The 115,343-nt window shown below is 70.8% G+C and carries 86 protein-coding genes and 1 tRNA gene (2 of these 87 running past the window's edge); 59 read left to right on the forward strand and 28 right to left on the reverse strand.

Going from position 1 to position 115,343, the window contains the following annotated elements; genetic code table 11:
• The 4 genes from AC06E6_RS07230 to clpB all read left to right on the forward strand — a co-directional run.
• Nucleotides 1–100, forward strand: the 3' portion of a protein-coding gene (locus AC06E6_RS07230) for a DUF3574 domain-containing protein (RefSeq protein WP_240211668.1). It extends 374 nt beyond the left edge of the window; 100 of the gene's 474 nt are visible here — the last part of the coding sequence; the start codon falls outside the window, past its left edge; its stop codon occupies nucleotides 98–100.
• Between the two features lie 74 nt (nucleotides 101–174).
• Nucleotides 175–1,764, forward strand: a complete 1,590-nt coding sequence (locus AC06E6_RS07235; RefSeq protein ID WP_240211667.1) for a SulP family inorganic anion transporter — start codon at nucleotides 175–177, stop codon at nucleotides 1,762–1,764.
• 70 nt (nucleotides 1,765–1,834) lie between these two features.
• On the forward strand, nucleotides 1,835–2,683 hold the full coding sequence (locus AC06E6_RS07240; RefSeq protein ID WP_240211666.1) for a DUF3014 domain-containing protein: 849 nt from the start codon (nucleotides 1,835–1,837) through the stop codon (nucleotides 2,681–2,683).
• Nucleotides 2,684–2,844: 161 nt separating this feature from the next.
• Nucleotides 2,845–5,427 (forward strand): ATP-dependent chaperone ClpB, encoded by a 2,583-nt coding sequence (gene clpB, locus AC06E6_RS07245; RefSeq protein ID WP_240211719.1) that lies wholly within the window; start codon nucleotides 2,845–2,847, stop codon nucleotides 5,425–5,427.
• A 91-nt stretch (nucleotides 5,428–5,518) separates the two neighbouring features.
• Here clpB and AC06E6_RS07250 read toward each other — a convergent pair whose 3' ends face one another.
• Nucleotides 5,519–7,159: an alpha/beta hydrolase gene (locus AC06E6_RS07250; RefSeq protein ID WP_240211665.1), complete on the reverse strand. Its 1,641-nt coding sequence runs from the start codon at nucleotides 7,157–7,159 to the stop codon at nucleotides 5,519–5,521.
• Between the two features lie 226 nt (nucleotides 7,160–7,385).
• Here AC06E6_RS07250 and AC06E6_RS07255 point away from each other — a divergent pair, with 226 nt between their 5' ends.
• Nucleotides 7,386–8,672: an O-acetylhomoserine aminocarboxypropyltransferase/cysteine synthase family protein gene (locus AC06E6_RS07255; protein ID WP_104940137.1), complete on the forward strand. Its 1,287-nt coding sequence runs from the start codon at nucleotides 7,386–7,388 to the stop codon at nucleotides 8,670–8,672.
• A 90-nt stretch (nucleotides 8,673–8,762) separates the two neighbouring features.
• Here AC06E6_RS07255 and AC06E6_RS07260 read toward each other — a convergent pair whose 3' ends face one another.
• Nucleotides 8,763–9,413 (reverse strand): NAD(P)-dependent oxidoreductase, encoded by a 651-nt coding sequence (locus AC06E6_RS07260; protein ID WP_161614718.1) that lies wholly within the window; start codon nucleotides 9,411–9,413, stop codon nucleotides 8,763–8,765.
• 122 nt (nucleotides 9,414–9,535) lie between these two features.
• Here AC06E6_RS07260 and AC06E6_RS07265 point away from each other — a divergent pair, with 122 nt between their 5' ends.
• Nucleotides 9,536–10,441, forward strand: a complete 906-nt coding sequence (locus AC06E6_RS07265) for a LysR family transcriptional regulator (RefSeq protein WP_104940138.1) — start codon at nucleotides 9,536–9,538, stop codon at nucleotides 10,439–10,441.
• 23 nt (nucleotides 10,442–10,464) lie between these two features.
• Here the strand turns inward: AC06E6_RS07265 and ybaL are convergent, their stop codons facing one another.
• The gene (gene ybaL, locus AC06E6_RS07270; RefSeq protein ID WP_161614716.1) at nucleotides 10,465–12,162 is read right to left on the reverse strand and encodes a YbaL family putative K(+) efflux transporter; all 1,698 of its coding nucleotides are present in this window, start codon (nucleotides 12,160–12,162) and stop codon (nucleotides 10,465–10,467) included.
• 149 nt (nucleotides 12,163–12,311) lie between these two features.
• Complete coding sequence (locus tag AC06E6_RS07275; RefSeq protein ID WP_478060738.1) at nucleotides 12,312–14,702, reverse strand: TonB-dependent receptor plug domain-containing protein; 2,391 nt, start codon at nucleotides 14,700–14,702, stop codon at nucleotides 12,312–12,314.
• 309 nt (nucleotides 14,703–15,011) lie between these two features.
• Between AC06E6_RS07275 and AC06E6_RS07280 the strand changes: the two genes are divergently transcribed.
• Complete coding sequence (locus AC06E6_RS07280; RefSeq protein WP_478060739.1) at nucleotides 15,012–16,889, forward strand: ABC-F family ATP-binding cassette domain-containing protein; 1,878 nt, start codon at nucleotides 15,012–15,014, stop codon at nucleotides 16,887–16,889.
• A gap of 28 nt (nucleotides 16,890–16,917) precedes the next feature.
• On the opposite strand, the gene AC06E6_RS07285 is transcribed toward AC06E6_RS07280, so the two are convergent.
• Nucleotides 16,918–17,787: a LysR substrate-binding domain-containing protein gene (locus AC06E6_RS07285; protein WP_478060741.1), complete on the reverse strand. Its 870-nt coding sequence runs from the start codon at nucleotides 17,785–17,787 to the stop codon at nucleotides 16,918–16,920.
• 166 nt (nucleotides 17,788–17,953) lie between these two features.
• On the opposite strand from AC06E6_RS07285, the gene blaCESS reads away from it, so the two are divergent.
• The 3 genes from blaCESS to AC06E6_RS07300 all read left to right on the forward strand — a co-directional run bounded on the left by blaCESS (nucleotide 17,954) and on the right by AC06E6_RS07300 (nucleotide 21,118).
• A complete protein-coding gene (gene blaCESS / locus AC06E6_RS07290) occupies nucleotides 17,954–18,844 on the forward strand; it encodes a CESS family extended-spectrum class A beta-lactamase (RefSeq protein WP_478060743.1) in 891 nt (296 codons plus the stop codon).
• Nucleotides 18,845–18,914: 70 nt separating this feature from the next.
• The gene (locus tag AC06E6_RS07295) at nucleotides 18,915–20,162 is read left to right on the forward strand and encodes a cation:proton antiporter (protein ID WP_104938273.1); all 1,248 of its coding nucleotides are present in this window, start codon (nucleotides 18,915–18,917) and stop codon (nucleotides 20,160–20,162) included.
• A 371-nt stretch (nucleotides 20,163–20,533) separates the two neighbouring features.
• Complete coding sequence (locus tag AC06E6_RS07300; protein ID WP_478060950.1) at nucleotides 20,534–21,118, forward strand: hypothetical protein; 585 nt, start codon at nucleotides 20,534–20,536, stop codon at nucleotides 21,116–21,118.
• Nucleotides 21,119–21,151: 33 nt separating this feature from the next.
• Here AC06E6_RS07300 and AC06E6_RS07305 read toward each other — a convergent pair whose 3' ends face one another.
• Complete coding sequence (locus AC06E6_RS07305) at nucleotides 21,152–22,357, reverse strand: DUF3011 domain-containing protein (RefSeq protein ID WP_478060745.1); 1,206 nt, start codon at nucleotides 22,355–22,357, stop codon at nucleotides 21,152–21,154.
• A 159-nt stretch (nucleotides 22,358–22,516) separates the two neighbouring features.
• Here AC06E6_RS07305 and aspS point away from each other — a divergent pair, with 159 nt between their 5' ends.
• Together aspS and AC06E6_RS07315 are read left to right on the forward strand one after the other, a co-directional pair.
• Nucleotides 22,517–24,274, forward strand: a complete 1,758-nt coding sequence (gene aspS, locus AC06E6_RS07310) for an aspartate--tRNA ligase (RefSeq protein WP_321990084.1) — start codon at nucleotides 22,517–22,519, stop codon at nucleotides 24,272–24,274.
• 7 nt (nucleotides 24,275–24,281) lie between these two features.
• On the forward strand, nucleotides 24,282–24,806 hold the full coding sequence (locus tag AC06E6_RS07315) for a GNAT family N-acetyltransferase (protein ID WP_321990085.1): 525 nt from the start codon (nucleotides 24,282–24,284) through the stop codon (nucleotides 24,804–24,806).
• Nucleotides 24,807–24,826: 20 nt separating this feature from the next.
• Here the strand turns inward: AC06E6_RS07315 and AC06E6_RS07320 are convergent, their stop codons facing one another.
• Both AC06E6_RS07320 and AC06E6_RS07325 read right to left on the reverse strand, forming a co-directional pair.
• Nucleotides 24,827–25,834: a FecR family protein gene (locus AC06E6_RS07320; protein WP_293764987.1), complete on the reverse strand. Its 1,008-nt coding sequence runs from the start codon at nucleotides 25,832–25,834 to the stop codon at nucleotides 24,827–24,829.
• On the reverse strand, nucleotides 25,831–26,358 hold the full coding sequence (locus tag AC06E6_RS07325; RefSeq protein WP_161615672.1) for an RNA polymerase sigma factor: 528 nt from the start codon (nucleotides 26,356–26,358) through the stop codon (nucleotides 25,831–25,833). The genes AC06E6_RS07320 and AC06E6_RS07325 overlap by 4 nt, the downstream gene beginning before the upstream one ends.
• Before the next feature lie 160 nt (nucleotides 26,359–26,518).
• Between AC06E6_RS07325 and AC06E6_RS07330 the strand changes: the two genes are divergently transcribed.
• The 19 genes from AC06E6_RS07330 to AC06E6_RS07420 all read left to right on the forward strand — a co-directional run bounded on the left by AC06E6_RS07330 (nucleotide 26,519) and on the right by AC06E6_RS07420 (nucleotide 46,367).
• A complete protein-coding gene (locus AC06E6_RS07330) occupies nucleotides 26,519–29,611 on the forward strand; it encodes a TonB-dependent receptor domain-containing protein (RefSeq protein WP_478060746.1) in 3,093 nt (1,030 codons plus the stop codon).
• A 101-nt stretch (nucleotides 29,612–29,712) separates the two neighbouring features.
• Nucleotides 29,713–30,363, forward strand: coding sequence for an alpha/beta hydrolase family protein (locus AC06E6_RS07335; protein WP_293762504.1), 651 nt, complete (start codon nucleotides 29,713–29,715; stop codon nucleotides 30,361–30,363).
• 66 nt (nucleotides 30,364–30,429) lie between these two features.
• Nucleotides 30,430–31,176, forward strand: coding sequence for a YebC/PmpR family DNA-binding transcriptional regulator (locus tag AC06E6_RS07340; protein ID WP_478060747.1), 747 nt, complete (start codon nucleotides 30,430–30,432; stop codon nucleotides 31,174–31,176).
• A 78-nt stretch (nucleotides 31,177–31,254) separates the two neighbouring features.
• Nucleotides 31,255–31,776 (forward strand): crossover junction endodeoxyribonuclease RuvC, encoded by a 522-nt coding sequence (ruvC, locus tag AC06E6_RS07345; protein ID WP_104938282.1) that lies wholly within the window; start codon nucleotides 31,255–31,257, stop codon nucleotides 31,774–31,776.
• Between the two features lie 73 nt (nucleotides 31,777–31,849).
• Nucleotides 31,850–32,437 carry a Holliday junction branch migration protein RuvA gene (gene ruvA / locus AC06E6_RS07350; RefSeq protein WP_104938283.1) on the forward strand — a complete coding sequence of 196 codons (588 nt, stop codon included), beginning with the start codon at nucleotides 31,850–31,852 and terminating at the stop codon, nucleotides 32,435–32,437.
• A gap of 37 nt (nucleotides 32,438–32,474) precedes the next feature.
• Nucleotides 32,475–34,391: a potassium transporter Kup gene (locus AC06E6_RS07355; RefSeq protein WP_293762511.1), complete on the forward strand. Its 1,917-nt coding sequence runs from the start codon at nucleotides 32,475–32,477 to the stop codon at nucleotides 34,389–34,391.
• A 135-nt stretch (nucleotides 34,392–34,526) separates the two neighbouring features.
• On the forward strand, nucleotides 34,527–35,567 hold the full coding sequence (gene ruvB, locus AC06E6_RS07360; RefSeq protein ID WP_240211651.1) for a Holliday junction branch migration DNA helicase RuvB: 1,041 nt from the start codon (nucleotides 34,527–34,529) through the stop codon (nucleotides 35,565–35,567).
• A complete protein-coding gene (gene ybgC / locus AC06E6_RS07365) occupies nucleotides 35,560–35,988 on the forward strand; it encodes a tol-pal system-associated acyl-CoA thioesterase (RefSeq protein WP_104938285.1) in 429 nt (142 codons plus the stop codon). The genes ruvB and ybgC overlap by 8 nt, the downstream gene beginning before the upstream one ends.
• A 10-nt stretch (nucleotides 35,989–35,998) precedes the next feature.
• Nucleotides 35,999–36,775 (forward strand): protein TolQ, encoded by a 777-nt coding sequence (tolQ, locus tag AC06E6_RS07370; RefSeq protein WP_104938286.1) that lies wholly within the window; start codon nucleotides 35,999–36,001, stop codon nucleotides 36,773–36,775.
• A gap of 37 nt (nucleotides 36,776–36,812) precedes the next feature.
• Nucleotides 36,813–37,241, forward strand: coding sequence for a protein TolR (gene tolR, locus AC06E6_RS07375; protein ID WP_478060749.1), 429 nt, complete (start codon nucleotides 36,813–36,815; stop codon nucleotides 37,239–37,241).
• The gene (gene tolA / locus AC06E6_RS07380; RefSeq protein ID WP_240211649.1) at nucleotides 37,231–38,307 is read left to right on the forward strand and encodes a cell envelope integrity protein TolA; all 1,077 of its coding nucleotides are present in this window, start codon (nucleotides 37,231–37,233) and stop codon (nucleotides 38,305–38,307) included. The genes tolR and tolA overlap by 11 nt, the downstream gene beginning before the upstream one ends.
• Nucleotides 38,308–38,460: 153 nt before the next feature.
• Entirely contained in the window at nucleotides 38,461–39,780 is a 1,320-nt protein-coding gene (tolB, locus tag AC06E6_RS07385) for a Tol-Pal system beta propeller repeat protein TolB (RefSeq protein WP_104938289.1), read from the forward strand.
• 64 nt (nucleotides 39,781–39,844) lie between these two features.
• Nucleotides 39,845–40,363: a peptidoglycan-associated lipoprotein Pal gene (gene pal, locus AC06E6_RS07390; protein ID WP_054663937.1), complete on the forward strand. Its 519-nt coding sequence runs from the start codon at nucleotides 39,845–39,847 to the stop codon at nucleotides 40,361–40,363.
• A 3-nt stretch (nucleotides 40,364–40,366) separates the two neighbouring features.
• Nucleotides 40,367–41,161, forward strand: a complete 795-nt coding sequence (gene ybgF, locus AC06E6_RS07395) for a tol-pal system protein YbgF (protein ID WP_478060752.1) — start codon at nucleotides 40,367–40,369, stop codon at nucleotides 41,159–41,161.
• A gap of 95 nt (nucleotides 41,162–41,256) precedes the next feature.
• Nucleotides 41,257–41,958, forward strand: a complete 702-nt coding sequence (gene queE, locus AC06E6_RS07400) for a 7-carboxy-7-deazaguanine synthase QueE (protein WP_104938291.1) — start codon at nucleotides 41,257–41,259, stop codon at nucleotides 41,956–41,958.
• 78 nt (nucleotides 41,959–42,036) lie between these two features.
• Nucleotides 42,037–42,702, forward strand: a complete 666-nt coding sequence (gene queC / locus AC06E6_RS07405; protein ID WP_104938292.1) for a 7-cyano-7-deazaguanine synthase QueC — start codon at nucleotides 42,037–42,039, stop codon at nucleotides 42,700–42,702.
• A gap of 128 nt (nucleotides 42,703–42,830) precedes the next feature.
• A tRNA-Lys gene (locus AC06E6_RS07410) sits at nucleotides 42,831–42,906 on the forward strand.
• Nucleotides 42,907–43,047: 141 nt separating this feature from the next.
• Complete coding sequence (locus AC06E6_RS07415; RefSeq protein ID WP_161615273.1) at nucleotides 43,048–43,599, forward strand: ECF-type sigma factor; 552 nt, start codon at nucleotides 43,048–43,050, stop codon at nucleotides 43,597–43,599.
• The gene (locus AC06E6_RS07420; RefSeq protein ID WP_240211648.1) at nucleotides 43,599–46,367 is read left to right on the forward strand and encodes a serine/threonine-protein kinase; all 2,769 of its coding nucleotides are present in this window, start codon (nucleotides 43,599–43,601) and stop codon (nucleotides 46,365–46,367) included. Before AC06E6_RS07415 ends, AC06E6_RS07420 begins: the two co-directional genes overlap by 1 nt.
• Here the strand turns inward: AC06E6_RS07420 and recQ are convergent.
• A complete protein-coding gene (gene recQ / locus AC06E6_RS07425) occupies nucleotides 46,364–48,199 on the reverse strand; it encodes a DNA helicase RecQ (protein WP_161615271.1) in 1,836 nt (611 codons plus the stop codon). The genes AC06E6_RS07420 and recQ overlap by 4 nt on opposite strands.
• 422 nt (nucleotides 48,200–48,621) lie before the next feature.
• Complete coding sequence (locus AC06E6_RS07430; protein ID WP_104938296.1) at nucleotides 48,622–49,170, reverse strand: Dps family protein; 549 nt, start codon at nucleotides 49,168–49,170, stop codon at nucleotides 48,622–48,624.
• 88 nt (nucleotides 49,171–49,258) lie between these two features.
• On the opposite strand from AC06E6_RS07430, the gene hrpA reads away from it, so the two are divergent.
• Nucleotides 49,259–53,521, forward strand: coding sequence for an ATP-dependent RNA helicase HrpA (gene hrpA, locus AC06E6_RS07435; protein WP_478060757.1), 4,263 nt, complete (start codon nucleotides 49,259–49,261; stop codon nucleotides 53,519–53,521).
• Between the two features lie 69 nt (nucleotides 53,522–53,590).
• Here hrpA and AC06E6_RS07440 read toward each other — a convergent pair whose 3' ends face one another.
• Together AC06E6_RS07440 and AC06E6_RS07445 are read right to left on the reverse strand one after the other, a co-directional pair.
• Nucleotides 53,591–54,124, reverse strand: coding sequence for a DUF4124 domain-containing protein (locus tag AC06E6_RS07440; RefSeq protein ID WP_104938298.1), 534 nt, complete (start codon nucleotides 54,122–54,124; stop codon nucleotides 53,591–53,593).
• A gap of 55 nt (nucleotides 54,125–54,179) precedes the next feature.
• Nucleotides 54,180–54,692, reverse strand: a complete 513-nt coding sequence (locus tag AC06E6_RS07445; RefSeq protein ID WP_240211645.1) for a hypothetical protein — start codon at nucleotides 54,690–54,692, stop codon at nucleotides 54,180–54,182.
• A 63-nt stretch (nucleotides 54,693–54,755) separates the two neighbouring features.
• Between AC06E6_RS07445 and AC06E6_RS07450 the strand changes: the two genes are divergently transcribed.
• Nucleotides 54,756–56,918: a RelA/SpoT family protein gene (locus AC06E6_RS07450; protein ID WP_161615268.1), complete on the forward strand. Its 2,163-nt coding sequence runs from the start codon at nucleotides 54,756–54,758 to the stop codon at nucleotides 56,916–56,918.
• A gap of 46 nt (nucleotides 56,919–56,964) precedes the next feature.
• Entirely contained in the window at nucleotides 56,965–58,512 is a 1,548-nt protein-coding gene (locus AC06E6_RS07455; RefSeq protein ID WP_240211644.1) for a hypothetical protein, read from the forward strand.
• Here the strand turns inward: AC06E6_RS07455 and AC06E6_RS07460 are convergent.
• A complete protein-coding gene (locus AC06E6_RS07460) occupies nucleotides 58,509–60,608 on the reverse strand; it encodes a glycosyltransferase (protein ID WP_240211643.1) in 2,100 nt (699 codons plus the stop codon). The two genes, AC06E6_RS07455 and AC06E6_RS07460, sit on opposite strands and share 4 nt — an antisense overlap.
• A gap of 96 nt (nucleotides 60,609–60,704) precedes the next feature.
• On the opposite strand from AC06E6_RS07460, the gene mrcB reads away from it, so the two are divergent.
• The 4 genes from mrcB (at nucleotide 60,705) to tsaB (ending at nucleotide 66,457) form a co-directional block, all read left to right on the forward strand.
• Nucleotides 60,705–63,110, forward strand: a complete 2,406-nt coding sequence (mrcB, locus tag AC06E6_RS07465; protein ID WP_161615057.1) for a penicillin-binding protein 1B — start codon at nucleotides 60,705–60,707, stop codon at nucleotides 63,108–63,110.
• A gap of 7 nt (nucleotides 63,111–63,117) precedes the next feature.
• Nucleotides 63,118–63,648: a hypothetical protein gene (locus tag AC06E6_RS07470; protein ID WP_240211642.1), complete on the forward strand. Its 531-nt coding sequence runs from the start codon at nucleotides 63,118–63,120 to the stop codon at nucleotides 63,646–63,648.
• Nucleotides 63,649–63,725: 77 nt separating this feature from the next.
• Nucleotides 63,726–65,756 carry a DNA repair helicase YoaA gene (locus AC06E6_RS07475; RefSeq protein WP_240211641.1) on the forward strand — a complete coding sequence of 677 codons (2,031 nt, stop codon included), beginning with the start codon at nucleotides 63,726–63,728 and terminating at the stop codon, nucleotides 65,754–65,756.
• Entirely contained in the window at nucleotides 65,753–66,457 is a 705-nt protein-coding gene (gene tsaB, locus AC06E6_RS07480; RefSeq protein WP_240211640.1) for a tRNA (adenosine(37)-N6)-threonylcarbamoyltransferase complex dimerization subunit type 1 TsaB, read from the forward strand. Before AC06E6_RS07475 ends, tsaB begins: the two co-directional genes overlap by 4 nt.
• 52 nt (nucleotides 66,458–66,509) lie before the next feature.
• Here tsaB and AC06E6_RS07485 read toward each other — a convergent pair whose 3' ends face one another.
• The 3 genes from AC06E6_RS07485 to AC06E6_RS07495 form a co-directional block, all read right to left on the reverse strand.
• Nucleotides 66,510–67,316, reverse strand: a complete 807-nt coding sequence (locus AC06E6_RS07485; protein WP_240211639.1) for a hypothetical protein — start codon at nucleotides 67,314–67,316, stop codon at nucleotides 66,510–66,512.
• A 37-nt stretch (nucleotides 67,317–67,353) separates the two neighbouring features.
• A complete protein-coding gene (locus AC06E6_RS07490; RefSeq protein ID WP_240211638.1) occupies nucleotides 67,354–68,229 on the reverse strand; it encodes a PhzF family phenazine biosynthesis protein in 876 nt (291 codons plus the stop codon).
• A 103-nt stretch (nucleotides 68,230–68,332) separates the two neighbouring features.
• Nucleotides 68,333–69,193 carry a PhzF family phenazine biosynthesis protein gene (locus tag AC06E6_RS07495; protein ID WP_240211637.1) on the reverse strand — a complete coding sequence of 287 codons (861 nt, stop codon included), beginning with the start codon at nucleotides 69,191–69,193 and terminating at the stop codon, nucleotides 68,333–68,335.
• Between the two features lie 201 nt (nucleotides 69,194–69,394).
• Here AC06E6_RS07495 and AC06E6_RS07500 point away from each other — a divergent pair, with 201 nt between their 5' ends.
• The 4 genes from AC06E6_RS07500 to AC06E6_RS07515 all read left to right on the forward strand — a co-directional run bounded on the left by AC06E6_RS07500 (nucleotide 69,395) and on the right by AC06E6_RS07515 (nucleotide 75,826).
• Nucleotides 69,395–72,004, forward strand: coding sequence for a bifunctional aspartate kinase/diaminopimelate decarboxylase (locus tag AC06E6_RS07500; protein ID WP_240211636.1), 2,610 nt, complete (start codon nucleotides 69,395–69,397; stop codon nucleotides 72,002–72,004).
• A gap of 81 nt (nucleotides 72,005–72,085) precedes the next feature.
• The gene (murL, locus tag AC06E6_RS07505) at nucleotides 72,086–73,441 is read left to right on the forward strand and encodes a UDP-N-acetyl-alpha-D-muramoyl-L-alanyl-L-glutamate epimerase (RefSeq protein ID WP_240211635.1); all 1,356 of its coding nucleotides are present in this window, start codon (nucleotides 72,086–72,088) and stop codon (nucleotides 73,439–73,441) included.
• On the forward strand, nucleotides 73,422–74,828 hold the full coding sequence (murD, locus tag AC06E6_RS07510) for a UDP-N-acetylmuramoyl-L-alanine--D-glutamate ligase (RefSeq protein ID WP_161615048.1): 1,407 nt from the start codon (nucleotides 73,422–73,424) through the stop codon (nucleotides 74,826–74,828). The genes murL and murD overlap by 20 nt, the downstream gene beginning before the upstream one ends.
• A gap of 200 nt (nucleotides 74,829–75,028) precedes the next feature.
• Nucleotides 75,029–75,826 (forward strand): dienelactone hydrolase family protein, encoded by a 798-nt coding sequence (locus tag AC06E6_RS07515; protein WP_240211634.1) that lies wholly within the window; start codon nucleotides 75,029–75,031, stop codon nucleotides 75,824–75,826.
• Between the two features lie 117 nt (nucleotides 75,827–75,943).
• Here the strand turns inward: AC06E6_RS07515 and AC06E6_RS07520 are convergent, their stop codons facing one another.
• Both AC06E6_RS07520 and AC06E6_RS07525 read right to left on the reverse strand, forming a co-directional pair.
• Nucleotides 75,944–76,201 (reverse strand): helix-hairpin-helix domain-containing protein, encoded by a 258-nt coding sequence (locus AC06E6_RS07520; RefSeq protein WP_240211633.1) that lies wholly within the window; start codon nucleotides 76,199–76,201, stop codon nucleotides 75,944–75,946.
• A 4-nt stretch (nucleotides 76,202–76,205) separates the two neighbouring features.
• Entirely contained in the window at nucleotides 76,206–77,204 is a 999-nt protein-coding gene (locus AC06E6_RS07525; RefSeq protein WP_104938314.1) for a polyprenyl synthetase family protein, read from the reverse strand.
• Between the two features lie 177 nt (nucleotides 77,205–77,381).
• Here AC06E6_RS07525 and AC06E6_RS07530 point away from each other — a divergent pair, with 177 nt between their 5' ends.
• Complete coding sequence (locus tag AC06E6_RS07530; RefSeq protein WP_478060765.1) at nucleotides 77,382–78,995, forward strand: alpha-glucosidase; 1,614 nt, start codon at nucleotides 77,382–77,384, stop codon at nucleotides 78,993–78,995.
• A gap of 505 nt (nucleotides 78,996–79,500) precedes the next feature.
• Here the strand turns inward: AC06E6_RS07530 and AC06E6_RS07535 are convergent.
• Together AC06E6_RS07535 and AC06E6_RS07540 are read right to left on the reverse strand one after the other, a co-directional pair.
• Entirely contained in the window at nucleotides 79,501–82,272 is a 2,772-nt protein-coding gene (locus tag AC06E6_RS07535) for a TonB-dependent receptor (RefSeq protein WP_478060766.1), read from the reverse strand.
• A 317-nt stretch (nucleotides 82,273–82,589) separates the two neighbouring features.
• Nucleotides 82,590–84,656, reverse strand: a complete 2,067-nt coding sequence (locus AC06E6_RS07540; RefSeq protein ID WP_240211630.1) for a glycoside hydrolase family 97 protein — start codon at nucleotides 84,654–84,656, stop codon at nucleotides 82,590–82,592.
• A gap of 197 nt (nucleotides 84,657–84,853) precedes the next feature.
• Between AC06E6_RS07540 and AC06E6_RS07545 the strand changes: the two genes are divergently transcribed.
• The 3 genes from AC06E6_RS07545 to AC06E6_RS07555 all read left to right on the forward strand — a co-directional run bounded on the left by AC06E6_RS07545 (nucleotide 84,854) and on the right by AC06E6_RS07555 (nucleotide 88,540).
• Entirely contained in the window at nucleotides 84,854–86,335 is a 1,482-nt protein-coding gene (locus AC06E6_RS07545) for an MFS transporter (RefSeq protein ID WP_478060768.1), read from the forward strand.
• Entirely contained in the window at nucleotides 86,335–88,065 is a 1,731-nt protein-coding gene (locus AC06E6_RS07550) for an alpha-amylase family glycosyl hydrolase (RefSeq protein ID WP_478060770.1), read from the forward strand. The genes AC06E6_RS07545 and AC06E6_RS07550 overlap by 1 nt, the downstream gene beginning before the upstream one ends.
• 94 nt (nucleotides 88,066–88,159) lie before the next feature.
• Nucleotides 88,160–88,540, forward strand: a complete 381-nt coding sequence (locus tag AC06E6_RS07555; protein ID WP_240211628.1) for an SseB family protein — start codon at nucleotides 88,160–88,162, stop codon at nucleotides 88,538–88,540.
• A 70-nt stretch (nucleotides 88,541–88,610) separates the two neighbouring features.
• Here AC06E6_RS07555 and AC06E6_RS07560 read toward each other — a convergent pair whose 3' ends face one another.
• Both AC06E6_RS07560 and AC06E6_RS07565 read right to left on the reverse strand, forming a co-directional pair.
• Entirely contained in the window at nucleotides 88,611–89,639 is a 1,029-nt protein-coding gene (locus AC06E6_RS07560; RefSeq protein ID WP_161615060.1) for a LacI family DNA-binding transcriptional regulator, read from the reverse strand.
• Between the two features lie 69 nt (nucleotides 89,640–89,708).
• The gene (locus AC06E6_RS07565; protein ID WP_478060771.1) at nucleotides 89,709–90,053 is read right to left on the reverse strand and encodes a GIY-YIG nuclease family protein; all 345 of its coding nucleotides are present in this window, start codon (nucleotides 90,051–90,053) and stop codon (nucleotides 89,709–89,711) included.
• Between the two features lie 85 nt (nucleotides 90,054–90,138).
• On the opposite strand from AC06E6_RS07565, the gene AC06E6_RS07570 reads away from it, so the two are divergent.
• The gene (locus AC06E6_RS07570; RefSeq protein ID WP_478060772.1) at nucleotides 90,139–90,732 is read left to right on the forward strand and encodes a DUF2239 family protein; all 594 of its coding nucleotides are present in this window, start codon (nucleotides 90,139–90,141) and stop codon (nucleotides 90,730–90,732) included.
• Nucleotides 90,733–90,867: 135 nt separating this feature from the next.
• Complete coding sequence (locus AC06E6_RS07575; protein ID WP_104938320.1) at nucleotides 90,868–91,404, forward strand: single-stranded DNA-binding protein; 537 nt, start codon at nucleotides 90,868–90,870, stop codon at nucleotides 91,402–91,404.
• A 106-nt stretch (nucleotides 91,405–91,510) separates the two neighbouring features.
• Here AC06E6_RS07575 and arsH read toward each other — a convergent pair whose 3' ends face one another.
• Nucleotides 91,511–92,173 carry an arsenical resistance protein ArsH gene (gene arsH, locus AC06E6_RS07580; RefSeq protein ID WP_478060773.1) on the reverse strand — a complete coding sequence of 221 codons (663 nt, stop codon included), beginning with the start codon at nucleotides 92,171–92,173 and terminating at the stop codon, nucleotides 91,511–91,513.
• Nucleotides 92,174–92,259: 86 nt separating this feature from the next.
• On the opposite strand from arsH, the gene AC06E6_RS07585 reads away from it, so the two are divergent.
• From AC06E6_RS07585 to AC06E6_RS07600, 4 genes are all read left to right on the forward strand, one after another.
• Entirely contained in the window at nucleotides 92,260–92,592 is a 333-nt protein-coding gene (locus AC06E6_RS07585) for an ArsR/SmtB family transcription factor (protein WP_478060775.1), read from the forward strand.
• A gap of 54 nt (nucleotides 92,593–92,646) precedes the next feature.
• Entirely contained in the window at nucleotides 92,647–93,159 is a 513-nt protein-coding gene (locus tag AC06E6_RS07590) for an arsenate reductase ArsC (protein WP_478060776.1), read from the forward strand.
• 13 nt (nucleotides 93,160–93,172) lie between these two features.
• Nucleotides 93,173–94,204, forward strand: coding sequence for an ACR3 family arsenite efflux transporter (gene arsB / locus AC06E6_RS07595; RefSeq protein WP_478060952.1), 1,032 nt, complete (start codon nucleotides 93,173–93,175; stop codon nucleotides 94,202–94,204).
• Between the two features lie 202 nt (nucleotides 94,205–94,406).
• Nucleotides 94,407–95,567: a P1 family peptidase gene (locus AC06E6_RS07600; RefSeq protein ID WP_478060778.1), complete on the forward strand. Its 1,161-nt coding sequence runs from the start codon at nucleotides 94,407–94,409 to the stop codon at nucleotides 95,565–95,567.
• A 262-nt stretch (nucleotides 95,568–95,829) separates the two neighbouring features.
• Here the strand turns inward: AC06E6_RS07600 and AC06E6_RS07605 are convergent, their stop codons facing one another.
• Nucleotides 95,830–96,939 (reverse strand): helix-turn-helix transcriptional regulator, encoded by a 1,110-nt coding sequence (locus tag AC06E6_RS07605; RefSeq protein ID WP_313229370.1) that lies wholly within the window; start codon nucleotides 96,937–96,939, stop codon nucleotides 95,830–95,832.
• A 245-nt stretch (nucleotides 96,940–97,184) separates the two neighbouring features.
• On the opposite strand from AC06E6_RS07605, the gene AC06E6_RS07610 reads away from it, so the two are divergent.
• Both AC06E6_RS07610 and dgcA read left to right on the forward strand, forming a co-directional pair.
• Nucleotides 97,185–98,207, forward strand: coding sequence for an N-acetyltransferase DgcN family protein (locus tag AC06E6_RS07610; RefSeq protein ID WP_478060780.1), 1,023 nt, complete (start codon nucleotides 97,185–97,187; stop codon nucleotides 98,205–98,207).
• Between the two features lie 10 nt (nucleotides 98,208–98,217).
• Complete coding sequence (gene dgcA, locus AC06E6_RS07615; protein ID WP_240211620.1) at nucleotides 98,218–99,198, forward strand: N-acetyl-D-Glu racemase DgcA; 981 nt, start codon at nucleotides 98,218–98,220, stop codon at nucleotides 99,196–99,198.
• A gap of 77 nt (nucleotides 99,199–99,275) precedes the next feature.
• On the opposite strand, the gene AC06E6_RS07620 is transcribed toward dgcA, so the two are convergent.
• Entirely contained in the window at nucleotides 99,276–100,406 is a 1,131-nt protein-coding gene (locus AC06E6_RS07620) for a serine hydrolase domain-containing protein (RefSeq protein WP_240211619.1), read from the reverse strand.
• 526 nt (nucleotides 100,407–100,932) lie between these two features.
• Here AC06E6_RS07620 and AC06E6_RS07625 point away from each other — a divergent pair.
• On the forward strand, nucleotides 100,933–103,818 hold the full coding sequence (locus tag AC06E6_RS07625) for a TonB-dependent receptor plug domain-containing protein (protein WP_240211618.1): 2,886 nt from the start codon (nucleotides 100,933–100,935) through the stop codon (nucleotides 103,816–103,818).
• A gap of 210 nt (nucleotides 103,819–104,028) precedes the next feature.
• Here the strand turns inward: AC06E6_RS07625 and AC06E6_RS07630 are convergent, their stop codons facing one another.
• Nucleotides 104,029–105,786 carry a peptide MFS transporter gene (locus AC06E6_RS07630; protein ID WP_240211617.1) on the reverse strand — a complete coding sequence of 586 codons (1,758 nt, stop codon included), beginning with the start codon at nucleotides 105,784–105,786 and terminating at the stop codon, nucleotides 104,029–104,031.
• A gap of 239 nt (nucleotides 105,787–106,025) precedes the next feature.
• Between AC06E6_RS07630 and AC06E6_RS07635 the strand changes: the two genes are divergently transcribed.
• From AC06E6_RS07635 to AC06E6_RS07650, 4 genes are all read left to right on the forward strand, one after another.
• Complete coding sequence (locus AC06E6_RS07635) at nucleotides 106,026–107,987, forward strand: OPT family oligopeptide transporter (RefSeq protein ID WP_104938331.1); 1,962 nt, start codon at nucleotides 106,026–106,028, stop codon at nucleotides 107,985–107,987.
• 74 nt (nucleotides 107,988–108,061) lie between these two features.
• The gene (locus AC06E6_RS07640; RefSeq protein WP_478060784.1) at nucleotides 108,062–110,206 is read left to right on the forward strand and encodes a S9 family peptidase; all 2,145 of its coding nucleotides are present in this window, start codon (nucleotides 108,062–108,064) and stop codon (nucleotides 110,204–110,206) included.
• Nucleotides 110,207–110,716: 510 nt separating this feature from the next.
• Nucleotides 110,717–111,970, forward strand: coding sequence for a DUF819 family protein (locus AC06E6_RS07645; RefSeq protein WP_104938332.1), 1,254 nt, complete (start codon nucleotides 110,717–110,719; stop codon nucleotides 111,968–111,970).
• A 183-nt stretch (nucleotides 111,971–112,153) separates the two neighbouring features.
• On the forward strand, nucleotides 112,154–113,407 hold the full coding sequence (locus tag AC06E6_RS07650; protein ID WP_104938333.1) for a DUF819 family protein: 1,254 nt from the start codon (nucleotides 112,154–112,156) through the stop codon (nucleotides 113,405–113,407).
• Nucleotides 113,408–113,499: 92 nt separating this feature from the next.
• Here the strand turns inward: AC06E6_RS07650 and AC06E6_RS07655 are convergent, their stop codons facing one another.
• Together AC06E6_RS07655 and AC06E6_RS07660 are read right to left on the reverse strand one after the other, a co-directional pair.
• On the reverse strand, nucleotides 113,500–113,724 hold the full coding sequence (locus tag AC06E6_RS07655; protein WP_054664081.1) for a YbdD/YjiX family protein: 225 nt from the start codon (nucleotides 113,722–113,724) through the stop codon (nucleotides 113,500–113,502).
• On the reverse strand, nucleotides 113,724–115,343 hold the 3' portion of the coding sequence (locus tag AC06E6_RS07660) for a carbon starvation CstA family protein (protein WP_104938334.1). Its footprint extends 447 nt past the window's final position; the window shows 1,620 of its 2,067 coding nt (coding positions 448–2,067); its start codon lies off the right edge, out of view — the gene reads right to left on this strand; the stop codon is at nucleotides 113,724–113,726. Before AC06E6_RS07660 ends, AC06E6_RS07655 begins: the two co-directional genes overlap by 1 nt.

The raw sequence follows: 115,343 nt of genomic DNA on the forward strand, positions 1-115,343 counted from the left end.
GCGCCGCAACGACATCGAGGCGATCCGCCTGGCCTGGAAGCAGGCCACCCATCACCAGTCGGTGTTGTGGGCGCGCCAGGCGGTGGACGTCTCGTTCTGAGCAACGCGCGCCGGGGCAGGGCGTGGCGCCCGCGCCCCGGCGATGGTTTTCCCTTCCTTCCTCCCGGTTCCCGCATGGCTTCCCTTCCCGCTGCCCCGCGCCCACGCTGGTTCGTCGCCGGCGACCTCAACGGCTTCTTCGGCCTGGTGGTCGACAACCTGTCCATCCTCGGTTTCATCGCCATGGCGCTGGTGGGCATCTTCCAGTTCCCTGCCGAGGTGGTGTTCGGGCGCATGTTCCCGGGCACCGCCTTCGGCGTGCTGGTGGGCAACCTGCTGTACACGCTGATGGCGCGGCGCCTGGCCGCGCGCACGGGCCGCGACGACGTCACTGCAATGCCGCTGGGGCTGGATGCCCCGACCAGCATCGGCATGGCGCTGCTGGTGCTGGGGCCGGCGTTCGCCGGCTTCCGCCAGCAGGGCATGGACCCGCAGGCCGCGGCGATCGCCACCTGGCAGCTGGGCATGGCGGCGCTGGTGATCATGGGCCTGCTCAAGCTGGTGCTGTCGTTTTTCGGCGAGGCGGTGACCCGCGCGCTGCCGCGGGCCGCGCTGCTGGGCTCCATCGCCGGCATCGCGCTGGTGCTGATGGGCCTGCTGCCGCTGCTGGAAGCGCTGCGCTCGCCGGTGGCCGGCTTCGTCACCCTGGGGCTGCTGTTGTACGTGCTGGTCGCCAAGGGGCGGCTGCCGGTACGCGCGCCCGGGGTGCTGGTGGCATTCGTGGTCGGTACCGCGCTGTACTACGGGCTGGGACTGGCGGGGCTGGGCGCGCCGGGCTTCGCCCTGCCGCAGTGGACGCCACCGCAGGTGGTGCTGCCGCTGCCGACGCTGGGCTTCATCGACGGCCTGCCGGCGGCGCTGGACTACCTGCCGCTGCTGCTGCCGTTCGGGCTGCTGATGGTGGTTGGTGGCATCAACGTGTCCGAAAGCGCGCGCGCGGCCGGCGACGACTACCGCACCCGCGACATCCTGCTGGTGGAAGCGGTGGCCACGCTGGTGGCCGGGTGCTGCGGCGGCGTCGCCCAGACCACGCCCTACATCGGCCAGCCGGCCTACAAGCACATGGGCGCGCGCAGCGGCTACACCCTGCTGACTGGACTGTTCGTCGGCATCGGCGGCATGCTCGGGGTGATTTCCGGCCTGGTGCAGTGGCTGCCGCTGGCGGTGCTGGCGCCGATCATCGTGTACGTGGCCATCGACATCACCACCCAGGCGTTCGAGACCACGCCGAAGCGGCATGCCGCGGCGATGGTGCTCGGCTTCCTGCCCTCGGTGGCGTACCTGCTGGCGATCAAGGCACCGGGCTGGATCGCGCCGGAGCGGTTGGCCGAGCTGACCACCACGCTCGACGGCCACGGGCTGCCGGAGCTGGCGGTGATCTTCACTCTCGGCAACGGCTTCATCATCACCGCGATGCTGTGGATCGCCACGGTGGTGGCGATGATCGAACAGCGTCCGCGGCGCGCGTCGGTCCTGCTCCTGGTCGCCGCGCTGCTGACCCTGTTCGGCCTGATCCACTCGGTGGACCCGCGCGGCGGGGTGTACCTGCCGTGGGCACTGCAGGGGCTGCAGCGCAGCATCAGCTGGCAGTTCGCCGGCGCTTACGTGGCGCTGGCGGCGGTGCTGGCGCTGCTGTCGCTGCAGCGGCCACCGCGGCCCGGCTGAGCTGGCGGGGAACCCCGCGCGATCGCCCTGGTCACACCCTGGGTGATCGCAACGACGGAGGTGGTTCCCGATGCAGGACAGGAAAGCGGTATGGCCCTGGGCCGTGGCCGGCGTGCTGGTGCTGGGCGGCGCGGGGTGGTGGCTGTTCCGCGATGAGCTGCGCACGGCCATGCCGGCTGCCCCGCCGCGCGCGGTGGCGACGCCCGCCGGCGGCGATCGCAGCGTGCCGCCGGAGACGCCGCAGACGCCAGCGGCGGCAGCGGGCGTGAGCGCGGCACCGGCGCGATACCCGCTGCCGCGCGATGCGGCCATCGATGCGGCACTGCCGTCGCTGGCGGACAGTGATGCGCGGGTGCGCGAAGACCTCGCCGCGCTGTTCCCGGCGCCGGTGCTGGCGCTGCTGCTGCCCGACCACCGGCTGCAGCGGCTGGTCACGCACATCGACAATCTCGACCAGGCCCGGGTGCCGGCCAGCGCGCTGGCGCTGCGTCCGCTGCCGGGCGACCTGCAGGTCGAAGGCGACGCGGCGTCGGGCATCACCGTGGCCGGCGCCAACGCCGCCCGCTATGCGCCGTACGTAGCGGCCTTCACCGCGGTCGACGCCGATGCGCTGGCGGCGGCCTACATGCGCCTGTATCCGCTGGTGCAGCAGGCGTATCGCGAGCTGGGCCATCCCGGCGGCCAGTTCAACGACCGCGTGGTGGCGGTGATCGACCACCTGCTGCTGACGCCCGAGCCGGCGCGGCCGCCGCTGCTGGAGCGCGACGCGCGCGGCCGCTACCGGTTCGTCGATCCGCAGCTGCAGGGGCGCTCGATCGGACAGAAGGCGCTGTTGCGCCTGGAGGCGGACCAGGCACGCGCGGTGAAGCACCAGCTGGGCGCGATCCGGCGTGCGCTGACACGCGGTGGGCCGGGCTGATTGCGCCCGATCAAGGCGTGGCCGCGGCGCCCCGGGGATACTGCCGGGGCGGGGCGGCCGCGGCTGAACGGGCTCCAGGGGGCGGGCTTGAATCACACCGCCGCAACCGCATCTGAACGAGTATCGCCGGCGACGCCGGCCCCTGATTCGGGATGACCACCATGCGGATGGACAAGCTCACCTCCAACTTCCAGAAAGCCCTGGCCGATGCGCAGTCGCTGGCCGTGGGCCGCGACCACAACATCATCGAACCGGTGCACGTGCTGGCCGCGCTGCTCGACCAGGCCGGGGGCAGCAGCCGGCCGCTGCTGGCCCAGGCCGGGGTCAACGTGCCGCTGCTGCGCGAGCGCCTGGGCGAGGCGCTGGACGCGCTGCCCAAGGTGTCCGGCCAGGCCGGCAACCTGTCGATGGGCAACGACCTGAGCCGCCTGCTCAACGCCACCGACAAGCTGGCCCAGCAGCACAACGACCAGTTCATCGCCAGTGAATGGTTCCTGCTGGCCGCCACCGACGACGGCGGTGCGGCCGGCATGGCGCTGCGCGCGGCCGGTGCCGACCGCAAGAAGCTGGAAGCGGCGATCGACAAGCTGCGCGGCGGCGAGACCGTGCAGAGCGAGAACGCCGAGGAGCAGCGCCAGGCACTGGAGAAGTACACCATCGACCTGACCGCGCGCGCCGAGAGCGGCAAGCTCGACCCGGTGATCGGCCGCGACGAGGAGATCCGCCGCACCATCCAGGTGCTGCAGCGCCGGACCAAGAACAACCCGGTGCTGATCGGCGAACCCGGCGTGGGCAAGACCGCCATCGTCGAGGGCCTGGCCCAGCGCATCGTCAACGACGAGGTGCCCGAGGGCCTGCGCGGCAAGCGCGTGCTGTCGCTGGACATGGGCGCGCTGATCGCCGGCGCCAAGTTCCGCGGTGAGTTCGAGGAGCGCCTGAAGGGCGTGCTCAACGACCTGGCCAAGAACGAGGGCCAGATCATCCTGTTCATCGACGAACTGCACACCATGGTCGGCGCCGGCAAGGCCGACGGCGCCATGGACGCGGGCAACATGCTCAAGCCGGCACTGGCGCGCGGCGAGCTGCACTGCATCGGCGCGACCACGCTGGACGAATACCGCCAGTACATCGAGAAGGACGCCGCGCTGGAGCGCCGTTTCCAGAAGGTGTTCGTCGGCGAGCCGACGGTGGAGGACACCATCGCCATCCTGCGCGGGCTGAAGGAGCGCTACGCCGTGCACCATGGGGTGGAGATCACCGACCCGGCGATCGTCGCCGCGGCCACGCTGTCCAACCGCTACATCACCGACCGCCAGCTGCCGGACAAGGCCATCGACCTGATGGACGAGGCCGCCTCGCGCATCCGCATGGAGATCGATTCCAAGCCGGAGGAGCTGGACCGCCTCGAGCGCCGCCTGATCCAGCTCAAGATCCAGCGCGAGATGCTGAAGAAGGAGAAGGACGAGGCGTCGCAGAAGCGCCTGGCCGACCTGGAGGCGGACATCGACGGGCTGGAGCGCGAGTTCTCCGATCTCAACGAGATCTGGAAGTCGGAGAAGGCCGCGCTGCAGGGCACCACCAAGATCAAGGAGCAGATCGAGCAGGCGCGGCTGGAGCTGGAAGCGGCGCAGCGCCGCCAGGATTTCGCGCGCATGAGCGAGATCCAGTACGGGCTGCTGCCCAACCTGGAAAAGCAGCTGGCGGCGGCGCAGGAAGTCGAACGCAAGGATTTCAAGCTGGTGCAGGACCGGGTGACCGACGAGGAGATCGCCGAGGTGGTCTCGCGCTGGACCGGCATCCCGGTCAGCAAGATGCTCGAGGGCGAGCGCGACAAGCTGCTGCGCATGGAGGAGATGCTGCACAACCGCGTGGTCGGCCAGGAAGAGGCGATCCGCGTGGTCTCCGATGCGGTGCGGCGTTCGCGCGCTGGGCTGTCCGACCCGAACCGCCCCAGCGGCTCGTTCCTGTTCCTGGGCCCTACCGGGGTGGGTAAGACCGAGCTGACCAAGGCGCTGGCCGATTTCCTGTTCGATTCGTCCGACGCGATGGTGCGCATCGACATGAGCGAGTTCATGGAGAAGCACTCCGTGGCGCGCCTGATCGGTGCGCCCCCGGGCTACGTCGGCTACGAGGAAGGCGGCTATCTCACTGAAGCGGTGCGCCGCCGCCCGTACAGCGTGATCCTGCTGGACGAGGTGGAGAAGGCGCACCCGGACGTGTTCAACATCCTGCTGCAGGTGCTCGACGACGGCCGCCTGACCGACGGCCAGGGCCGCACCGTGGACTTCCGCAACACCGTCATCGTGATGACCTCCAACCTGGGCTCGCACCAGATCCAGGAGTTGAGCGCCGACGATTCGCCGGAGGCGTACCTGCAGATGAAGGCGGCGGTGATGGGCGTGGTGCAGGCGCACTTCCGCCCGGAGTTCATCAACCGGCTGGACGACATCGTCGTGTTCCACCCGCTGGACAAGCAGCAGATCAAGCAGATCGCGCGGATCCAGATGCGCGGCCTGGAGAAGCGGCTGGGCGAGCGTGGCATCCGCATCGAGTTGTCGGACAAGGCCTACGAGTTGCTGGGCAATGTCGGTTTCGACCCGGTGTATGGCGCGCGGCCGCTCAAGCGCGCGATCCAGCAGCAGATCGAGAACCCGCTGGCGCAGGAGATCCTGTCCGGCAGGTTCGTCAACGGCGATACGGTGAAGGTGGATGCCGAGGGCGGCCGGTTGGCGTTCGTGAAGTGAGCGCGGGCGGGCTGCGGCCCGCCATCGGGCAGGCGAAGAAGGCGGCCATGGGCCGCCTTCTTCGTTCCGGTGCCGGCGCGCTGCGAGGGCGTTACGGCGTGACCGCTCCAGCTCCGGCTGGCGCCGGTGCGGGTGCCGTGGGACGCTTCGCGCCCGGCCTCGCCAGTGCGTACATCTGCCAGGCGATGTCCTTGAGCAGCGCCTGGCGGTCCTCGCCGTCGGCATACAGGTCGAAGTGGGTGCGGTCCGGCACGAAGCGGAAATCCGAGCGGGCGCCCACCCCGTCCAGCGCCGCCTTCAGCCGCCGCGCGGCACCGTCCAGGTAGAAGTTGTCGGCGGTACCCACATAGACGTGCAGCTTGCCGTCCAGGTCGGGTTCCAGCTGCGGCCAGTCGCGGCGGATCCGCGCCGCGATGTCGTAGTGCTCGCGCCAGTACGCCACCACCTGCGGGTCGACCTGGCCGGTGCCGCGGTCGAACATCGGCATCGGCCGGCCGTCGGCGCCACGTGGCGAGAACACCCACTCGAACGAGGCCAGCTGGCCACCTACCGGGCCGGTCACTTCCTCCAGTTGCGCGAACTGCTGGAAGCTGGCCACCACCTTGCCCTGGTTGCGCACCAGGGGCCAGGGCTGGCCGTCGGCACGGCGGTAGACGTTGGCACCGGCCGTGTACAGGTCGATGCCGCTGAAGTCGTGGAAATCGCTGGAATCGGGCGCGGTGGCCCAGGCGCCGCCGAACAGCGCCGGATAACGCACCTGCAGCCACAGCGCGGCCCAGCCGCCGGAGGAATGACCGTTGAGAAAGCGCCCGGAGGCGTTGCCGTCCATCCGGTAGTCGCGCTCCAGCTGCGGGATCAGCTCCCCGGTCAAGGCCTGGCCCCAGGGGCCGTTGTTGACCGAATCGGCGAATTCGTGGGTGCCGGTCGCGCTGGATTGATCCAGCAGCACCAGGATCATCGGCGGCAGTTCGCCGGCGAGCATGCCCTGGTAGACGCTGGCCGCGGTGCCCACCAGCTTGCGCTGGTTGCCGGTGAAGCCATGGGTGTAATAGACCGCCGGATAGCGCGCCTGCGCGGCGGCATCGTAGCCGGGCGGCAGCACCACCCAGCCACGCATGTGGATAGGCCGGCCCCAGAATGCGCTCAGCGCCGGGCTGGTGAAATCGATCTCCCGGGTGGCGGCCCTAGCCGCGGGCGCCGCCTGGCGGACGGCCTCGGGAAGGCGTCCGGAAAGTTCCCAGGGGTCGCCGGCGGCGGCTTCCCGCTGGTCCAGCAGCAACGTGACGGTGGGCGCGTCCCTGCCCAGCACCACCCGGGTCGGGGCGCTCAGCAGGTCGTCGTGGCCGCGGCCGGCGTAGTTGTTGTCGCGTTGGGTATCGAGCACCGCCTGCACGTAGTACGTGCCGTCGGCCAGCTGCGGGAACGGCGCCGGCCAGGCCAGGGTTTCGGTGTCCACCGGCAGCGTCTGGCCGGGCGCGATGCGGGCGATGTCCATGCCCGCGACGGTGGCGTGGGTGCCGGCGAACAGGCTGGTCTCGACCGCAGGCACCTTGCCGTCCCTGGCGCGTGCTTCGGCGGTTGCGGCCGGCTCGGCGTACAGCAGCAGCCGGCCGGCCACGCCGGCCGTGGCGTCCGCGGGCAACTGCACGCGGATCTGGCCGGCGTGCGCCAGCGCGCACAACGACAGCAGGCCAATGGCATGGACCGCGCGCAGCGGCATCGGAACGGACATGGGGCGCATGGCAGACTCCCGCGTAGCGTGAGGCCGCAGTGTGCGACATGGGGGGCGACGGGGTAAAACCGGCGTTGGCCGGGCGCCGGCGCGCGCCACGGGATACCTGCTCATGCATCCGGGTTATCGGCTGATCACCACGGATCAGCAGTAACCGTTGCAACCAGCGGCCATGGCCGGCAGCGGCTCGGCTATGGTCATGGGCCACCCCTGCATCGAGCCTGTGATGTCCGCGCCGAACTGGAAGCCCGAAACCATCGCCGTGCACGGCGGCTACCGTCCCGACCCGACCACCCGCGCGGTGGCGGTGCCGATCTACCAGACCGTGGCCTATGCCTTCGACGACACCCAGCACGGTGCCGACCTGTTCGACCTCAAGGTGCAGGGCAACATCTACACCCGGATCATGAACCCCACCACCGACGTGCTGGAGCAGCGCATCGCCGCGCTCGAAGGCGGCGTCGGCGCGCTGGCACTGGCGTCCGGGCAGGCGGCCATCACCTACGCGATCCAGACCATCGCCGAGGCCGGCGACAACATCCTGGCCTCCAGCGCGCTGTATGGCGGTACCTACAACCTGTTCGCGCACACGCTGCCGCAGTTCGGCATCCAGACCCGTTTCGCCGACTACCGCGATCCGCAGGCGTTCGCGGCGCTGATCGATGAGCGGACCAAGGCGGTGTTCGTCGAGTCCATCGGCAACCCGCGCGGCAACATCACCGACATCGAGGCCATCGCCGCGATCGCGCATGCGCACGGCGTGCCGCTGATCGTCGACAACACCGTGGCCACGCCGTACCTGCTGCGCCCGTTCGATTTCGGCGCCGACATCGTGGTGCATTCGCTGACCAAGTACCTGGGTGGGCATGGCACCAGCCTGGGCGGGGCGATCGTCGATTCGGGGCGTTTTCCCTGGGCCGAGCACCGGCAGCGGTTCCCGCGCCTGAACACGCCGGACGTGAGCTATCACGGCGTGGTCTACACCGAGGCGCTGGGGCCGGCCGCCTACATCGGCCGCGCGCGCGTGGTGCCGCTGCGCAACACCGGCGCGGCGATCTCGCCGTTCAACGCCTTCCAGATCCTGCAGGGCATCGAGACCCTGGCGCTGCGCATGGACCGGATCAACAGCAACACGCTGGCGGTCGCGGCCTTCCTGCAGCGGCACCCGAAGGTGGCGTGGGTGAACTACGCGGCGCTGCCCGACCACCCCGAGCACGCGCTGGTGCGCAAGTACCTGCGCGGGCACGGCTCGGGGGTGCTGACCTTCGGCCTGCCGGGCGGCCGCGAGGCCGGCGCGCGGTTCCTCGACGCGCTGCAGCTGTTCACCCGGCTGGTCAACCTGGGCGACGCCAAGTCGCTGGCCACGCACCCGGCCTCCACCACCCACCGCCAGCTCGACGCGGCCGAGCTGGAAAAGGCCGGGGTGACGCTGGACACGGTGCGGCTGTCGGTCGGCATCGAGCACATCGACGACCTGCTGGCCGACCTGGAACAGGCGCTGGCGCAGGCCTGAGCGCGGTGATCCGCGCGGGCTCCGGCGGTGCCGAAGCGCGCCGGGCCCACCGGCGGCGTTGCCGCGCCGCCGTGCATCGCGCGGGCGGCCTTACCAGGCGATGGTGAAGCGCTGGCGCAGGTGCCGCGGCTGCTCCAGTTCGTCGACCACGGCCACGGCCAGGTCGGCCGGGCTGATGGTGCCGGGGCCGTCGGCGGCCATCAGCGGGGTGTCGCTGCCGGTGCGGTAGCGGCCGGTGCGCGCGGTCGGGCCACCGGCGTGGAAGCCCACCGGCGGGCTGAGGAAGGTCCAGTCCAGTGCGGATTCGCCCTTCAGGTCCTCCAGCGCGTCGCGCGCGGCGCGGGCGCCATCATGGAACGCCGGCGGGAAATCCGGCGTGTCCACCAGCTGAACGCCGTCGGCGGTGTACAGGCTGCCGGCGCCGCCCACCACCAGGTAGCGCTTGACCCCGGCGGCCTTGGTGCCGGCGACGATCGCGCGCGAGCCCTGCATGAAGTCGTGGTAGATGTCCGGGTTGTCCCAGCCGGCGTTGTAGGCGCTGAGCACCGCGTCGCTGCCGGCCACCGCGGCCTGAACCTGCGCGGGGTCCTGCACGTCGGCACGGACCACGCGCAGGTGGTCGCGCGCGGCGAGTTTTTCCGGGTGGCGGGCCAGCGCGGTGACCGCGTGGCCACGCGCCAGCAGTTCCTCGAGCAGGGCGCGGCCGACGAAGCCGGTGGCACCGATCAGGGCGACGTTCATGGCGATTCCTCGTGTGGATGGCAGGCCCACAGTGTCCTCCCGGCGTGGTGGCGGCGGCAGTCCCCGGGGCCCACAATCACCTTGAAGCCGCGCTTCACGATGGCGCGGCGGCAGGAGGGGCAGTGGAGAATCTCAGGCGCATGGCGCTGTTCGCGCAGGTGGTCCGGCACGGCTCGATGAGCGCCGCGGCGCGGGCGCTGGGCATGAGTACGTCGGCGATCAGCCAGCAGGTGCGCGCGCTCGAACAGGAGGCCGGCGTGGCGCTGCTGCACCGTTCGACCCGGCAGCTGTCGCTGACCGACGTCGGCGGCCGCTACTACGCGGCCTGCGCGCGCCTGCTGGATGCCGCCGGCGAGGCCGCGGCCGAGCTGTCGGCGGCGCGCCATGCGCCCAGCGGCGAACTGCGCCTGTCCGCGCCGCTGGGCATGGCCGACCATGTCGGGCCGGCACTGGGGGCGTGGCTGCGCGACCACCCGCAGCTGCGGCTGCACCTGCATTTCGAGGATGGCTGGACCGACCTGGTGCAGGCCCGCATCGACCTGGCGCTGCGCTTCGGCCGGTTGCCGGACAGCGACTGGATGGCGCAGCCGCTGGGGACCCTGCAGCGCTGGGCCTGCGCCGCACCGGACTGGTTGCGGCGGCATGGCCCGCCGGCCGACCCGCTGCAGGTACCGGCCAGCGAATGGCTGGGCCTGGCCCAGGTGCCTGGGCTGGCGTGGCGGCACCGTGCCTCCGGCCAGGAGCGGCAGGTGCCGGCGCATCCGCGCCTGGTCAGCCACAACCAGCCGGCGGTGCGCCAACTGTGCGTGTCCGGACTGGGCGTGGCGGTGCTGACCAGCCTGGACGTCATGCCGCTGCTGGCCGACGGCCGGCTGCTGCGGCTGCTGCCCGACTGGGACATCCCGGCGCTGCCGGTGTGGGCGGTGACCCCGCACCGGCAGACCCAGCCGGCCAAGGTGCGCCAGGCGATCGAACGGCTGGGCGATTACCTGGCGCGCCTTCCCGGCGCCGTCGCTGGCACGGCCTGAGCGCTCCCGGCGGCGCGGGGGCGTCAGTGGGCGGTGGCGCCCACGCGCAGCGCCCGGTACGGCGGCGTGGCCATGACCATTTCCGCCAGCGAGTGCGCCAGCTCGCGCTCGGCCAGCACCGTGCCGTCGGCGCCGTGCTCGAGCAGGTGCTTGACCTCGGCATCGCTGTGCGCGCGCGCCAGCAGGGTCAGGTTGGGGTTGATCGCGCGCAGCTTGGCCAGCGCTTCGCCGGCCTCCAGCGGCTGCGGGATGGCGAGGATGGCGATGCTGGCGCGTTCCGGATGGGCTTCGGCCAGCACCAGGTCGGCGGCGGCGCTGCCGCGGATGCCGGGAATGCCGGCGGCGTGCGCGCGCTCGACATGGTCGCGGTTGTCGTCAATCACCAGCACCGGCACGCCGCGGTCGCGCAGGACCTGCGCCAGGGTGCTGCCGACGCGGCCATAGCCGATGACGATGGCGTGGTCGTGCAGGTCCAGCGACGGCCCGGGGGGGATGTCCGGTGCTTCCGGCACCGGCAGGGCTTCCTTGTGCCGCGCCTGCCAGCGGTCGAGCAGGCCGAACACCAGCGGGTTGAGCATGATCGACACCAGCGCGCCGGCCAGCACCAGCGACTGCCCGGTGCCGGGCAGGATCTTCAGCGCCACGCCAAGCCCGGCGATGATGAAGGCGAACTCGCCGATCTGTGCCAGCGACGCGGAAATGGTCAGCGCGGTGGCCTTGGAATGGCCGAACGCGCGCACGATGAAGAACGCCGCGGCCGACTTGCCGAACATGATGATCGCCACCGTGGCCAGCACCTGCCACGGGTGCTCGACCACGATCATCGGGTCGAACAGCATGCCCACCGAGACGAAGAACAGCACCGCGAACGCATCGCGCAGCGGCAGTGAATCGTGCGCCGCCTTGTGGCTCAGCTCGGACTCGTTGAGCATCATGCCGGCGAAGAACGCGCCCAGCGCGAACGACACGCCGAACAGCGCGGCCGCGCCGAATGCCACGCCCAGCGCGATGGCCAGCACCGCCAGGGTGAACAGTTCGCGCGAACCGGTACCGGCGATGCGCTCCAGGATCCACGGGATCACCCGGCGCCCGACCAGCAGCATCACCGCCACGAACAGGCCCAACTGCACGAAGGTCCAGCCGATCGACGCCAGCACGCTGCCGAGGCTGTGGCTGCGGCCCTGCGCCTCGGGGCCGAACACCCCGGCGATCACCGGCATCATCACCAGCGCCAGCACGCAGGCCAGGTCCTCGACGATCAGCCAGCCCACCGCGATCTTGCCCCGGGTGGTCTCCAGCAGGCGGCGTTCCTCCATGGCCCGCAGCAGCACCACGGTCGAGGCGGTGGCCAGCGAGAAGCCGAAGATCACCCCGTGCAGCGGCGGCCAGCCCATCAGCGTGGCCACGCCCCAGCCGAGTACCGTGGCCACCGCGATCTGGCCGATGGCGCCGGGAATGGCGATGGCCTTCACCGCCATCAGGTCCTTGAGCGAGAAATGCAGGCCGACGCCGAACATCAGCAGCATCACCCCGATCTCGGCCAGCTGGTTGGCCAGCGCCTGGTCGGCGACGAAGCCCGGCGTGAACGGCCCGACCACCACCCCCGCGACCAGATAGCCCACCAGCGGCGACAGCCGCAGCCGGTTGGCCAGGGCGCCAAGCACGAAGGCCAGGCCCAGGCCGATGGCGATCATGTTGATCAGGGCGGTGTCATGGTGCATCGGAACTCGCAGGCAGGGGGGATGGGAGGATTCTACGGGTGCCTCCGGCGTAGACAAGGAAACCGCGCGGAAAACACGGTGTCGCGCGCGGAAAAGCAAATGCCCCGGTTTCCCGGGGCATTTGCCGACGCCTCAGGCGCGCGCGCCGCTTACCACTTGTAGCCGATGCGGCCGTAGACATAGGCGCCGTTGAAGCCGGCCGGCGCGTAGTTGCTGTACGGCATCTGGCCCCAGGCGTTGACGCTGGTGAACGCGGGGTTGACCTTGTCCGGATGCGAATCGAGCACGTTGTCCGCACCCACGGTCAGCGTCCACTGCGCGCTCGGCTTGAAGCTGGCCGACACTTCCAGCACCCACTGCGGGTCGTAGCTCTGGTCGAACGCCGGGTTGGTCTGGCGCACGGTGAAGCGGCCATAGCGGGTGGCGTTGAGGCCCACGCTCCAGCGGTCCGCGCTCCAGGTGCCGCCGACGATGGCCTTGTCACGCGGGAAGGCGTCCTCCAGCCGGCCGATCTCGTCGCGGCCCACCAGCGGCGTGGTCAGGCCCAGCCCGGTCAGCACGGCCGGCGACGGCGCCAGCCGCTTCACCTCGGTGGTGTTGTAGCTGTAGCTGGCGGTCAGGTCCAGGGCGCTGGCGGCCAGCGGGATGTTGTAGCTGCCGACCACGTCCACGCCGCGGGTGCGGGTATTGGCGGCGTTGTTGAAGTAGCGGAAGGCGGTGACGTTGTTGATCCCCAGCGAGGTCAGCAGGGCGTTGGTCGCCGGGTTGGTGTTGATGGTGGACGACAGCAGGATGCGGTCGTCGATGTCGATCTGGAACGCATCGACGGTCAGGTACAGGCGCTCGGCCGGCTGCAGCACCAGGCCCAGGCTGTAGGAGGTGGAGGTTTCCGCCTGCAGCGGCCTGGAACCCAGCGCCTGCGCCACGACGCTGGTGGCCGGGAAGGTGCCCGACTCGACGAACACGCCGTTGGAGTAGTTGCTGGTGATGACCTGGTAGCTCTGCTGCGCCAGCGACGGTGCGCGGAAGCCGTTGGAAACGGTGGCGCGCAGCGCCACGGTGTCGCTGAACGCATAGCGGGCCGACAGCTTGCCCGAGGTCTTGCTGCCGAAATCCGAGTAGTCCTCGTAGCGCACGGTGGCGCCGGCCGACAGCCTGTCGGTCAGGTCGGCTTCGAGGCCGGCGTACAGCGCGTAGTTGTGGCGGTCGGCGTGCACCGCGTTGATCGGGGTGAAGCCGCCGAAACCCTGCGCGCCGCTGCCGAAATAGGAGTTCGGTTCGCCCGGCGACTGGTTCCACTTCTCCTGGCGGTACTCGGCGCCGAAGGACAGCGTCACCGGGTAGGCCAGGCCCCAGTCCAGCGCCTGCGAGAAATCGGCATTGACGATGTTGTGGGTGTATTCCAGCGCGCCGTCACGGAAGCGGGTGGGGCTGGTGGCGCCCAGCGCGTAGTTCATCGTGTTGTCGGTGGCGAAATCGATGCGGCTGTAGCCGTAGTTGTAGCTCACGTCCCAGTTGAGCCCGCCTTCGCTGCTGCCCTTCAGGCCGGCGACCAGCGAACGGTCCTTGAGGTACTGGTTGATCTCCGGGACGAAGCCGTCCGGGTAGAGCAGCTTGGTCGCGGCGTTGTGGTTGCGCGAGCGGTAGAACGCGAACGAGGTGATGTCGCGGTTGCTGGCGATGGCCGTGGCGTAGCCATGCAGGCTGTCGCTGAAATCGAAGCCGGCATTGGCCGACACGGCGCGGGTGTCCACTTCCGGGTCGCCAACCACGAACGCCTTCACGCCCACGCCCGGGTAGTTGCCGGTGTTCGGCGTCGGGTTGCCCGGCAGGCCGTAGGCGTTGAACGGGCCGGCGCGGTTGGTGCGGTCCTGGTGCGAGAGCTGGCCGGCGAAATGCACCGTGCCGCGGCCGTCGGCGAAGCTGACGCCGGTGTCGCCGGAGAGCTGGTACTGCTTGCCGTCGCCGGCCGAGTACTGGCCCAGGTCCAGCGCCAGGCTGCCGCCCTTGCCGGCGCCCTTGAGCACGATGTTGACCACCCCGGCGATGGCGTCCGAGCCGTACTGGGCCGAGGCGCCGTCGCGCAGCACTTCCACGCGCTCGATCGCCGCCACCGGAATGGTGTTCAGGTCCACGGCCGAGGAGCCGCGGCCCATGCTGCCGTTGACGTTGAGCTGGCCGGACAGATGCCGGCGCTTGCCGTTGATCAGGATCAGCACCTGGTCCGGCGACAGCCCGCGCAGCTGCGCCGGACGCACCCCGCTGGTGCCGTCGGTCAGCGCCGGGCGCGGGAAGTTGAGCGAGGGCAGGGCGCGCGACAGCGCGGTGGCCAGCTCGGTCGAGCCGGTGGCCTGCAGGACCTCGGGGGTGATGATGTCGATCGGCGACTGCGATTCGGCCACGGTGCGGTCGGCCACGCGGGTACCGGTGACGATCACGGTGTCGAGCGTCTGCGCGCCGGACTGGGCGAAGGCGGGGGCAACCGGGAGGCCGAGGGCGATGGCGACGGCAACGGCGAGCGTACTGGACTTGCGGTTCATCTGTTTGCAGCTCCGGTATGAAGGGGCGGCACCTGCGGCGACGGAAGGTCCGTCACGGTGGGAGTGGTGCGGTGCGCCATCATGGATTAATGGAATTTTTACGTTGTGTCAAATGCCGCGGCGCCTGCCTATATCGTTGCTTTTGAAAGCATTTCGACCGGAATGCGCGGCGCGGGCGGTGGCGGGGGAGGGCGACCCGCGGGGTGATCCGTGCGCGGGAAGCGTCAGTCAAGTATTCGTTAACGCTAGAATTGCGTCGCAGGAATGTTGCTTAGGTGCACATTCCGTTTCGTTATAACGGACCCCCTCATGATTTCCCTTCGTAATTTCGCCCTGCGCCGGGGCGAGCGCCTGCTGTTGTCCAACGTCGACCTCACCCTGCATGCCGGCTACCGCGTGGGCGTGGTGGGGCGCAACGGCGCCGGCAAGTCCAGCCTGTTCGCCGCGGTGCGCGGCGAGCTGGAAGCCGACAAGGGGGACGTGTCGCTGCCGGGCAAGATCCGCATCGCCGACGTGGCCCAGGAAACCCCGGCGCTGCCCGACCGCGCCATCGACTTCGTGCTCGGCGGCGACGACGTGGTGGCCGCGGTGCTGGCCGAGGAAGCCGCGGCGACCGCGCGCGAGGACTGGGAAGCGGTCGCCGACGCGCACCAGAAGATGGCCGAGCTGGGCGCGTACGACGCCGAGGCGCGCGCCGGCAGGCTGCTGCACGGCCTGGGCTTCCCGGCCGAGACCCACGCCCGCCCGGTGGCGGCGTTCTCCGGCGGCTGGCGCGCGCGCCTGAACCTGGCGCGCGCGCTGATGATGCCCAGCGACCTGCTGCTGCTCGACGAACCCACCAACCACCTCGACCTGGACGCGGTGTACTGGCTGGAACAGTGGCTGCTCAAGTACCCCGGCACGCTGCTGCTGATCTCGCACGACCGCGAATTCCTCGACAACGTCGCCACCCACACCCTGCACCTGCACGGCGGCAGCGCGCGGCTGTACACCGGCGGTTACACCGATTTCGAGCGCCAGCGCGCCGAGCACCTGCGCCAGCAGCAGATCGCGCACGAAAAGGAACAGGCCGAGCGCGCCCACCTGCAGAGCTTCATCGACCGCTTCAAGGCGCAGGCCAGCAAGGCCACCCAGGCGCAGAGCCGCATGAAGCGCCTGGCCAAGATGACCGGTACCGAGGCGGTGCGCGCCGAACGCGAATTCCGCATCGAGTTCTCCGAGCCGGCCAAGCTGCCGTTCTCGCTGATCCGCCTGAACCACGTCGCGGCCGGCTACGGCCAGGACGCGGTGATCCTGAAGGATGTCGGCTTCGGCCTGGAGGCGGGCCAGCGCGTGGGCCTGCTCGGCCCGAACGGCGCCGGCAAGACCACCCTGGTCAAGACCCTGGTGGGCGACCTGCCGCCGCTGGCCGGCGAGCGCAGCGCACACCCGGACATGAAGATCGGCTACTTCGCCCAGCACACGGTGGAGTCGCTGCGCGAGGGCGCCACGCCGATGGACCACTTCCGCGAGATCGACCCGGACGGCGTCAACCAGAACTTCCGCGACTTCCTAGGCAAGTGGAACTTCCCCGGCGACCGCGCGTTCGAGCCGGTGGACGGTTTCTCCGGCGGCGAGCGCGCGCGCCTGGCGCTGGCGCTGATCGCCTGGCAGCAGCCCAACGTGCTGCTGCTCGACGAACCGACCAACCACCTCGATCTTGAAATGCGCGAGGCGCTGGCCGAGGCCTTGAGCGTGTTCGAGGGCGCCATCGTCATGGTCTCGCACGACCGCCACCTGATCGGCCTGGTCTGCGACACCTTCTGGCGCGTGGCCGACGGCGTGGTCGAGCCGTTCGCCGGCGACCTCGACGAGTACGCCGCGTGGCTGCGCACCCGCGCCAGCGCGCAGGGCGCGCGCAGCAAGGCCGACCGCGCCGACAAGGGCGCAAAGCCGGCCGAACCGGCGCCTGCGCCGGCGGCCGCGCCGCCGGTGCCGGCGAAGAAGCCGGTCAACCCGCACAAGCTGGAGGCGGCCGAGAAGAAGGTCGAGCAGCTGGGCGCGGCGCTGGCCGATATCGACCGCCAGCTGGCCGACCCGGGCAACTACGCCGATGCGGCGAAGATGGGCCGGCTCGGCAGCGAGCGCGAGGTGCTCGCGCAGCAGCTGGAGCAGGCCGAAGCGGCGTGGATGGAACTGCTCGACTAGGCGCCGCGGTCGGCCACCGGGTCGGCCGCTATGCCTGGCCCTGCGCCTGCAGCCACTGGCGGAAGCGCCGCAGTGGCTCGCGTTCTTCGCGCGAGCGCAGCCGCGTGAGCCAGTAGCGGCCCAGCGACAGGGTCTGCGCGAAGGGCTGCTGCAGGCGCCCGTCGGCCAGGTCCTGTTCGAACATGCGCAGCGGCAGCAGCGCCACCCCGGCGCCCGCCGCGGCGGCGCTGGCCAGGGCCAGCGAGGAATCGAACACCGGCCCGCGCGCTTCCACCCCGGCCACCCCCGCGGCCTGCAGCCAGCACGGCCATTCGTCGTTGCGGTAGGAGCGCAGCAACGGCGCCCCCGCCAGGTCGCGCGGCTGTCGCAGGCGCCGCGCCAGCGTGGGCGCGCAGACCGGCGCGAACGGCGCATCGAGGATCGGCGTGCAGGCCTGGCCCTGCCAGTCGCCGTTGCCGAAGCGGATCGCCAGGTCCAGCCCTTCGCCGGCCAGGTCGATGCGGTTGTTGTGGGTCTGCAGGCGCAGTTCGATATCCGGGTGCGCGGCCTCGAAATCGCCCAGCCGCGGCAGCAGCCAGCCGGTGGCGAAGGTGCCGACCACGCCCACCGTGAGCACTTCGCGGAAACGGCCGCCGGCGAAGCGGTCCAGGGCGATGGCGATGCGGTCGAACGCCTCGGTGAGCACCGGCTGCAGCGCCGCGCCCTCGTCGGTGAGCGCCACCCCGCGTGGCAACCGGTGGAACAGCGTGACCTGCAGGCGGTCTTCCAGGGTGCGGATCTGGTGGCTCAGCGCGGCCTGGCTGACGCACAGCTCCAGCGCCGCGCGGGTGAAGTTGAGGTGGCGCGCGGCCGCCTCGAAGGCGCGCAGGGCGTTGAGCGGCAGCTGGGGGCGGATCATGCCTGAGCCATGAAAGTGGGTGATGGGTGGCCCCATTATTCCCGCACGGAAGGCCGGAATTTCTGGCGTCGCCACAAATAAACCTGATGGCTGCCGATGGTTTTTCGTGCTGGTGGGCGACACGCGCGGCTTTCCATAATCGCGGCCACCCCGCAGGGAGCACCGCATGATCGCCCGCCGCCCGTTCATCGCCCTCGCCGGCGCCGCCCTTGCCGGGATCGTCGCCGGCCCCGTACTGGCACGCACCGCCAGGGCAGTGGCGCGCAGCCCCGCGACGCCCGGCTTCGACGCACTGGAGGCCGAAAGCGGCGGGCGCCTGGGCGTGTGCCTGTGGCATCCGGCCAGCGGGGCCCGCTTCGGCCAGCGCATGGACGAGCGTTTCCCGATGTGCAGCACCTTCAAGTTCCTGCTGGTCGCCGCGGTCCTGCACCGGGCCGCGCAGGGCCGGCTGTCGCTGGACCGGCGGGTAGCGGTGCGGGCCTCGGACCTGATCGCCCATTCGCCGGTAAGCGCGCGCCATGTCGACAAGGACCTGGGCGTGCGCGACCTGTGCCGGGCGACGCTGACCACCAGCGACAACGCCGCCGCCAACCTGCTGTTGCCGCTGGTCGACGGACCGGCCGGGTTGACCGCGTTCCTGCGCGCGCAGGGCGACGCGGTGACCGTCGCCGCACGCTACGAGCCCGACGCCAACCGCTTCGCTCCCGACGACCCGCGCGACACCACCAGTCCGGCGGCCATGGCCGGCAACCTGCAGCGTTTCGTATTCGGGCACGCGCTGGACGCGGCGTCGCGCCAGCAACTGGCCGATTGGCTGATCGACAACCAGACCGGCGACGCGCGCCTGCGCGCGGGGCTGCCGGCGGGCTGGCGGGTGGGCGACAAGACCGGCAGCAACGGCCGCGACACCAGCAACGACATCGCCGTGCTGTGGCCGCGGCGTGGCGGTAGCCCCTGGGTGCTGGCCGTTTTCCTGCAGGGTTCCGTGCTCGACGACGCGGGGCGCGACGCCATCCTGCGCCGGGTCGGCGAACAGGCGGCCACGTACCTGGGATGAGCCGTGGCGGTGTGCCGGCGGCGGCGCCGCGTGTACCCTGTGCGCCAGTTGGGGAAAGGAAACCGGGCGCATGAGCCGCGAGCTGGTCTACCTGTTGTTGATCTTCGCGCTGCTGGTGATTCCGCGCGCACTGCAGCGCTTCTGCGTACCGGCGCCGCTGACCTGCCTGGTGTTCGGCATCGGCGTGATGCTGTGGCTGGGCGATGGCGCGCACGACCCGGTGGTGGGGCTGCTGGCCACGCTGGGCATCTCCTCGCTGTTCCTGTTCGCCGGCCTCGAGGTGGACCTGAAGGACCTGCGGCGCGGCATGTGGCCATTGCTGGTACACCTGCTGATCCGCAGCCTGACCCTGGCCGGGGTGGCCTGGCTGGGCTGGCGCTACGGCGGCCTGCAGTGGCAGGCGGCGGGGTTGCTGGCGCTGGCGCTGCTGACCCCATCGACCGGCTTCATCATGGATTCGCTCGCGCGCCTGGGGCTGGACGAGGCGGAACGGTTCTGGGTGAGCAGCAAGGCCATCGCCGGCGAACTGCTGGCACTGGCGGCGCTGTTCGTGGTGCTGCAGGCCGGCGATCCCGCGCACATGGCGCTGTCCAGCCTGGTGCTGCTGGCGATGATGGTCGGCCTGCCGCTGCTGTTCGTCGGCCTCGGCCGCTGGGTGGCGCCGCATGCGCCGGGCTCGGAGTTCTCGCTGCTGGTGATGGTCGGCCTGCTCGCGGCCTACATCACCTATTCGCTGGGCGTGTACTACCTGGTGGGCGCCTTCATCGCCGGGCTGGTCGCGCGCCTGCTGCAGCAGCGCATGCCGCTGCTGGCCTCGCACGAGAACCTGCACGCGCTGCGCCTGTTCGCCTCGTTCTTCGTCCCGTTCTACTTCTTCAATGCCGGCACCAAGGTGCCCGGCGACGCGCTCAGCTTCGAGGCGCTGGGGCTGGGCGTGGTGATCACCCTGGTGGTGCTGCCGCTGCGCATCGCGGTGGTCTGGCTGCAGCGGCGGGTGCTGTTCGGCGAGAGCTTCATGTCCAGCCTGCGGGTGTCGCTGGCGTTGTCGCCGACCCTGATCTTCACCCTGGTGCTGGCCGGCATCATGCGCGAACGCTTCGACGCCCCGGCGGTGCTGTACGGCGCGCTGCTGCTGTATGCGGCGTTGAACACGCTGCTGCCGTCGCTGGTGCTGCGCGCGCCGCTGAGCGTTGATCCGCTGGGCAAGGACATCGCGCACGATGCGGACGTGGCGGTGCAGCCGCCCGCGCCGCCGCCGGCAGGCGCCGACCGGCCGGTGCTGATCGACGGCGCGCGGCCGCCCTCCGGCCAGGCGTGAGGTTTCATGGTCGTTCCCCGCAGGCCGGGGAAGGACGCTGATCCCGCCCGCCGCGGTTGCCGTTCCCGCGAAGGCAACACCATGCACAGGAAGGTACGCCCGACCCGAAGGGGTGAGAGGTCGGGTCCGGGCAACGCGCCGACGCGGTTGCCCGGGTGCCGCGGAATCCGGCGACGATGGTGCGCAAGCGGGGCGTCATCAGGCCGGTGAAGGCCCGCGGATCGCCGCCGCCCGAACGTTGCCGCGTGCCCCGCCGCCGCGCCGGGCGGCCGCCACGGCTTGCCGCCGCCGGAGGCAACGGCTAGGGTCGGGGCATGAAGCGCTCTTTTCCTGCAGGTCTGCTGCCGCTGTTGCTCGTCCCGGTCGCGTCGATGGCGGCGCCGACCGCGCCCGCCGCCGACACCGGCGCCGCCGGGTTCCTGGCTGCCCTGGCGCAGCATTGCGGGCAGGCGTTCGCCGGCCGCGTGGTGGCCAACCGGCCGGCAAGCGCCACGCCCGATCCCTTCGAAGGCCAGGCCCTGGTGATGCACGTGCGCGGGTGCGACGCGCCGGCGCAGGAGCTGCGGGTGCCGTTCCACGTCGGCGAGGACCGGTCGCGGACCTGGGTGCTGACCCGCGTCGGCGATCGCCTGCGGCTCAAGCACGACCACCGCCATGCCGATGGCAGCCCGGACAAGGTCACCCTCTACGGCGGCGATACCCGTGAGCCGGGTACCGCACGGCGGCAGGCGTTCCCGGTGGACGCCGCGTCCGTGGCGATGTTCGGGCGCGAGGGCCTGGCCGGGTCGCTGCGCAACACCTGGGCGATGGAAATCGAGCCGGGGCGGCGCTTCCTGTATGAACTTTCGCGGCCGGACGGGCGCCTGTTCCAGGTCGAGTTCGACCTCACCCGGCCGCTGCCGGCGCCGCCGCCACCGTGGGGCGCCGCGGCCGCCGCCACGGAAAAGGGCGCCTGACCGGCGCCCTTCGTTCCGATCCGATGGCGGCCCTCAGCGTGCGCCGAAGCGCGCGCGGCAGCCGCCGTTCACCCATACGCTGTTGCCGTTGTAGCCCCAGTTGCGGCCCTCCACGCACTGGGTCCGGGACAGCTGCTGGATCAGTACCGGGCGGCCCTGGCGACGCTCCCAGGCGCAGGAACGCATGCGGTTGTCCTCGCTGCTGCACTCGATGCTGTAGTTGGAACCGCCCCAGTTGCCACCGTTGTCACCGCCCCAGCCGCCACCGCGGCCCTCGGCGAACTCGGCGCGGCAGCCGTCGCTGACCCACACCGCGCCATTGCTGCTGCCCCAGCTGTGGCCTTCGATGCACTGCGACTTGGACAACTGCCGCACCAGCGTGGCGCGGCGCCAGTCGGTGCGGCACACGCGCTGGCGGTTGTCGTTGCTCTCGCAGCGGATGGTCTGGCCGTTGCCGGCATTGCCACCGCCCCAGCCGCCGCCCCAGTTGCCGCCACGGCCTTCGGCGAACTCGGCGCGGCAGCCATTGTCGACCCACACGCTGCCGTTGCCGCTGCCCCAGTTGCGGCCTTCCACGCACTGGGTATTGGACAGCTGGCGCACCAGCACCGCGCCGCGCCAGCCGGTGTTGCACACCCGCTGGCGGTTGTCATTGCTCTCGCAGCGGATGGTCTGGCCGTTGCCGGCATTGCCACCGCCCCAGCCGCCGCCCCAGTTGCCGCCACGGCCTTCGGCGAACTCGGCGCGGCAGCCATTGTCGACCCACACGCTGCCGTTGCCGCTGCCCCAGTTGCGGCCTTCCACGCACTGGGTATTGGACAGCTGGCGCACCAGCACCGCGCCGCGCCAGCCGGTGTTGCACACCCGCTGGCGGTTGTCGTTGCTCTCGCAGCGGATGGTGTCGCCGTTGCCGCCCCAGTTGCCGTTGCCGCCGCCGTTGCTCCAGCCACCGCGGCCCGGGCCGAAGTCGGCGCGGCAGCCGTTGCCGACCCACACCGTGCCGTCGCGGCTGCCCCAGTTCTGTCCCTCGATGCAGCGGGTGCTGGACAGCTGGCGCACGATGATGGCGTCGCGCCAGCCGGTATTGCAGACCTGCTGGCGGTTGTTGATGCTCTCGCAGCGCACCGCCGCCACGGTGCCCGGGCCGTTGCCATAGGGCGATTGCGCGGCGGCGCCGGGGGCGAGCAGGGCAGCCGGCAGGAGGGCGGTGAGTCCGGCGAGCAGCAGCGGGCGGTTCATGGCGGCGTCCCTGTTCAGGTTTGGATGGGCGAAACTATAGGAAGAGTCTGGCTTAAGCGGGCGTGACTGCGGCGCGGATTTGCTCCGCTCGCCGGCCGGCCGCAAAATAGCCGGCTCGCCGGCACCCTCCCGCGCCGGTATTCCCCTGCGGAGCTTTCCATGCGTACCCACTTCTGCGGCCTGGTCGACGAGACCCTGATCGGCCAAACCGTGACCCTTGCCGGCTGGACCGACGTTGCCCGCAACCAGGGCGGCGTGTGCTTCATCGATCTGCGCGACCACGAGGGCATCGTGCAGGTGACGGTGGAGATCGACAACGCCGAGGTGTTCGCGGTGGCCGCGTCGCTGGGCTACGAGGACGTGCTGCAGGTCGAAGGCGTCGTGCGTGCCCGCCACGCGGTCAACGACAAGATGCGCACCGGCAGGGTGGAAGTGATCGCCAGCCGCATCACCGTGCTCAACAAGGCCGCGCCGCTGCCGTTCCACGCCCACGAGAACCCGGGCGAGGACACCCGCCTGAAGTACCGCTACCTGGATCTGCGCCGTCCGGAGATGCAGCGCATGCAGCGCACCCGCATCAAGCTGGTGCAGGCGCTGCGCCGGCACCTGGACGCGCGCGGCTTCCAGGACATCGAGACCCCGATCCTGACCAAGGCCACCCCGGAAGGCGCGCGCGACTTCCTGGTGCCGGCACGCATGCACCCGGGCGAGTTCTACGCGCTGCCGCAGAGCCCGCAGCTGTTCAAGCAGATCCTGATGGTGGCCGGCTTCGACCGCTACTACCAGATCGCGCGCTGCTTCCGCGACGAGGCGCTGCGCGCCGACCGCCAGCTGGAATTCACCCAGCTGGACATGGAGTTCGCCTTCGTGCGCGAGCGCGACGTGCAGGACTTCGTCGAGGACATGATCCGTTCGATCTTCAAGGAAGTGGTCGACGTCGAGCTCGACGCGCAGTTCCCGCGCATGACCTGGGCCGAGGCGATGCGCCGCTACGGCTCGGACAAGCCGGACCTGCGCATCGACTTGGAACTGGTCGACGTGGCCGCGCTGGTCAAGGACAGCGGGTTCGCGGTGTTCACCGCCGCGGCCAACGACGCCGACGGCCGCGTGGCCGCGCTGCGCATCCCCGGCGGCGCAGCGCTGAGCCGCAAGCAGATCGACGAGTACGCCGCGCACGCCGCCAAGTACGGCGCCAAGGGCCTGGCCTACATCAAGATCGCCGACAACGGCGAGATCAGCTCGCCGATCCAGAAGTTCTTCAGCGATGACGCCTTCGCCGCGCTGCTCAAGCACGTCGGCGCCGGCAACGGCGACATCGTGTTCTTCGGCGCCGGTGGCTACAACAAGGTGTCCGACTTCATGGGCGCGCTGCGGCTGAAGGCCGGCAAGGACTTCGGCAGGGTCGCCGACGGCTGGCGCCCGCTGTGGGTCACCGATTTCCCGATGTTCGAGTGGGACGACGAGGAGCAGCGCTACGTCGCCCTGCATCACCCCTTCACCGCGCCGGCGGTGGACGACGTCGCCGACCTGCGCGCCAATGCGCGCACCGCGGTGTCGCGCGGCTACGACATGGTGCTCAACGGCAACGAGATCGGCGGCGGTTCGATCCGCATCCACCGCCCGGAGATGCAGAGCGCGGTGTTCGAACTGCTCGGCATCGGCGCCGAGGAAGCCCGCGCCAAGTTCGGCTTCCTGCTGGACGCGCTGAATTACGGCGCGCCGCCGCACGGTGGCATCGCTTTCGGCATCGACCGCATCGCCGCGCTGATGGCCGGCACCGAGTCGATCCGCGACGTGATCCCGTTCCCGAAGACCACCGGCGCGCAGTGCCTGATGACCGACGCGCCGTCGCCGATCGCCGACGCGCAGCTGGCCGAAGTGCACGTGCAGGTGCGTCCGCAGCCGGCCAAGGGCTGAGTGGCCGATGGCCGGCATCATCCGTCGCGCATCGCCCGACGACGCCGGCGTGCTGTGCGCGCTGGCCGAGCGTACCTTCGTGGAGACGTTCGGCCACCTGTACCCGCCGCAGGACCTGGCCGATTACCTGGCCAGCGCCTATCCGCCGGAGCTGCAGCGCCGCCAGCTGCAGTCGGGCGATTACGCCGCCTGGCTGCTGGAGGTGGGCGGCGAACCGGTCGGCTTCGCCTTCGCCGGCCCCTGCGGCCTGCCACATGCCGACGCCCGTCCCGGCGACGGCGAGCTCAAACGCCTGTACGTGCTCCGCGGCCACCAGGGCGGCGGCTGGGGTGGCAAGCTGTTCGCGGCGGCCGAGCAATGGCTGCTGGGCGCCGGCCCGCGCACGCTGTGGATCGGGGTGTGGTCGGAGAACTTCGGCGCGCAGCGCTTCTACGCCCGCCACGGCTTCGACAAGGTCGGCGAGTACGACTTCCCGGTCGGCCGCACCCGCGACCGCGAGTTCATCCTGCGCCGTCCCGCGCCCGGCGCGTGATTCCGTAGCCCGGTGCCCGCTCAGCGGGCCTTGCCGAGCACATGCGCGCCGTCGGCGGTGTGGTGCTCGGGGATGCCGTAGACCTCGCCCAGCGCCTGGATGAAACCCTCCACGTCCTCGCCACGGAACACCCCGCTGACGCGGTAGGACGCCAGTCCCGGATCGGCCAGCAGCACCGGTTTGAAGCTGTAGCGGCCGAACTCGGCCACCGCTTCCGGCAGCGGCGTGTCGTTGAACACCAGCCGCCCGGACAGCCAGCCCGGCGCCGAGCCCGCCGCCACCGCCGCGTCTGTCACCTGCAGGCGCTGCGCGGCCATGCGCGCGCGCTGTCCCGGGACCAGCACGCCCAGCCGCGTGGCCGGGTGCGCGGCGCCGTCGCCTCCACGCAACTCGACGCTGCCCTCGTACAGGGTCACGTCGGCGGCCGCGCCGAGCCGCGAGACCTCGAACTGGGTGCCCAGTGCGCGCACGCTGCCGGCGGCCGTCTGCACCACGAACGGGCGTTCGCTGTCGCGTGCCACGCGGAAAAACGCGCGGCCACCGTCCAGCCGCACCGAACGACCGCGCGGGTCATAGCGCACCTGCACCCGCGTGTCCGCGTCCAGGTCCACGCGGGTGCCGTCCTCGAGCTGCAGCGAACGGCGCTCGCCGATGGCGGTGCGGTAGCTGCTTTCGACAGCGCGCGGCGGCAGCAGCAGGGCCGCCAGGCCGGCGGCGCAGGCCAGCACCAGCGCGGCCGCCGCGGCGACCGGCCAGCGCCGCCGGCGCGGCGCGCGGCGCGCGGCCATGCGCGGGCGCGGCATCCGCACCGCGAGCTCGGGTGCGGTGGCGAACTCGCCCAGCGACGACCACAACGCCTCGATGCGGCCATACGCGGTGCGGTGCACCGGGTCGGCGTGCAGCCATTGCTGCCAGGCCTGGCGGTCGCGCTCGCTGGCGTCGTCGGCACGCATGCGGACGAACCAGGCGGTTGCCTGTTGCTCCACGAGGTTGCTGCCGTCGTGGGCGGAAGTGTCCGGTCTGCTCATGTGTCCGCCAGTCGCGACTGCAGGTGCAGCAGTGCGCGCATCATGTGTTTTTCCACCGCACTCACGCTCACCTGCAGTTGCAGCGCGATGGCGGCATAGGTCATGCCTTCGTAGCGCTGCAGCAGGAATACCTCGCGGCAGCGCGGTGGCAGTTCGTCCAGCGCCGACAGGAACTGCTGCAGCCGCTCCCTGCCTGCGTAGACGTGATACCCGGCCGGCTCCTCACTGGGCAGCTCGTGCACGGTGGCATCGAGTGGCTCGTGCTGCCCGGCGTGGTGGCTGCGGTCGCGGCGGAAGCGGTCGCGCAGCAGGTTGGAGGCGATGCGCAGCACGTAGGCCTCGGCGTTGTCCACCCGCGTCGGCGAGCGCGCCAGGCGGATCAGCGCCTCCTGCGCCAGGTCCTCGGCATCGGCATCGTGCTGCAGATGGCGGCGGAAGTAGCGCAGCAGCATGGGACGGAAGTGGCGGACGTGGTCCGGCTCCCAGCGCATGGCCAGTACCTGGTCTGCGGTGAACGGCGGCATCGCGAAGGAACCCCGGGCGGATGACCCGCCGACGGTAAGCGCTGGCGCGGCACCCGCGCAACCGTGCGGTGGCCGGGTGAGGTATGCGCATCGCGCTGCGTCTGCGAAGAGGGGAGCCTGGCACAGGCCGCCATCCGACATCGCTTGGGGGAAACCATAGATGAGAAATACCGCACGGGCGTCGAACCGCCCCGGCCGCACCATCGTCGCCAGCGCGCTGGCCACGGCACTGGGCCTCTCGCTGCTGGGCATGGCGCCGGCCTCCTTCGCGCAGCCGGCGGCCACGCACCAGTTCGCCGTCGCCAGCCAGCCGCTGGGCGAAGCGCTCAACCGCCTGGCCGAAACCGCCGGCGTGCAGATCATGGTGCCGCCGGACCTGGTCCGCGGCCACACCGCGCCGGCGCTGAGCGGCCAGTACACCGTGCAGCAGGCACTGGACCGGCTGCTGGCCGGGACCGGGCTGGTCCACCGCAGCACCCGCGGGGGCGTGATCACGCTCGCGCGCGCGCCGGCACCCGCCGCGGCGCCGCGGCCGTCGCCGCCGGCCGCGGCGGCCAAGCCCGCCGACACCCAGGAGCTGGCGGCGGTGCAGGTCACCGGTTCGCGGATCAAGCGCGCCGAGGTGGAAGGCCCTTCGCCGGTGATGGTGATCTCCGCCCAGCAGATCGAGAACGAAGGCCACGCCACCGTGTTCGAGGCGCTGGAAACCCTGGTCATGGCCGGCGGCGCGGTGGAGGGCGCGGTGGAGACGGAGCTGTCCGGGGGCTTTTCCGCCAACGCGCACCCGCTCAACCTGCGCGGTCTCGGGCCGGGGCGTTCGCTGTTGCTGATCGATGGCCGTCGTGCCGCCGACTATCCGTTTCCCTACGGCGGCCGCAGCAACTTCCAGAACTTCGGCAACATCCCCTCCGGCGCGGTCGAGCGCATCGAGGTGCTGGCCGGCGGCGCATCCGCCATCTACGGTGCCGATGCCGTGTCCGGCGTGGTCAACGTGGTGCTCAAGCGGGGCTACGAGGGCGACGTCTTCAAGCTGCGCGGCGGTACCAGCACCATGGGCGGCCGCGATCGCGCCGACCTGCAGTGGGCCGGTGGTCGCAGCGGCGACGACTGGAGCGTGACCTACGCATTGCAGTACTACGAACAGGAGCTGCTCTATGGCTTCCAGCGCGACGATTGGGACCTGCGCCGGAACCCGGCGGCGGATCCGCGCATCGGCCCCGAGCCGACGTCCATGCTGCGCATCCGCCGCGGTGGCACCAGCAGCAGCAACCCGCTGATCGCGCTGCCGGACGGCACCTGCCAGAAGTGGGGCGGCGAGTTCCTCGACTGGACCTACCGCCGCATCAGCAGTGGCAACGTACAGACGCTGGGCAATGCGTGCGGCAGCTGGAACGACGAACGTTACGTGCACCTGAGCAAGGGCAAGGAAGAGGCCGCCGCCTATGTGTTCGGCACCTACGATTTCAACAGCGCGCTGCAGGGCTGGGCGTCGCTGCAGGTGTGGGATTCCAGGGCCGAATCGCTGGGCGGCTTCGAGAGCATCACCGGGCCGCACACCGACGGCGTGGGGCGCCGTGGTGACTTCTACGATCCGCAGTTCGGCAGCGTGATCGCGCCGGCCCGTTATCTGTCGCCGGTGGACCTGGGCGGCGTGGCGGCGATGAACCAGCACTACAAGGAGCGTTCGGTGGACCTGGCCATCGGCCTGCGCGGGCGCCTGGCCGAACGCTTCGACTGGGACGCCACCCTGAGCCGCGCCGAGTACGACTTCGAGCGCACCCGCCGGCGCATGGTCGGCAACTTGGTCAACGATTTCTTCTTCGGCCCCCAACTGGGCACCACGTCCAAGGGCGTGCCGATCCACCAGCTGAACCTGGAGCGCTGGCTGCGGCCGCTGACGCCGGACGAATATGCCTCGATTTCCACCCTGGCCCGCTACGAGGCCCGGTCGTGGGTGAGCACCGGCAGCTTCGTGCTCACCGGCGACCTGTTCCCGCTGCCGGCGGGGCCGCTGGGGATGGCGGTCGTGCTGGAGGCCAGCCGCCAGGGCTACGACCTGGACAGCGACCCGCGGGTGCAGCCCGGCGTGGTGCAGCTGTACAACCTGACCGGAACCAACGGCGGCGGCGAGCGCGACCGCTACGCCGCCGGCGTCGAGTTCAGCATCCCCATCGTGGACACGCTGAAGGCGAGCCTGGCCGGCCGCTTCGACAAGTACGACGACATCACCGACGTCAACGACGCCAAGACCTGGAACGCCGGGCTGGAGTGGCGCCCGTTCGACGCGTTGCTGGTGCGCGCCAGCCACGCCACCAGCTTCAAGGCGCCGGACATGCACTGGGTGTTCAGCGAGGGCAGCGGCAGTTACGGCAACAGCGTCGATCCGTGGCGCTGCATCGCCGGCGGCGCCAACCCGGGGTGCTCGGGCTACAGCTATTCCATGTTCTCGGTCACCCGTGGTGATCCGGCCCTGGAGGAGGAAACCGGCAAGTCGTGGAGCGCCGGCTTCGTGTGGGACATCGCCGACGGCCTGTCGGTCAACGCCGACTACTGGAACATCGAGTTGAACGGCGCGCTCGAGCGTCTTTCCAACGCCGCCATCCTCGAGGGCGAGGCCGGTTGCCGCACCGGGCGCAAGCTCAACGGCCAGCCCTTCGACTTCGCGGCCGACTCGGGCTACTGCCAGCTGATCACCAGCCTGGTCACGCGCACCCCGGAGGAGGGCCAGGCGATCGGCCGCGTCACCGAGATCCGCTCGCTGCCGATCAACCAGTCGTACCGGCGCGTGGCCGGCATCGACGCCGGGGTCAACTGGCGCCTGCAGACGGCGCGGCTGGGGCGCTACAACCTGCGCCTGAACTGGTCGCACACGCTGGCATCCGAACGCCAGGTGCAGGCCACCGACCCGGTCCAGGAGGACTGGCGCGACGACCCGGACAACCTGGATTTCCGCAGCCGCATCACCACCGGCGTGGACTGGCGGCTGGGCGACTGGTCGGCCGGCGTGTTCGGTACCCGCTACGGCAGCCTGCCCAAGTACGGCGGGGTCGGGCGCACCGGCGTGCACTTCCTGTGGAATGCCAACGTCGGCCGGCAGATCACCGACAAGGCGGCGCTGAAGCTGTACGTCAACAACGTGTTCAACAGCCTGCACCCGCACGACGAGACCAACAGCAGCTTCCCGTACTTCTACGAGGTCTACAGCCCGGTGGGCCGGGAGGTGGCGGTGCAGTTCGAGTACCGGCTGCACTGAGGCGCCGCCGTGCGCGGAGCGCCCCGTGCCGGGGTGTTCCGCGCACCATGCGTCGATGCCGGGTGATGACGTCCGCCGCAGCGATGCGGGACACTGGCGGCATGAGTACCGTGTCCGCAGACAAGTCCCGCGTGATCGTGCTGCACGGCATCTGGAACGCGCGGGCGTGGGTGGGGCCGCTGGCCTGGCGGCTGCGCGCGCGCGGGTTCCAGGTCGGCGTGTTCGGCTATCCCAGCGTGTTCGGCGGGCCCGACGTGGCGGTGCCGTCGCTGATCGAGCGGCTGCGCGGGCAGGGCCCGGTGTCGCTGGTCGGCCACAGCCTCGGCGGGCTGGTCGCGCTGGAAGCGCTGCGCCAGGCGCCCGAACTGGACGTGCCGCGGGTGGTCTGCGTGGGCTCGCCGCTGTGTGGCAGCGAAACCGCGCGGGCGCTGGCCGGGCATGGCTGGGCGGTGGCGCTGGGACGCAGCGGCGGCTTGTTGCAGCACGGCCTGCCGGCCTGGCACGGGCGGGCGCAGGTCGGGCTGGTGGCCGGCAGCGTGCCGCATGGGCTGGGGGCGCTGATGGGCGCGCTGCACGGCGATTCCGACGGCACCGTGGCGCTGGCCGAAACCCGCCTGCCGGGCCTGGCCGACCACTGCGTGGTGGCGGCGAGCCACAGCGGGCTGGTGCTGTCGCCGCAGGTGGCGGCGCTGGTCGCCGCGTTCCTGCGCCATGGGCGCTTCGGCGCGGCCGCCGGGCAGCAGGCGGCCTGACGGGGCGGCCTGCGGGGATCGGGTAGAATCCGCCTCTTGTTCCCTACAGATGTACGGTAGATCCCCATGGGTAGAGGTCCCTCCATCGAAGCCCGCAAGAACGCGTCGGACGCGAAGCGCGGCAAGATTTTCACCAAGATCATCCGCGAGATCGGCGTGGCCGCGCGCGGCGGTGGAGGCGACCCCAACAACAACCCGCGGCTGCGCGTGGCCATGGACAAGGGCCTGGCCGCGAACATGTCCAAGGACGTGATCGAACGCGCCATCAAGAAGGCCACCGGCGAACTGGAAGGCGTCGAGTACGAGGAAGTGCGCTACGAGGGCTACGCGCCGGGCGGCGTGGCGGTCATCGTCGACTGCCTCACCGACAACCGCGTGCGCACCGTGGCCGACGTGCGCCATGCGTTTTCCAAGTGCGGCGGCAACATGGGCACCGAAGGCTCGGTGGCGTTCATGTTCAAGCGCCTGGGCGTGCTGACCTACGCGCCGGACGCCGGCGATGCAGCCGCGTTTGAAAGCCGCATCACCGAGGCGGCCATCGACGCCGGCGCCGACGATATCGTCGTGTACCCGGACGATGGCTCGATCGACGTGATCACCGCGCCGGAGAATTTCCAGCAGGTGAAGGCGGCGATGGAGGCGGCCGGGCTGGCGCCCGACCATGCCGAGATCACCTTCCGCGCCGACAACGACATCGCCGTGGCCGGCGATACCGCGCTGCAGGTGAAGAAGCTGCTGGACATGCTCGAGGACCTGGACGACGTGCAGGACGTGTACTCCAACGTCGACCAGGCCGGGCTGGAGCGGGCCTGACGGCGCGCCCGCGTCCCGTCACGTGAGACGGCGGCCGGCGAAGATGGCCGCCGTTTCCTCCTTCCGGCCGCCATGGCAATGACCCGCATCCTCGGCATCGACCCCGGCTCGCAGCGCACCGGCATCGGCATCATCGAAATCGATGCCGGCGGCCGCGCGCGCCATGTCCACCACCAGCCGCTGGTACTGCTGGGCGCGGCCGATTTCGCCCAGCGCCTGAAGCGGCTGGTGCACGGGGTGCATGCGCTGATCGACGAGTACCGGCCACAGGAAGTGGCCATCGAAAGGGTGTTCATGGCCAAGAACGCCGATTCGGCGCTCAAGCTCGGCCAGGCGCGCGGCGCGGCGCTGTGCGCGGTGGTGCTGCGCGACCTGCCGGTCAGCGAGTACGCTGCCACCGAGATCAAGCTGGCGGTGGTGGGCCGCGGCGGTGCCGAGAAACAGCAGGTGCAGCACATGGTGGGGTTGATGCTGGGTCTGCAGGGCAGGTTGCAGGCCGACGCCGCCGACGCGCTGGCCGTGGCCATCACCCATGCGCACGTGCGCGCCACGGCCGGACGGCTGGGCGTGGACGTGCGCTCTGCCTGGAGTCGCAAATGACGGTTTTTGTTGGCCATGCTGGTGCATGCCGCGGGCTCCGGCCCCGGGCCCCGGGTTCGCGGAGGGCGTTGCCGTGATCGGTCGCCTGCGTGGCATCCTGGCGCACAAGGCCCCGCCGTGGCTGGTGATCGACGTGGGCGGCGTCGGCTATGAGCTGGAGGCGCCGATGAGCACCTTCTACGACCTGCCCGACATCGGCCGCGAGGTGGTGCTGTTCACCCACTACGCGCAGAAGGAGGACAGCGTGTCGCTGTACGGCTTCCTGCGCGAGGGTGAGCGGCGCCTGTTCCGCGACGTGCAGAAGGTCACCGGCATCGGCGCGAAGATCGCGCTGGCGGTGCTGTCCGGCGCCAGCGTGGATGAGTTCGGCCGGCTGATCCAGGCCGGTGACATCACCGCGCTGACCCGCATTCCCGGCATCGGCAAGAAGACCGCCGAGCGCATGATCGTGGAACTGCGCGACAAGGCCGCCGACTTTGCCGGCGGCGGCGCGCCGGTGGCCGGGCCGCTGGCCACCGACCCGGTGTCCGAGGCGACCGTGGCCCTGCAGCAGCTGGGCTACAAGCCGGCCGAGGCGGCGAAGATGGCGCGCGACGCGGCAACCGACGGCGACGATGTCGCCATGGTGATCCGCAAGGCGCTGCAATCGGCGCTGCGCTGACCCCACTCCCCTTCATTACCGGGCGACCGAAACCACCATGTCCCACGCTGCTTCCCAGCCCGCCACCCCGGGCCACCCCGGCAAGCCCGGCACCGCCGCCGGCCTGGCGCTGATCGTCGGCGCCATCGGCGTCGTGTTCGGCGACATCGGCACAAGCCCGCTGTACACGCTCAAGGAGGCGTTCTCGCCGCACTACGGGCTCACCAGCGACCACGACACCGTGCTGGGCGTGCTGTCGCTGGCGTTCTGGGCGCTGATCATGGTGGTCACGCTCAAGTACGTGACCATCATCATGCGCGCCGACAACGATGGCGAGGGCGGCATCATGGCGCTGATGGCGCTGGCCCAGCGCACCCTGCGCAACGGCTCGCGCTCGGCCTACGTGGTCGGCATCCTCGGCATCTTCGGTGCCTCGCTGTTCTTCGGCGACGGCGTGATCACCCCGGCGATCTCGGTGCTGGGCGCGGTCGAGGGCCTGGAGGTGGCCGCGCCGGGGCTCGGCCGGTTCGTGGTGCCGATCGCCCTTGTGGTGCTGGCCATCCTGTTCGCCGCGCAGCGCTTCGGCACCGAGAAGGTGGGCAAGGTGTTCGGCCCGGTGATGCTGACCTGGTTCCTGGCGCTGGCCGCGGTCGGCATCTGGAACGTGATCGCCGCGCCCGAGGTGCTCAAGGCGTTCAATCCGTGGTGGGCGGTGCGCTTCTTCCTGGAGCACGGCTGGCACGGCGTGTTCATCCTCGGCGCGGTGGTGCTGGCGGTGACCGGTGGCGAGGCGCTGTACGCGGACATGGGCCACTTCGGCGCGCCGCCGATCCGCCACGCCTGGTATTTCTTCGTGCTGCCGTGCCTGATGCTGAACTACCTGGGGCAGGGCGCGCTGGTGCTGCAGCGGCCGGACGCGGTGGCCAACCCGTTCTTCGAGGCGGTGCCGGAGTGGGCGCTGTACCCGATGATCATCCTGGCGACCATGGCCGCGGTGATCGCCAGCCAGTCGGTGATCACCGGCGCGTTCTCGGTCGCGCGCCAGGCCATGCAGCTGGGTTACATCCCGCGCATGCGCATCCTGCATACCTCGCACGACACCATCGGCCAGATCTACATTCCCGGCATCAACTGGGGGCTGGCGCTGATGGTGTTCGGGCTGGTGCTGGCGTTCCGCAGCTCCAGCAACCTGGCCGTGGCCTACGGCATCTCGGTCTCCGGGACGATGCTGATCGACACCCTGCTGCTGGCGCTGGTGGCGCGCACCCTGTGGCCGCGCGCGCGCCATGGCATCGTCGCGCTGTGCGCGGTGTTCTTCGTCATCGACCTGGGCTTCGTCGTCGCCAATGGCGCCAAGCTGATGCAGGGCGCCTGGTTCCCGGTGGTGCTGGGCATCGCGCTGTTCACCATGATGCGCACCTGGCGCCGCGGCCGCGAACTGCTGCGCGACGAGGTACGCAAGGACGGCATCCGCATCGACAGCTTCCTGCCCGGGCTGATGCTGGCGCCGCCGGTGCGGGTGCCGGGCACGGCGGTGTTCCTGACCGCCGACCCGACCGTGGTGCCGCACGCGCTGATGCACAACCTCAAGCACAACAAGGTGCTGCACGAGCGCAACGTGTTCCTGCACGTGGAGACCCTGCCGGTGCCGTACGCGGCGGCCGGCCAGCGGCTGAAGATCGAGCCGGTCGGCGACGAGTTCTACCGCATCCAGGTCCGTTTCGGCTTCATGGAGACACCGGACGTGCCGTTGGCGCTGATGCGCTCGTGCGACCACGGCGGGGTCTACTTCGACCCGATGGACACCACGTTCTTCGCCAGCCGCGAGACCATCGTCGCCACCGCCAACCGCGGCATGCCGGTGTGGCGCGACAAGCTGTTCGCCTTCATGCACCGCAACGCCGCCCCGGCCAGCAACTTCTTCCGCATCCCCGGCAACCGGCTGGTGGAACTGGGCGCGCAGGTGGAGATCTGATGGGCGCGCGGCCTGCGGCCAGGGCCCGGAAAATACGGGCAGTCCTGGCCGCTTGTGCCTACAATCGCCGTTGATGAACATGCCCGAACGCTTGTCCGCCTTTTCCCGGCCTCCGGCCTCCGGCCCCTGGTCCCCATGACCGACAACCGCATCATCGCCGCCGGCGCCACCCGCGAGGACGACGCCGCCGACGCCAGCATCCGCCCGCGCCGCCTGGCCGACTACCTCGGCCAGGCGCCGGTGCGCGAACAGCTGGACATCTACATCCAGGCGGCCAAGTCGCGCCGCGAGGCGCTGGACCACGTGCTGATCTTCGGCCCTCCGGGGCTGGGCAAGACCACCCTGAGCCACGTGATCGCCAACGAGCTGGGGGTGGGGCTGCGGGTGACGTCCGGCCCGGTGATCGAGAAGGGCGGCGACCTGGCCGCGCTGCTGACCAACCTGCAGCCGTACGACGTGCTGTTCGTGGACGAGATCCACCGCCTGTCGCCGGTGGTCGAGGAAGTGCTGTACCCGGCGATGGAGGACTTCCAGATCGACATCATGATCGGCGAGGGCCCGGCCGCGCGCTCGATCAAGCTCGACCTGCCGCCGTTCACCCTGATCGGCGCCACCACCCGTGCCGGCCTGCTGACCGCGCCGCTGCGCGACCGCTTCGGCATCGTGCAGCGGCTGGAGTTCTACTCGGCCGATGAGCTGACCCGCATCGTGCGCCGCTCGGCGACGATCCTCGGCATCGACTGCAGCGCCGAGGGCGCCGGCGAGATCGCGCGCCGCTCGCGCGGCACCCCGCGCATCGCCAACCGGCTGCTGCGGCGCGTGCGCGACTATGCCCAGGTCAAGGCCGGCGGCCATATCGACCAGGCCGTGGCGCAGGCGGCAATGCAGATGCTCAAGGTCGACCCGGAAGGTTTCGACGAGCTGGACCGGCGCCTGCTGCGCACCCTCGTGGAGTACTTCGACGGTGGCCCGGTCGGCATCGAATCGCTGGCCGCGGCGCTGTCCGAGGAACGCGGCACGCTCGAGGACGTGGTCGAGCCCTACCTGATCCAGCAGGGCTTCCTAGTGCGTACCGCGCGCGGCCGCATGGCCACCCACAAGGCCTACCGGCACATGGGCCTGAAACCGCGCACGGCGCCGGCCGACCTGTTCATGGAGCAGCCGGACGATGAGTGAGTCCCGGTTCAGTTGGCCGACACGCATCTACTGGGAAGATACCGACGCCGGCGGCGTGGTCTACCACGCGCGCTACGTGGCCTTCATGGAACGTGCGCGCACCGAGTGGATGCGGGCGATGGGCTATGGCCAGGAAGCCATGCGCAGCGGCGACGGGCAGGTGTTCGTGGTCCGCGCGATGGCCCTGGATTTCCTCAGGCCGGCGCGGCTGGACGACGCGCTGGAAACCACGGTGGAACTGCTGCAGTGCCGCCGCGCCAGCCTGGTGATGCGCCAGGCGGTGCTGCGCGACGGCCAGCCGCTGGTGACCGCGCAGGTGCGGCTGGCGGCGGTCGGCGCCCGCGATTTCCGCCCGCAGGCCATGGACGACACGCTGTACGCCACGCTCAAACAATTCGAAACCCAACACGCGCAAGACTGAGGAACATCGGATGATCGCTTTGCTTCTGGCCCTGCAGGCCACCGTGACCGAGGCGCTGCCGGCGGATGTCAGCGCCGCCGCGGCGCAGACCGTGGCCGGCGCCAGCCATGGCGGCATCAACTACCTGGACCTGATGCTCAAGGCCAGCATCCCGGTCAAGCTGATCGTGCTGCTGCTGCTGGCCGGCTCGTTCATCAGCTGGGTGATCATTTTCCGCAAGGCGCGCGTGTTCAAGGCCGCCGACCGCGCCGCCGACGACTTCGAGAACCGGTTCTGGTCCGGCGCCGACCTGGCCAAGCTGTATGCCGCGGCCGCCGACCGCAACCGCTCGGTGGACGGGCTGGAGGCGATCTTCGAGTCCGGCTTCCGCGAGTACAGCCGCCTGAACGGCCGCCGCGGGCTGGACAGCCGTACCCAGCTGGAAGGCACCCAGCGCGCCATGCGCACCACCTTCGCCCGCGAGGTCGACGGCCTGGAGCGCAATCTCGAGCTGCTGGCCAATATCGGCTCCAATGCCCCCTACGTGGGCCTGGTCGGTACCGTGTTCGGCATCATGGTGACCATGCACGACATGATCAGCAGCGGCGAGCAGGCCGGCATCGCCTCGGTCGCGCCGGGCATTTCCGAGGCGCTGTTCGCCACCGCCATCGGCCTGTTCGTGGCGATTCCGGCGACCTGGGCCTACAACCGCTTCACCACCCGCGTGGAACGGCTGTCGGTGCGCTACGAGACCTTCGCCGAGGAGTTCAGCTCGATCCTGCAGCGCCAGTCCGGCGCCGACGAATGATGCGCGCCACGCGCACCAGCCCGCACAGGAACCGTCCATGATTTCCGGCATTTTCCGGCGCAAGCGCCGCAAGCTCAAATCCGAGATCAACGTCGTGCCGTACATCGACGTGATGCTGGTGCTGCTGATCATCTTCATGGTGACCGCGCCGCTGTTGACGCTCAGTTTCGAGGTCGACCTGCCCACCTCCAACGCCAAGGCGCTGGAAGGCAAGCAGGACCCGGTCATCGTCTCGGTGCTGGGCGATGGCCAGCTCAGCCTGAAGCTGCCCGATGCCAAGAGCCCCGAGCGCATCGACGCGGCCACGCTGCAGGCGCAGCTCGGCGCGATGGCCGCGCAGGACAAGGGCCTGCGCGTGATCGTCGCCGCCGACCGCGCGGTGGCCTATGAAAAGGTCGTCGCGGCGATGGACGTGATCAAGGCGGCGAAGATCGAGAAGGTGGGCCTGGCGACCGATGCACGCTGACGCTCTGCCGCCGCCGCGCGACCCCGGCAACGAATGGGGCATGCCCGTCGTACTGGCGTTGCTGGTGCACGTGCTGGTCGCGCTGGTGTTCATCATCGCCTGGGTGTGGTCGCCGTCGCGCAGCACCGAGGCCGCCGCCGGCGACCCGGTGGTGGAGGCCAGCCTGCAGCTGTCGGCGGCCGAAGCCGCGGCCGCGCGCAGCGCCCTGCGCGCGTCGGAGAAACTGCCGCCGCCGCCCGAGCCGGCGCCGGACGCGCAGCCCCAGCCGGTCCCGGAAGACACCGTCCCGCCGCCGCAGCCGATCCCCGAGCCGCGGCCGCAGGACGCGCCCACCCCGCAGCAGCACAATGCCCAGGAGCGCATCGCGCAGCCGGACACCGTCGACCAGGAGCGGGTCAGCGCGCTGGCCATCTCCCAGGAGAAGGCCCGCCAGGAGCAGGAAGCCAAGCGCCGCCAGGAGCAGATCGACCTGACCGAGCGCAAGCGCGTGGAGGAGGCCGAGCAGAAGCTGCGGCTGGCCAAACAGCAGGAAGAAACCGACCGCCAGAAGAAACTGGCCGAGGAACAGCGCAAGGCCAACGAGGCCAAGGCCGAGCAGGAGCGCCAGCAGAAGATCGCCGAGATCCGCCGCAAGCGCGAGCAGGCCGAGCGCGAGCTCAAGCTCGCCGAGCAGCGCCAGCGCCAGGTGGCTGATGCCCGCGCCCGCGCGCAGGCGGCCGCGTCCAGCGCCTCGCCGGCCAGCGGCACGCCGCAGGCCTCGCCGGGGCAGGGCGGCACCAGCACCGACCTGACCGCCAGGTACGCCGCGGCGATCCAACAGGCGGTGCTCAACCAGTGGGTGCGCCCGGACACGATCCCGCGCGGCCAGCGCTGCCGGCTGACCATCCGCCAGCTGCCCGGCGGCGAGGTGGTCGACGTGCAGTTCGCCGCCGGTTGCCCCTATGACGACGCCGGCCGGCGTTCGGTGGAGGCCGCGGTGCTGCGCGCCCAGCCGCTGCCGTACCGCGGTTTCGAGTCGGTGTTCCAGCGCACGCTGAACTTCACGTTCGAGGCGCAGGACCGCTGAATCGCGGGGGCTTCACGCGGCCCCCGGCACCCTTGGCGGCGCGCTTGCCCATCGACGGGGATGGATTTCACGGGATTTTCGTTCACGATTGCGAAAATGTTCATCCGCCTGCTGCTATCCCTTTCCCCCTGTTCATCCATCGTTGAGCACCCCATGAAGAAACCGCTTCGCTGGCTGGCCGCCCTGACCGTACTGTTGTTGCCCCTGGTGGCGATGGCACAGCAACGGGGGCTGGAGATCGACATCATCGGCGGCAACGCGTCGGCCCTGCCGATCACCGTGGTGCCGATGCCGTACCAGGGCAGCGCCGCGGCGCCGGCCACCGATGTCGCCGCGGTGGTGCGCTCGGACCTGGACCGTTCCGGCCAGTTCCGCACCCTGCCCGAGGCGCAGATCGTGCAGCGCCCGACCCGCGGCAGCGAGGTGCAGTACCCGACCTGGCGCGCGCTCAAGCAGGACTACCTGGTCGTCGGCCGCGTGCTCGACGCCGGTGCGGGCGCCTACCGCGTCGAGTACGAGCTGTTCGACGTGGCCAAGGGCGAGCGCATGCTCGGCCTGGCGATGACCGCCCGCTCCAACGCGATGCGCGACGTCGCCCACCAGATGGCCGACGCCATCTACGAGAAGATCACCGGCGTGCGCGGCGCCTTCTGGACCCGCATCGCCTACGTCACCGCCAGCGGCCGCGGCGACGCCATGCGCTATGCGCTGATGGTGGCCGATGCCGACGGCTACAACCCGCAGACCATCGTGCGCTCGGCCGAACCGCTGCTGTCGCCGTCGTGGAGCCCGGACGGCAACCGCCTGGCCTATGTCAGCTTCGAGCGCGGCAACTCGGCCATCTACGTCCAGAACATCTCCACCGGCGCGCGCGACCTGGTCGCCAGCTTCCGCGGCATCAACAGCGCACCGGCGTTCTCGCCGGACGGCCGCCGCCTGGCGCTGACCCTGTCGCGCAGCGGCAACCCGGAGATCTACGTGATGGACCTGGGCAGCAAGCAGCTGACCCAGCTGACCAACCACTTCGCCATCGACACCGAGCCGACCTGGAGCGCCGACGGCAACACCATCTATTTCACCTCCGACCGCGGTGGCCGCCCGCAGATCTACCAGGTGCCGGCGTCCGGCGGCAGCGCCAGCCGCGTGACCTTTCAGGGCAATTACAACGCCAAGGTGTCCGTGTCCTATGACGGCAAGAAGCTGGCCATGGCACAGGGCAGCGGCAACAGCTACCGGATCGCGCTGATGGACAGCAGCCTGGGTTCGCCGCGCTGGAGCACGCTGTCGCCGGGCTCGCTGGACGAATCGCCCAGCTTCGCGCCGAACGCGAGCATGGTGTTGTATGCCGCCCGCGAGGGTGGCCGTGGAGTGCTGTATGCCGTTTCGGCCGACGCGCGGGTCCGCCAGCGCCTGGTCCTGGCGGACGGTGATGTGCGCGAGCCCGCATGGGGTCCGTACCGCACCGCGCGTTGATAAAATGTTAATATCCCATCCGCATTAAACCCCATCATTGGCTCAGGAGCCTTTAGGTATCGCCATGAACAAGTCCACTCGCGTTCTGCTTGTTTCGCTTCTGTCGGTTGCCGCGCTGGCCGGCTGCTCGAAGAAGGTGAAGGAACAGCCGGCCCAGCCGCCGGTCGACACCACCCCGACCACCCCGTCGACCGGTCCGTCGACCTCCGGCCTGTACGGCCCGGGCGACCTGGACACCGACGCCTGCCTGCGCCAGCGCGTGGTCTACTTCGACTTCGACAAGGAAGAAGTGAAGTCCGAGTTCCAGGCCATCATGGCCTGCCATGCCAAGTACCTGCGTGACCGTCCGTCCTCGCGCATCACCCTGCAGGGCCACACCGACGAGCGCGGCAGCCGCGCCTACAACCAGGCCCTGGGCGAGCGTCGTGGCAATGCCGTGAACTCGGCGCTGCAGGCCAACGGTGGTTCGGCTTCGCAGCTGACCGTCGTGTCCTACGGCGAAGAGCGTCCGGTCTGCACCGAGTCGGCCGAGTCCTGCTGGTCGCAGAACCGTCGCGTCGAAATCGTCTACACCGCGCAGTAATCGATGCGTACCGGCATCAAGGCGATGATGCTCGTGGTTGCGGCAGCCCTCGTGGCTGCCGCACCCGCTCATGCGCAGCGGCAGAGCCTGGCCGACCGCGTCGGCGCACTCGAGCAGCAGGTCCAGAACAACCAGGCCAACACCGACATGCTCAACCAGCTGCAGCAGTTGCGCAGCGGGATGCAGGCGCTGCAGGCAACGGTCGAGCAGCTCCAGCACGAGAATGAACAGCTCAAGCAGCGCAGCCGGGACCAGTACCTGGACCTGGACGGGCGCCTGAACCGCCTGGAAGGTGGTGCCGCGCCGGCGACGGCGCCGGTTGCGCCGACGCCTTCGGCGGGCAACCCGACGGCGGCGGAAAAGCCGCCCACCGTGCGGGGTGATGCCGGCGCGGTGGCCGCTGCCGGTGACGAGCGCAGCGCCTACAACGTGGCTTTCGACGCGCTCAAGGCCGGCCGATACGACGAATCGGCGCGTCTTTTCCAGGGGTTCCTGGAGCAGTATCCCAGTGGTATCTACGCCCCCAATGCGCTGTATTGGCTGGGCGAGAGTTACTACGCCACCCGCAATTTCCAGCTGGCCGAGGCGCAGTTCCGTGACCTGGTCGCGCGCTATCCGACCCATGACAAGGCCGCCGGCGGCCTGTTGAAGCTGGGCCTGTCGCAGTTCGGCCAGGGCGATGCGGCCAAGGCCGAGCAGACGCTGGCGCAGGTCGTGACCCGGTTCCCGGGCAGCGACGCCGCGCGCACCGCGCAGGACCGCCTGCAGTCGATCCGGCTCGGCCAGCAGATCCGCTGAGTCCGGGCGGCAGTGTTTCCAGGGAGCCGGGCCATGCCCGGCTGCCGTCGTTTACGGCATGGCCGACGCCATCCGCCCCTCCAGAAGTTCCCGCCATGACCGCCGTTTCCCTTTCCAGCGCCGCCGCCACGCCCAGCGAGATCGTGCAGTCGCCGCTGCCGCGGCTGAAGATCACCGAGATCTTCCTGTCCCTGCAGGGCGAGGCCGACACTGCCGGCTGGCCGACCGTGTTCGTGCGCCTGACCGGCTGCCCGCTGCGCTGCGGCTACTGCGATACCGAATACGCCTTCCACGGCGGGCAGTGGCGCGATATCGACGACATCGTCGCCGAGGTGCGCGGCCACGGCGTGCGCCATGTCTGCGTGACCGGCGGCGAGCCGCTGGCGCAGAAGCGCTGCCTGGTGCTGCTGCGCGCGCTGTGCGACGCCGGCCTGGAGGTTTCGCTGGAGACCTCGGGCGCGCTGGACATCGGCGGCGTCGATCCGCGGGTGTCGCGCGTGGTCGATCTGAAGACGCCCGGGTCGGGCGAGATGCCGCGCAACCGGCTGGAGAACCTGCCGCTGCTGACCGCGCGCGACCAGCTCAAGTTCGTGCTGTGCGACCGCGCCGACTACGACTGGGCCCGGGACATGGTTGCCGCGCAGCGCCTGCACGAGCGCTGCATGGTGCTGTTCTCGCCCTGCAAGGACCGGCTCGGCGCGCGCGAGCTGGCCGACTGGATCGTCGCCGACCGCCTGCCGGTGCGCTTCCAGATGCAGCTGCACAAGATCCTCTGGAACGACGAGCCGGGCAGGTAGCCGCGCGCTTCGTTCCCACTTGCGTACCGGCGCGGGACAGCGTGCTGGCGTTCCTTCCCCCAACCGGACTATCACTCCATGAAGAAGGCAGTCGTGCTTCTTTCCGGCGGCATGGATTCGGCCGCCGTCGTCGCCATGGCCCAGGAACAGGGCTTCACCGTGCATGCGCTCAGTGTGCGTTACGGCCAGCGCCATACCTCCGAGCTGGATGCCGCCGCGCGCGTGGCGCAGGCGCTGGGCGTGGCCGCGCACAAGGTGGTGGATGTCGACCTGCGCAGCATCGGCGGCTCGGCCCTGACCGACGACATCGACGTGCCCGACGCCGGTGGCGAGGGCATCCCGGTCACCTACGTGCCTGCGCGCAACACCATCATGCTTTCGCTTGCGCTGGGCTGGGCCGAGGTGCTGGGCGCCAACGACATCTTCTGCGGCGTCAACGCGGTCGATTACTCCGGCTACCCGGATTGCCGCCCCGCGTTCGTCGCCGCCTTCCAGGCGCTGGCCAACCTGGCGACCAAGGCCGGGGTGGAAGGCGCGGGCATCCGCGTCCACGCGCCGCTGCAGTACCTGAGCAAGGCGCAGATCGCCAGCGAAGGCGCACGCCTGGGCGTGGATTTCGGGTTGACGGTGTCCTGCTACCGCGCCGACGCGCAGGGGCGCGCCTGTGGTCATTGCGACGCCTGCCGGCTGCGCGCTGACGGTTTTGCCGCCGCCGGTCTGCCCGATCCGACCCACTACGCCTGAGCGTCCCCGCGGCGCGATCGGGCGGCGTCATGCCGGCCGCCGGCGCTGCGCAACGTCCGCTCGCGCATTCTGTTTTCAGGCATTTTGCGCTAGAATGCCCACCCCGGCGCCATGCCGGGTCTTTGTTTGGGCCGTTAGCTCAGTCGGTAGAGCAGAAGACTTTTAATCTTTTGGTCGAAGGTTCGAATCCTTCACGGCCCACCATGATCAGACAACGGTCCCGCCGTGCGGGACTGCGTTCTTGCAGTGGGCGGTACGCGGTTTCTGTGAACTGTGCCAGGTCGCAGTGGCGGGCGCCGGTCCTACCATGGGCTTGGTCGGTTTCACGGTAGCAGTGGGGGACGCTTGAGTACCCAGATCACGCAACTCCTGCATCGCTGGCAAGGAGGCGACACGCAGGCGCGCGAGCAGTTGTTCGAAGCCCTGTATTCGGACCTGATGGTGGTCGCCCGCAACCGGCTGTTCAACGATACCGGCGGCACCCTGCAACCGGCAGCGCTGGTCAACGAGTCGCTGCTGCGGCTGCTGGGTTCGGAAGTGGATTTCAAGGACCGCGCCCATTTCATCGCCGTGGCGGCGCTGAAGATGCGCTCGGTACTGGTGGACCACCTGCGCGCGCGTGCCGCCGACAAGCGTGGCGGCAATCTTGTCCAGCTGACCCTGTCCCACGCCAGCGACGTCCCCGACGACGACGGCGATGCCTACGACGTGATGGCGCTGCACCAGGCCCTGAGCCAGCTGGCCGAACTCGAGCCGCGCGCGGCGAGCATGGTCGAGTTGACCTATTTCGGCGGCATGAGCCGCGATGAGATCGCCATGGTGATGGGGGTTTCGGCACCCACCGTGGACCGCGACCTGCGTTTCGCCAGGGCCTGGCTCAACCGACAGCTGGCCTGATGTCCACCGCGGAGGAGGCGGCGCGCTGGCGCCAGACCCGCGAGCTGTTCGATGCCGTCTGCGACCTGCCACGCACGCAGTGGCGGCAGCAGGTACAGCAGCACTGCCGTGATCCCGCTCTGGCCGAGGACGTGCTGCAGCTGCTGCATGCGCAGACCCAGGGCCTGAGCCGGATCAGCAGCCGGCTGGATGCCGCGCTGGCGCGCGCACTGACCCCGGAGCTGGCGGTAGGCCAGCGGCTGGGACCGTGGCGGCTGACCGCGCGCATCGCCGGCGGCGGCATGGGTACCGTGTTCAAGGCCGAACGCGACGACGGCGTGTATCGGCGCACGGTTGCGATCAAGCTGCTGCACGGCATGCCGGGCGCGGGCGAGGTGGAGCGGCTGCAGGCCGAGCGCCAGGTGCTGGCCGGGTTGAACCTGCCCGACGTGGCCCGGCTCTACGACGGTGGCACCACGCCCGATGGCTATCCCTACCTGGTGATGGAATACATTGAGGGCCTGCCGCTGGACCGCCACTGCGCCACCCATGCGCTCGGGCTTGCGGCGCGGCTGCGGCTGTTCCTGGATGTCTGCGCGGTCGTGCGCTCGGCGCATGAGCGCCTGGTACTGCACTGCGACCTCAAGCCGGGCAACGTGCTGGTGCGGCCCGACGGCAGGCCGGTACTGCTCGATTTCGGCCTGGCCCGGGTACTCAACGACGCGCGCGAGCGTGGCGAGGCCGGTTACTGCACCCCGGGCTATGCCAGCCCGGAGCTGGTGAACGGCGAGCCGGTGGGCGTGGCCAGCGATGTCTACAGCCTCGGCGTGCTGCTGGTGGAACTGCTGTCCACGCGCCGCTGCGCGCAGGCGCTGCAGCTCGGCGAGGCGCCGGTGATCCTGCCCTCGGCCAATGCGCCACCGGGCCTGCGCTGGCGCCGTGCGCTGCGCGGCGACCTCGACGCCATCGCCGCGCGGGCGTGCGCCCGCGATGTCGCCGCGCGTTACCGCTCGGTGGAAACACTGATGGCCGACGTGACGCGCTATCTGGAGCGGCGGCCGGTGGCCGCGCGGCAGTCCGGGCGCCTGTACCGGCTGGTGCGCGGCGTGCAGCGCAATGGACGGGGGCTGGCGGCCGCCGCGGGCGCGCTGTCGTTGGCGCTGATCTTCGTGGCCGGGCTGGTGCAGGCGCGCCGGCACGCCGAAGAGGAGGCCGCCATCGCCCACCAGGTGGGCGACTTCATGGTGGGCGTGTTCGAGACCGCCGATCCGTACCTGCGCACCGAGCGCGGACAGCAGGAACTGTCCGCGCGGCAACTGCTGGACAAGGCGGCGCTGCGCGTCTCCCAGGACCTGGCCGACGCGCCGGCGCAACTGGCCCGGATGCGCGCGGTGCTGGGGACGGCGTACCGCAACTCCGGGGTGCCGCGGCAGGCCGACGTGCTGCTGCAGCAGGCCTACGACGGCTTCATCGACCCGCGGGTGAACCGCCCGGCGGATGCGGCGGCGGTACTGGTGGAGTTGTCGCTGCAGAAGACCCAGGGCGGCAACGGTGCGTTGGGCCAGGCGCTGGCCGAGCGCGGCCTGGCGCTGTTGCCGTCGAGCGCGGCCATGGCCACCCGGGCCCGGCTGCATGGCGCGCGCGGCATGGCGCTGGTGAACCAGCAGCAGTTCGACCGTGCCGAGGCCGCCTTCGACACCGCAATGGAGCTGTACGCGAAGCTGCCGCACTCCGGCGTCGCCAGCGAGAAGCTGGCGCTGTCCTACAACAAGGGCCTGATGTACCTGCGCTGGGGGCGGCTGGCCTCGGCCGAGCGCGAGCTGCGCCAGGTGCTTGGCGGCAGCCCGCCGCGCCGCACCAGCATGGCGCTGGCCGCGGAAATGCGGCTGGCGCAGATCCTGCGCGAGCAGGGGCGTTTCGCCCAGGCGTTGCCGCTGCTGCAGGCGGGCCTGCGCCACGCGCAGGAGCTGTACGGGCCGGAAAGCAGCTTCGTGCTGATGCAGCACGACGGGCTTGCCGATCTGTACCGCGACTGGGGCGATTACGCCGCCGCGGAGCGGCAGTACCAGCTGCGGCAGCATCTGAGCGGGCTCATCGACGGCACCGGCTCGGTGGAATACTCGATGGGGCTGTTCAACTACGGCGACCTGCAGGAACTGCGCGGCGACCTGGCCCAGGCCGAACAGTTGTACCGGCAGGCCCTGGCGATCCGCCGCGAGCGGCTGGGCGCGCAATCGCCCACCAGCCTGCGCGCCGAGTCGGGGTTGGGCGCGCTGCTGATGCGCCAGGCGCGCATGCAGGAAGCGGGCACGCTGCTGCTGCATGCCGACGCCGGCCTGGACGCGGCGCTGCCGGCGGACGCGCCGGGGCGGATCGAGGCCCGGCTCAACCGCATCGACTGGCACATCCGCCAGGACGACACCGCCCAGGCGCAGGCGTTGCTGCGGCAACTGGGGGCGCGGATACCGGCGACCCAGCAGCTGCGCCTGCTGCGCATCCGCGCGGACCTGGCCGAGCGCAGCGGCGAGGGCGCGGCGGCGCTGGCACTGCGCCGCACCGCGCTGGAGCATGCGCGGTCGCTGCATGGCGACGGCAAGCTGGAGACTGCGACCTGCCGCATCGACCTGGCCGAAACCCTGCTGCGCCTTGGTCACCGGCAGCCGGCACTGGAAGCGCTGCTGCAGGCGCTGCCGACCATCGAGCGGCTGCAGGTCGATGACGCCCCTGCGCGGCGCCGGCTCGACGGCCTGCTGCTGCTGGCCCGCGGCGGGCGGGGGCGCGCGGCCTAACCCTGCTCGCGCACGATCTCCACCAGCCGCTGCCCGTAGCGCGCCAGCTTGCTGCCGCCGATGCCACCGACCCGGCCCAGCGCATCGAGGCTGGTCGGGCGCTGTTCGGCGATGTTGCGCAGGGTGCTGTCGTGGAAGATGACGAAGGCCGGCACGTTCTGTTCGCGCGCCAGTTCGGCGCGCAGGCCGCGCAGTGCGTTGAACAGCGCCAGGTCCTCCGGCTGCACCGCCACGCCGGTGCGCGGGGTGCTGCTGCGGTCGCGTTCGCCGCGGGCGGCAGGCGGTTCGCGGCGCATCATCACCTGGCGGCGGCCCTTGAGCACGTCGCGGCTGGCGTCGGTCAGGCGCAGCCCGCCATGCGCCTCCGGGTCCACCTCCAGCAGGCTGGCGGCGACCAGTTGCCGGAACACCCCCCGCCAGGTGCGCGCGTCCAGGTCGCTGCCGATGCCGAAGGTGCTGAGCTGGTCGTGGCCGAGCTGGCGGATGCGTTCGCTGTCGCTGCCGCGCAGGATGTCGATCAGGTGGCCGACGCCGAAGCGCTGGCCGCTGCGATACACGCAGCTCAGCGCCTTCTGCGCGGGGATGGTGGCGTCCCAGGCGGCCGGCGGCGACAGGCAGTTGTCGCAGTTGCCGCAGGGCTGGCCCGGCACGCCCTTGGGCGTGCCGACAGGCACGTAGGTCTCGCCGAAGCCGGCCAGCAGCACCTGGCGGCGGCACTGCATGGATTCGCAGTAGCCGAGCAGGTGGTCGAGCTTGGCGCGCTCGAGCTGCTTGCGTTCCTCGCTGGCCTCGCCCTGTTCGATCATCTGCTTGAGCAGCACCACGTCGCCCAGCCCGTAGCACAGCCAGGCCTCGGCCGGCTCGCCATCACGACCGGCGCGGCCGGTTTCCTGGTAGTAGCCTTCCATCGACTTGGGCAGGTCGGTATGCGCCACGAAGCGCACGTCCGGCTTGTCGATGCCCATGCCGAAGGCGATGGTGGCGCACATCACGATCCCGTCCTCGCGCAGGAAGCGGCGCTGGTTGGCCGCGCGTACCTCGGCCGGCAGGCCGGCGTGGTAGGGCAGCGCGTCCAGGCCCTCGCCGCGGAGCATGTCGGCGGTTTCCTCGACCTTGCGCCGCGACATGCAGTAGACGATGCCGGCCTCGCCGCGGTGGCCGCGCAGGAACGCCAGCAGCTGGCGCCGGGCGTTGTCCTTCTGCACTACCGTGTAGCGGATGTTGGGGCGGTCGAAGGAGCTGATGAAGTGCTCGGCCTGGGCCAGGTCCAGGCGCTCGGCGATCTCGCGCTGGGTCGGCGGGTCGGCGGTGGCGGTCAGGGCGATGCGCGGCACCTGCGGCCAGCGCTCGTGCAGCACCGTCAGCTGCCGGTACTCGGGACGGAAATCGTGGCCCCACTGCGACACGCAGTGCGCCTCGTCGATCGCGAACAGGGCGATGCGGCTGCGCTCGAGCAGCGACAGGAAGCGCCCGGTCAGCAGCCGCTCCGGCGCCACGTAGAGCAGGTCCAGGGTGCCGGCCAGCAGTTCGCGCTCGACCCGGCCGGCGGTTTCCGCGTCCAGCGTGGAGTTGAGGAACTCGGCGCGCACGCCGAGCTGGCGCAGCGCCTCCACCTGGTCCTGCATCAGCGCGATCAGCGGCGACACCACGATGCCGCAGCCCTCGCGCAACAGCGCCGGCACCTGGTAGCACAGCGACTTGCCGCCACCGGTGGGCATCAGCACCAAGGCGTCGTTGCCGGCGGTGACGTGTTCGACGATGGCCTGCTGGTTGCCGCGGAAGGCGTCGTAGCCGAAGACGCGCTTCAGCAGTTCATGGGCGGGGGAAGACATGCCGCCTAGGATAACTGCCCGGTCAAGCCCGCCCGTCCGCCGCCGTCCCGTCCACGCGTCGGGAAAGCCGAGGGCAGGTTTCTGTTCCGCACAGGGCCGCACGCCGCGGACCGGCCCGCAGTGCGCGCGGCCGCTGGATCCCGCCCCTCCCGCGTGCCCACCGATCCTGCGCAGGCCGCTCGGCAGGGGCGTGGCGGGCAACTGAGGCCGGCTCCCGGGTTCCGCGGCGCGCAACCCTGCAAGGACCGCAGGGCAAATGCTCAAAGGTTTACTGCAACCACACACGATCCCTATGGAGAGCAGCCCCCTTTGGTAAAGGGGGCGCGCCGAAGGCGGGGGGATCTGGCAGGCAGGTGAAGCAGGGTCCAGGGTTCCGCGGCGCGGAACCCTGGAAAACCCGCAGGGGCAAAGCCCCAACGGGTTTACTGCAGCAGCGAGCGCAGCATCCAGGCGTACTTCTCGTGGGTCTGCAGGCGCTGGGTCAGCAGGTCTTCGCTGGGCGCGTCGCCGGCCTTCTCCGCCTGTTCCAGCACCTTGCGCGCGGTGCGGCACACCGCCTCGTTGCCCTGCACCAGCTGGCGCACCATTTCGCGCCAGTCGGCGCTGTCGGTCAGCCCCGGTTCCTCGGCGATGGAGGTCAGGGCGACGAATTCGCGGTACGAGCCGGGGGCGTTGAAGCCCAGTGCGCGGATGCGTTCGGCGATCTCGTCCAGTGCCGTCCACTGCTCGGTGTACTGCGCCTCGAACATGGTGTGCAGCGAATTGAACATCGACCCGGTGACGTTCCAGTGGAAGTTGTGGGTCTTCAGGTACAGCGTGTAGGCGTCGGCGAGGAAGTGCGACAGCCCATCGGCGACCTTCTTGCGATCGGCATCCTTGATCCCGATATCGATGCCCGGCGCCGAGGGCGCGGAGGCGGCCAGCTGCTTCTTGCCGGCGTCGGGTTTGCTGCTGTTCTTGGCCTTGGCCATGACGCGTTGCTCCTTGTCGGGTTGAATGGCTTCACAATAGCGCCATCGGGACCATACCGGTATTTCACGTTTTCTCGTTGAACGATTGATGAGCGCTATCGAAAAGGACACTGCCGCGCGCCTGCGCCAAGCCCGTACAGCCATCGACGGGGCGATGAGCCGCGACCGCGGGCGCCTGCTCGGGCTGTGGTCACGCTGGCAGGGGCGGCCGGCCGATGCCGCCGCCGAGGCGGCGTTCCGCGGGCTGCTGGAGCAGTCCCGGGAGCAGCGTCGGCAGCGCGCGGCGCGGCCGCTTGCGATCAGCATGGACGACGCGCTGCCGATCGCGCGTGAAGCCGAGCGGATCACCGCCCTGATCCGCGACCACCAGGTGGTGGTGATCGCCGGCGAGACCGGTTCGGGCAAGACCACCCAGCTGCCCAAGCTGTGCCTGGCCGCCGGGCGCGGCGAGGCCGGGATGATCGGCTGCACCCAGCCGCGGCGCATCGCCGCGCGCGCGGTCGCCACGCGCGTGGCCGAGGAGCTGGGCAGCGAACTGGGCACGGTGGTCGGCTACCAGGTGCGCTTCACCGACAAGGTCGGCGAGGACAGCCGCATCAAGTTCATGACCGACGGCATCCTACTGGCCGAGATCGCCTCGGACCGCTGGCTGTCGCGCTACGACACGCTGATCATCGACGAGGCGCACGAGCGCAGCCTCAACATCGATTTCCTGCTCGGTTACCTCAAGCAGCTGCTGCGTCGGCGCCCGGACCTGAAGCTGGTGGTGACCTCGGCCACCATCGACACCGAGCGCTTCTCGCGTCATTTCGACGATGCGCCGGTGGTCAGCGTCGAGGGCCGCACCTACCCGGTGGAGGTGCGCTACCGGCCGCTGGACGAGGCACGGCCGGCGCCGGTCGCCGAGGGCAGGGGCGGGCGCGGCCGCGGCGATGATGCTGACGCGGACCCGGTATCGGTCAACGAGGCGATCGTCGCGGCGGTGGACGAGATCACCCGCTTGGATCCGCGCGGCGATGTGCTGGTGTTCCTGCCCGGCGAGCGCGAGATCCGCGACGCGCACCAGGCGCTGGAACGGCGCAAGTACCGCGAGACCGAGGTGCTGCCGCTGTATGCGCGGCTCTCGGCCAAGGACCAGGACCGGGTGTTCAACCCGGGGCCGAAGCGGCGCCTGGTGCTCACCACCAACGTCGCCGAGACCTCGCTGACGGTGCCGCGCATCCGCTACGTGGTCGACCCCGGCTACGCCCGGGTCAAGCGCTACAGTCCGCGGCAGAAGCTGGACCGGCTGCACATCGAACCGGTGTCGCAGGCCAGCGCCAACCAGCGCAAGGGCCGCTGCGGGCGCATCGCCGAGGGCGTGTGTTACCGCCTGTATGCCGAGGCCGATTTCCAGGCGCGCCCGGAATTCACCGATCCGGAGATCCGCCGTTCCTCGCTGGCCGGGGTGATCCTGCGCATGCTGCAGCTGGGCCTGGGGCGGATCGAGGATTTCCCGTTCCTCGAGCCGCCGGACGAACGCGCGGTCGCCGACGGCTGGCAGCAGCTGGCCGAGCTGGGCGCGATCGACGGCGAGCGCAGGCTCACCGCCATCGGCCGGCAGATGGCGCGGTTGCCGGTGGACGTGAAGCTGGCGCGCATGCTGGTGGCCGCGCAGCAGGCCGGCTGCCTGCACGAGATGCTGGTGATCGCCTCGTTCCTGGGCATCCAGGACCCGCGCGAACGGCCGCCGGAAGCGCGCGAGGCCGCCGACAACGCGCATGCGGCCTTCGCCGACCCGCGTTCGGAATTCCTCGGCATCCTGCGCCTGTGGGAAGGCTACCGCGCAGCGCACGAAGACCTGACCCAATCCAAACTGCGCGACTGGTGCGGCCGGCATTTCCTCGGCTTCCTGCGCATGCGCGAATGGCGCGAACTGCACCGTCAGCTGCGCCTGCTGTGCGAGGAGCTGGGCTGGGCGAGCCAGCGCGCTGACGCGCCACTGGCGCGTGCGCTGGGGAGCGCCCGGCCTGGGATGGCCGGGCCGGACGATCCGGGTGCAGCGCAGCCGCGCCAGGGAGGGCAGCAGGAAAACGGATCGCTGCTGCGGGCGCTGCTTGCCGCGCCGGCCGCACTGCCGGCAGGCGGCGATGGCGACGCCAGGCGCAAGGCCACGCGCGGCGAACTGCACAAGGCGGCGCGGCTGGCACGCGAAGGCGCGAAGCCGGCGAAATCTGTGGCTGCGCCGGATGTTCCGGGGGCCGGCGCAGCCGCCCGGCCAGGCAAGGCAAAAACCGACTCCGAGCCCGGTTCCGTCCCGGTGCCGGAGAAGGTGCGGGCCGCGGCCTACCAGGCGCTGCACCGGGCGATCCTCGCCGGGCTGCCGACGCAGATCGGCCACCGCACCGAGAAGGGCGACTTCCAGGCGCCGCGCCAGCGCCGCTTCCACCTGTTCCCGGGCTCGGCGCTGGCCAAGCGGCCGCCGCCGTGGGTGCTGAGCGCGACCCTGCTCGATACCCAGCGCGTGTGGGGCCTGACCAACGCCGCCATCGAGCCGGACTGGGCCATCGCCGAACTGCCGCACCTGCTGGCGCGCAAGCATTTCGATCCGCACTGGTCGCGTGCCCAGGGCCAGGTGCTGGCGGCCGAGCAGATCAGCCTGTTCGGGCTGGTGCTGGCGCCGCGCAAGCCGGTGCATTACGGCCGCATCAACCCCGGCGAAGCGCATGACATCTTCGTGCGCCAGGCGCTGGTCACCGGCGAGATCAATACCCGTGCCGGCTTCGTCGCCGACAACCTCAAGGTGCTGGAGCAGGCGCGCGAGGAAGAGGCCAAGCTGCGCCGCGCCGGCATCGTCGCCGACGAGGACTGGCAGGCGCGCTGGTACCTGGACCGGGTCCCGGCCGAGATCCATTCGGCCAGTGGGCTGGATGCCTGGTGGAAGGCACTGCCGCCCGCGCAGCAGCGCACGCTGCGCTGGTCGCTGGCCGACCTGCTGCCGGGCGAAGGCAGCGAGCAGGAGCGCTATCCGAAATATTTCGCGCTGGGCGACGCGCGGCTGGCGATGCATTACCGCTTCGAGCCCGGCGCGGCGGACGACGGCGTCACCCTGGACGTGCCGCTGCACCTGCTCAACGCGCTGGACCCGGCGCGGCTGTCGTGGCTGGCGCCGGGGTTCGTCGCCGACAAGGCCGCGGCGCTGATCCGCAGCCTGCCCAAGGCGATGCGCCGCAACTACGTGCCGGCGCCGGACTTCGGCCGCGCCTTCTTCGAGGCCTGGCCGCAGCCCTCGGCCGACGACATCCGCGGCGAGCTGGCGCGGTTCCTGTCCAAAGCCACCGGCGCGGTGGTGGCGGCCACCGATTTCGACGAGGCCGCGCTGGAGCCGCACCTGCGCATGAACCTGCGCCTGGCCGATGGCGAGGGCCGGCTGCTGGCGATGTCGCGCGATCTCGATGCGCTGCGCGCACGCTTCGGCGAGCGCGCCGGGCAGGCGTTCGCGGCGCGCGCCGGCAAGGCGCTGGCGGCCGAGGGGCTGCGCGAGTTCCCGGCCGGCGTCATTCCCGAGCAGGTGCCCGGCGAAGCCGGCGTGCCGGCGTACCCGGCGCTGGTCGATACCGGCGAGACGGCGGCGCTGCGCATCTTCGCCGACCGCAACGCCGCGCGGCTGGCGCATCCGGGCGGGGTGCGGCGGCTGCTGGAGATCGCCCTGGCCGACAAGGTCAAGCAGGCCCGCAAGCAGCTGCCGGTATCGCCCAAGACCGGTCTGCTGTATGCGGCCATCGAATCGCAGGAAAGGCTGCGCGGCGACCTGGTCGATGCGGCCATGAACGCGGTGCTGGCCGATGGCCTGGGCGAAATCCGCTCGGCGGAGGCGTTCAAGCTGCGCCGTGCCGATGCCGGCAAGCGCCTGTTCGGCGAAGCGATGGAGCGGCTGCGCCTGGCCGAGACCATCCTCGGCCTGGTGGGCGAGCTCAAGCCGCTGCTGGAGGCGCCGTTGATGGGCTGGGCGCGCGGCAACCTCGACGACATGGAACGGCAGCTGGCGTCGCTGGCGCATGCCGGCTTCCTGCGGCAGACCCCCGCCGACGCGCTGGCGCAGTTCCCGCGTTACCTGAAGGCGATGATCCTGCGCAGCGAACGCGCCAAGCGCGACCCACCCCGCGACCAGGCGCGCATGCTCGAGCTCAAGCCCTTCGTCGACGCATTGGAGGAGGCGCGGGCGCAGGGGCTGGCGGCGCGGCCGGAGTGGTCGGCGCTGCGCTGGGACATCGAGGAACTGCGGGTATCGCTGTTCGCCCAGGAACTGGGCTTCCGTTCCGGCATCTCGCCGAAGAAGCTGGCGCAGCGGGTCACCGCGCTGCGCGGTTGACCCGCGCCGCCGGCGGGGCTCGCCCGGCAGGCGGCGTCACCGCAACGGCGGTGCGGGCAAGGCCCGCCGCTACGGCGTGGGGCGGTACTGCTCCACGCAGCGCCGGCGCGCGGCGTTGACCTGGTCGTGGGCGTAGGCATGCTCGCGGCTGATCGCGCGGCGCAGGTTGTCCATGCGCGCCTGCAGGGCCTGGCTGCGCTTGGCGTCGGCGGCGTTGTCCAGCTGCTCGCCGAGCATCGCCATCTGCTGTTGGTAGGTCGCCACGCGGTCGTTGGAGGGGCCGTAGATCGACGCGGTCGCCGTGGCGATGCACGCGCGTTCGGCGCTGCGGTCCTGTTCCGCCGGCGCTGGCGGCGGGCTGCCGCTCTCGCGCAGCGGCGATTGCTCCGGCTCGCCTGCCTCCGCCGGGGGCGGTGGCGGTAGCGCCACCGGCGCCGGCAGGCGCTCGCTGCGCAGCTTCATCGGCTGCGCGTTGGCGTCGCAGGGATGCTCGGAATACGCGGTTTCCCCGGATTTCCCCTTGCACTTGTAGACCTGGGCCGACGCGCCGGCCGGCAGCAGGAACAGCAGCAGGAGCAACAGCGTGGCGGGCAGGAAGGGCATGGCGGACCAGGGCAGGGGCGGGCGCCGCGGTGCGCGGCGCGGGAACGGGCACAGGTTACTTGGTGCGGCGCACCTTGGCGCGGGTATTGAGCCCGTCGATCTGCAGGTACCACACCCCCATCAGCCCCGGGGTGATCTGCACCGCCGGCGCCTGCTTGCGGACACCGGCGGCCCGCGCATCGTCGGTCTGTTCCCAGACCTGGCCATTGTCCAGGGTGTACTGGCGGCCCTTGCCGAAGCCGCTGAACTCGCCCACCAGCGTGGCCTTGATCGGCTCGCTGGAGCCGAAGTCGAAGAAGCCGCGGTTCTTCACGATCACTTCCTGGCGGCCTTCCTCGCGCGCCTGCTCCAGCGCGGTGGCGGTGGCATTGCGCACCTTGCCCTGCAGCCAGGCGTTGAGCGCGGCCAGCTCCTCCGGCGAGAGCTTTTCCAGGCCCGCGGCCTTGAACTCGGCGGAGGACATCTGCTGCTGCAGGTCGCCTTCGACGACGCGCTGCGCGTGTACGGCGAACGCCGGTGCGAGCAGCAGGGTGGTGGTGAGCAGGAGGCAAAGGCGCGACGGCTGCATGGGCGATTGTTCCCGTGGATGGTTGGGCGCTAGTGTAGGCGCATCCGCCCGCCATCAACCGCTGTGAACCGTTCTTCCCTCTCCGGCCTGGATGCCCTGCTGCACCGCCCGTCCTGCGGCGCCCTTTCCGATCCGTTGCGGGAGGCGCTGCTGGGTGCCTGGCGGCAGCCCGGGACCGACACCCAACCGCGGTTGCCGTGGCCGGTGCTGGCCGACACGCTCGATGCGCTGGCCCTGCTGTCCGCCGACGAGGCGGTGATCGCCGCCGCGCTGCTGTTCGATCTGCCGGGCCTGCGCGCGCGCCTGGCGGAGCTGCCGCTGGGCAACGCGGCGGCCGCGGTGCGCGGGCTGCTCGATGGGCAGGATGCCGCCGACCAGGTGTGGGCGCTGCACGCCGGGCGCGAGGCCGGCCGCAACAGCGAAGGCCTGCGCCGCCTGCTGCTGTCCATCGTCCACGACCTGCGCGTGGTGCCGGTGCTGCTGGCGCGGCAACTGGCGTGCATGCGCGCGGCCGACCGCAGCCCCGAGGAGCAGCGCCGCGCGCTGGCGCAGCTGACCCGCGACATCCACGCGCCGCTGGCCAACCGCCTGGGCATCTGGCAGTTGAAATGGGAGCTGGAAGACCTGGCGTTCCGTTTCCTGGAGCCGGATACGTACCGCCACATCGCGCGCGAGGTGGACGAAACCCGGCTGGCGCGCGAGCGCTACGTCGAAGCGGTCAAACGCCGCCTGTCCGCGGCGCTGGGCGAGCACGGCATCCGCGCCGAGGTCAGCGGCCGGCCCAAGCACATCTACAGCATCTGGCGGAAGATGCAGAAGAAGAAGCTGGCCTTCGAGCAGCTCTACGACCTGCGCGCGGTGCGGGTGATGGTGGACGACGTGGCCGCCTGCTACGCCGCGCTGGGCGTGGTGCACGCGTTGTGGACGCCGATCCCCAGCGAGTTCGACGACTACATCGCCCGGCCCAAGGCCAACGACTACCGCTCGCTGCACACCGCGGTGATCGGCCCGGAGGGGCGCACCGTGGAAGTGCAGATCCGCACCCACGAGATGCATGCGCAGGCCGAACTGGGTGTGGCCGCGCACTGGAAGTACAAGGAAGGCGGCAAGGGCGCGGAGAAGGCGTTCGACCGCAAGATCACCTGGATGCGGCAATTGCTGGAGCAGGCGCAGGATGCGGCCAATCCGGAGGACCTGGCCGGCGCGCTGGATGCCGAGCTGATCGAGGACCGGGTCTACGCGCTCAGCCCCAAGGGCGAGGTGATGGACCTGCCGGCCGGCGCCACGCCGCTGGACTTCGCCTACCACGTGCACACCATGGTCGGGCACCGTTGCCGCGGCGCCAAGGTCAACGGCCGCATCGTGCCGCTGACCTACCGCCTGCGCAGCGGCGACCGGGTCGAGATCATGACCGCGCGCGACGCCGACCCGCGCCGCGACTGGCTGCTGCCGGCCAACGGCTTCCTGGCCAGCAACCGTTCGCGCGAGAAGGTACGCACCTGGTTCCACAAGCTCGACCGCGCGCGCAACGTGCAGGCCGGGCGCGAACTGCTGGACCGCGAGCTCAAGCGTCTGGGCCTGCAGCAGGCCGACCTGATGCTCGCCGCCCGGCGTTTCCACGCCGACAGCGTCGACGACCTGTACATCCAGGTCGCGCTTGGCGACACCGGCCCCAGCCAGGTCAGCCGCGCGCTGCTGGAGGCGGAGAAGGAGAAGAACCAGCCCGCGCCGGCCACCCCGGCGCTGCCGCGGCCGACCGCGCGCCGCGACGGCATCGGCCGCTCCGACTTCACCGTGCAGGGCGTGGGCAACCTGCTGGTGCAGCTGGCGCGCTGCTGCCAGCCGGTGGCCGGCGAGCCGATCGCCGGCTACCTCACCCGGACCCGCGGGGTCACCGTGCACCGTGCCGATTGCCCGGCGCTGGCGCGGTTGTCGGCAGCGCACCCCGAGCGCGTGCTGCCGGTGGAGTGGGGCCGCGCCGGCGCGGGCTACGAGGTGGACGTGATGGTCCGTGCCATGGACCGGCGCTGGCTGCTCAAGGACATCACCAACCTGATCGCGCAGGAGGATGCCTACGTGCTCAACATCAACAGCGATCCGCTGCGCGACAGCGGCCGCATGCAGCTGCGGCTGCGGCTGAAGGTGAGCGACTACGGCCAGCTGTCCACCCTGCTGGGCAAGCTCGACGCGCTGCCGGGCGTGGACGAAGCGCGGCGCATGGGCTGAGGCCGGCGTTGCCGGCGGCGTCATCGCGGGCTGCTAGGCTGGCCGCATGCACAAGACCCGTTCCCGCCTGCCAGGATGGCTGTCGCCGCTCGTCGGGCGCGTGCACCTGTACGCGCGCTGGTGGGTGGCGCGTGGCTGGGACAGCCCGCGCGCGTGGCGCTCGATCGCCATCGGGGTGCTGCTGCTGGCGGTGCTGCTGAGCGTGTTCCGGCAGCCGCTGGCGAACCTGTTGTGGCCGGAGACCAAGATCCAGCGCCTGCTCGACGACGGCCACCGCGCGCTGCGCCAGGGCCATCTGTCCGCGGCCGATGGCAGCGGCGCGCGCGAACTGTTCGAAGCCGCCGCGGCGCTGGATCCGGACCGCGGCGACGTACGCGACGCGCTGGCCGATACCGGGCGCGCGGCGCTGGAACAGGCGCGGCGGCAGCTGGCCGCCGGCGATGTGCCCGCCACCCGCGCGGCGCTGGCGCTGGCGCGGCAGCTGCAGGTGCCGCAGGGGGAGCTCGACGCCATCGCTGCGCGCCTGCAGCGCCAGGCGCGGGAACCCGAGCGCGTCGACGACCTGCTGCGCCGTGCCGAGGCGGCACAGGCGCAGGGGCGTCTGGACCAGGGCGCCGACAGCGCGCTGCCGTTGTACCAGCGGGTGCTGGCGGTACGCCCGGATCACCTGCAGGCGCTGCAGGGGCGCGACGACGCGCTGTCCGACCTGCTGGCCGCGGCGCTCGACGCGACGCGGCGGGACGATATCCAGGCGGCGGCCGGCCTGCTGCGGCGGGTGGAAGGCTATGACCCGGGGCACGCCGAACTGCCCGCGGCCCGCGCCGCGCTGAACACCGCGCTGGAGCGGCGTCGTGGCCAGGCCGCGCGCGACCTGGCGCGGGGGCGCCTGCGCCAGGCTGCGGACGGATACAGCCGGGTGCTCGCGCTCGGTGACGACCCGGTGGCGCGCCGCGGATTGCAGCAGGTCGCGCGGGCCTGGGCCGGCGAGGCCGTGCGGCTGGCCGGCGACTTCCATTTCGAGCAGGCGCGGCAGGCGCTGGAGCAGGCGCGTGCATGGGCGCCGGGCAGTGCCGACGTGGCCGCCGCCGAGCAGGCGCTGCAGCGCGCGCAGGGCGCGCACCGGGCGCTGGAGACGCGGATGCCGGCCGCCGAGCGCGAGCGCCGGGTACGCGCACTGCTGGCGCAGATGGACGCCGCGGCGGCGCAGGGGCAGTGGCTGCTGCCGCCCGGCGCCAGCGCCTACGACCGCTTCAAGGCCGCGCAGGCGCTGGCCCCCGGCGACGCGCGGGTGAAGCAGGCCGGTGCCCGCATCCTGCCCGCCGCCCGCGACTGCATGGAGCACCACCTGCAGGGCAACCGCCTGCAGGCGGCGCGCACCTGCCTGGATGCCTGGCAGGCGCTGGCGCCGGGCGATCCGCGGTTGCCCGCGGCGCGGCGGCGGCTGGCGCAGCGCTGGCTGGCGGTCGGCAGCGAACGGCTGGGCGCCGGCGACGTGGCCTTCGCCGGCCGCGCGCTGGACCAGGCGCGCGCGCTGGACCCGGCGACCCCGGAGCTGCCGGCCTTCGCCGAACGGCTGGGCAACGCCCGGCGTTAGTCCAGGAACACCCGGGTCACCACGTCGCGCGCGGCGTCCATCGAGAAATGCCGGGCAATGTTGTCCAGGCCGTTGCCGGACAGCCGCCGCCACAGGGCTTCGTCGTCGTGCAGCCGCACCACCGCGTCGGCGAACGCCGCGGCGCCGTCGGCGACCAGCACGTCCTCGCCGTCGCGCAGGTGCATGCCCTCGGCGGCGCAGCCGGTGGCCACCACCGGCTGGCCGTGGGCCATGCTCAGGTTGATCTTGCCCTTGACCCCGGCGCCGAAGCGCAGCGGGGCCACCGCGACCCGGCCACCGGCCATCCACGGCACCACGTCGGGCACGTAGCCATGCACCTGCACGCCGGGCTGCGTGGCCGCCAGCACGCGCAGGCTGTCGGGCACGTCGGCACCGATGCAGTGGAAGCCGATGCCCGGCAGGCGTTGCCGGATCAGCGGGAACACCTCGCCGATGAACCACTGCATCGCATCCAGGTTCGGCGGGTGGTTGAAGCCGCCGACGAACACCAGCCCCTGCCGCTGCGCCCAGTCCAGCCCCTGGCCGGCGACCTCGTGCAGGTTGGACAGCAGCTCGACCCGCACGCCGGGGGCATCGACCGCCAACTGCGCCTTCTCGGCGGCGCTGACCAGCAGGGTGACGTCGGTCGCGGCCATCACCGCCAGCTCGCTGGCCCGGGTGCGCTCGGCACTGCGCGCCAGCCGCGGGTCGCCGCTGAGCTCGGCGCCACGGCGTTCGCGCAGGTAGTGCAGGTCGACGGTGTCGAACACGGTGCGCGCCTGCGGCGCATGGCGCCGCAGCAGCGGCAGGCATTGGCTGGCGACGTGGTGGCGCACCAGCAGCACCACCTGGAAGCGCTGGCCATGCGTGCGCAGCCACGCGCCGACGCCGTCCAGCCACGGCGCGTGCCAGACCTCCACGCCCAGCGCCTGCAGGGCGTGGGTGGCGGCGACGCCGTGTTCGCCGCGGGTCGGCAGGAACACCACGTGGGCGCCGCCGGCCAGCAGCATGCGGATCAGGTTGAACTGGCGCAGCGAGGCCGAATCGCGATCCGGGCGCGGCACCGCCTCGTCGATGATCAGCACCTGGCGCTGGCCACGGTGCAACAGCGCCGGGCCCGGCACGCTGCCCGCCGGCAGCTGCCGCGCCAGCGCGATGCGCCAGGCGTCGGCGAACACCTGCTGGTTGCGCACCTGCCAAGCCTTGACCCCGCTGCCGGTGTCGGTGCCGTTGCTGGTGCCTTCGTCGTGGACCACGCGGCTGGCCGGCTGCACCAGCACGCGGTGGCCGGCGGCGCGCACCTTGAACGCCAGGTCGGTGTCCTCGTAGTAGGCCGGCGCATAGCGCGCATCCAGCCCGCCGAACCGCGCCAGCAGCGCACGCGGAATGGCCAGCGCCGCGCCGGAACAGTAATCGGCGTCGCGCAGGCTGGCGTAGCACGGGTCCTCCGGCGATTCGAAACGCCCGTAGCTCCAGCAACTGCCGTCGTCGAACACCACGCCCCCCGATTCCTGCAGGCGACCATCCGGATACAGCAGCTGCGCACCGACCAGGCCGGCCTGCGGAATCTGCACGAAGGTGTCGAGCAGGGCGTCCAGCCAGCCCGGTTGCGGCACGGTGTCATTGTTCAGCAGCACCACGTACTGGCCGCGGGCCAGCCGCAGGCCGTCGTTGCAGGCGGCGATGAAGCCGCCGTTCTCCGCGCGGCGGTGGTAGCGCAGGCCGTCGATCCGCGCCATCCAGCCAGCGGTCTCGTCGCTGCTGCCGTCGTCGACCACCAGGATCTCGCAGGCCGCCGCCGGCGGATGCGCGGCCAGTGCGCGCAGGCACGCCAGGGTATGCGCGGCATGGTTGTAGACCGGGATCACGATGCTGGCCAGCGGCTCGGCGCTGCTGGGCACGGCGAATGGCGCGAAGGCGGCCGCGGCCGGTGCGTACAACGGCGCGCGCCGCGGTGGCGGCTGCCGCCGCAGGCGCACGCCGACGCGCTGCAGGGTGGTGCGCCAGCCGCGGGTGCGCAGGCTGGCCAGGCCGCGGCGGATCAGGCCGACGATGCGGGCGAGGTGGTAGCGCGCATCGGCCGGGGACATCGACATTCGGTTGCAACTCCAGCTTAAGCAGGTGGGGGCCGGCAGCGGTGCGGTGGCGCGAGGCTGCGTTAGACTCGCCTGAACCTACATTCTCGCATCCCCGTGCCGCGACGCTACGATACCGACGAACTGGACGACGATACCGACGAGCCGGGCACGCCCTGGCGCAACCGGTTGATCACCTGGGGCCTGGCCGCCGCCGCCCTTGGTCTCGGTTTCCTGATCCCGTACACGCTGTACCTGAACTCGCAGGTGACCCAGCGCTTCGGCGAGCTGCGCTGGCAGATCCCGACCCGGGTCTATGCCAGGCCGCTGGTGCTGGCGCCGGGCGTGGCGATGAACGCCGGCACGCTCAAGACCGAGCTGGCGGCGTCGGCCTATCGCGATGACGGCATCGGCCAGAGCCCGGGCACTTACCGGCTGCAGGACGGCCGGTTCACCATTTCCAGCCGTGGCTATGTCGATGTCGACGGGCGCGTGGCGCCGCGCCGGATCGACGTGGTGGTCTCCGGTGGCCAGGTCGCCTCGCTGCGCGATGCCGCGCAGCGCAAGCCGCTCAAGGCCGCGCGGCTGGACCCGGCGCGCATCGCCACCCTGTACGGGCAGAAGCAGGAGGAACGGCGGCTGGTGCGCATCGCCGAAGCGCCCGAGCTGCTGGTCACCGGCCTGCAGGCGGTGGAGGACAAGGATTTCAACAGCCACCACGGCATCGACCTGAGCGGCATCGTGCGCGCGGTCTGGGTCACTGTGCGCTCCGGCGGCAAGGTACGCCAGGGCGCCAGCACGCTGACCCAGCAGCTGGCGCGCAGCGGCCTGCTCGGCATCGGCAAGGAACAGACCCTCACCCGCAAGTTCAACGAGGTGCTGTACGCGCTGATCATGGAAGCGCGCTACGACAAGCAGGTGATCCTGGAGGCCTACCTCAACCAGGTCTACCTGGGGCAGCGCGGCAGCCAGGCGATCCACGGCGTGGCGTCGGGCGCCGAGTTCTGGTTCGGGCGCGATCTGAATTCGCTGACCACCGAGCAGGTGGCGCTGTTGATCGGGCTGGTGAAGGGGCCGTCCTACTACGATCCGCGGCGCAACCCCGAGCGCGCGCTGGACCGCCGCAACTTCGTGCTGGGCAAGCTGCACGAGAACGACCTGATCGACGCGGCCGAGTACCAGCGCGCGCTGAAGGCGCCGCTGGGGGTGCCGAAGGTGCCGGGGCTGGCGGCGGCCAACCGCTTCCCGGCCTATATCGACCTGGTGCGCCGCCAGCTTGGCCATGACTACCCGGAAAGCACCCTGCAGGGCGCGGGCCTCAACGTCCTCACCGGCATGTCGCCCTCGGCCCAGGCCTACGCCGAAGGCGCGGTGGCGCATACGGTCAAGTCGCTGGAGAACAAGCGCCGCCCCGAGCTGCAGGCGGGGCTGGTGCTGACCGACGTGCACAACGGCGACGTGCTGGCGGTGGTCGGCAGCCGCGATGTCGCCGAGCCGGGCTTCAACCGCGCCATCGACGCGCAGCGGCCGGTCGGTTCGCTGCTCAAGCCGTTCGTGTACCTGCTGGCGCTGGCGCAGCCGGACCGCTGGTCGCTGGCGACCTGGGTCGAGGACACCCCGGTGACCGTGCAGCTCAGCCGCGGGCGCAACTGGACCCCGGGCAACGCCGACAACCGCAGCCACGGCACGGTGCGCCTGATCGACGCGCTGGCCCGTTCCTACAACCAGGCCACGGTGCGGGTCGGCATGCAGGTCGGGCCCGAGCGCATCACCCAGCTGATCCACGTCTTGGCCGGGCTCAAGGCCGAAGCCAACCCGGCGGTGATCCTGGGCTCCACCGACCAGAGCCCCTACGGCATGGCGCAGCTGTACCAGTTCCTGGCCTCCGGCGGCGAGATCCAGCCGCTGCACGCCGTGCGCGGGGTGGTCGACGCGCAGGGCACGCTGCTCAAGCGTTACGACAAGAGCCCGGCGCCGGCGCAGGAAGGCGATTCCATCGCCGCCAACCTGATCAGCGTGGCGCTGCAGCAGGTGGTGTCCAGCGGTACCGCCTCCGGGCTCAACGCCGACGGCCTCGGCCGGCTGCAGCCGGCCGGCAAGACCGGCACCACCAACGACGGCCGCGACAGCTGGTACGCCGGCTACACCGGCGACCACCTGGCGGTGGTGTGGATGGGCAACGACCAGAACGAGCAGGCCGGCCTGTTCGGCGCCACCGGCGCGATGCGGGTGTGGTCGGGCATCTTCCGCAACCTGCCGAGCCGGCCGCTGCGGGTGAACAGCAAGGGCCTGGACTGGCAGTACGTGGCCGCCGAAGGCACCAACAGCACCGACGAAGGCTGCCCGGGCGCACGCCGGCTGCCGTTCGTGGCCGGCTTCGCCCCGGCCTACGCGCCGTGCGCGCCGCCGGCGGTGCCGGAAGAGGAGACCCAGGAAGGCGGGGGCTGGCGCAGCTGGTTCGGGCTGGACCGCAAGGAACCGGCCGCGGCGTCAAGCACGCCTTCAGACGCGCCTGCGCGATAATGGCGGCATGAACCACACGCTCCCGATCCACCGCGCACTGGCCGTCCTGGCCGCCTCCCTGGCCCTGGCCGCCTGCACCAGCACGCCACCCCCGCCGCCGTCCCCGGTCGATACCACCACGCCTGCCCAGCGCATGGCCGCGGTACAGGCTGCCGCCGGCGCCGACGACAAGGAAGTGACCGTGCAGCCGCTGCGCGACCCGCAGGTGGACGACCTGCGCCAGATCGCCGGTGAACGCCGCGGGGCCGGCGACCTGGCCGGTGCCGCCGATGCGCTGAACCAGGCCCTGCTGCTGGTCGAGGACGACCCGGCGATCCTGCAGGAACGCGCCGAGATCGCGCTGCTGCAGGGCGACTGGGCGCGCGCCGAGACGCTGGCGCGCAAGGCGCTCGCGCTGGGCTCGCGCACCGGGCCGCTGTGCCGCCGCCACTGGGCCACCATCGAGCAGACGCACCTGGCGCGCGTGGAGAAGGAAAACGCCGCGTCGGCGCATGCGCAGATCGAAGCCTGCACCGTGCCGGGGATCATCCGCTATTGAGGGGCCGGGGATCGCAGGCCAGCGGCCCGTGGGTACCGGCTTCTTGCTGATTCCAAGCCTCCGGCCCCGGACCTCCGATGCTTAGAACCGCCAGCCGTGAAGCCCTCAGCGCCGACGGCGCGCTCGCGCGGCAGCTCGACGCCTTCACCCCGCGCGCGGCGCAACTGCGCCTGGCCGAGGTCATCGCCGATGCCTTCCAGCAGCGCGACGTACTGCTGGCCGAGGCCGGCACCGGCACCGGCAAGACCTTTGCCTACCTGGTCCCGGCGCTGCTGTCCGGGCTGAAGACCATCGTCAGCACCGGCACCCGCGCGCTGCAGGACCAGCTCTACCACCGCGACCTGCCACGGGTGCGCGCCGCGCTCGGCGTCGGCCACCGCAGCGCGCTGCTCAAGGGCCGCGCCAACTACCTGTGCCGCTACCGGCTGGACCAGGCGCGCGGGGAACCGCGCCTGGCCTCGCCCGAACAGGCCGCGCAGTTCCAGCGCATCGTTGCCTGGTCCGGGCGCACGCAGTTCGGCGACGTGGCCGAGCTCGACGGGTTGGCCGACGATTCGCCGCTGCTGCCGATGGTCACGTCCACCGTCGACAACTGCCTGGGCAGCGACTGCCCGTTCTGGAGCGAGTGCTTCGTGGTGCAGGCGCGGCAGCGCGCGCAGGAGGCCGACCTGGTGGTGGTCAACCACCACCTGCTGCTGGCCGACCTGGCGCTCAAGCAGGAAGGTTTCGGCGAGATCCTGCCGGGCGCGCAGGCGTTCGTGATCGACGAGGCGCACCAGCTGCCGGAACTGGCGGCCGGGTTCTTCGGCGAAGGCTTCGGCATGCGCCCGTGGCAGGAGCTGGCGCGCGACTGCCTGGCCGAATGCCGCGGCGTGGCCGGCGCGCAGCCGGTGCTGCAGCCGCCGGTGGCGGCGCTGGAAATGGCATTGCGGCAACTGCGCGCGGCGATGGAGCCGTTGCCGCCGCGCGGCACCCAGTGGCGCGCGCTGGCGGTGCCGGCGGTGGCCGAGGGCTTCGACGTGCTGGCCACGGCGCTGGCCGGGTTGCGCGATGCGCTGGCCGGTGTGCGCGAGGCGTCGCCGGGGCTGGACGCGTGCCATGCACGCGCGCTCGAAGGCGCGGCGCGGCTGGCGCGCTGGCTGGGCGAGGATGCGCCGCTGCCCGATTTCGAAAGCGATGACGCCGACATCGGCGCCGCCGGCAACGATGTGCTCTGGTACGAGCTGACGCCGCGCGGCTTCCGCTGCCAGCGCACCCCGCTGGACGTATCCGGGCCGCTGCGCGAACACCGCCTGCGCTCGCACGCGGCCTGGGTGTTCACCTCGGCCACGCTGACCGTCGATGGCGACTTCGGCCACCTGGCCGCGCGGCTGGGGCTGGACGACCCACACACCCTGGTCCAGCCCAGCCCGTTCGACTGGCCGGTGCAGGCGCTGTGCTACCTGCCGCGGCAGTTGCCCGATCCGGCCGCACGCGGCTTCGGCGCCGCGCTGATCGCCACCCTGCGCCCGGTGCTGGAGGCTTCGCAGGGGCGTGCGTTCCTGCTGTTCGCCTCGCACCGCGCGCTGCGCGAGGCCGCCGATGCGCTGCGCGGCGGGCCGTGGCCGCTGTTCGTGCAGGGCGAGGCGCCCCGCGCCAGCCTGCTGCAGCGTTTCCGCGAATCGGGCAACGGCGTGCTGCTGGGCTCGGCCAGTTTCCGCGAAGGCGTGGACGTGGCCGGCGACGCGCTGAGCGTGGTGGTGATCGACAAGCTGCCCTTCGCCGCGCCGGACGACCCGGTGTACGAGGCGCGGCTGGACGCGATCCGCCGCGCCGGTGGCAACCCGTTCCGCGACGAACAGTTGCCGCAGGCGGTGATCGCGCTCAAGCAGGGCGTGGGCCGGCTGATCCGCAGCGAGAGCGACCGCGGCGTGCTGGTGCTGTGCGACCCGCGCCTGCTCAGCCGCGGCTACGGGCGCGTGTTCCTGGATTCGCTGCCGCCGTTCCGCCGCACCCGCGAACTGGCCGATGTGCAGGCGTTCTTTGCGCGACAATGGCAGCCCGATGCCGACGCGCCGGGCATGGAAACCGCCATGCCGCCCCTTCCCGATCCCGATGTGACCCCATGAAGCTGCTCGCCCTGGAAACCGCCACCGAAGCCTGTTCCGTCGCCCTGCATGTGGACGGGCAGGTACTGGAACGCTTCGAGATCGCGCCGCGCCGGCATGCGGAACTGACCCTGCCGTGGGCGGAACAGCTGCTGGCCGAAGCCGGCATCGCCCGCGCGCAGCTGGACGCCATCGCCCTGGGCCGCGGCCCCGGCGCGTTCACCGGCGTGCGCCTGGCCATCGCCATCGCCCAGGGCATCGCCCTGGCGCTGGACCGGCCGCTGCTGCCGGTGTCCACGCTGCAGGTGCTGGCGATGCAGGCGCCCGCCGACGCCAGCCACGTGCTGGCCAGCATCGATGCGCGCATGGGCGAGGTCTACGCCGCGCGCTGCGTGCGCCGTGGCGATGGCCTGTGGGACGAACAGGGCGCGGAAGTGGTGATTGCCCCGGAAGCGCTGCAGCTGCCCGACGATGGCAGCCGCTGGGCCGGGGTCGGCACCGGTTTCGGCGCCGCCGAGGGGCTGCTGGCCACGCGCCTGCAGGCGCGGCTGTCGTCGGTCGATGCGCAGGCGCTGCCGCGCGCATCGGACGTGTTGAAGCTCGCCGTGCCGGCCTTCGCCCGCGGCGAGGGCATCGCTCCCGAACGGGTGCAGCCGGCCTACCTGCGCGACAACGTCGCGCTCACCCTGGTCGAACAGCAGGCGCTGCGCGCTTCGCGCTGACCTGCCCGGCAGGGCACTGCCGGGAAGGCGCCAGGCGCGGCGAGCCCCGCACCTACCGGGGCCGGTTGCCGCCGGCATCCAGCAGCGCATTGAGTTGTCCGATCATCGCGTCGTCGTAGCCGATGCCCTGCGCTGTCTGCGGCCGTGGCGCCGGCGCATCGGCATCGCGCAGTTCGGCGCGCAATCCGCTGCTGGCGCCGTAGATCGGCGCCGCGACCGTGAAACCCCGCACGGGGCGCGTGTCGAACAGCGCCCGGTACAGCTGCACCGCATCGAGCAGCGTCAGCGCCGGCCCGGGATGCATGCCGTCGGCGTCGTACCAGGCGAGCGTGCCGGCGCCGGTGGAGAGCCGGCGCAGGCTTTCGGAAATCTCCACGTAGCCGATGCCGGCCTGCGTGGCGGCGGCGCGTTCGGCCTGGACAATCGCCGCCGACGCGCGGGGATGGGGCTGGTAGCTGCCCAGCAGCAACACCCGTGCGCCGGCCTGGCGGCCCGCCGCGGCCAGTGCCTGCACCGCCTGCCGCGACGCCCGGCAGGGATCCTCGCCGGCGCCACAGAGCAGCTCGCCGCCGCGTTCCTGCAGCACCAGCACCGCCGGCCGGTAGCGGGCCAGCGCCCGCGGCACGCTGCCGTCGGCCACCCGCTGTTCGAGCGTGGCGCCGCCCTGCACGAGCATCGCGGCGTGCATATGCTGCCCGTTGGCATTGGCCAGTGCGGCGAACGTGGCCGGCAGGTTGCCGACATAGGTCAGGCTGTTGCCGACGAACAGCACGCGCTGCGGCACTGCCGGCTGCGTGGCACCGGCAGGCACCTGCATGCCGGCCAACAGCAGCGACAACAGCAGCATCCATCGACGCATGCGGACGACCTCTCCCTGGACTGTCGGTACGACCGCGCTACCAGTCGATGGTTCCGCGGATCACCGTCTGCACCTGGCCGCCGGACCACACGTCGCCGTGCGCGTCAATGCGCAGTTCCAGCAATGCGTCGTGGCCGACCTCGCGGCCCTGGCTGACGCTGTAGCGACCGCCGTGGCCGGGCAGCGCGCCGCGTTCGTCCAGCCACGCGGCGAGCACCGCATTGGCGGCGCCGGAGGCGGCGTCCTCGAAGCGGCGGCCGTTGCCGACGAAGGCGCGCACCGCCAGGTCGTGCGCCTGGCCATGGCTGCGGGCGTAGGCGAACACGCCCATCGCGCCGCTGGCCTCGGCCAGGGTGGCGATGGCGTCCCAGTCCGGGGCCAGGCCGCGCAGGGTGGCCTCGTCGGCCAGTTCCAGCAGCCACCAGCGGCGGCCGCCGTCCATCAGCACCGGCGGCAGCGCGCCCAGCGCCCAGCCAGCGATGGCCGGGCGCAGCCGCGCATCGGCGGCGTCCACGATCTCCGCCACCGATGCGCGCGGGGTGCGGATGGCGATGCGGCGGACGCCGTCGATCGTGTCCACCCGCAGCGGCAGCTGCCCGGCGATGCCGTCCTGCACCAGCAGGCCGTCGACCGGCGTGGCCAGGCCGCACTCCAGCACCGCATGCGCGCTGCCGACGCTGGGGTGGCCGGCGAACGGCACTTCCTTCTGTGGCGCGAACATGCGGATGCGGTAGCTGCTGCCCGGCACGGTGGGCGCGAACACGAAGGTGGTCTCGGGCAGGCGGGTCCAGCGGGCGATGGCCTGCATGGCGGTATCGTCCAGGCCGTCGGCATCGAGCACCACGGCCAGCGGGTTGCCGGTGCCGGGGCGCGGGGCGAAGACGTCCAGTTGCAGGAAGCGGCGGGTAGTCATGGGGATTCCGTGGGGTAGGGGAGATATCCGCAGGCGCGCGATCGGCCTCACCGGGAAGGTTCCCGCGCACGCAAGTGCGCACCTGCGGGCAGGGGGGCGGCGGTTACCAGTCGAGGTGGCCGCCGATGACCGGCTGCACCTCGCCGCCGATCCAGACATGGCCCTCGTCGTCCACCTGCACATGGACCTCGCCGTTGCGGCCGCGCTCGCGGCCCTGGCTGGCGCGGTAGTGCTGGCCGGGCGCGAGCCGGCCCTGGGCCAGCAGGTGCGCGGCGACCAGTGCGTTGGCGCTGCCGGTCACCGGGTCTTCGTCGATGCCGACGCCGGGGGCGAAGGCGCGCACCACGTACTGGTAGCCCACGTCGGGCCGCGCCGCGGCGGCGAACACGGCGAGCTTGCCGTTGCCGGGCAGGGCGGCGATGGCCGCCAGTTCCGGCCGGTAGCGGCGCAGCGCGGCTTCGTCGCCGGCCTCCAGCAGCCACCAGTCCGGGCCGTTGTTCCACAGCGCCGGCGCCACGCCCGGGCGTGCCAGTGCGGCCAGGCCCGGCGGCAGCGCGGGCGTGGCCGCGTCGCGCTGTTCCGCGCGCGGGCTGCGCACGTGCAGCAGGCGGAAGCGGCTACTGCCCTGCACCCGCACCGGCAGCAGGCCGGCGGCGCACTGCTGCAGCAGCCGGCCGTGGTCGTCGGCCGTCGCCAGGCCGTGCTCCAGCGCGGCCCAGGCCGCGCCCACGCTGGGGTGGCCGGCGAAGGGCAGCTCCATCCTCGGGGTGAAGATGCGGATGCGGTAGCCGGCGTCGGCGTCGGGCGGCAGGAAGAACACCGTCTCGGACAGGTTCAGCCAAGCGGCGATGGCCTGCATGGCGGCATCGTCCAGGCCGTCGGCATCGAGCACGACGCCCAGCGGGTTGCCGGCGCCCGGGCGCGCGGCGAAGACGTCCAGTTGCAGATAGCGGCGTGCGGTCATGGCAGGGGTCCAGGCGGGGGCCGGCCAGCATAGGCCGCGCGCGCCGGCATCGCGAGCCCGGGCGTCCTCCGCGCGCGCCGCCGTGGCCACCGGCGCAATGCGGTCGCCCGCAACCGGCGGCGGCGCGGGGCGGGGCATGGCTATAGAATCGACAGTTCCGCCCGCCTGTCGGGTCTTTCCCCACCGTGAACCCCCACGCCAATGTCCTCTTCCCCCCTCGTCGATCGCTGGATCGTCCTCAAGTTCGGTGGCACCTCGGTGTCGCGTCGTCATCGTTGGAACACGATCGGGGAACTGGCGAAAAAACGTGCGGACGAGACCGGTGGCCGCGTGCTGGTGGTGGTGTCCGCGCTGTCGGGCGTGACCAATGAGCTGACCGCGATCGCCGACGGCGCCGCCGACAGCCGCGAGCGGGTCGCCGCGCTGGTCGCGCGCCACAACGCATTCCTGGCCGAGCTGGAGCTGGGCCAGGAGGTGCTGGCCGCGCGGCTGGCGGCACTGCAGGCGCTGCTCGACGACCCGCGCGCGGCCCACCGCCCGCTGGACTGGCAGGCCGAGGTGCTGGGCCAGGGCGAACTGCTGTCTTCCACCATCGGCGCGGCCTACCTGCGCGGCAACGGCCTGGATTTCGGCTGGATGGACGCGCGCGACTGGCTGCACGCGCAGCCGCCGGCGCCCAACCAGAGCGCCTGGTCGCAGCGGCTGTCGGTGAACTGCCAGTGGCAGGGCGACGCCGGGTTCCGCCAGCGCTTCGCGGCGCAGCCCACGCGCATGCTGATCACCCAGGGCTTCATTTCCCGCCACGGCGACGGCGGCACCGCGATCCTCGGCCGCGGTGGCTCGGATACCTCGGCCGCGTACTTCGGCGCGCTGCTGGGCGCCAGTCGGGTGGAGATCTGGACCGACGTGCCGGGCATGTTCAGCGCCAACCCGAAGGACGTGCCCGACGCGCGCCTGCTCACCCGGCTGGATTATTACGAGGCGCAGGAAATCGCCACCACCGGCGCCAAGGTGCTTCACCCGCGCTCGATCAAGCCGTGCCGCGACGCCGGGGTGCCGATGGCGATCCTGGATACCGAGCGCCCGCACATGCCCGGTACCAGCATCGACGGCAGCGCCGAGCCGGTGCCGGGGGTCAAGGCGATCAGCCGCCGCAACGGCATCGTGCTGGTGTCGATGGAAGGCATCGGCATGTGGCAGCAGGTCGGCTTCCTCGCCGACGTGTTCGACCTGTTCCGCCGGCATGGCCTGTCGGTGGACCTGATCGGCTCGGCCGAGACCAACGTCACCGTCTCGCTGGATCCGTCCGAGAACCTGGTCAGCACCGACGTGCTGGCCGCGCTGTCGGCCGACCTGTCGCGGATCTGCAAGGTCAAGGTGATCGTGCCGTGCGCGGCCATCACCCTGGTCGGTCGCGGCATGCGCTCGCTGCTGTACAAGCTCTCGGACGTGTGGGCCACGTTCGGCAAGGAGCGCGTGCACATGATCTCGCAGTCGTCCAACGACCTGAACCTGACCTTCGTGATCGACGAGGCCGACGCCGACGGGCTGTTGCCGATCCTGCACGACGAACTGATCGACAGCGGCGCCATGCCGGTCTACGAGGAGCAGGTGTTCGGCCCGCGCTGGCGCGAGATCACCGGCAGCGTGCGCCCGCGGCCGACGCCGTGGTGGCGCGCGCCGCGCTCGCGCGGGCAGCTGCTGGAACTGGCCGCGCAGGGCACGCCGCGCTACGTGTACCACCTGCCCACGGTGCGCGCGCGCGCGCGCCAGCTGCAGGCGGTGGCGGCGCTGGACCGCCGCTACTACGCGATCAAGGCCAACCCGCACCCGGCCATCCTGCGCGCGCTGGCCGCCGAAGGCTTCGGCCTGGAGTGCGTTTCGCTGGGCGAGGTCGAGCACGTGTTCGAGGTGTTGCCGGAGCTGGCGCCGGCGCGGGTGCTGTTCACCCCCAGTTTCGCCCCGATCGGCGAGTACGCCGCGGCGCTGGCGCGCGGGGTCAACGTCACCGTGGACAACGTCGAACTGCTGCGGCGCTGGCCGGAGGTGTTCGGCGACCGCACGCTGTGGCTGCGCATCGACCTGGGCCATGGCGACGGCCACCACCGCAAGGTCAATACCGGTGGCAAGGAGGCCAAGTTCGGCCTGTCGGCGCAGCGGGTGGACGAATTCATGGACGTGGCGCGCGGCCTCGGCGTGCGCGTCACCGGCATCCACGCCCACCTGGGCAGCGGCGTGGAGAGCAGCGGCCACTGGCAGCAGGTGGTGGACGAGCTGGCCGGCTTCGCGCGCCGCATCGGCAGCGTGGAGATCCTCGACATCGGCGGTGGCCTGCCGGTGCCGTACAGCGACGACGACGAACCGTTCGATCTGGACGCCTGGGCCGCCGGCCTGGCCGCGGTCAAGGCGGTGCACCCGGCGTTCCAGCTGGCGGTCGAGCCGGGCCGCTTCCTGGTCGCCGAGGCCGGCGTGCTGCTGGCCCATGCCACCCAGGTGGTGGAAAAGGATGGCGTGCGCCGGGTTGGCCTGGACGCCGGCATGAACGCGCTGCTGCGCCCGGCGCTGTACGACGCCTGGCACGACATCGCCAACCTGTCGCGGCTGGAAGACGCGCGCGACCTCGACTTCAGCGTGGTCGGGCCGATCTGCGAATCCAGCGACGTGTTCGCGCAGCGGGTGAAGCTGCCGTTCACCACCGCCCCCGGCGACGTCATGCTGATCGCCGACGCCGGCGCCTACGGCTTCAGCATGGCCAGCCGCTACAACCAGCGCGCGCTGCCGTGCGAGGACATCATCGACGATGCGTCGTGACCTCCGCGCCGCCCTTGCCCCCTCGTTCCGCCGCGCCCACGCAGCACCGCGCGCGGCACCCCGCTTGATTCCGGATACGCCATGACAGCTTTCGACAAAGACCAGGTTTCCCGCTTCCGTTTCGTCCGCTGCGCGTTCGCCGCGGACACCGGCGTGGCGCGGCTGGTGTACGCCTTCGACGACGGTCCGGAGATGACCGAGACCGTCACCGTGCCGGGCGCGCCGTTCCACCTGGACCCGGCGCGTGCGGCGGCGGTGCAGCGCGCGCTGCGGCTGCTGCACCTGGTCGCCGGGGTGAGTTACTACAAGGCGGCGGTGCCGGCGCAGGTGGCCATCGACAGCTACGCCATCGACGCCGCGACCGCGGCGCTGGTGGAAACGGTCTACCTCAACGGCCTGGGCGAGTTCGCCTACCGCAACGGGCTGAACCTGCGCGGCCGCTTCCGGTTGCCGGTGGAGGCGCAGGCCGAACCGGCGGCGCAGCCGCTGGGCCTGCGCGAACACGCCCTGGTCGCCATCGGCGGCGGCAAGGATTCGCTGGTCAGCATCGAGGCGCTGCGCCACGCCGGCGTGGCCGCGACCGTCACCTGGATCGGCGGCTCGCAGCTGATCCGCGCCTGCGCCGAGCGCACCGGCCTGCCGATGCTCAACATCGGCCGCGCGCTGGCGCCGGAGCTGTTCGAACTCAACCGCCAGGGCGCGTGGAACGGCCACATTCCGGTGACCGCGGTGAACTCGGCGATCATGCTGCTGGCGGCGCTGGTGCAGGGCGTGGACCAGGTGGTGTTCTCCAACGAGCGCTCGGCCAGCTACGGCAGCCAGATCGCCGGCACCGGCGAGGTCAATCACCAGTGGTCCAAGGGCTGGGCGTTCGAGAAGGCGTTCGGCGAACACGTGCAGCGGCACGTCGCCGCCGACCTGCATTACTACTCGCTGCTGCGGCCGCTGTCCGAGCTGGCGGTGGCGCGGCAGTTCGCCAGGACCGACTACTACGACGCGCATTTCTCCAGCTGCAACCGCAATTTCCACATCCTCGGCGAGCGCCCGGTGAACCGCTGGTGCGGGGTCTGCCCGAAGTGCCACTTCGTGTTCCTGGCGCTGGCGCCGTTCATGCCCAAGACCCGGTTGGTGCGCATCTTCGGCCGCAACCTGCTCGACGACGGCGACCAGGCCGGCGGCTTCGACGCGCTGCTGGAATTCCAGGACCACAAGCCATTCGAGTGCGTGGGCGAAGGCAGGGAGTCGCGCGCGGCGATGGCTGCCCTGGCCGCGCGCCCGGAATGGAAGGAAGACGTGCTGGTCAAGCGGTTCGCCCAGGTGATCCAGCCGACCCTGGCGGCCGACGAACTGAAGATCGAGCCGCTGCTGGTGATCGACGGCGAGCACCGCATCCCCGCCGCCCTGTGGGAGCGCCTGCGTGCGGATTTCGCAGCTTGAGGGGCAGCGCGTCGCGCTGTGGGGCTGGGGCCGCGAGGGCCGCGCCGCCTTCCACGCGCTGCGCGAACGGCTGCCCGGCCTGGCGTTGACACTGTTCTGCCCCGAGGCCGAAGCCGCGGCCGCGCGCGCTGAAACCGCCGGTGCGCTGCAGGTGCAAAGCGCGGTCAGCGGCGAGGCGCTGGCAGGCTTCGACGTGGTGGTGAAATCGCCCGGCATCAGCCCGTACCGGCCCGAGGCGTTGGCCGCCGCGGCAAGTGGCACGCAGTTCATCGGCGGCACCTCGCTGTGGTTCAGCGAGCACGCGCGCGCCGACGGCACGCTGCCGGACACCGTGTGCGTGACCGGCACCAAGGGCAAGAGCACCACCACCTCGCTGCTGGCGCACCTGCTGCGCGCGGCCGGGCACCGCACCGGGCTGGCCGGCAACATCGGCCTGCCGCTGCTGGAAGTGCTCGACCCGCAACCGGCGCCGGCGTACTGGGCGGTGGAACTGTCCAGCTACCAGACCGGCGAGGTCGCGCGCAGCGGTACGCGGCCGGACGTGGCCATCGTCCTCAACCTGTTTCCCGAGCACCTGGACTGGCACGGCAGCGAGCAGCGCTACATCGACGACAAGCTGTCGCTGGTGACCGGCGGCCACCCGCGGGTGGCGGTACTCAACGCCGCCGATCCGCACCTGCGCGCGCTGCAGCTGCCGCACAGCCAGGTGGTGTGGTTCAACCAGGCCGAGGGCTGGCACATGGTCGGCGAGGTGGTGCACCGCGGCGCGCAGCCGGTCTTCGATACCTCCGACACGCCGCTGCCGGGCCGCCACAACCGCGGCAACCTGTGCGCGGTGCTGGCGGCGCTGGAAGCGCTGGGGCTGGACGCGGTGGCGCTGGCGCCGGCGGTGCGCGGCTTCCGCCCGCTGCCCAACCGCCTGCAGCTGCTGGGCGAGCGCGACGGCCTGCGCTGGGTCAACGACTCGATCAGCACCACGCCGCATGCCTCGCTGGCGGCGCTGGACTGCTTCGCCGGGCAGCGCATCGCACTGCTGGTCGGCGGCCACGACCGCGGCCTGGACTGGCACGACTTCGCCGCGCACATGCGCGACCATGCGCCGCTGGAAATCATCACCATGGGCGGCAACGGGCCGCGCATCCATGCGCTGCTGCAGCCGCTGGCCGGCGAAGGCCGCTTCGGCCTGCATGCCGCCGCCGACCTGCCGCACGCGGTCGCGCTGGCGCGGGCCGCGCTCGGGGAGCAGGGCGGGGTGGTGCTGCTGTCGCCGGGCGCGCCGAGCTTCGGCGCCTACCGCGACTACGTGGCGCGCGGCCGCCACTTCGCCGAACTGGCCGGCTTCGACCCGGACAGCATCAGCGCGATCCCGGGGCTGGGGGTCGGCTGACGGCGCGTATCCGGGCGGGGTCGGGGGTTGCCGGGTGCCGGCCCATGGGCGTGGGCCGGGCCCGTGCTTTCGCTGAGTGGCGCCGTGCGCGGCGACCCCCGACCCCGGGGAGGCCGGAGTACAGGGCAAAGGGGGCGGCACGCGCCGTTCATGCCGCATGAGGCATAGACTCGCCGCATTCCCCAGACGGAGTGACTCCCATGCGAACCGTGCGCAAGTGGCAGGTGGCGTTGCTGGTGGCGTGTGCGTCGGCGGCACTGCCGGCGCTGGCGAAGATGCAGCAGCGGCCGGTGGAGTGGCAGCTGGACGGCGCCCGCTACAGCGGCGTGCTGGTCTTCGATGACGACGGCGACGCGCGTCGCCCGGGCGTGGTGATGGTGCCGAACTGGCGCGGGGTGAACGCGTCGGCGATCGAGAAGGCCGGGCGCATCGCCGGCGACGACTACGTGGTGCTGGTGGCCGACGTCTACGGCAGCGCGGTGCGGCCGAAGGACGACGCCGAAGCCGCCGCGGCCTCCAGGCCGCTGCGTGAAAACCGCGAGCTGTTGCGTGCGCGCGCCCGCGCCGCGCTGGACGCGCTCAAGGCCCAGGCCGGCAAGGCGCCGCTGGACGCCTCGCGCATCGCTGCGGTGGGCTTCTGCTTTGGCGGCAGCACGGTGCTGGAAATGGCGCGTGCGGGCATGCCGCTGGCGGGTGTGGTGAGCCTGCACGGCGGCCTGTCCACGCCCAGCCCGGCCGCCGCCGGGAGCGGCAAGGTGCCGATGCTGGTGCTCAACGGCGCCGCCGACCGCGGGGTGACGGCCGGCGATATCGCCGCGTTCGGCGCGGAAATGGATGCCGCCGGCGCCGACTGGCAGTTCGTCAATTTCAGCGGTGCGGTGCACTGCTTCGCCGAGGCCGACGCCAACAGCCCGCCGGGCTGCGTGTACGACCCGCGCGCGGCCAGGCGCGCGTGGAAGATGATGGACAGCTTCCTGGAAGAGCGCCTGGGCGATTGAGCGCCGGGGCCGGCGCGGGCGCGGCGTCCGTTGCAGGCGGGGGCGGACGCCGCGCCCGGAACCGGCAACGCATCGCGCCTGCCGCTGGCGGTCGCCGGCCTGCAGCCGCGCGGCCGCCTAGGCGCGGGGGACGTGGCTGCGTGCGGCCGCGATGGCGCCGGCGATCGCCGCGCGCGCCTGCGGGCTGTTGCGCCAGCAGCTGCTGCCCAGCATTGCCGCGGCCTGGCCGACGATGTCGCCGGGCTCGGCCTGCGCCAGTTGCCGCAGGGTGTGGAAACCCAGTTGTTCCAGCCGTGCCACCACGGTGGCGCCGACGCCTTTCACCGCCAGCAGCGCGGCGCGCTCCTCGTCGTTGAAATGCCGCGCGGACGTCATCGGCTCAGTGGCTGCGTTCGACCGCGTAGCGGGCCAGGCCGCGCAGGGCGGCGACGGCATCGCTCTCGGGCAGGCCATCGAGCGCGCGCTCGGCGGCGTCGGCGTACTCGACCGCGCGCTGGCGGCTGTATTCCAGGCCACCGGTGGCGCGGATGGCGGCCAGCACCTCGGGCATGGCGTCGGCATCGCCCTCCTGCACGATCGCGCGCAGGCGCTCGCGCACGGCCGCGTCCGAATGCGCCATGGCATGGATCAGCGGCAGCGTGGCCTTGCCCTCGGCCAGGTCGTCGCCCAGGTTCTTGCCCAGCTCCTCGGCGTTGGCCGAGTAGTCCAGCACGTCGTCGGCGATCTGGAACGCATAGCCCAGCGCCATGCCGTAGTCGTACAGCTGCCGCTGCACCGCCTCGCCGGCACCGCTGGCCAGCGCGCCCAGGCGGGTACCGGCGGCGAACAGCACCGCGGTCTTGCGCTCGATCACCCGCAGGTAGGCCGCTTCGTCGGTATCCGGGTTGTGGACATGCAGCAGCTGCAGCACCTCGCCTTCGGCGATGCGGTTGGTGGTATCGGCCAGGATGCGCATGACCGGCATGCGGTCCAGCTCGACCATCAGCTGGAAGCTGCGCGAATACAGGAAGTCGCCGACCAGCACGCTGGGCGCGTTGCCCCACAGCGCGTTGGCGGTGCTGCGGCCACGGCGCAGGTCCGACTCGTCGACCACGTCGTCGTGCAGCAGGGTCGAGGTGTGGATGAACTCGATGATCGCCGCCAGCTGGTGGTGCTCGGGCCCGGCGCCGCCGGCGGCATGCCCGGCCAGCATCACCAGCATCGGCCGCAGGCGCTTGCCGCCGGCGGAAATGATGTGGTCGGCGATCTGGTTGATCAGCACCACATCGGACGCCAGGCGGTGGCGGATCAGGGCATCGACGGCGGCCATGTCCGGGGCGGCGAGGGTCTGGATGGCGGGCAGGCCCAGCGCGGGGCGGAGGTCTTCGGCGATGCTCATGCGATGGCGTCGGGGGGCGTGGGGCGATTATAGGCGGTGCCGCCGGTGACCGGGCGCCGCCGCCGGCACGCGCGTGAATACGTATGCACTGCGCGCCATGGCTCCGGTGCCGCCGCTAAGCTGGCGTGGTTCATCCATGCCCGGCCGCGGGCACGCACAAGCCCGGAGGGGCGCTCGATGTCGAACACTCCCTGGTGGCGGGGCGCCGTCATCTACCAGATCTATCCGCGCAGCTTCCTGGACACCAACGGCGATGGCGTCGGTGACCTGCCGGGCATCATCGACCGGCTCGACTACATCGCCTCGCTGGGCGTGGATGCGATCTGGGTATCGCCGTTCTTCCGCTCGCCGATGGCCGATTTCGGCTACGACATCGCCGACCAGCGCGACGTCGACCCGCTGTTCGGCACGCTGGACGACTTCGACCGGCTGCTGGCCAGGGCGCATGCGCTGGGCCTGAAGGTGATGATCGACCAGGTGTTCAGCCACACCTCCGACCAGCACCCGTGGTTCCGCGAGAGCCGGCAGAGCCGCGACAACCCCAGGGCCGACTGGTACGTGTGGGCCGATGCGCGCGAAGACGGCACCCCGCCCAACAACTGGCTGTCGATCTTCGGCGGGGTGGCCTGGAAGTGGGAGCCGCGCCGGCGCCAGTATTACCTGCACAACTTCCTGTCGTCGCAGCCGGACCTGAATTTCCACAACCCGGCGGTGCAGCAGGCCACGCTGGACTACGTGAAGTTCTGGCTGGACCGTGGCGTCGACGGCTTCCGCCTGGATTCGATCAATTTCTGTTTCCACGACGCGCAGCTGCGCGACAACCCGGCCAAGCCGGAGAGCGAGCGCGTGGGCCGTGGCTTCAGCCCGGACAACCCGTACGCCTTCCAGTACCACTACTACAACAACACCCGGCCGGAGAACGTCGGTTTCCTCGAGCGCCTGCGCGCGCTGCTGGACCAGTACCCGGGCGCGGTGGCGCTGGGCGAGATTTCCTCGGAGGATTCGCTGGCGACCACCGCCGAGTACACCGCGCCGGGCCGCCTGCACATGGGCTACAGCTTCGAGCTGCTGGTGGACGACTACAGTGCCGGCTACATCCGCGCCACGGTGGAGAAGCTGGAGGCGACCATGCGCGACGGCTGGCCGTGCTGGGCGGTGTCCAACCACGACGTGCAGCGCGCGGTGACCCGCTGGGGGGGCCACCCGGCCGACCCGGCGATGGCCAGGATGCTGGTCGCGTTGGTGTGCTCGCTGCGCGGCTCGGTGTGCATCTACCAGGGCGAGGAACTGGGCCTGGGCGAAGCCGACGTGCCGTTCGAGGCATTGCGCGACCCCTACGGCATCACCTTCTGGCCGAACTTCAAGGGCCGCGACGGCTGCCGTACGCCGATGCCGTGGACCGGCGGCGAGCTGGCCGGCTTCAGCACGGCCAGGCCATGGCTGCCGATCCCGGCCGAGCACCGCGCGTTGTCGGTGCAGGCGCAGGAGGCCGCGCCCGATTCGGTGCTCAATGCGTTCCGCGCGTTCCTGGCCTGGCGTCATGCCCAGCCGGCGCTGACCGGCGGTGCGATCCGCTTCCTCGACAGCGCCGAGCCGGTGCTGATGTTCGAGCGCACGCGGGACGGGCAGACGCTGCTGCTGGCCTTCAACCTGTCGGCGGCACCGGTGCGGCATCCGCTGCCGGCTGGTTCGTGGCAGCCGCTGGCGATGCCCGGCCCGGATGCAGGGCGCATCGAGGCCGGCGAACTGCTGTTGCCCGCGCACGCGGTGTACTGCGCACGGCGCGGCTGAGCGTTGCAACCCGCGACGCGGCCTGCAGGGGCGGAGAGCGATCTCCGCCCCTGCTGCGTTGTGCGTCGCCTGCGCGCGCAACGCAGTGTGTGCCGCCAGGCACCGGCCATCGTGCGCCGCATGCGCTCCGGCGCCGCGGAGCGGCGAGGAACCATGGCGGGGCGCTGGCCCGCTGCGGCGTGCAACGCGCGTCCCGGTGCCGATGGACCGCGATGCCCTCGCGCATGGGCGGCGTGCCGGCACGTCCCCGGCCGCGGGCGTCATCGGCCCGTGGGAAACAGTACGGTGTCGGCCACATCGCGATGCGACGACCGGTTGCCAGCGCCACCGGACAGGGACGCGGCGTGACCCCTCCGGCCGTTGCCAGGGTGGGGCGTCGCGGGTGCAGCCGGGGGCGGCCGCGGGGCGGCCTCGAGCGCCGGGATGGTGGCCGGGGCGCCGGCCGCGCGCATGAAAAAACCCGCTGCCGGGGCAGCGGGTCCGGTGTGCGGCTGAAACCGACGGCTCAGAACTTGTAGTTCACCCCGATCTGGTAGCTGCGGCCCCATTCCACGGTCTCCAGCGGACGGTCCTTGCTGCCGGCATAGGTTTCGTACCTGGAGTTGGTCAGGTTGCTGGCCTGCAGGTACAGGCTCAACCCGCTGAACATCGTGTCGCTGCCGAAGCTGTAGCCCAGCTGCGCGTCCAGCACGTTCTCGCCCTTGACGTAGCGCAGGGTGCGGTTGCCGTTGAAGTTGCCGATCTCGCCGATGAAGTCCGAGCGCTTGCGCTGGTTCAGGCGTACTTCGAAACCGTCGTTCTCGTAATAGGCGGTGAAGTTGTACACGCGCTTGGACAGGCCCGGCAGCATGATCGGGGCGCTGCCGACGCTGGAGACGGCGCCCGGATCCGGCGGGATGGTGATGCTGCTGTCGTTGAAGCTGGCGCTTGCGACCACGCCGAAGCCGCGCAGCGCGTCGGCGAACAGGTCCAGCGGCAGCGAGGCGGTCAGTTCCATGCCGCGCAGGCTGCCACCGCTGCCGTTGAACGGCGCGGTGTAGGTGCCGGTCGTCTGCGCCGGTGCCTGGAGCTGGGCTTCGTTGGCCGGGATCTTCAGCCACTCGGCGACCTGGCTGGTGAAGTCGTAGCCATCGCGCTTTTCGGTATAGATGTAGGTTTTCAGGTCCTTGTAGAACACCGCGGCGGCCACATAGGCCTTGTTGCCGAAGTACTTTTCCCAGGACAGGTCCACCGCGTTGGCCAGCCATGGCTTCAGCTGCGGGTTGCCGCCACTGGCGCCGGGTTTGCCCTGGCCGGTGTCCATGCCGAATTCCATCGACGCGCGCATCTCGTCCACCCGCGGGCGCGCCACCTGGCGGGCCAGGGCGAAGCGCACGGTGTTCTCGGCCGGCAGTTCGAACGCCAGGTTCATGCTCGGCAGGAGCTTGGAGTACTTGCTGCCCTCGTGGATCGGGATCACCTGGTTGCCGACCGGCTGCGAACCGTCCCAGTAGTTGGAGTGCGAGGACTGGTCCACGTGCTGGCCCTGCAGGCCGATGTTGCCGCGCACCGGGATCGAGCCGATCTGGGTGCTGATGTTGGCGCGCAGGAACAGCGTGGCGATCTCCTCGTCCACCGTCCACTGCTTGGGAATCAGGTAGCTCTCGGTGGTGGTGGGCTTGAACACCATGTACTTGGCGACCGCGGCCGGGACGTTCCAGGCCGGGATGCGGCCGGCGCCGGCGAAGCCCAGGTCGACCGGCGCGTACTGCAGGTCGGCGGCGATGCTGGTGATGCCCTGCGCGCCCAGGTTGATGTTGCCTTCGGCCTGGGTCTTGTCCTTGCTGCGGTCGGCGTAGTTGGCACCCACGTCGATATCGCTGAACCAGCCCAGGGCGTCCGGCGCCGGGAAGTTGAGCGCCAGCTTGAAGCCCTTCAGCTCGTCGTCCACATGCGGGGTCTTGCCGTAGCCCGAGCCGTAGATGGTGTTGGTCAGGAACAGCTTGCCGGCATCGGAATAATCCCGCCCCGGGGTGAACCGCGGGAAGTTGCCGCCGGCGAAATCCAGGCGCACCGAATCCAGCCGTGGGGCCGGCAGCAGCTGCAGGTTGTTCTCCAGGTTGGTCTCGTCGCGCACCGCCTTGGACCAGCTGACGTCCGCGACCAGGCGCACCTCGCCGAAGGTGAATTCGTTGTTCCAGCCGAAAGCCTTGATGCTGTCCTCGCGGTAGTTGTACATGCCGCGCACCAGCGGGTAGACGTTGTGCGCCACGCCGCTGACGAAGCTGCCGTCGCGGGTCACCGCGTCGGTCAGGTACAGCGGGTCGTAGCCACCGTTGTAGCCACCCAGGTGGATTTCCAGCTGGTTGGCGGTGTCGTATTCCTTGGCCTTGGTGTAGAACGCATCGAGCGTGCTGGTCCAGGCATTGTTGGGGCGGAACTGCACGGTGGCCATCACGCCGTCGCGCTTGGCGTTGCCGGTGCGGCGCAGCGCCTTGATGCCGTCGGAGTAGAACGTGTAGGCGGGGACGCCGGGGCGGTTCAACGGCGTTCCGTCGTCGTTGCGGTCCTTCCACGGTTCGTACAGGCCGACCTGGTTCTCCTGTTTGGGCATGTCCGAGTGCGAGTAGCCGATGGCCAGGCCGATGGTGTCGTCGGCGAACTTGTCCACGAAGCTGACGTTGAAGCGGTTGCCGTAGGGGTCGACGCCGGCGGCTTCGCCCAGCGAGTTCTTCTGGTAGCGGCCGCTGACGGCGATCACCCGGTCGCCATAGCTGAGCGGGCGCACGGTCTGCATGTCCAGGGTGCCGGACAGGCCCTGGCCGACCAGGCCGGCGTCGGGGGTCTTGTACACGGTCACGCCGCTGATCAGCTCGGACGGATACTGGTCGAATTCCACGCTGCGGTTATCACCGGTGCTGACCATCTCGCGGCCGTTGAGCAGGGTGGTGGCGAAGTCGGGCGACAATCCGCGCACGCTGATCACCTGGGCGCGGCCGGCCACGCGCTGCGCGGCCAGGCCGGGCAGGCGGGCGATCGATTCGGCGATGCTCACGTCCGGCAGCTTGCCGATGTCCTCGGCCGAGACCGCTTCGACGATCGAGGTGGCATCGCGCTTGACCGAGATCGCGCTCTCGATGCCGCGGCGGATGCCGGTGACGGTGACCGTGTCCAGGTCCACGGCGTCGGCTTTCTTCTGGCCGTCGTCGGCGGTGCTCTGCGCGTAGGCGCCACTGGCCTGCAGCGCCAGCGCGGACGCGAGCGCCACGCTCAACAGGTTGCGCTTGGTGTTCAACATTCTCCCCTCTCCCAGGTGATGTCGTTTGGTTGTTCGGTGCCTGCACCGGAGCGGTTTGCGGGCGTTCGTCGCCGTTGCGATGCGCTCGGGTTGCGACTGCCATGCATGGTAATCAGCGGGCAACGTCGTGGAATCGGCCTGCATACGTATTCAATGCGCCGACAAGCGGCGCGTCCGCCGGGATTGCGCATGACAACGATGGCAACGGCGCCACGAGGCGCCGTCGGCCATGCGCAGTCGCGGTAGGAGATGCCGGGCGTGCCCGGCATGAGGCGGCCGAACAGCCATGCCGCGCAGGCCCCGCACCCACGGCGCAATCAATCCAGCGGCACGAAGCGGATCGCGGTGCCGCCGCCGGGTGCGAGCTTCAGCACGATGCGGTCGCCGCTGCCGACCTCCCGGGTCTCGCGGGCGAAGGCGAAGGGCTGGTCGCGCCAGTTGGCGCCGTCGCCGTCGCGGTAGATCTCGGCGCGGTAGCGGCGGCCCGGCTCCAGGAACGACAACGGTGTATCCAGTTCGCGCGGCTGGTCGTCGCCGACGCTGCCCAGGAACCATTCGCCGCTGCCGCGCGCCCTGCGCGCGATGGTCGCGAACTGCCCGACTTCGCCGTCGAGCACATGGCTTTGCTCCCAGTCCACCGCCACGTCGCGGATGAACTGGAAGGCATCGGGATGCTGCGCGTAGTGTTCGGGCAGGTCGGCCACCATCTGGATCGGGCTGTACAGCACCACGTACAGCGCCAGCTGCTTGGCCAGGGTGCTGCGCAGCGGCAGGCCGTTGCGGCCCTTCAGGCTGACGATGCCCGGGGTGAAGTCCATCGGCCCGGCCAGCATGCGCGTGAACACCAGCGTGGCTTCGTGTTCCGGCGGGTTCGGCGGCGCGCCCCAGGCGTTGTACTCCATGCCGCGCGCGCCTTCGCGCGAGACCCAGTTGGGCCAGGTGCGGCGCAGGCCGGTGTCCTTGATCGGTTCGTGCGCGTTGACCGCGATGTGCCGCCGCGCCGCCTGCTGGACCACGCGCAGGTGGTGGTTGCTCATCCACTGGCCCTCGTGCCACTCGCGCACCACCGGGCCACCGGCGTGGTCCTGGCGCTGGATGTCGCCGGCGTCGCAGACGTAACCGGTCTTGACCACGTCCACGCCGTTGCGCGCGTACATCTCGAGCGCGGCCGGCAACTGCCGCTCGTAATGGCTGACCGCGCAGGCGGTCTCGTGGTGGCCGACCAGGTGCACGCCCTTGCCGGCGGCGTAGCTGGCCAGCCCCGGCAGGTCGAAATCGGCGGTGGCACGGGTGAAGTCGAAGCCCCAGCCGTTGGCGAACCAGTTGCCGTCCCAGCCGGGGTTCCAGCCTTCTACCAGCACCCCGCGGAAGCCGTTGGCGGCGGCGAAGTCGATGTAGCGCCGGGTGTTGGCGGTGGTGGCGCCGTGCCGGGGGCCGGTGGCCCAGGTCTCGGTCTCCAGGTGCAGCGACCACCACACGCCGACGTACTTGGCCGGCGTGAACCAGCTCACGTCGCCGATGGCATTGGGCTCGTTGAGGTTGAGCACCAGGCTGGATTCGGCCAGGTCGCCGGCGCGCTCGCCGACCTGGATCGTGCGCCACGGCGTACTGAACGGCAGCGCACGCACCACCGCGGCGTCGCCACTGCCGGGCGTGAGCGCGGCGCGCAGCACGTCGCCGTCGCCGCGGGCCAGGTTCATGCCCGCGTAGTCCAGCAGCGCGGCCTCGTGGATGGCCACATGCAGGCCGCTGTCATCGCGCAGGGTCAGCGGAGTCTGCGCGGTGCCGATCTCGCGCAGCGGGGTGTGGCGGTACAGGTATTCCTCGCGGTTCCATTCGAACGCCGGGATCCACCAGGCGCTCGCGGCGCGGGCGAGCGCGAACTCGGTCAGCTCGGCGCGGATGCGCGCCTCGCCCATCGCCGCCTGCCGCGGGAACTCGTAGCGGAAGCCGACGCCGTCGTCGTAGACGCGGAACACCACGTCGAAACGGCGCCCGGGATGGGCCGCGTCCACCGGCTTCTCGGCGAAGCGGGCGCGCAGTTCGTTGTAGTGGTTGCGGGTCAGGCGGCGCTCGCCCCACGGCTGCTCCCAGGTCTCGTCGAAACTGCGGCGCGACTGCCCGACCAGTTCGAGGTTGCGTTCCAGGCGCCCGTCGCCGAGCAGGAAGCCCAGCCGCGACGGGGCGATCACCGCCTGGCCCCGGCGTTCCACCCGGTAGGCGATGCGTCCTTCGTGCTGCGCTTCAAGGACGACGGCGAGCACGTCGCCGGGCGAGGCGATGCGCGCCAGGTCCGCCGCCCGGGCGACGGGCAGGCAGGCCAGCAGCAGGAGCAAGGCGAGGGTGATGCGGTGCGGGAACGGGCAGGGGCGTGGCAGGACCATGACGGGTATCGGCTCCGGAGCACGGGGGCGGCAGGCAGGTGCCACCACTATTCCAGTTGGTGCACAGCGTCATCGGCGGCAGCGGCATTGAATACGTATGCACCGGCGGTGCGCATCGCGCGGGCGGCCTCTACCATGGCCCGGCCGCCGTGGCGGCGTACATCGCATCCGTGATTCCCGGAGGGGGGAAGCGCTTGATGAAAAGCAAACCGCAGCTGTCGTTCTGGCAGATCTGGAACATGTGTTTCGGGTTCCTCGGCATCCAGTTCGGCTTCGCGCTGCAGAACGCCAATGCCAGCCGCATCTTCGAGACGCTGGGTGCGTCGATGGAGGCGGTGCCGGGGCTGTGGATCGCCGCGCCGCTGACCGGCCTGCTGGTGCAGCCGGTGGTGGGCTACCTGTCCGACCGCACCTGGACGCGCTGGGGCCGGCGGCGGCCGTTCTTCATGCTCGGTGCGGTGTTGACCACGCTGGCGCTGCTGGTGATGCCGAATTCGCCGACGCTGTGGATCGCCGCCGGCACGCTGTGGGTGCTGGATGCCTCGATCAACGTGTCGATGGAGCCGTTCCGCGCCTTCGTCGGTGACCAGCTGGCGCCGCGCCAGCGCCCGGCCGGCTATGCGATGCAGAGCTTCTTCATCGGCGTCGGCGCGATCATCGCCAGTCTGCTGCCGTATCTGCTGGCGCGCTGGGGCGTGGCCAACACCGCCGCGCCGCGCGAGGTGCCGGACACGGTGCGCTATGCGTTCTACTTCGGTGCGGTGGTGCTGCTGGCGGCGATCGCGTGGACGGTGTTCAGTACCCGCGAGTACCCGCCGGCGGAGCTGGCCGCGTTCGACGACGCCGAGCCGCCCGCCGCGCACCGGGTGGCCGCGCCCGGCGGCGCGCCGCCATGGGCGCAGGTCGCCACGTGGCTGCTGCTCGGTACCGCGCTCGCGCTGTTGATCGGCTGGCGCCAGGGCGACCGCATGCTGTACGTGCTGGCCGGCCTGTGCATCGCCTACGGCGTGCTGCTGGCGCTTGCGCGGCTGCTGCCCGGCACCCACATGCTGGCGGCCATCGTCGGCGACCTGCGCGCGATGCCGGCCACCATGCGGCGGCTGGCGTGGGTGCAGTTCTTCTCGTGGTTCGCGCTGTTCGCGATGTGGATCTACACCACCGCGGCGGTGGCCGGCACCCATTTCGGTTCCACCGATCCGCAGTCGGCCGCCTACAACGAAGGCGCCAACTGGGTCGGCGTGCTGTTCGGCGCCTACAACGGCTTCGCCGCGCTGGCGGCGCTGGCCATCCCGGCCATGGTGCGGGTGCTGGGCCTGCGCTGGAGCCACCTGCTCAACCTGTGGCTGGGCGGCGCCGGGCTGGTGTCGCTGATGTTCATCGGCGACCCGAAGTGGCTGCTGCTGTCGATGGTCGGGGTCGGTTTCGCCTGGGCCTCGATCCTGTCGCTGCCGTACGCGCTGCTGTCCGACAGCGTGCCGGCGTCGAAGATGGGCGTGTACATGGGTATCTTCAATTTCTTCATCGTGATCCCGCAGCTGGTGGCCGCCAGCGCGCTCGGCTTCGCCCTGCGCACCTGGCTGGGCGGCATGCCGATGCACGTGCTGGTGCTGGGCGGCTGCAGCCTGTTCGTGGCCGGCCTGTGCGTGCTGCGGGTGCCGTCCCGTCCGGAGGTGGTGTGATGCGCGTGCGTCTGTCGATGGCCGGCCTGGCGCCGGCGCTTTCCCTTGCCCTGCTGGCCGGCGCCGCCGCGGCCGCACCGCGCCCGGACTACGTCGGCACCACCGAGCCGTTCGCCGGCGACGCGGTGTACTTCGTGGTCACCGACCGCTTCGTCAATGGCGACCCGGCCAACGACCAGCGCGAGCAGGGCGGCGCGCACCCGACCTTCGACATCCCGGTGCATTGCGCGGACGGTATCGACGGCAACATCGGCTACCTCGGCGGCGATTTCCGCGGCGTGCTCGACAATGCGCGGTACATCCGCAACCTCGGCTTCGGCGCGGTGTGGATCACGCCGATCGTCGACAACCCCGACCAGGCGTTCACCGGCAGCCGCCCGGTCACCTGCAACAGCAGCCTGACCGACCGCGGCAAGACCGGCTACCACGGTTACTGGGGCATCAATTTCTACCGGCTGGACGAACACCTGCCCAGCGCGGACCTGGATTTTTCCGGCCTTACCCGCGGCCTGCACGATGCCGGCCTGAAGGTGGTGCTGGACATCGTCGGCAACCACGGCTCGCCGGCCTGGACCATGCCGGTGCTGCAGCCGCAGTTCGGCCAGATCTTCGACCGGGACGGAAAGCTGATTGCCGACCACCAGAACCTGCCGCCGCAGCAACTGGACCCGAAGCACAACCCGCTGCATGCCTTCTACAACGCCATCGGCCCGGTCGACGGCGAAAAGGGGTCGATCTTCGACGGCAACCTGGCCGAGCTGTCCGATTTCAACCAGGACAACCCGGCGGTGATGGACTACCTGGTCGGCGCCTACCTGCAGTGGACCGCGCAGGGCGTGGACGCGCTGCGCATCGACACCATCGGCTGGCTGCCGCACCGGTGGTGGCATGCGTTCGTGCAGCGCATCCGCGCCGCGCACCCGGGCATGTTCATGTTCGGCGAGGCCTTCGACTACGACGCCGCGCGCATCGCCGAACACACCTGGCCGGCCAACGCCAACGTCAGCGTGCTCGATTTCCCGCTGCGCGGCGCGCTGGCGGCGGTGTTCGGCAGGGAAGGCCAGGGCTACGAAACCCTGGCCGGACCGCTGCACCTGGACGGCGGCCCGTACGCCAACCCGTACGCGCTGATGACGTTCTACGACAACCACGACATGGCGCGGCTGGACGCCAGCGATGCCGGTTTCATCGACGCGCACAACTGGCTGTTCACTGCGCGCGGCATCCCGGTGCTCTATTACGGCTCGGAAACCGGCTTCATGCGCGGCCGCGCCGAACATGCCGGCAACCGCGCCTACTTCGGCCAGGAGCGTATCGACGCGGCGCCGCGCAGCCCCATCTTCGCCCCGCTGCAGCGCATTGCGCGCCTGCGCCAGGCTACCCCGGCGCTGCAGCGCGGCCTGCAGGTCAACGAACGCCTGCAGGGCGACCAGGCGGTGTTCTACCGCGTGCTGCAGCACGGCGGCACCGCGCAGACCGCACTGGTGCTGCTCAACAAGGGCGACACCGCGCAGGCCTTCGAAGTGCGCCGCTACCTGCAGGCCGGCACCTGGCGTGACGCGCTCGAGGGTGGCACGCAGGCGGTGCGCGACGTGCTGCGGGCGATGGTGCCGGCGCACGCGGTCAAGGTGTTCGTGCTCGACGCCGAGGTGCGGCAGCCGGCACTGCAGGCGCGGCTGGACGCGGCGATGGCCGACCAGGCCGCACGCGACGCGCGCCTGGCGCGCTGACACCGCGCGCGCGAACGTCGCCCCCGCCAGCGCACACGCCCTGGTCGATGGCGCCGCGGCGGTACAATTCCCGGCCCCCCCGATGCCGCACGCCATGGACACGCTTGCCCCGCAGAACCCGCTCGAAACGCTGCTCAAGGCCGCCATGGACGGGACGTTGCCGATCAGGGCGTTCATGCAGGCGTTCGTCGCCTCGGAGGTGGTGCTGCTCACCGGCAGCCTGGTCACCCCCGATGGCAGCGGCTTTGATCCGCTGCTGTTCGACAAGCAGGGCGTGCTGCACGTGGCGGTGTTCACCGACATGGCGCGGGTCGGCATCCATGCCCAGCAGGCGCCGCACACGCTGCGCTGGCTGATGCTGGACGTGCTGCGCCGGGTACCGGGCGGCTACGGCGTGGTGGTGAACCCGGGCACGCCGCTGGGCTTCGAAGTGGCGCCATCGGGCGTGGGCGAACTGCTGCGGGATTTCGGCTGACCCCATGCATGCGGGGCTGGCCCCGCCTCGGGCGTCAGCGGGAAAGCGCCATGCGCGGCAAGGCCCGCAGCTACATGCGCGAGGATTCGCGCACCGCCAGCCTGACCGCGATGCTCTGGCTGTCCACCGGCGCGCCGGCGATCAGCGCCAGCAGCTTCTCCACCAGAAGGTGCCCGGCCAGCTTGGTGTCCTGCTGCACCGTGGTCAGCGCCGGCGATACCGAGGCCGCCAGCGGAATGTCGTCGAAGCCGGTGACCGCCACGTCCTGCGGTATGCGCAGGCCGTGCTCGCGCAGCGCGCGCAGTGCGCCGATGGCGATCAGGTCGCTGGCCGCGCATACCGCGTCGAAACGCTGCCCGCCGGCCAGCAGCGCGGCGCAGGCGGCGTGGCCGGACTCCTCGGTGGTGATGGCGTCGTGCTGTAGGCCCGGCTCCGGTTCCAGGCCGCGCGCGCGCAGCGCCTGCGCATGGCCGCGGTAGCGTTCCTGGAATTCCGGGTAATGGCTGGAGGCGTGGCCGAGGAAGGCGATGCGGCGCCGGCCCTGGTCGAGCAGGTGCGCGGTGATGTCGAAGCCGCCCTGGAAGTTGTCGCTGCCCACCGATACCCCGGGCTGGCCGGGCAGGGCCGCGCCCCAGCGCACGAAATGGGTGCCCTGTTCGACCAGGCGCCGCAGCCGTTCGACCGATTGGTGGTAGTCGCCATAGCCGAGCAGGATGATGCCGTCGGCCTTGTTGCTGTCCTCGAAATCGGCGTGCCAGTCGCTGGACAGCTGCTGGAACGACACCAGCAGGTCCTGTCCCTTCAACGCGCAGGCGCGGGTGATCGAGCCCAGCATCGAGTGGAAGAACGGGTTGATCAGCGAGTCGTCCGGGGTCGGGTCCTCGAAGAACAGCAGTGCCAGCGTGCCGGACTGCTGGCAGCGCAGGCTGGACGCGTTCTTGTCCACCTTGTAGTTGAGCTGGCGGGCGATCTCCAGGATGCGCCGGCGGGTGTCGGCGTTGACCATCGGGCTGCCGCGCAGGGCGCGCGACACGGTCGGCTGCGAAACGCCGGCCATGTGCGCGATATCCAGTGACGTGGCTTTGCCCTTGATGACCATCATGACCGGCAAGGTGAAGGTGCCGGCCATCATGCCACGTGGCGGCGGCAACCGTGCCGCCGCCACGGATCAACGCAGCGCCGTGGCGCCGGTCCGCCGGCAGACCTCGGCCAGCGCGTCCTGCAGCCGCCGCGCGCGTTCGAAGTCGTGCAGGTCGGGGTCGTGTTCCAGCACGTGCGCGTCGTGCCACTGGAACGCTTCGGCGCCGTGCAGGTTCCAGGCCTGCTGCAGGCGCAGGTGCGGGTGGTTGCCCAGGCGCAGGGTGAACCACAGCCGGTTGCCGATGGTGGACAGGTCGTTGGCCGGTCCGGCCCAGCTTTCGCCGCTGGCGGTGCAGCGCACGTGGTAGATGCCGCTGCGGGTCGCGCGGCGTTTGTAGTCGGCGATCTGCTGCCGGCGCTGGTGCTTGTCCATGGGGGCTGGGGTCTGGCGGGAGGCTGATATTGCCCGGGTAAAAATGAAATGGCAATATTACCCGGGTCAAATATGGAGCCGTTGCATGAACGATCCCCTGAAGGCGCCCCACGCCCTGTTCGACGGCAGCCGGCTGCTGGTCCGCGGCGCGCTGCGCGACGTGGCGCGGGAGGCTGCCGCGCGCGCGGGCACTGGTGCGCACGGGCGCCCGCTGCTGGTGCTGGACGACCGCACCGGGCAGAGCGTGGACCTGGACCTGCACGGCGATGCCGCGCAGGTGCTGGAACGGCTGCGCGTGCGCTTCGCGGTTGCGGACGGGAGCGGAAAATCCCTGCCCAGGGAGCGCGGGCGCCCGCGGCTGGGCGTGGTGGCGCGCGAAGTCACCCTGCTGCCGCGCCACTGGGAATGGCTGGCGGCGCAGCCCGGCGGGGCCTCGGCGGCCCTGCGCCGGCTGGTCGAGCAGGCGCGCCGGGAGGACGAGGGGGCTGGCGACCTGCGCCAGCGCCGCGAGGCGCAGTACCAGGCGATGCGGGTGCTGGCCGGGGACCTGCCAGGCTTCGAGGAGGCCAGCCGCGCGCTGTTCGCGGGCGACACTGCCGCCCTTGCCATGCACTTCCGGCAATGGCCTGCCGATGTAGGCAACTACCTCGCCAGCCTGTCGGTGCACGACGCCGGCTGAGCCGGCAGGGTGGGCGGGAACGGGATGGGTTGCTACCATCCCATGTCCCGTTCCCTCCCGGCACCTGCACCGGGACCCACGGATGCCGGCTGCAGCCGGCACATACCCCGGCACACAACGCAAAGAGCGAATCCCATGGCCCGCGGCATCAACAAAGTCATCCTGGTCGGCAACCTCGGCAACGACCCGGACGTGAAGTACACCCAGAGCGGCATGGCCGTGACCCGCATCAGCCTGGCCACCACCAGCGTGCGCAAGGACCGCGACGGCAACAACCAGGAGCGCACCGAATGGCACCGCGTGGTGTTCTTCGGCAAGCTCGGCGAGATCGCCGGCGAGTACCTGCGCAAGGGCTCGCAGGTCTACGTCGAAGGCGAGATCCGCTACGACAAGTTCACCGGGCAGGACGGCGTGGAGAAGTACACCACCGACATCGTCGCCAACGAGATGCAGATGCTCGGCGGCCGTGGCGAGGGTGGCGGCGGTGGTGGCGGTTACGGCGGCGGTGAGCGCCCGCAGCGCCAGTCGGCCCCGCGCCCGCAGGGCGGTGGCTATGGCAACCAGGACCAGGGCGGCGGCGGTTACGGCCAGCGCCCGCAGCGGCAGGCGCCCGCGCAGCAGCCGGCCCCGCCGCCGATGGACGACTTCGCCGACGACGATATTCCGTTCTGATGCCGCGGCGGTAGATCGCCTGGTACTCCTGGAAAAGCCCTCGCTGCCGAGGGCTTTTTCTTTTTCATCTGCCCTGCGCCGCGCGCTGCGGCGCGGCGTCATTCCGTCATTCAGACACCGTGGCCGCCCGCGCGATGCGTCGCGCCTGCTCCGCGCCCTTGCGCTCGCTGTAGCGGTCCACCAGATGCTCGCCGTGGCCGCGCACCAGCAGGGTGAACTTCATCAGTTCCTCCATCACGTCCACCACCCGGTCGTAGTACGGCGAGGGCTTCATGCGGCCGTCGTCGTCGAACTCCTGCCAGGCCTTGGCCACCGAGGACTGGTTGGGGATGGTGAGCATGCGCATCCAGCGGCCCAGCACGAGCAGGGTGTTGACCACGTTGAACGACTGCGAGCCGCCGCTGACCTGCATCACCGCCAGGGTCTTGCCCTGGGTCGGCCGCACGCTGCCGTCTTCCAGTGGCAGCCAGTCGATCTGGTTCTTGAACACGCCGGTGACGGTGCCGTGGCGCTCGGGCGACACCCAGACCTGGCCTTCGGACCACTGCGACCACTCGCGCAGTTGCTGCACCTTCGGATGCTGCCTGTCCACGCTGTCCAGCATGGGCAGGTCGTGCGGATCGAACACCCGGGTCTCGGCACCGAGGTACTGCAGGATGCGCTCGGCTTCCCGCGCCAGCTTGCGGCTGAACGACTGCGGCCGCAGCGAGCCATGCAGCAACAGGATGCGGGGCCGATGCCGGTCGTCGGAACCCGCGGGTTCGTGCATGGGCGCGGGAAGCAGGCCGGTATCCAGATAGGTGGGGAGGTCGAAGGAGGATTGTTCGGGCTTGATAATTCGATTATTCTAGAAAAATGGAAACGAATGATGCAATCGCTGCCCTGACCGCGCTGGGACATGCGACCCGGCTGGCGGCCTTCCGTCTGCTGGTCGAGGCCGGCCCCGACGGACGCGTGGCCGGCGACATCGGCGAGGCGCTGGGTGTTCCCGGTGCAACGCTGTCCTTCCACCTGAAGGAACTGGTGCTTGCCGGCCTGGTGGTGAGCGAAAGCCAAGGCCGATATGTCTGCTACCGCGCCAACTTCCAGGCGATGAACGGTCTGATCCAGTACCTCACCCATAACTGCTGTGCCGGTTCGCCCGGTGCCGCATGCGCGCCGGCGAACGCGCCGGCCTGCGGCTGCTGAGCGCGCGGCCGGTCACCACCGCGCCCTGTCTTTCCCCACACGACACCCCCGCCCATGACCCACAACGTGCTTTTCCTGTGTACCGGCAACAGTGCCCGCAGCGTCCTGGCCGAAGCCACGCTGCGGGCGTGGGCCGGCAGCCGTTTCATGGCATTCAGCGCCGGCAGCCGGCCCACTGGCACGGTGAACCCGTTCGCCCTTGCCCAGCTGCGGGCCGAGGGGATTGCCACTGCCGGGCTGCGCAGCAAGTCCTGGGACGAATTCACCACAGCGGACGCGCCGCGCATGGACCTGGTGGTGACCGTGTGCGACGCGGCCGCGGCGGAGACCTGCCCGGTGGTATTCGGCGATTTCCTGCGCACCCATTGGGGGTTGCCCGACCCGGCAGCGGCCGATGGCAGCGATGACCACAAGCGTGCCGCGTTCAAGCAGGCCCATCGTGTCATCCAGGCCCGGCTGAAGGCCTTGCTCGCACTTCCGGCTGCGCTCTGGCACGACCGTGCCGGGCTCCAGGCCGCGCTCGACGGCATCGGCGCGATCGGCGCCGGGGACGGCGCCGGTGAGTGACGCGGCGCCACGCATGGGCTTCTTCGAGCGCTACCTGACCCTGTGGGTGGCGCTCTGCATCGTGGTGGGCACGTTGCTGGGCCACCAGTTGCCTTCCGTTTTCGTGCGCCTGGGCAGCATCGAATGGGCGCAGGTGAACCTGCCGGTGGCCGCGCTCATCTGGGTGATGATCGTGCCCATGCTGATGAAGGTGGATTTCGGCGCGCTGCGCCAGGTCGGCCGGCACTGGCGCGGTATCGGCACCACGCTGTTCATCAACTGGGCGGTGAAGCCGTTTTCGATGGCCCTGCTGGGCTGGTTGTTCCTGCGCCACGTGTTCGGACCATGGTTGCCGGCCGACCAGGTGGATTCCTACATCGCCGGCCTGATCCTGCTGGCGGCTGCGCCGTGCACCGCGATGGTGTTCGTGTGGAGCAACCTGTGCCGCGGCGACGCGGCGTTCACCCTCAGCCAGGTGGCCTTGAACGACGCCATCATGGTGGTGGCGTTCGCGCCGCTGGTCGCGCTGCTGCTCGGCATTTCCTCGATCACCGTGCCATGGGCCACGCTGGCCATCTCCGTGGGGCTGTACATCGTGGTGCCGGTGATCATCGCCACGTGCCTGCGCGCCTGGGTGATGCGCAAGGGCGGACAGGCCCGGCTCGACCGCTGGCTGGCCCGGCTCGGCCCGCTGTCGCTGGCGGCGCTGCTGCTGATGCTGGTGCTGCTGTTCGGCTTCCAGGGCCGGCAGATCCTGGCGCAGCCGCTGGTCATCGCGATGCTGGCGGTGCCCATCCTGATCCAGGTCTACTTCAATTCGGGGCTGGCGTACCTGCTGAACCGCAAGCTGGGCGTGGCCCATTGCGTGGCCGGTCCGTCGGCGCTGATCGGCGCCAGCAACTTCTTCGAACTGGCGGTGGCCACCGCGGTGAGCGTGTTCGGCGTGCATTCGGGGGCGGCGCTGGCAACAGTGGTCGGCGTGCTGGTCGAGGTGCCGGTGATGCTGTCGGTGGTCCACATCGTCAACCGGTCGCGGGACTGGTACGAACGACCGGCCGCGCACTGAGGCGCAGCCCAGGCCGTGGCCCGGGCGCGCGCCGCCGCGCCCAGAATGGGGATTTCCCCCGATGCGCCGGCCTCGTTCCGGCGCCAGCATCACGGGTGCCGTCGCCGCCGGAGCGGGCCGCGGCCGGGACGCGTGACCGCAGCCGCAGGGCTTGCTGTACCGTGCCGCCATGTCCCCGTGTCCTGCTGGAGATAGTCGAATGATGAAGCGCTGGTCCCTCCTGCTGCTCGCCCTGGCCGCCGCCGGCGCCGCATCCGCCACGCCCGCCGCCGAACAGCGGCCGCGTGCGCGCGAGGCGGGCGTGGTCATCGGCACGCTGCCGGTCGGGCCGCGCAACGCGATCACCGACGTGGCCGGGGTCGGCGTCGGCCATGCCACGCTGCGCGAGGGCACGCGCCTGCACACCGGGGTCACCGCGATCCTGCCGCACGCCGGCAACCCGTACCGGCAGCGGGTGCCGGCGGCGATCGTGGTCGGCAACGGCTACGGCAAGCTGGCCGGCATCACCCAGGTGCAGGAACTGGGCGAACTGGAAACCCCGATCCTGCTGACCGGCACGCTGAGCACCTGGAAGGTCGCCGACGCGGCGGTGGACTGGCTGCTGCGCCAGCCGGGCATGGAGCAGGTGCGCTCGATCAACCCGGTGGTGGGCGAAACCAACGATGGTTACCTCAGCGACATCCGCGCGCGCCCGCTGACCCCGGCGCTGGTGGAGCGCGCGCTGACCACGGTGTCGCGCGCCGAGGTCGAGGAGGGCGATGTCGGCGCCGGCGCCGGCACGGTCGCGTTCGGCTGGAAGGGCGGCATCGGCACCAGTTCGCGGCGGTTGCCCGCGGCCGATGGCGGTTACACGGTCGGGGTGCTGGTGCAGAGCAATTTCGGCGGCGAACTCACCATCGCCGGGGTGCCGGTGTGGAAGGTATTGCCGGATCCGGCGGCGCATGCGCGCAGCGTCGCGGTGCCGCCGCCGAGCACCGGCGACGGCAGCATCATGATGGTGGTGGCCACCGATGCCCCGCTGGACGCGGCGCAGTTGCAGCGGCTGGCGAAGCGCGCGCTGGTCGGGCTGGCGCGCACCGGCTCGGTCATGTCCAACGGCTCGGGCGATTACGTCATCGCGTTCTCGACCGCCAGCGAGAACCTGCGCGACCCTGAGGTGGCGGTGCAGCCGGCGCGCAGCGTGGCCGGCGAAGCCATGTCACCGCTGTTCCAGGCCGCCGCCGAGGCGACCGAGGAAGCCATCGTCAACTCGCTGTTCCGCGCGCACACCGTGCACGGGCACCGCGGCACCGCCGCGGCGCTGCCGCTGGCGCCGGTGCTGGAAGCGGTACGACGCGCGCAGGCGGCAGCGGCGCCGCGCTGAAGCGTGCGCCGGGGCCCGCCGCGGCGTGCGGCGGCGGGTGGTCGCGACGGTGCCGCCGCCACAGCGGCCACGCTGACCAGACAGCCCTGCCTGCCCGTTGAATGGCGTCATCCCGCCGCCGGCACGGCGCCGGTGGTCCGGCGATGCGCACCGCGCGCGCCGGGTCCGTCGAGGCCGGTCCGGGGTGGTGATCGCGCCATGCGCCGGGCGCGGGTTGTTCAGTCCGTCGGCCGCGGCTCGAACGGCCGCATGCGTCGGCGGCTCAGTTCAGCAGCCGCGCCAACTGCGTGCGGTTGCTCACGTTCAACTTGCGGAAGATCGAGCTGATCTGCGATTCGATGGTCTTGCGCGAACGGCACAGGCGCTCGGCGATGGCGTCGTTGCGCAGCCCCGAGGCAACCAGCCCGGCGACCTTGCGCTCGCTCGGCGACAGGCACGTGAGCAGGGGCAGGCTGCGCGCGGCAGCGGCGTCGCCGGCGTCGTCGCCCTCGCCATCGGCAGCCAAGATCAGCAGGTGCTGGGCGTGGCGGAATGAATTGCCGGGCGCCGAACTGATCTCCACGCGCAGGGACTGCGTCGGGCGCTGCGGATGCGCCACGGTGAAAGTGGCGCGCTGGCCGGCTGCCGCCGCCGTGCCCGCGGCGTCCTCCATCCAGCGCCGCAGCGGCAGTTCGATCGCACGCGGCAGGCAACCGTCGCGTTCCGTATCGGTGCTCCAGCGCCGGCAGATGCGCTTGGCCTCGCGCGACATGTACGACGGCACCAGGTTGCCGTCCACCAGCAACGCGGCCAGCGGCAGCGCGTACAGCAGGTCCTCCACGGCCTTGTGCCGCAGCCGGTCGGATTCGAGCATGCGTACCCGCTGCAGGCTGGCGTCCAGCAACGGATACAGCTCGGCCAGGAACGCCAGCTCGGCGTCGGACAGCTCGGTATGGGCGGTGAGGATGCGGATGCTCAGTACCGCTTCCAGCCGGGTGCCGTCCCAGAACGCCAGGTGGATGAACTCGCGCCAGCCCGGCGCCGGGTTCTGCGCCTTGAGCCGCTCCGGCGCCAGCGCGTCCTGCGAGGCAATCTGCGAGAACGTGTACCAGCGGATCCGCGGATTGGCGTCCAGGTAGGGCGCGGCGACTTCCAGGCTGGTCACCAGGCGCGCCCCGTCGTCGCCGGCGGTGGCCAGGTGATGCCGGCCCTGCAGCGGCTGGTAGCCGTCGATGTCGAACAGCAAGCTGCACGAATGGCACGGCAGGGCGGCGTTGATCAGTGTCGCGCATGCCTGCCACAGCGACGCCATGTCCAGCGCCTTCACCAGCGCCGCGCGCGCGGACGCCAGGCCATCGGCGCGCGCGCAGGGTGGGGCATCGAGCATCAGCATGGCGTCTCCGGAAGGGCGCGGGCGGCGCGCGGCATCGTGGCTATGTAGCAGTGGCCCGTAGCGCTGGCAAGCGCCGCGCGCCGGCCGCGGCCGGCCGTGGCAGCTGGCCGGGAATATGCGGGTTTTTCCCGATTCGGGGCGTTCCCCGGTATGGTCGAATGGCGACGATCAGTTCCGGCCCGGGCAAAGGTGGCGACCATGCATTACACGAACGAACGGCAACAGGTGGGAAGCGAGGCCAGGCCATGAGCGCGGCCGCCGGCAGGGTGATCCTGCACATGCCCTACCTGTTGTTCCTGGGCGAGGAAACCAACCCGCTGAAGGCCAAGACCGCCTTCGGCCTGCGCGACTGGAGCGCACCGGACTGCATCGGCCAGACGCGGTTGCCCGGCGGCACCATCGACCTCGGCCTGGCGGAGCTGGACCCGGCCGCCGCGGCCGCGGCCGGCGCACGCTCGCTGGTGATCGGCGTGACCCCGGTCGGCGGGCGCATTCCCGCGCATTGGAGCCCGCTGTTGATCGCCGCGGTGGAGGCGGGCCTGGACATCGTCAGCGGCCTGCACACGCCGCTGGAATCGGTGCCCGGCCTGGCACAGGCGGCGCTGCGTTCGGGCGTGCGCCTGGTGGACGTGCGCCGGCCGCCGGACAACCTGCCGCGCGCCACCGGCAAGCGGCGCAGCGGCAAGCGCGTGGCCATGGTCGGTACCGACTGCGCGCTGGGCAAGAAATACACCGCGCTGGCGCTGGCGCGGGCGATGCGCGGGCAGGGCATCGATGCCGATTTCCGCGCCACCGGCCAGACCGGCATCATGATCGCCGGCGCCGGCATCGCGGTGGACGCGGTGATCGCCGATTTCATCGCCGGCGCGGCCGAGTGCATTTCGCCCGACGCCGCGCCCGACCACTGGGACCTGATCGAAGGCCAGGGCTCGCTGTTCCACCCGGCCTATGCCGGGGTGACCCTGGGCCTGCTGCACGGTTCGCAGGCCGACGGCCTGGTGCTGTGCCACGACCCGCTGCGCACGCACCTGGTCAGCTGGCCGGATTACCCGGTGCCGGGGCTGGCGGCGGCGCGCGACCTGTACCTGCAGGCCGCGCGCCTGACCAACCCCGCTGCGCGCCTGGTCGGGGTGAGCCTGAATACCTCGGCGCTGGATGCCGCCGCCGCGCAGGAGGCCCTGGAGCGTGCCGAGCGGGAGCTGGGCGTGCCCGCTTTCGACCCGATGCGCAGCGACCTGGGCCGGGTGCTCGCCTCGATCATGGGTTGAGGGCATGGCCATGCGCACGCTGCATGCCAGGCCGCATGCCTGGAAACTGAGGGAGCCGTTCGCGATCGCCCGCGGCGTGCGCAGCGAGGCGCGCGTGGTCATCGTCGAACTGCACGAGGACGGCCGGGTCGGCCGTGGCGAAGCTGGTGGCGTCGGCTATCACGGCGAGACCCCGGAAAGCATGCTCGCGCAGATCGAACAGGTGCGCCCGGCACTGGAGCGCGGCTGCGACCGCCACGCGCTGCTGCGGCTGCTGCCGGCCGGCGGCGCCCGGCATGCGCTGGACGCCGCGCTGTGGGACCTGGAGGCCAGGCAAAGCGGGGTGCCGGCCTGGACCCGGGCCGGCATCGCCCATTGGCGGCCGGTCGACAGCGCGGTGACCATCGGCATCCGCGACATCGCCGCCTACGAGGCCGCCGCGCGGGCGCATGCCGCTTATCCCTGGCTCAAGGTCAAGGTCGGCAAGGGCTCGCCGGTGGATGCGGTGGCCGCGGTGCGCCGCGGCGCGCCGCGGGCGCGGCTGATCGTCGATGCCAACCAGTCGTGGAGCGTGGAGGAACTGCGGGCCTACGTGCCGGCGCTGCAGCCATTCGCGGTGGACCTGCTCGAACAGCCGGTCGCGGTGGCCGACAGTGACGGGCTGCTGGGCTACGACGGCGTGATCCCGGTCTGCGCCGACGAGGCGCTGTCGACGCGCGAGGATCTGCCCGCGCTGGCCGGACGCTACCAGTTCGTCAACATCAAGCTGGACAAGACCGGGGGCCTCACCGCCGCGCTGGAACTGGCCAGCGCCGCGCGCGCGGCCGGGTTCCGGCTGATGGTCGGCTGCATGCTGGGTGGCTCGGTATCGGTCGCGCCGGGCATGGTGCTGGCGCAGCTGTGCGAGGTCTGCGACCTGGATGGCCCCTGGCTGCAGGCCGAGGACTGGCCGGGCGGCATCGTGTACCAGCAGGGCCGGATGTCGATGCCACAACCGGCGGTATGGGGCTGAGCGCGGGGTGACCGCGACGACCGCGCCGGTTGCGGCATGCCCGCAACCGGCCTTTGCCGTACCGCCTCAATGCCGCCTCAATCCTGCGCGCTGGACCAGTCGACCGCCGGGTAGCTGCCCGGCCCCATGAACGTGCGCAGCACCTGCTTGTAGGTGGCCGGTCCGTTCTCGCTGTTGGTGAACAGCACCAGGCTTTCGCCGCTGGCCGGGTCGAGCATGAAGAACGCCTTGAAGCCGGGGTTGTCGCCCCAGTGCCAGGCCAGGCGCCGGCCATCGGCGTCCTGCAGTCCGACGCCCAGGCCCCAGGTGATGAACGCATCGGCCGGGCTGGGCGCCGCCGGGTCGTCGGCATCGCTGGACGGCGCGAACATCAACGCATGCGTGTCCGGGCGCAGGCCTTCGCCGCGGTACAACGCCCGCTGGATGAAGTTGTCGTAGTCATGGGCGTTGGTGACCAGCGTCCAGGCGGTGTTCTCCCAGGCGAATACGCGCTCGGGTTCGGCGCTGCCATTCCCTGCGTGGCCGTTGGCGTTGCGCGCGTGCAGGGCCGGGTCGGTGAGGTAGCTGCTGCTGGGCATGTCGAACCGCGAGAACACTTCGCGCGCGGCCAGCGCATTCCAGCTGCTGCCGGTGAGGTGCTCAAGCGTGCGCTGCAGCAGGTAGAAGCCTTCGCCGGAGTAAGCATAGTGCCCGCCCGGTGCGAACTTGCTTTGCAGCGGCGTGTGGTCGATCGCCGGGTTCGACGGCGATATCTGCCAGTTGGGCAGGCCGCTGGTGTGGTCGAGCACCATGCGCGTGGTGATCCGCCGCGCCAGCGGGTTGTCCCGGGTCCTGGGCGATTGCCAGTAGTCCCACAGCGGCTTGTCGAGGTCCAGCTGTCCGGCGTCGACCAGGCGCAGCGCGATGTAGGCGGCGACGACCTTGGACAACGAGGCAGCCTGGAACACGGTGTCGTCGCCGACCGTGGCCGCCGCGCGGGCATCGAGCACGCCATGGCAGTACGCCTCGGAGATGCCGTCGCGGGTATGGATCAACTGTGCGCCGGGAATGCCATGCGCGCGCATCGCTGCGTCGAACGCGTCGCGCCTGGCCTGCGCGCTGGCCGATGCCGGCTGCGCGCCACAACCGGGCCGGTCGCCGGCGCCGGGCGCGGCGTGCAGCGCCGGCGCGATGCCGACGGAAACCAGTGCGAGTGCGAGAACGGCCATGCGTGGTGCCTGGATCTTCATCTTTTCCCCGGTCTGTTCGAGAAGGTGGTGTCCGTCATGCGCGGCGATGTCCGCGGATGCAGCGATCGGCATGGACAGGCGCAAAGTGCAGCGACGGCGCGCGTGCTGTCGCGGCCTGCGTCGACCGCGGCAACGATACCGCATCCACGCGCGCCTGGAGCCACTGCGCAGGTGTCATTTTCAAAGTGGTTTCGTCGTCGCCTCGAACGCGCCGGTACCACGTCGGCGGACGCCGCCACGGCATGCGAACAATCGGGGTTTCTCCCGATGCGTGACCGCTGGCGACGCGCCTAGGATCGCCGTCATGTTCCGGGGAAGCGTGCCCGCAGGGCCGCCATGCGACCGGAACGTGCCCGGGCCTGGTGCCGCCTATTCCGGTGTTGCGATGCGCAGCGCCGGAGCCCGCCGTAGCGCCCGGAAAAGGGACAACGCCGTCCTTCGCGACAGATCGCCATCGCCGCAGTGCCTTCCAGCCGAACCACGCCGAGCAACGGGGAGACGAACCATGATGTCCAAACGCCCGCAACAACCGCAGCATCGCCGCCTTGCAGTCGCGGTCTTCATGGCCCTGGCGGTGCCGGCCGCGGCACTGGCCGCCAGCGCCGCGCATGCGCAGCAGGCGGCACCGGACGCGGCCAGCGGACAGGCCGATGCGGGCGATGTCGCGCGCACCCTGGACAAGGTCGAGGTCACCGGCTCGCGGATCAAGCGCACCGCGGTCGAAGGACCATCGCCGGTGGTGGTGATCACCAGCGAGGACATCCGCAAGCAGGGCTACAGCACCGTGGCCGAGACGCTGCAGACGCTGACCCAGTTCAACGGCGACGTGGTCGGCGGCGAGTTCAACGCCAGCTCCACGCAGCCCGATGCCGCGTTCCTCAATCTGCGCGGGCTGGGTGTCGGTTACCAGCTGATCCTGCTCAACGGCAAGCGCATGACCGAGTACGCGGCCAGCTCCGGCGCCGCCTCCACCGGCGTCAGCGTCGGCAGCATTCCCGCGGTGGTGGTGGAGCGCATCGAAGTCCTCAACGGCGGCGCGTCGGCCATCTACGGTTCCGATGCCGTCGCCGGCGTGGTCAACATCGTCACTCGCGACAACTGGGAAGGAAACCACCTGCGCGTGCGCGGCGGCACCACCACGCGTGGCGGCGGCGATACCGGGCAGTTCCAGTTCAGTGGCGGCAAGGCATGGGACCGCGGCAGCGTCACCTATGCGTTCGAACAGCTCAACCGCGAGCCGATCTTCTCCTGGCAGCGCGGCAACATCATCCGCACCGGCATGAACGCGCCGGGCAATGCGGGCAGCAACCGCCCCACCTTCGGCCTGGACACGGCGCTGATGGATGCCGGTTACAACGATTACTACTGGCTCGGCAGCGACGGGCGGCTGCTCTATGCCGGCGATGTCGATCCGGCGACGGCCACCGCGGCGCTGGAGCACACCTGCCGCAGCCTCGGGCGCAACTACTTCCCGATGTACGGCTCGGCCAGCGCTGCGCGGCCGTATGCCTGTGGCAACGCCAACTACTACGACGGCGACACCCTGGCCAACAAGCACGACAAGACCTCGGCTTACGTGTCCGGCCACTTCCGTTTCAACGACGCGCTGGAAGGGTACGGGCAGCTGCTGGTGCAGCGCTCGCGCAGCGAGGCCGCGCACCGCACCAGCATGTACCTGTATAACGCCGGCAGCGCGCATGATGTGGACATCGGCCAGTTCGAGTACTGGCGCGCGCTCGACCCCAACGACATCGGCGGCGCGCCGATGCGGGTGTGGGACGAGACCACCCTCAGCGCCAACGCCGGCGTGCGCGGCACCTTGGGCGCGCGCTTGGACTGGGACGCCAGCGTCAGCCTGTCGCGCGACGAGATGAAGAGCAGCTGGAAGCAGCTGATGACCGACCGCGTGCACCGCTATCTGTTCGGCGAGGCGCTGGGCGAGGTCGATGGTGCGCCGCTGTACCGCATCGATCCGTCGGTGCTGTTCGGGCCCATCACCCCGCAGCAATACGCGTCGATGGTGGACACCATCCGCAACCGCAACCTGTCGCAGACCCTGCAGGCGCAGTTCGTCCTCGACGGTGCGCTGTTCGCGCTGCCGGCCGGCGACGTGGAGATGGCCTCGGTGTTCGAGGCCTCGCATTCGAAGTACGAACTGCGTCCGGATCGCCGCAGCCTCGGGACGTATACAGGCGCCGACAGGACCTTCAACCACACCGGCGTGTCCGGTGGCGGGCCACGCGACCGCTACGGTGCCGGCGTCGAGTTCCGCATCCCGCTGCTGCAGCGCCTGGTCGCCAACGTGGCCGGGCGCTGGGACACGTACGACGACATCTCCGACGTCGGCGACGCGATCACCTGGCAGGCCAGCCTCGAATGGCGGCCGTTCGACAACCTGCTGCTGCGCGCCAGCCGGCAGACCAGCTTCATGGCGCCCAACATCATGTGGCTCTACGGCGAGCCGGTGACCAACTATGACGACTACATCACCAATTACTACCTGTGCCGCCGCGACGGCCTGGACCTGACCACGACGGCCGGGCTCGCCCAGTGCGGGGCCGACCACCACGAAAGTGCCTGGTACGTGGAAGGCGGAAACAACAGCCGACTGCATGAGGAAACCGCCACCTCCAACGGCCTGGGCATCGTCTGGGACGTGACCGACCGGCTGTCGCTCAGTGCCGACTACTGGGAGATCACGCTCAAGGGCAAGAGCCAGTACCTGGATACCGCCACGCTGATGAGCGAGAACGCCAGCTGCCTGCTCGGCAAGCGCGTGGATGGCACGCCGGTCGATCCCAATTCCGGTGCCTGCGCGGTGTACCTGGCCTATGTGCAGCGCGACGCGGCGGGCAAAGTCACCGGGTACTTCCTGGACGCCATCAACCAGGCGGGCGTGCGTACCAAGGGCGTGGACGCGAGCCTGAAGTACGCCTGGAGCGGGAGCAGGTTCGGCGACTTCAGCCTGAACGCCGGCTACAGCCGCACGCTGGGCTACGACGTGCAGGTCGCCGCCGGCGACCCATGGCAGGACTACATGGGCTGCTCCTATTCGGCCACCTACAGCTGCGGCAACCAGCCGCTGGCGTTCCGCTCGCGCAGCAACTGGACGCTGGGCTGGAACCGCGGCGAATGGTCGGCCAGCGTCTATGGCTACCGCAACGGCGCGCGGGTGAACTACCAGGCCAGCGCGCAGCTGCCGTCCTACGTGCAGTGGAACGCCAGCCTGTCGAAGAAGATCACCGGCAACGTGCGCCTGGGCGTGGACGTGACCAATCTGTTCGACCGCTACGGGCCCCGGGACACGAGCATGACCTGGTATCCGTTCTACCAGAACATCTACGGCATCCAGGGGCGCGCGGTGTACGTGAATCTGGACGTCGATTTCTGAGCCGCGCAGGCGGCCGCTCCCGTGCACATGGGCTTGCCGCGTGGCGAGAATCGGCCTCCATGGACGAGGCGATCAGGGAGGGGCAGGGAAGGTGAAGGTGCGTCGTTCCTGTCGCGGCACCTGGGCGGCGACACCGCGAAGTAGGGGCGCATCCGCCATGATCCCAACGGCGCCCGCTGGCGCCGTTGGTGCTCCCGCCAGGGCGCGCCCTCAGCGCACCCCGTGCATCATCCGCTTCAGCAGCGGCGCGGCGAGCAGGGCGAGCACGGCGCAGCCCAGGCCGATCCACATCAGCAGCCAGAACAGGTGTTCGTAGCGGGCCGCGGCCTGCGCGATGTCCATCACTTCGCCTTCGGGCACGTCGATGGCGGCGAGCTTGCCGAACAGTGCGGCCAGGGTTTCGGAAAAGGCGGTGGCCAGGAACCAGGTGCCCATCATCAGGCTGACCACGCGCGGGGCCGCCAGTTGGGTGACGGCCGACAGTCCCACCGGCGACAGGCACATCTCGCCGATCTCCAGGACCAGGTAGGCCAGCACCAGCCACCACACGCTGGCCATCTGCCCGCTGGCACCGACCTGCTGCGCGGCCAGTGCCAGCGGCACGAACGACAGCGCCCCGAACAGCAGCCCGAACGAGGATTTCACCGGCTTGGACGGATCCAGCCCGCGCCGGTCCAGCCACGCCCACAACGCGGCGAACAGTGGCGCCAGCAGCACCAGGAACAGCGCGCCAAGGTAGGTCAGCGAACCGGCGGTCTGCGGCAGCACCAGGCAGTCGCGCAGCAGCAGCACCAGCATCGCCGCGACGATGATGGCGAACAGCAGGCGCGGCGCGCCCGAGCCGGGGGTGCGTTCGGACAGGCGCGCGGCGACCACGAAACCCAGTGGCGCCAGCAGCAGCGAAGCGATCGACCACGGCAGCGGGGTGCCGTCGCGGATCACCAGCGACGGCACCAGGTCCTTGCTCAGCAGGCGGTCGGTGAAGGTGACCCACGAACCGTAGGTCTGTTCGTACAGGGTGAAGAACACCAGTGCCATGAATATCAGCGCCATCAGCGCGATCATCTGCTGGCGCTGCACCGGGGTGCAGCGGGTACCGGTGAACCAGGCGAACCACAGCAGCACGCCGCCCAGCACCACGACCATCAGCATCAGCGCCAGGCTGATCTCGCCGCCCAGGGCGAAGGCGCCGTTGGCCGCGGCCCACATCAGCGCCGCCACCGGCACCACCCCGGCGATGGCGACGGCGTAGATCAGCCATTCGCGCGGCAGTCCGGCCACCCGCTCGCGCAGCGCCTGCGGCCGTGGCGGCTCGGCGTGGCCCTGCAGGTATTTCTGCCCCCACAGGAACATGGCCAGGCCGACCAGCATGCCGATGCCGGCGGCACCGAAGCCGTATTTCCAGCCGTAGGCCTCGCCGAGGAAGCCGCAGACCAGCGAGGCGAACAGCGCGCCGAGGTTGATGCCGGCGTAGAACAGCGAGAAGCCCGAATCGCGGCGTGGGTCGTTGTCCGGGTACAGCTTGCCGACGATGGTGGAGATGTTGGGCTTGAGGAAGCCAACGCCCATCACGATCAGCGCCAGCGACAGGTAGGTCGCGCCCAGCGCGGCGTCGTCGCGCACCACCTCGCCGCCGACGCGCTGCGCGGCGTGGCCCTCGAAGGCCATGCCCAGGTGGCCGAGCACCAGCAGGATGCCGCCGAACACCACCGCCTTGCGCATGCCCAGCCAGCGGTCGGCGAGCAGGCCGCCGAACACCGGCACGCAGTACACCAGCCCGCCGTAGGCGCCCAGCAGGTCCAGCCCGGCCTTGTCGCCGAACAGGTGGTATTTGGTCAGGTACAGCAGCAGCAGCGCCTTCATCCCGTAGAACGAAAAGCGCTCCCACATTTCGGTGAAGAAGCAGACGTAGACCCCCTTGGGGTGGCCGAGGAAGTCGCTGGACGGGGAGGCGGGGATTGCGTGCATCGGGGCGCCGGCTGCGGAGTCGGCGGCAAGTATAGGAGCCGTGCGCGGGACGGGCCCGGCGGCGCCCGCCCGGCGCATGTGCTGGCCCGGCCGCCGGGCGGGCGCGGATGCAGGTGTCGCCGTGGCCCGGTGCCGGGGTGCGACAGGCCGCATGGCACGTCGCGCATGCTGCGGTACGGCTGGACTTGCCGTTAAGCGGACGTTAGCGTGGCAACGTTTTTTGCCAGCCGGAAATTTCCATGAACAATGCTGCACCCCCGCAGCTCACCTTCCGCGCGGTGGTCCTGGCCATCGTGCTGGCGGTGGTGCTGTCTGCCGCCAACGCCTACCTGGGCCTGTTCGCGGGCCTGACCGTGGCCACGGCCATTCCCGCCGCGGTCGTCTCGATGGGCGTGCTGCGCCTGCTCGGCGGCGGCACCATCCTCGAGAACAACATCGTCCAGACCGGCGCCTCGGCCGGTTCGTCGATCGCCGCGGGCGTGATTTTCACCATCCCGGCGCTGATCCTGATGGGCTACTGGCCCGACTTCAAATACTGGTGGGTGCTGGGCATCGCCGGCCTCGGCGGCCTGCTCGGCGTGCTGTTTTCGGTGCCGCTGCGGCGCTCGATGATCGTCGAGGAGCCGCTGCCGTTCCCGGAAGGCAAGGCCGCGGCCGAAGTGCTCAAGGCCGGCGAGAACCCCGGGCCGGGGCTGAAGATCCTCGGCCTGTCGGCCGCCATCGGCGGCGTGGTCAAGCTGGCCGCGGCCAATGGCCTGAAGGTGATTCCCGACAGCTGGGCGGTCGCCGGCTACTTCGCCAACAACAAGGTGATCGGCTATCTCGGCACCGGGCTGTCGCCGGCGCTGCTGGGCGTGGGCTACATCGTCGGCCTCAATGTCGGCATCGTGGTGCTGTCCGGCGCCATCCTGTCCTGGCACATCGCCATCCCGCTGTACCACGCGCTGTTCCTGGGCAGCGATCCACAACTGGCCGCCGGCATCGCCGGCGCGCCGGCGGCCGATGCGGCGTTCGCCATCTGGTCGTCCAAGATCCGCTTCCTCGGCGTCGGCGCGATGCTGGTGGGCGGGGTGTGGACGCTGTTCTCGCTGCGCAAGTCGCTGCTGGCCGGGATCAAGAGCGGCTTCGCCGCCGCGCGCAAGAGCGCCGGCGCCGTGCCGCTGGCCGAGACCGAGCGCGACCTGCCGATGAAGTGGATGCTGGTGGCGCTGGTGCTGTTCGTGCTGCCGCTGCTGGCGCTGTACCAGGCCATCGTCGGCCAGTGGCTGGTCAGCGTGCCGATGACGATCATCATGATCGTGGCCGGCTTCCTGTTCGTCTCGGTGTCCGGCTACCTGGCCGGCCTGGTGGGCTCGTCCAACAACCCGGTCTCGGGCATCACCATCGCCACCATCCTGTTCGCCTCGGTGGTGCTGCTGATGCTGCTGGGCGACGACGGCAAGGTGCAGGTCGGCGGCGCGCCGCTGGGCGCGGTGGCGGCGATCATGATCGGCGCGGTGGTGTGCTGCGCGGCCGCGGTCGGCGGCGACAACCTGCAGGACCTCAAGACCGGTTACCTGGTCGGTGCCACGCCGTGGAAGCAGCAGCTGATGCTGGGCATCGGCGCGTTCTCCTGCGCGCTGATCATGGCACCGGTGCTGAACCTGCTGCAGGAGGCCTATGGCATCGGCTCCAAGACCCTGCCGGCGCCGCAGGCCAACCTGATGGCCTCGGTCGCCAAGGGCCTGTTCGGCGGCGACCTGCCCTGGACCATGATCATCATCGGCGGCGTGATCGGCGCGGTGGTGATCGCCATCGACGGCTGGCTGAAGAAGACCGGCAAGCGCTTCCGCGTGCCGGTGCTGGCCGCGGCCATCGGCATCTACCTGCCGCTGGAGCTGATGGTGCCGATCTTCCTCGGCGGCCTGCTGGCCCACCTGGTCGCGCGCTTCCACAAGGTGCGCGCCGACGACGAAGAGGCGCTGGACCGCGTGCATCGCCCCGGCGTGCTGTTCTCCGCCGGCCTGATCACCGGCGAGGCGCTGATGGGCATCGCCATCGCCCTGCCGATCGTGATCACCCAGAACCCGGACGTGCTGGCGCTGCCGCTCAGCCTCGGCGCCGCGGCGCAGTGGGTGGGCCTGGCGGTGCTGTTCCTGGTCGGCTGGCTGCTGTACCGGGTCGGCCGCAAGGGCGAGCAGGCGACGCCGGCCAAGGGCTGATGCCCGCACCCGGGCGATGATCGACCGCGCAAGGCCCCGCTCCGGCGGGGCCTTGTCGTTGCGGGGGGGCAGGCATGACTTCAAGCCTTTGCGCGCGGCGCCCGGCCGCGCCTACCATCCATGGTTTGCCTGCCTTGTTCCGGGAGAATCCCATGAAGCTCCGTCACGCCCTGTTGCCGTTGTGCCTGCTTGCCGCGCTGCCCTCGCTGGCCAGCGCCCGCGGCTTCGAAGTCCGCGACATGGTGAAGCTGGACCGCGTGTCCGCGCCGCTGCTCACCGCCGATGGCGCGCAGGTGATCTTCGCCAAGCGCGTGGTCGACGCCGACCTGAAGGCCAGCAGCAGCCTGTGGATCCGCGACCTGCGCACCCGCGACCTGGCACCGCCGAAGCGGCTCTCGCCGGAGGGCTGGAACGTCAACTCGGCCGCACTGTCGGCCGATGGCCGCACCGTGTATTTCCTCAGCGCCAAGAACGGCAGCCAGCAGCTGTACGCAATGCCGGTGGCCGGCGGCGCGCCGCGCCAGCTGACCGACTTCGCGCTGGACGTGGACAGCTACCGGGTCTCGCCGCAGGGCGACCGCGTGCTGTTCAGCGCCGGCACGTTCCAGGAGTGCGCTTCGGACCTGGCCTGCACCGCCACCCGGCTCAAGCAGCGCGAACAATCCAGGAGCAGCGGCGTCGTGTTCGACAGCATGTTCGTGCGCCACTGGGATACCTGGGCCGACGGCCGCCGCAACACCCTGTTCGTGGCGCCGCTGCCGGCCGCCGGCGCGGCCGCGGGCAAGACCGCCACGGCGATCAGTGCCGGCCTGGCCGGCGACGCCCCGTCCAAGCCGTTCGGCGGCAACGAAGACTTCGTGTGGTCGCCGGATGGAACCTCGGTGGTCGCCAGCATCCGCGTGCAGGGCCGGCAGGAGCCGTGGTCGACCAACTTCGACCTGTACAAGCTCGACGCCAGCGGCAAGGCCGCACCGGTCAACCTGACCGCCGCCAACCCGGCGTGGGACGCCGGCCCGGTGTTCAGCGCCGACGGCAAGATCCTGTACTACCGCGCGATGAAGCGCCCGGGCTTTGAAGCCGACCGCTTCGGCCTGATGGCGCTGGACCTGGCCAGCGGCAAGACCCGCGAGATCGCCCCGCAGTGGGACCGCTCAGCCGACGGCATCACCCTGTCGGCCGATGGCGCCACCCTGTACACCACCGCGCAGGACATGGGCGAGCACCCGCTGTTCGCGGTGCAGGTAGCCGATGGCGCGGTCAGCAAGGTGGTCGGCGAGGGCAGCATTTCGTCCTTCGACGTGGCCGGGCAGACGCTGGCCTTCACCCGCAACTCGCTCAAGAGCGGCGACCAGGTGTTCACCGGCACCACCGCTGCCGGCGCGCCGCTGCGCGCGATCACCCCCAGCGCCGGCGAGATGCTGCCGGAGGTGGCTTTCGGTGATTTCGAGCAGTTCTCGTTCAAGGGCTGGAACGACGAGACCGTGCACGGCTACGTGGTCAAGCCGCACGACTACCAGGCCGGCCGCAAGTACCCGGTCGCGTTCCTGATCCACGGTGGCCCGCAGGGCAGCTTCGGCAACGGCTGGAGCTACCGCTGGAACCCGCAGACCTACGCCGGCCAGGGCTATGCGGTGGTGATGATCGATTTCCATGGCTCCACCGGCTATGGCCAGGCGTTCACCGACGCGATCAGCCAGCACTGGGGCGACCGCCCGCTGGAAGACCTGCAGAAGGGCTGGGCCGCGGCGCAGCAGAAGTACGGCTTCCTCGACGGCGACAAGGCCTGCGCGCTGGGCGCCAGCTACGGCGGCTTCATGGTCAACTGGATCGCCGGCAACTGGAACGAGCCGTGGAAGTGCCTGGTCAACCATGACGGCGTGTTCGACCAGCGCGCGATGGGCTATGCCACCGAGGAGCTGTGGTTCACCGAGTGGGAGCAGGGCGGCACCCCGTACGACGTCCCGCAGAACTACGAGAAGTTCAACCCGGTCAACCACGTCGCCAACTGGCGCAAGCCGATGCTGGTGGTGCAGGGCCAGCTGGACTACCGCATCCCGGTGGAGCAGGGCCTGGCCACGTTCACCGCGCTGCAGCGCAAGGGCATCGAATCCAGGTTCCTGTACTTCCCGGACGAGAACCACTGGGTGCTCAAGCCGCACAACAGCGTGCAGTGGCACGACACGGTCAACGCCTGGTTGAAGCAGCACATCGGGCAATGACCCCGTGCGGGGAGGGGCGCGCCATCGGCGCGCCCTTTTGTTCCGTGGGCCGCCAGCCGGGCGCGCCGGCACGCGCTCGCCCCTGGCCGGGCCGCAAGGAAAGCGGGGCACGCGCGGCCTTCCAGCCTCAGGCATCCGCCGCGCATGCCGCGGTTGCCGGGCCGCCGGCGATGGGGGGCCGGTTGCCGGTACGCACGGCACGCCGCACCCGCCGGCGGCGCCGGCCCGATTCGCCCAAGGCCCGTTGGCTGGGCTGCCGGGCATGCGCGGCAGTGCGCGGCCATCGCCCCGCGGCAACCCGCGCCGGGGTGACGCCCGGGCGGGACACGCCGCCGGTCCGGCGGTGAAGTGACGTGGTGCCCGGCGCGTGGACGCGCGGGGTGGGGGCGAGGGAGTCGCCGTGGTGATGGGTCCTGCGCAATCCCTGTCTCCTGCACGGAGCGGCCGCGCTGCAGGCTTTCTTGATCGGGCAGGGGCGTTGCCCCGCTCATGCAACCAGGGGAACAGACGATGACGGCAGCCGCATCCGGCGCACTCATCAGCAACGACATCATCGTGTTCGGCCTGATCGCCGCCACGCTGGGCGCGATTTTCTGGACATCGACCAGCAGCAACCGGCTGCTCAGGAAGTTCTACGGCGTCGTGCCGGCGCTGCTGCTGTGCTACTTCATTCCCGGGGTCTACAACACCTTCGGGCTGATCGACGGCGAGACCACCCGGCTCTACAACCCGATCGCACGCGACGTGTTCCTGCCGGCGGCGCTGGTGCTGCTCACGCTGTCCATCGACCTGAAGGGCATCCTCGGCCTGGGCTGGAAGATGCTGGCCATGTACGTGGCGGCGGTGCTGAGCATCATGCTCGGCGCGCTGGTGGCGTTCTGGCTGATGGGCGTGGTCCATCCCGAGACGGTGGCCGGCAGCACCTGGGGCGGCATGGCCGCGCTGGCCGGCAGCTGGATCGGCGGCGGCGCCAACATGCTGGCGATGAAGGAGATCTTCGAGGTCGACGCGACCACCTTCGGCCAGTTCGCGGTGGTCGACGTCGGCGTCGGCTACGTGTGGATGGCGGTGCTGATCTTCTTCGCCTCGCGCGCCCCGGCGCTGGATCGGCGCAGCGGCGCGGACACCACCGCCCTGGACGACCTGCGCGACCGCGTCGCCAGCTACCAGGCGCAACACGCGCGGATTCCCGCGCTGGGCGACCTGATGGTGATGGCGGGCGTGGCGTTCGGCGCGGTGGCGATCTCGCACGCGGTGGCCGGGCCGCTGTCGGCCTGGTTCGCGGCGCATGTCGGCTGGTCGGCCTCGGTGAGCCTGGACAAGCCGTTCGTCTGGGTGGTGCTGCTGGCCACGCTCATCGGCCTGGGCCTGAGCTTCACCCGCGCGCGCGAGCTCGAAGGCGTGGGCGCCTCCAAGTGGGGCTCGATGTTCCTGTACTTCCTGATCGCCTGCATCGGCATGCAGATGGACCTGCTGGCGCTGCTGGAGAAGCCGTGGCTGTTCGCCCTGGGCGTGCTGTGGATCGGCGTGCACATCGTGCTGCTGTGGCTGGCCGGCAAGCTGCTGCGGGTGCCGTTCTTCTATTTCGCCATCGCCTCGCAGAGCAACATCGGCGGCCCCGCCTCGGCGCCGGTACTGGCCTCGGCGTTCCATCCGGCGCTAGCCCCGGTGGGCGTGCTGCTCGGCACCCTGGGCTACGCGGTGGGTACCGGCGCGGCCTACGTGGTCGGCATCACCCTGCGCGCGATGGCGGGAGCGGGCTGAGCGCTTGGCCCGGTTCCCCGCCACCGCGCGGTGGCGCCCGCACCGGCATCGCCCCGCGCGGCGGCAGGCAGGGCCTCCCGCCGCCGGGCCCAACGCCACCGCCGGCATGCTAGGCTTCGCTCCCCCACGCCACGTCATCAACGTGGCGTTTTTGTTTCCCTTCGATCGACAGGAACAGGCCGTATGCCGACCGAAAGCACCCCCGCCCTCATCAGCAACGACATCGTCGGACTGGGACTCATCGCCGCGACCCTGGCGCTGATCTTCTGGCTGGCCAGCGGGCCGACCCCGTTCTGGCGCAAAGTCTTCACCTGGGTGCCCGGCCTGCTGCTGTGCTACTTCGTGCCGGCGATCTACAACACCGCCGGCCTGATCGACGGCCATGGCACCAAGCTCTACAACCCGATCGCCCGCGACGTGCTGCTGCCGGCGGCACTGGTGCTGCTGACCCTGTCGATCGACCTGAAGGGCATCGCCCGGCTCGGCCCGAAGCTGCTGGTGATGTTCGTCACCGGCACCGTGGGCATCATGCTGGGCGCGCTGGTTTCCTTCCAGGCGATGAAGCTGATCCACCCGCCCACCGTGGCCGGGGATACCTGGGCCGGCATGGCCGCGCTGGCCGGCAGCTGGATCGGCGGCGGCGCCAACATGGCCGCGATGCGCGAGACCTTCAATGTCGATGCCACCACCTTCGGCCAGTTCGCGGTGGTGGACGTGGTCTGCGCCAGCATCCTGCTGATGCCGGCGCTGATCTGGCTGGCCGGGCGCGCCCAGTCCATCGATGCGCGCAACGGCGCCGATACCTCGGCCATCGACGACATGAAGCGGCGCATCGCCGACTACCAGGCCCGCAGCGCGCGGATTCCCACCCTGACCGACCTGATGATCATCGTCGGCGTCGGCCTGGGCGTGGTCGGCGCGGCGCATGCGCTGGCCGCGCCGCTGGCGGCGTGGTGTTCGGCCAACCTCAGCTTCGCCAGGCAGGCGTCGCTGGACAACCAGTTCGTGTGGGTGGTGATGCTGTCCACCTTCGCCGGCCTGGCGCTGAGCTTCACCCGTGCGCGCGAACTGGAAGCGGTCGGCGCCTCGCGGATCGGCACCCTGTTCCTGTACTTCCTGATCGCCTGCATCGGTATGCAGATGGACCTGCTGTCGCTGCTGGAACGGCCGTGGCTGTTCCTGCTGGGGGTGATCTGGATGGGCACCCACGTGCTGCTGCTGTACGTGGTCGGGCGCCTGCTCAAGGCGCCGATGTTCTTCCTGGCCATCGGTTCGCAGGGCAATGTCGGCGCGGCCGCGTCGGCACCGGTGGTGGCGGCGGCGTTCCATCCCAGTCTGGCGCCGGTGGGCGTGCTGCTGGGTACGGTGGGCTATGCCACCGGCACGGTGCTGGCCTACATCACCGGGTTGATGCTCAAGTGGATGGCCGGCGCCTGACGCCCATCACCCGGTATCCGGCGCTGCCACCCCGGGCATGACGAAGGCCGCCTCACGGCGGCCTTCGTGCTTCCGGGCCCGGCACCGGGGCTTCAGCAGCAGCGGAAGCCCTTGCCGCCGCCGAAGCGCGCTTCCTGGCGCTCGCGGAAGAAGGTTTTGTAGTCCATGACCTCGCGCTCGGGGTGTTTCTCGCGCATGTGCCGCACGTAGTTGTCGTAGTCGGGCACGCCGCAGCACAGGCGCGCGGTCTGCACCAGGCGCCGCCAGGTGCGGCGGAACGCCTGGTGCTGGCCGGCCGGGACCAGCGCGGTGCCCATTACAGGTCCACCTCGTGCGGCTTCAGTGCCACGTACGGCGTTTCATGGTCGGTGCGCACCGGCGAGCGGCGCGCGGCGGCGATGGTCCTGACCGAATACACCAGCACCGCGAACACCACGAACAGGAACAGCGCGGTGAGGCCGGCGTTGATGTAGTTGTTGACCATCACCTGCTGCATCTGCCCGAAGTCCTTGGACGGCGGCAGCAGGTTGCCGGCGGCGATGGCGTCGCGGTACTTGTGCGCCTGCGCCAGGAAGCCCACCGCCGGCTCGGCGGAGAAGATCTTGATGAAGCCGGCGGCGGTGGTGCACACCAGCAGCCAGATCGCCGGGATGATCGGCACCCAGGCGTACTTTTCCTTCTTGGCCTTGAACAGCACCACCGCGCACAGCATCAGCGCGACGCCGGCCAGCATCTGGTTGGCGATGCCGAACAGCGGCCACAGCATGTTGATGCCGCCCAGCGGGTCGGTCACGCCCTGGTACAGGAAGTAGCCCCACAGCGCGACGCAGCCGCCGGTGGCGATGAAGCTGGCCACCCACGAGTCGGTGCGGCGCAGCGCCGGCACGAAGTTGCCCAGCAGGTCCTGCAGCATGAAGCGGCCCGAGCGGGTGCCGGCGTCCACCGCGGTGAGGATGAACAGCGCTTCGAACAGGATCGCGAAGTGGTACCAGAACGCCATCATGCCGTCGCCCGGCAGCACCGCGTGCAGGATCTGGGCGATGCCCACCGCCAGGGTCGGCGCGCCGCCGGCGCGCGAGAGGATGGTGTTCTCGCCGATCTCGGCGGCGGTGGCGGTCAACTGTTCGGGCGAGATGGTGAAGCCCCAGCTGCTGACCACCTGCGCGGCGTTGGCCACATCGGTGCCGATCACCGCCGCCGGGCTGTTCATGGCGAAGTAGATGCCCGGCTCGATGATCGAGGCCGCGACCATCGCCATGATCGCCACGAACGATTCCATCAGCATGCCGCCGTAGCCGATGTAGGCGGCGTGGCCTTCGTTGGCCAGCAGCTTGGGCGTGGTGCCGGAGGAAATCAGCGCATGGAAGCCGGACACGGCACCGCAGGCGATGGTGATGAACAGGAACGGGAACATGCCGCCCTTCCATACCGGGCCGCTGCCGTCGGTGAACTGGGTCAGCGCCGGCATCTTCAGTTCCGGCATCACGATCAGGATGCCGATCGCCAGGCCGACGATGGTGCCGATCTTGAGGAAGGTGGACAGGTAGTCGCGCGGCGCCAGCAGCAGCCACACCGGCAACACCGCGGCGACGAAACCATAGCCGATCAGCATCCAGGTGATCTGCACGCCGGTGAAGGTGAACATCGGCCCCAGCACCGGGTCGGCGGCGACCCTGCCGCCGTACCAGATCGCCGCCAGCAGCAGGACCAGGCCGACGAGGGAGATCTCGCCGATCTTGCCCGGGCGGATGTAGCGCATGTACAGGCCCATCAGGATGGCGATGGGCATCGTGGCCATGACCGTGAACATGCCCCAGGGGCTGTCGGCCAGCGCCTTGACCACGATCATCGCCAGCACCGCGAGGATGATGATCATGATCATGAACACGCCGAACAGGGCGATGGTGCCGGGCACCGGCCCCATTTCCTCGCGCAC

This window comes from Stenotrophomonas sp. Steno-Z10-HUANG (assembly GCF_056393075.1).

Coding starts and splice junctions, on each gene's coding strand:
- AC06E6_RS07235 (WP_240211667.1), top strand. CDS start 175: ATGGCTTCCCTTCCCGCTGCCCCGCGCCCACGCTGGTTCGTCGCCGGC.
- AC06E6_RS07255 (WP_104940137.1), top strand. CDS start 7,386: ATGTCCGCGCCGAACTGGAAGCCCGAAACCATCGCCGTGCACGGCGGC.
- AC06E6_RS07460 (WP_240211643.1), bottom strand. CDS start 60,608: ATGTCGATGTCCCCGGCCGATGCGCGCTACCACCTCGCCCGCATCGTC.
- AC06E6_RS07485 (WP_240211639.1), bottom strand. CDS start 67,316: ATGCGTCGATGGATGCTGCTGTTGTCGCTGCTGTTGGCCGGCATGCAG.
- AC06E6_RS07305 (WP_478060745.1), bottom strand. CDS start 22,357: ATGAACCGCCCGCTGCTGCTCGCCGGACTCACCGCCCTCCTGCCGGCT.
- AC06E6_RS07570 (WP_478060772.1), top strand. CDS start 90,139: ATGAACGATCCCCTGAAGGCGCCCCACGCCCTGTTCGACGGCAGCCGG.
- AC06E6_RS07645 (WP_104938332.1), top strand. CDS start 110,717: ATGACGGCAGCCGCATCCGGCGCACTCATCAGCAACGACATCATCGTG.
- aspS (WP_321990084.1), top strand. CDS start 22,517: ATGCGTACCCACTTCTGCGGCCTGGTCGACGAGACCCTGATCGGCCAA.
- AC06E6_RS07445 (WP_240211645.1), bottom strand. CDS start 54,692: ATGCAGCCGTCGCGCCTTTGCCTCCTGCTCACCACCACCCTGCTGCTC.
- AC06E6_RS07515 (WP_240211634.1), top strand. CDS start 75,029: ATGCGAACCGTGCGCAAGTGGCAGGTGGCGTTGCTGGTGGCGTGTGCG.
- AC06E6_RS07275 (WP_478060738.1), bottom strand. CDS start 14,702: ATGAACCGCAAGTCCAGTACGCTCGCCGTTGCCGTCGCCATCGCCCTC.
- AC06E6_RS07585 (WP_478060775.1), top strand. CDS start 92,260: ATGGAAACGAATGATGCAATCGCTGCCCTGACCGCGCTGGGACATGCG.
- ybgF (WP_478060752.1), top strand. CDS start 40,367: ATGCGTACCGGCATCAAGGCGATGATGCTCGTGGTTGCGGCAGCCCTC.
- AC06E6_RS07575 (WP_104938320.1), top strand. CDS start 90,868: ATGGCCCGCGGCATCAACAAAGTCATCCTGGTCGGCAACCTCGGCAAC.
- AC06E6_RS07620 (WP_240211619.1), bottom strand. CDS start 100,406: ATGGCCGTTCTCGCACTCGCACTGGTTTCCGTCGGCATCGCGCCGGCG.
- AC06E6_RS07430 (WP_104938296.1), bottom strand. CDS start 49,170: ATGGCCAAGGCCAAGAACAGCAGCAAACCCGACGCCGGCAAGAAGCAG.
- AC06E6_RS07635 (WP_104938331.1), top strand. CDS start 106,026: ATGAACAATGCTGCACCCCCGCAGCTCACCTTCCGCGCGGTGGTCCTG.
- AC06E6_RS07545 (WP_478060768.1), top strand. CDS start 84,854: ATGAAAAGCAAACCGCAGCTGTCGTTCTGGCAGATCTGGAACATGTGT.
- AC06E6_RS07315 (WP_321990085.1), top strand. CDS start 24,282: ATGGCCGGCATCATCCGTCGCGCATCGCCCGACGACGCCGGCGTGCTG.
- AC06E6_RS07320 (WP_293764987.1), bottom strand. CDS start 25,834: ATGAGCAGACCGGACACTTCCGCCCACGACGGCAGCAACCTCGTGGAG.
- AC06E6_RS07325 (WP_161615672.1), bottom strand. CDS start 26,358: ATGCCGCCGTTCACCGCAGACCAGGTACTGGCCATGCGCTGGGAGCCG.
- AC06E6_RS07530 (WP_478060765.1), top strand. CDS start 77,382: ATGTCGAACACTCCCTGGTGGCGGGGCGCCGTCATCTACCAGATCTAT.
- queE (WP_104938291.1), top strand. CDS start 41,257: ATGACCGCCGTTTCCCTTTCCAGCGCCGCCGCCACGCCCAGCGAGATC.
- AC06E6_RS07280 (WP_478060739.1), top strand. CDS start 15,012: ATGATTTCCCTTCGTAATTTCGCCCTGCGCCGGGGCGAGCGCCTGCTG.
- ruvB (WP_240211651.1), top strand. CDS start 34,527: ATGACCGACAACCGCATCATCGCCGCCGGCGCCACCCGCGAGGACGAC.
- ybaL (WP_161614716.1), bottom strand. CDS start 12,162: ATGCACCATGACACCGCCCTGATCAACATGATCGCCATCGGCCTGGGC.
- clpB (WP_240211719.1), top strand. CDS start 2,845: ATGCGGATGGACAAGCTCACCTCCAACTTCCAGAAAGCCCTGGCCGAT.
- tolA (WP_240211649.1), top strand. CDS start 37,231: ATGCACGCTGACGCTCTGCCGCCGCCGCGCGACCCCGGCAACGAATGG.
- dgcA (WP_240211620.1), top strand. CDS start 98,218: ATGCGCACGCTGCATGCCAGGCCGCATGCCTGGAAACTGAGGGAGCCG.
- AC06E6_RS07440 (WP_104938298.1), bottom strand. CDS start 54,124: ATGCCCTTCCTGCCCGCCACGCTGTTGCTCCTGCTGCTGTTCCTGCTG.
- tolQ (WP_104938286.1), top strand. CDS start 35,999: ATGATCGCTTTGCTTCTGGCCCTGCAGGCCACCGTGACCGAGGCGCTG.
- AC06E6_RS07555 (WP_240211628.1), top strand. CDS start 88,160: ATGGACACGCTTGCCCCGCAGAACCCGCTCGAAACGCTGCTCAAGGCC.
- AC06E6_RS07540 (WP_240211630.1), bottom strand. CDS start 84,656: ATGGTCCTGCCACGCCCCTGCCCGTTCCCGCACCGCATCACCCTCGCC.
- AC06E6_RS07650 (WP_104938333.1), top strand. CDS start 112,154: ATGCCGACCGAAAGCACCCCCGCCCTCATCAGCAACGACATCGTCGGA.
- recQ (WP_161615271.1), bottom strand. CDS start 48,199: ATGTCTTCCCCCGCCCATGAACTGCTGAAGCGCGTCTTCGGCTACGAC.
- AC06E6_RS07590 (WP_478060776.1), top strand. CDS start 92,647: ATGACCCACAACGTGCTTTTCCTGTGTACCGGCAACAGTGCCCGCAGC.
- queC (WP_104938292.1), top strand. CDS start 42,037: ATGAAGAAGGCAGTCGTGCTTCTTTCCGGCGGCATGGATTCGGCCGCC.
- tolR (WP_478060749.1), top strand. CDS start 36,813: ATGATTTCCGGCATTTTCCGGCGCAAGCGCCGCAAGCTCAAATCCGAG.
- AC06E6_RS07550 (WP_478060770.1), top strand. CDS start 86,335: ATGCGCGTGCGTCTGTCGATGGCCGGCCTGGCGCCGGCGCTTTCCCTT.
- AC06E6_RS07260 (WP_161614718.1), bottom strand. CDS start 9,413: ATGAACGTCGCCCTGATCGGTGCCACCGGCTTCGTCGGCCGCGCCCTG.
- AC06E6_RS07475 (WP_240211641.1), top strand. CDS start 63,726: ATGCTTAGAACCGCCAGCCGTGAAGCCCTCAGCGCCGACGGCGCGCTC.
- AC06E6_RS07455 (WP_240211644.1), top strand. CDS start 56,965: ATGCACAAGACCCGTTCCCGCCTGCCAGGATGGCTGTCGCCGCTCGTC.
- AC06E6_RS07560 (WP_161615060.1), bottom strand. CDS start 89,639: ATGGTCATCAAGGGCAAAGCCACGTCACTGGATATCGCGCACATGGCC.
- ruvC (WP_104938282.1), top strand. CDS start 31,255: ATGACCCGCATCCTCGGCATCGACCCCGGCTCGCAGCGCACCGGCATC.
- AC06E6_RS07565 (WP_478060771.1), bottom strand. CDS start 90,053: ATGGACAAGCACCAGCGCCGGCAGCAGATCGCCGACTACAAACGCCGC.
- pal (WP_054663937.1), top strand. CDS start 39,845: ATGAACAAGTCCACTCGCGTTCTGCTTGTTTCGCTTCTGTCGGTTGCC.
- AC06E6_RS07355 (WP_293762511.1), top strand. CDS start 32,475: ATGTCCCACGCTGCTTCCCAGCCCGCCACCCCGGGCCACCCCGGCAAG.
- AC06E6_RS07600 (WP_478060778.1), top strand. CDS start 94,407: ATGAAGCGCTGGTCCCTCCTGCTGCTCGCCCTGGCCGCCGCCGGCGCC.
- AC06E6_RS07605 (WP_313229370.1), bottom strand. CDS start 96,939: ATGCTGATGCTCGATGCCCCACCCTGCGCGCGCGCCGATGGCCTGGCG.
- AC06E6_RS07300 (WP_478060950.1), top strand. CDS start 20,534: ATGGCGGCGCCGACCGCGCCCGCCGCCGACACCGGCGCCGCCGGGTTC.
- AC06E6_RS07630 (WP_240211617.1), bottom strand. CDS start 105,786: ATGCACGCAATCCCCGCCTCCCCGTCCAGCGACTTCCTCGGCCACCCC.
- AC06E6_RS07495 (WP_240211637.1), bottom strand. CDS start 69,193: ATGACCGCACGCCGCTATCTGCAACTGGACGTCTTCGCCGCGCGCCCG.
- AC06E6_RS07470 (WP_240211642.1), top strand. CDS start 63,118: ATGAACCACACGCTCCCGATCCACCGCGCACTGGCCGTCCTGGCCGCC.
- AC06E6_RS07295 (WP_104938273.1), top strand. CDS start 18,915: ATGAGCCGCGAGCTGGTCTACCTGTTGTTGATCTTCGCGCTGCTGGTG.
- AC06E6_RS07340 (WP_478060747.1), top strand. CDS start 30,430: ATGGGTAGAGGTCCCTCCATCGAAGCCCGCAAGAACGCGTCGGACGCG.
- AC06E6_RS07535 (WP_478060766.1), bottom strand. CDS start 82,272: ATGTTGAACACCAAGCGCAACCTGTTGAGCGTGGCGCTCGCGTCCGCG.
- AC06E6_RS07525 (WP_104938314.1), bottom strand. CDS start 77,204: ATGAGCATCGCCGAAGACCTCCGCCCCGCGCTGGGCCTGCCCGCCATC.
- AC06E6_RS07240 (WP_240211666.1), top strand. CDS start 1,835: ATGCAGGACAGGAAAGCGGTATGGCCCTGGGCCGTGGCCGGCGTGCTG.
- AC06E6_RS07500 (WP_240211636.1), top strand. CDS start 69,395: ATGTCCTCTTCCCCCCTCGTCGATCGCTGGATCGTCCTCAAGTTCGGT.
- AC06E6_RS07335 (WP_293762504.1), top strand. CDS start 29,713: ATGAGTACCGTGTCCGCAGACAAGTCCCGCGTGATCGTGCTGCACGGC.
- blaCESS (WP_478060743.1), top strand. CDS start 17,954: ATGATCGCCCGCCGCCCGTTCATCGCCCTCGCCGGCGCCGCCCTTGCC.
- AC06E6_RS07490 (WP_240211638.1), bottom strand. CDS start 68,229: ATGACTACCCGCCGCTTCCTGCAACTGGACGTCTTCGCCCCGCGCCCC.
- AC06E6_RS07330 (WP_478060746.1), top strand. CDS start 26,519: ATGAGAAATACCGCACGGGCGTCGAACCGCCCCGGCCGCACCATCGTC.
- AC06E6_RS07655 (WP_054664081.1), bottom strand. CDS start 113,724: ATGGGCACCGCGCTGGTCCCGGCCGGCCAGCACCAGGCGTTCCGCCGC.
- AC06E6_RS07520 (WP_240211633.1), bottom strand. CDS start 76,201: ATGACGTCCGCGCGGCATTTCAACGACGAGGAGCGCGCCGCGCTGCTG.
- AC06E6_RS07610 (WP_478060780.1), top strand. CDS start 97,185: ATGAGCGCGGCCGCCGGCAGGGTGATCCTGCACATGCCCTACCTGTTG.
- AC06E6_RS07640 (WP_478060784.1), top strand. CDS start 108,062: ATGACTTCAAGCCTTTGCGCGCGGCGCCCGGCCGCGCCTACCATCCAT.
- AC06E6_RS07625 (WP_240211618.1), top strand. CDS start 100,933: ATGATGTCCAAACGCCCGCAACAACCGCAGCATCGCCGCCTTGCAGTC.
- murL (WP_240211635.1), top strand. CDS start 72,086: ATGACAGCTTTCGACAAAGACCAGGTTTCCCGCTTCCGTTTCGTCCGC.
- AC06E6_RS07250 (WP_240211665.1), bottom strand. CDS start 7,159: ATGTCCGTTCCGATGCCGCTGCGCGCGGTCCATGCCATTGGCCTGCTG.
- tolB (WP_104938289.1), top strand. CDS start 38,461: ATGAAGAAACCGCTTCGCTGGCTGGCCGCCCTGACCGTACTGTTGTTG.
- arsB (WP_478060952.1), top strand. CDS start 93,173: ATGGGCTTCTTCGAGCGCTACCTGACCCTGTGGGTGGCGCTCTGCATC.
- ybgC (WP_104938285.1), top strand. CDS start 35,560: ATGAGTGAGTCCCGGTTCAGTTGGCCGACACGCATCTACTGGGAAGAT.
- AC06E6_RS07420 (WP_240211648.1), top strand. CDS start 43,599: ATGTCCACCGCGGAGGAGGCGGCGCGCTGGCGCCAGACCCGCGAGCTG.
- tsaB (WP_240211640.1), top strand. CDS start 65,753: ATGAAGCTGCTCGCCCTGGAAACCGCCACCGAAGCCTGTTCCGTCGCC.
- hrpA (WP_478060757.1), top strand. CDS start 49,259: ATGAGCGCTATCGAAAAGGACACTGCCGCGCGCCTGCGCCAAGCCCGT.
- arsH (WP_478060773.1), bottom strand. CDS start 92,173: ATGCACGAACCCGCGGGTTCCGACGACCGGCATCGGCCCCGCATCCTG.
- AC06E6_RS07285 (WP_478060741.1), bottom strand. CDS start 17,787: ATGATCCGCCCCCAGCTGCCGCTCAACGCCCTGCGCGCCTTCGAGGCG.